Source organism: Streptomyces sp. MMG1533 (genome assembly GCF_001279775.1).
Lineage (GTDB): Bacteria > Actinomycetota > Actinomycetes > Streptomycetales > Streptomycetaceae > Streptomyces.
In genome coordinates this window covers 1-112,674 of sequence record NZ_LGDG01000213.1, presented here as the reverse complement: position 1 = coordinate 112,674, position 112,674 = coordinate 1, and the positions used below count along the sequence as shown (strand labels likewise).

Annotated in this window: 108 protein-coding genes, 3 pseudogenes and 2 riboswitches (1 of these 113 only partly in view); of the genes and pseudogenes, 54 read left to right on the top strand and 57 right to left on the bottom strand. The window is 71.7% G+C overall.

What is annotated here, in order from left to right; all coding sequences use genetic code 11:
- From ADK57_RS21370 to ADK57_RS21360, 3 genes are all read left to right on the top strand, one after another.
- Window positions 1–1,261 carry the 3' portion of an NADP-dependent succinic semialdehyde dehydrogenase gene (locus ADK57_RS21370; protein ID WP_053751100.1) on the top strand. It extends 125 nt beyond the left edge of the window, so the window shows 1,261 of its 1,386 coding nt (coding positions 126–1,386); its start codon lies beyond the left edge, outside the window; the stop codon is at window positions 1,259–1,261.
- 25 nt (window positions 1,262–1,286) lie between these two features.
- Window positions 1,287–1,523 (top strand): DUF6213 family protein, encoded by a 237-nt coding sequence (locus tag ADK57_RS21365; protein ID WP_053751099.1) that lies wholly within the window; start codon window positions 1,287–1,289, stop codon window positions 1,521–1,523.
- Between the two features lie 214 nt (window positions 1,524–1,737).
- Window positions 1,738–2,952, top strand: coding sequence for a cytochrome P450 (locus ADK57_RS21360; RefSeq protein ID WP_053751098.1), 1,215 nt, complete (start codon window positions 1,738–1,740; stop codon window positions 2,950–2,952).
- A gap of 140 nt (window positions 2,953–3,092) precedes the next feature.
- On the opposite strand, the gene ADK57_RS21355 is transcribed toward ADK57_RS21360, so the two are convergent.
- Window positions 3,093–4,319: an acyl-CoA dehydrogenase family protein gene (locus ADK57_RS21355; RefSeq protein WP_053751097.1), complete on the bottom strand. Its 1,227-nt coding sequence runs from the start codon at window positions 4,317–4,319 to the stop codon at window positions 3,093–3,095.
- Window positions 4,320–4,491: 172 nt separating this feature from the next.
- Between ADK57_RS21355 and ADK57_RS21350 the strand changes: the two genes are divergently transcribed.
- Window positions 4,492–5,136, top strand: a complete 645-nt coding sequence (locus tag ADK57_RS21350; RefSeq protein WP_053751096.1) for a TetR family transcriptional regulator — start codon at window positions 4,492–4,494, stop codon at window positions 5,134–5,136.
- A gap of 138 nt (window positions 5,137–5,274) precedes the next feature.
- Here ADK57_RS21350 and def read toward each other — a convergent pair whose 3' ends face one another.
- Window positions 5,275–5,814, bottom strand: a complete 540-nt coding sequence (gene def, locus ADK57_RS21345; protein WP_053751095.1) for a peptide deformylase — start codon at window positions 5,812–5,814, stop codon at window positions 5,275–5,277.
- Between the two features lie 145 nt (window positions 5,815–5,959).
- Here def and ADK57_RS21340 point away from each other — a divergent pair, with 145 nt between their 5' ends.
- The 7 genes from ADK57_RS21340 to ADK57_RS49155 all read left to right on the top strand — a co-directional run bounded on the left by ADK57_RS21340 (window position 5,960) and on the right by ADK57_RS49155 (window position 13,995).
- On the top strand, window positions 5,960–7,198 hold the full coding sequence (locus ADK57_RS21340; protein ID WP_053751094.1) for a Mur ligase family protein: 1,239 nt from the start codon (window positions 5,960–5,962) through the stop codon (window positions 7,196–7,198).
- 18 nt (window positions 7,199–7,216) lie between these two features.
- Window positions 7,217–7,945: a type 1 glutamine amidotransferase gene (locus ADK57_RS21335; RefSeq protein WP_053751093.1), complete on the top strand. Its 729-nt coding sequence runs from the start codon at window positions 7,217–7,219 to the stop codon at window positions 7,943–7,945.
- 242 nt (window positions 7,946–8,187) lie between these two features.
- Complete coding sequence (locus tag ADK57_RS21330; RefSeq protein WP_053751092.1) at window positions 8,188–9,213, top strand: 6-phosphofructokinase; 1,026 nt, start codon at window positions 8,188–8,190, stop codon at window positions 9,211–9,213.
- A gap of 103 nt (window positions 9,214–9,316) precedes the next feature.
- A complete protein-coding gene (locus ADK57_RS21325) occupies window positions 9,317–10,267 on the top strand; it encodes a cytochrome c oxidase assembly protein (RefSeq protein WP_053751091.1) in 951 nt (316 codons plus the stop codon).
- A gap of 30 nt (window positions 10,268–10,297) precedes the next feature.
- The gene (locus ADK57_RS47650) at window positions 10,298–11,833 is read left to right on the top strand and encodes a PASTA domain-containing protein (RefSeq protein ID WP_324612202.1); all 1,536 of its coding nucleotides are present in this window, start codon (window positions 10,298–10,300) and stop codon (window positions 11,831–11,833) included.
- Between the two features lie 22 nt (window positions 11,834–11,855).
- A complete protein-coding gene (locus ADK57_RS21315) occupies window positions 11,856–13,811 on the top strand; it encodes a serine/threonine-protein kinase (RefSeq protein ID WP_053751089.1) in 1,956 nt (651 codons plus the stop codon).
- A 13-nt stretch (window positions 13,812–13,824) separates the two neighbouring features.
- Complete coding sequence (locus ADK57_RS49155) at window positions 13,825–13,995, top strand: hypothetical protein (RefSeq protein ID WP_107091612.1); 171 nt, start codon at window positions 13,825–13,827, stop codon at window positions 13,993–13,995.
- Between the two features lie 3 nt (window positions 13,996–13,998).
- Here ADK57_RS49155 and ADK57_RS21310 read toward each other — a convergent pair whose 3' ends face one another.
- The 4 genes from ADK57_RS21310 to ADK57_RS21295 are packed head-to-tail and all read right to left on the bottom strand — an operon-like array spanning window position 13,999 to window position 18,044.
- Complete coding sequence (locus ADK57_RS21310; RefSeq protein WP_053751088.1) at window positions 13,999–15,213, bottom strand: sensor histidine kinase; 1,215 nt, start codon at window positions 15,211–15,213, stop codon at window positions 13,999–14,001.
- On the bottom strand, window positions 15,210–16,922 hold the full coding sequence (locus ADK57_RS21305; protein ID WP_053751087.1) for a cation acetate symporter: 1,713 nt from the start codon (window positions 16,920–16,922) through the stop codon (window positions 15,210–15,212). Before ADK57_RS21305 ends, ADK57_RS21310 begins: the two co-directional genes overlap by 4 nt.
- Window positions 16,923–16,933: 11 nt before the next feature.
- A complete protein-coding gene (locus ADK57_RS21300; protein ID WP_053751086.1) occupies window positions 16,934–17,293 on the bottom strand; it encodes a hypothetical protein in 360 nt (119 codons plus the stop codon).
- A 1-nt stretch (window position 17,294) separates the two neighbouring features.
- The gene (locus ADK57_RS21295) at window positions 17,295–18,044 is read right to left on the bottom strand and encodes a LytR/AlgR family response regulator transcription factor (protein WP_053751085.1); all 750 of its coding nucleotides are present in this window, start codon (window positions 18,042–18,044) and stop codon (window positions 17,295–17,297) included.
- 100 nt (window positions 18,045–18,144) lie between these two features.
- On the opposite strand from ADK57_RS21295, the gene ADK57_RS21290 reads away from it, so the two are divergent.
- The 7 genes from ADK57_RS21290 (at window position 18,145) to ADK57_RS21260 (ending at window position 26,905) form a co-directional block, all read left to right on the top strand.
- Window positions 18,145–18,660: an Lrp/AsnC family transcriptional regulator gene (locus tag ADK57_RS21290; RefSeq protein WP_053751084.1), complete on the top strand. Its 516-nt coding sequence runs from the start codon at window positions 18,145–18,147 to the stop codon at window positions 18,658–18,660.
- Between the two features lie 124 nt (window positions 18,661–18,784).
- Entirely contained in the window at window positions 18,785–19,597 is an 813-nt protein-coding gene (ddaH, locus tag ADK57_RS21285) for a dimethylargininase (RefSeq protein WP_053751083.1), read from the top strand.
- Window positions 19,594–20,847 (top strand): ornithine--oxo-acid transaminase, encoded by a 1,254-nt coding sequence (gene rocD / locus ADK57_RS21280; protein ID WP_053751082.1) that lies wholly within the window; start codon window positions 19,594–19,596, stop codon window positions 20,845–20,847. Before ddaH ends, rocD begins: the two co-directional genes overlap by 4 nt.
- 193 nt (window positions 20,848–21,040) lie before the next feature.
- Window positions 21,041–23,527 (top strand): SpoIIE family protein phosphatase, encoded by a 2,487-nt coding sequence (locus tag ADK57_RS21275; RefSeq protein ID WP_053751081.1) that lies wholly within the window; start codon window positions 21,041–21,043, stop codon window positions 23,525–23,527.
- Window positions 23,528–23,627: 100 nt separating this feature from the next.
- A complete protein-coding gene (locus ADK57_RS21270; RefSeq protein WP_053751262.1) occupies window positions 23,628–24,857 on the top strand; it encodes a PP2C family protein-serine/threonine phosphatase in 1,230 nt (409 codons plus the stop codon).
- 238 nt (window positions 24,858–25,095) lie between these two features.
- Window positions 25,096–25,821, top strand: coding sequence for a lysophospholipid acyltransferase family protein (locus ADK57_RS21265; protein ID WP_053751080.1), 726 nt, complete (start codon window positions 25,096–25,098; stop codon window positions 25,819–25,821).
- Between the two features lie 70 nt (window positions 25,822–25,891).
- Window positions 25,892–26,905 carry an NAD-dependent epimerase/dehydratase family protein gene (locus tag ADK57_RS21260; RefSeq protein ID WP_053751079.1) on the top strand — a complete coding sequence of 338 codons (1,014 nt, stop codon included), beginning with the start codon at window positions 25,892–25,894 and terminating at the stop codon, window positions 26,903–26,905.
- Window positions 26,906–26,952: 47 nt separating this feature from the next.
- On the opposite strand, the gene ADK57_RS21255 is transcribed toward ADK57_RS21260, so the two are convergent.
- The 8 genes from ADK57_RS21255 to ADK57_RS21220 all read right to left on the bottom strand — a co-directional run bounded on the left by ADK57_RS21255 (window position 26,953) and on the right by ADK57_RS21220 (window position 34,045).
- On the bottom strand, window positions 26,953–28,548 hold the full coding sequence (locus ADK57_RS21255; RefSeq protein ID WP_053751078.1) for an alpha/beta hydrolase: 1,596 nt from the start codon (window positions 28,546–28,548) through the stop codon (window positions 26,953–26,955).
- 141 nt (window positions 28,549–28,689) lie between these two features.
- A complete protein-coding gene (locus ADK57_RS21250) occupies window positions 28,690–29,454 on the bottom strand; it encodes an urease accessory protein UreD (protein ID WP_053751261.1) in 765 nt (254 codons plus the stop codon).
- Window positions 29,451–30,128, bottom strand: a complete 678-nt coding sequence (gene ureG, locus ADK57_RS21245) for an urease accessory protein UreG (protein WP_053751077.1) — start codon at window positions 30,126–30,128, stop codon at window positions 29,451–29,453. The genes ADK57_RS21250 and ureG overlap by 4 nt, the downstream gene beginning before the upstream one ends.
- A gap of 138 nt (window positions 30,129–30,266) precedes the next feature.
- The gene (locus tag ADK57_RS21240; protein WP_053751076.1) at window positions 30,267–30,941 is read right to left on the bottom strand and encodes an urease accessory protein UreF; all 675 of its coding nucleotides are present in this window, start codon (window positions 30,939–30,941) and stop codon (window positions 30,267–30,269) included.
- On the bottom strand, window positions 30,941–32,662 hold the full coding sequence (locus ADK57_RS21235; RefSeq protein ID WP_053751075.1) for an urease subunit alpha: 1,722 nt from the start codon (window positions 32,660–32,662) through the stop codon (window positions 30,941–30,943). The genes ADK57_RS21240 and ADK57_RS21235 overlap by 1 nt, the downstream gene beginning before the upstream one ends.
- The gene (locus tag ADK57_RS21230; protein WP_053751074.1) at window positions 32,655–32,966 is read right to left on the bottom strand and encodes an urease subunit beta; all 312 of its coding nucleotides are present in this window, start codon (window positions 32,964–32,966) and stop codon (window positions 32,655–32,657) included. The genes ADK57_RS21235 and ADK57_RS21230 overlap by 8 nt, the downstream gene beginning before the upstream one ends.
- Window positions 32,967–32,980: 14 nt before the next feature.
- Window positions 32,981–33,283, bottom strand: coding sequence for an urease subunit gamma (locus ADK57_RS21225; RefSeq protein ID WP_053751073.1), 303 nt, complete (start codon window positions 33,281–33,283; stop codon window positions 32,981–32,983).
- A gap of 132 nt (window positions 33,284–33,415) precedes the next feature.
- Window positions 33,416–34,045 (bottom strand): TetR/AcrR family transcriptional regulator, encoded by a 630-nt coding sequence (locus tag ADK57_RS21220; RefSeq protein ID WP_053751072.1) that lies wholly within the window; start codon window positions 34,043–34,045, stop codon window positions 33,416–33,418.
- A gap of 115 nt (window positions 34,046–34,160) precedes the next feature.
- Between ADK57_RS21220 and ADK57_RS21215 the strand changes: the two genes are divergently transcribed.
- Window positions 34,161–35,186, top strand: a complete 1,026-nt coding sequence (locus ADK57_RS21215; protein WP_053751071.1) for an ABC transporter permease — start codon at window positions 34,161–34,163, stop codon at window positions 35,184–35,186.
- Window positions 35,187–35,255: 69 nt separating this feature from the next.
- On the opposite strand, the gene ADK57_RS21210 is transcribed toward ADK57_RS21215, so the two are convergent.
- Window positions 35,256–35,534: a type II toxin-antitoxin system Phd/YefM family antitoxin gene (locus tag ADK57_RS21210; protein ID WP_053751070.1), complete on the bottom strand. Its 279-nt coding sequence runs from the start codon at window positions 35,532–35,534 to the stop codon at window positions 35,256–35,258.
- Window positions 35,535–35,597: 63 nt separating this feature from the next.
- Between ADK57_RS21210 and ADK57_RS21205 the strand changes: the two genes are divergently transcribed.
- The 3 genes from ADK57_RS21205 to ADK57_RS21195 all read left to right on the top strand — a co-directional run bounded on the left by ADK57_RS21205 (window position 35,598) and on the right by ADK57_RS21195 (window position 37,581).
- On the top strand, window positions 35,598–36,233 hold the full coding sequence (locus ADK57_RS21205; protein WP_053751069.1) for an ATP-dependent Clp protease proteolytic subunit: 636 nt from the start codon (window positions 35,598–35,600) through the stop codon (window positions 36,231–36,233).
- A 7-nt stretch (window positions 36,234–36,240) separates the two neighbouring features.
- Complete coding sequence (locus tag ADK57_RS21200) at window positions 36,241–36,546, top strand: hypothetical protein (RefSeq protein ID WP_053751068.1); 306 nt, start codon at window positions 36,241–36,243, stop codon at window positions 36,544–36,546.
- Between the two features lie 337 nt (window positions 36,547–36,883).
- Window positions 36,884–37,104: riboswitch (cyclic di-AMP (ydaO/yuaA leader) on the top strand.
- A gap of 3 nt (window positions 37,105–37,107) precedes the next feature.
- Window positions 37,108–37,581, top strand: a complete 474-nt coding sequence (locus ADK57_RS21195) for a C40 family peptidase (RefSeq protein ID WP_053751067.1) — start codon at window positions 37,108–37,110, stop codon at window positions 37,579–37,581.
- Window positions 37,582–38,116: 535 nt separating this feature from the next.
- Here ADK57_RS21195 and ADK57_RS21190 read toward each other — a convergent pair.
- A complete protein-coding gene (locus ADK57_RS21190; RefSeq protein WP_053751066.1) occupies window positions 38,117–38,590 on the bottom strand; it encodes an ATP-binding protein in 474 nt (157 codons plus the stop codon).
- A gap of 214 nt (window positions 38,591–38,804) precedes the next feature.
- Here ADK57_RS21190 and ADK57_RS21185 point away from each other — a divergent pair, with 214 nt between their 5' ends.
- Both ADK57_RS21185 and ADK57_RS21180 read left to right on the top strand, forming a co-directional pair.
- The gene (locus ADK57_RS21185) at window positions 38,805–39,665 is read left to right on the top strand and encodes a helix-turn-helix domain-containing protein (RefSeq protein ID WP_053751065.1); all 861 of its coding nucleotides are present in this window, start codon (window positions 38,805–38,807) and stop codon (window positions 39,663–39,665) included.
- 9 nt (window positions 39,666–39,674) lie between these two features.
- Window positions 39,675–39,905 carry a DUF397 domain-containing protein gene (locus ADK57_RS21180; RefSeq protein WP_053751064.1) on the top strand — a complete coding sequence of 77 codons (231 nt, stop codon included), beginning with the start codon at window positions 39,675–39,677 and terminating at the stop codon, window positions 39,903–39,905.
- 42 nt (window positions 39,906–39,947) lie between these two features.
- On the opposite strand, the gene ADK57_RS21175 is transcribed toward ADK57_RS21180, so the two are convergent.
- Window positions 39,948–41,075 carry an 8-amino-7-oxononanoate synthase gene (locus ADK57_RS21175; RefSeq protein ID WP_053751063.1) on the bottom strand — a complete coding sequence of 376 codons (1,128 nt, stop codon included), beginning with the start codon at window positions 41,073–41,075 and terminating at the stop codon, window positions 39,948–39,950.
- A 167-nt stretch (window positions 41,076–41,242) separates the two neighbouring features.
- Between ADK57_RS21175 and bioB the strand changes: the two genes are divergently transcribed.
- Genes bioB through bioD form a run of 3 tightly spaced genes read left to right on the top strand, consistent with a single transcriptional unit; the run spans window position 41,243 to window position 44,414 of the window.
- On the top strand, window positions 41,243–42,409 hold the full coding sequence (gene bioB, locus ADK57_RS21170) for a biotin synthase BioB (RefSeq protein ID WP_053751062.1): 1,167 nt from the start codon (window positions 41,243–41,245) through the stop codon (window positions 42,407–42,409).
- Window positions 42,402–43,682, top strand: a complete 1,281-nt coding sequence (locus tag ADK57_RS21165) for an adenosylmethionine--8-amino-7-oxononanoate transaminase (protein ID WP_053751260.1) — start codon at window positions 42,402–42,404, stop codon at window positions 43,680–43,682. The genes bioB and ADK57_RS21165 overlap by 8 nt, the downstream gene beginning before the upstream one ends.
- Before the next feature lie 15 nt (window positions 43,683–43,697).
- Window positions 43,698–44,414, top strand: coding sequence for a dethiobiotin synthase (gene bioD, locus ADK57_RS21160; RefSeq protein ID WP_053751061.1), 717 nt, complete (start codon window positions 43,698–43,700; stop codon window positions 44,412–44,414).
- On the opposite strand, the gene ADK57_RS21155 is transcribed toward bioD, so the two are convergent.
- On the bottom strand, window positions 44,411–46,915 hold the full coding sequence (locus ADK57_RS21155; RefSeq protein WP_234390340.1) for a helix-turn-helix transcriptional regulator: 2,505 nt from the start codon (window positions 46,913–46,915) through the stop codon (window positions 44,411–44,413). The two genes, bioD and ADK57_RS21155, sit on opposite strands and share 4 nt — an antisense overlap.
- 217 nt (window positions 46,916–47,132) lie before the next feature.
- Between ADK57_RS21155 and ADK57_RS21150 the strand changes: the two genes are divergently transcribed.
- Window positions 47,133–47,819 (top strand): esterase/lipase family protein, encoded by a 687-nt coding sequence (locus tag ADK57_RS21150; protein WP_053751059.1) that lies wholly within the window; start codon window positions 47,133–47,135, stop codon window positions 47,817–47,819.
- Window positions 47,820–47,892: 73 nt separating this feature from the next.
- Complete coding sequence (locus tag ADK57_RS21145) at window positions 47,893–48,582, top strand: class I SAM-dependent methyltransferase (protein ID WP_053751058.1); 690 nt, start codon at window positions 47,893–47,895, stop codon at window positions 48,580–48,582.
- On the opposite strand, the gene ADK57_RS21140 is transcribed toward ADK57_RS21145, so the two are convergent.
- Window positions 48,583–48,957, bottom strand: a complete 375-nt coding sequence (locus ADK57_RS21140; RefSeq protein ID WP_053751057.1) for a hypothetical protein — start codon at window positions 48,955–48,957, stop codon at window positions 48,583–48,585. It lies immediately after the preceding gene.
- 4 nt (window positions 48,958–48,961) lie between these two features.
- Window positions 48,962–49,201: a hypothetical protein gene (locus ADK57_RS21135; RefSeq protein WP_053751056.1), complete on the bottom strand. Its 240-nt coding sequence runs from the start codon at window positions 49,199–49,201 to the stop codon at window positions 48,962–48,964.
- A 222-nt stretch (window positions 49,202–49,423) separates the two neighbouring features.
- On the opposite strand from ADK57_RS21135, the gene ADK57_RS21130 reads away from it, so the two are divergent.
- The 10 genes and pseudogenes from ADK57_RS21130 (at window position 49,424) to mug (ending at window position 60,045) form a co-directional block, all read left to right on the top strand.
- A complete protein-coding gene (locus tag ADK57_RS21130) occupies window positions 49,424–50,257 on the top strand; it encodes an ABC transporter ATP-binding protein (protein ID WP_053751055.1) in 834 nt (277 codons plus the stop codon).
- A 4-nt stretch (window positions 50,258–50,261) separates the two neighbouring features.
- The gene (locus tag ADK57_RS21125) at window positions 50,262–52,829 is read left to right on the top strand and encodes an ABC transporter permease (RefSeq protein ID WP_053751054.1); all 2,568 of its coding nucleotides are present in this window, start codon (window positions 50,262–50,264) and stop codon (window positions 52,827–52,829) included.
- Window positions 52,830–52,875: 46 nt separating this feature from the next.
- A pseudogene (locus ADK57_RS21120) lies at window positions 52,876–53,795 on the top strand (LLM class F420-dependent oxidoreductase).
- 56 nt (window positions 53,796–53,851) lie between these two features.
- A complete protein-coding gene (locus tag ADK57_RS21115; RefSeq protein ID WP_053751053.1) occupies window positions 53,852–54,277 on the top strand; it encodes a GNAT family N-acetyltransferase in 426 nt (141 codons plus the stop codon).
- Between the two features lie 170 nt (window positions 54,278–54,447).
- Entirely contained in the window at window positions 54,448–55,782 is a 1,335-nt protein-coding gene (locus ADK57_RS21110) for a hemolysin family protein (RefSeq protein ID WP_053751052.1), read from the top strand.
- The gene (locus tag ADK57_RS21105; RefSeq protein WP_053751051.1) at window positions 55,779–56,792 is read left to right on the top strand and encodes a hemolysin family protein; all 1,014 of its coding nucleotides are present in this window, start codon (window positions 55,779–55,781) and stop codon (window positions 56,790–56,792) included. Before ADK57_RS21110 ends, ADK57_RS21105 begins: the two co-directional genes overlap by 4 nt.
- Window positions 56,793–56,858: 66 nt before the next feature.
- A complete protein-coding gene (locus tag ADK57_RS21100; protein ID WP_053751050.1) occupies window positions 56,859–57,641 on the top strand; it encodes an SGNH/GDSL hydrolase family protein in 783 nt (260 codons plus the stop codon).
- Between the two features lie 6 nt (window positions 57,642–57,647).
- Window positions 57,648–57,998 (top strand): DUF4326 domain-containing protein, encoded by a 351-nt coding sequence (locus ADK57_RS21095; protein ID WP_053751049.1) that lies wholly within the window; start codon window positions 57,648–57,650, stop codon window positions 57,996–57,998.
- 59 nt (window positions 57,999–58,057) lie between these two features.
- Window positions 58,058–59,500: an adenylosuccinate lyase gene (purB, locus tag ADK57_RS21090; RefSeq protein ID WP_053751048.1), complete on the top strand. Its 1,443-nt coding sequence runs from the start codon at window positions 58,058–58,060 to the stop codon at window positions 59,498–59,500.
- The gene (gene mug, locus ADK57_RS21085) at window positions 59,497–60,045 is read left to right on the top strand and encodes a G/U mismatch-specific DNA glycosylase (RefSeq protein ID WP_078973250.1); all 549 of its coding nucleotides are present in this window, start codon (window positions 59,497–59,499) and stop codon (window positions 60,043–60,045) included. Before purB ends, mug begins: the two co-directional genes overlap by 4 nt.
- A 10-nt stretch (window positions 60,046–60,055) precedes the next feature.
- Here the strand turns inward: mug and ADK57_RS21080 are convergent, their stop codons facing one another.
- The 3 genes from ADK57_RS21080 to ADK57_RS21070 are packed head-to-tail and all read right to left on the bottom strand — an operon-like array spanning window position 60,056 to window position 62,216.
- Window positions 60,056–60,496, bottom strand: coding sequence for a hypothetical protein (locus ADK57_RS21080; RefSeq protein ID WP_053751047.1), 441 nt, complete (start codon window positions 60,494–60,496; stop codon window positions 60,056–60,058).
- A gap of 57 nt (window positions 60,497–60,553) precedes the next feature.
- Window positions 60,554–61,279, bottom strand: a complete 726-nt coding sequence (locus ADK57_RS21075) for an ABC transporter permease (protein ID WP_053751046.1) — start codon at window positions 61,277–61,279, stop codon at window positions 60,554–60,556.
- A gap of 1 nt (window position 61,280) precedes the next feature.
- A complete protein-coding gene (locus ADK57_RS21070) occupies window positions 61,281–62,216 on the bottom strand; it encodes an ABC transporter ATP-binding protein (protein WP_053751045.1) in 936 nt (311 codons plus the stop codon).
- Between the two features lie 108 nt (window positions 62,217–62,324).
- Here ADK57_RS21070 and ADK57_RS21065 point away from each other — a divergent pair, with 108 nt between their 5' ends.
- The 3 genes from ADK57_RS21065 (at window position 62,325) to ADK57_RS21055 (ending at window position 65,509) form a co-directional block, all read left to right on the top strand.
- Complete coding sequence (locus ADK57_RS21065; protein WP_053751044.1) at window positions 62,325–63,494, top strand: sensor histidine kinase; 1,170 nt, start codon at window positions 62,325–62,327, stop codon at window positions 63,492–63,494.
- A gap of 14 nt (window positions 63,495–63,508) precedes the next feature.
- Entirely contained in the window at window positions 63,509–64,171 is a 663-nt protein-coding gene (locus ADK57_RS21060; protein ID WP_053751043.1) for a response regulator, read from the top strand.
- A 180-nt stretch (window positions 64,172–64,351) separates the two neighbouring features.
- Complete coding sequence (locus ADK57_RS21055) at window positions 64,352–65,509, top strand: ROK family protein (protein WP_053751042.1); 1,158 nt, start codon at window positions 64,352–64,354, stop codon at window positions 65,507–65,509.
- A 67-nt stretch (window positions 65,510–65,576) separates the two neighbouring features.
- Here the strand turns inward: ADK57_RS21055 and ADK57_RS21050 are convergent, their stop codons facing one another.
- Both ADK57_RS21050 and ADK57_RS21045 read right to left on the bottom strand, forming a co-directional pair.
- Window positions 65,577–66,338, bottom strand: coding sequence for a GntR family transcriptional regulator (locus ADK57_RS21050; protein WP_053751041.1), 762 nt, complete (start codon window positions 66,336–66,338; stop codon window positions 65,577–65,579).
- Between the two features lie 193 nt (window positions 66,339–66,531).
- On the bottom strand, window positions 66,532–67,422 hold the full coding sequence (locus tag ADK57_RS21045; protein WP_053751040.1) for an RNA polymerase sigma-70 factor: 891 nt from the start codon (window positions 67,420–67,422) through the stop codon (window positions 66,532–66,534).
- 143 nt (window positions 67,423–67,565) lie between these two features.
- Here ADK57_RS21045 and ADK57_RS21040 point away from each other — a divergent pair, with 143 nt between their 5' ends.
- From ADK57_RS21040 to ADK57_RS21030, 3 genes are all read left to right on the top strand, one after another.
- Window positions 67,566–68,396 carry an alpha/beta fold hydrolase gene (locus tag ADK57_RS21040; RefSeq protein ID WP_053751039.1) on the top strand — a complete coding sequence of 277 codons (831 nt, stop codon included), beginning with the start codon at window positions 67,566–67,568 and terminating at the stop codon, window positions 68,394–68,396.
- 369 nt (window positions 68,397–68,765) lie between these two features.
- Complete coding sequence (locus ADK57_RS21035; RefSeq protein ID WP_053751038.1) at window positions 68,766–70,340, top strand: alkaline phosphatase D family protein; 1,575 nt, start codon at window positions 68,766–68,768, stop codon at window positions 70,338–70,340.
- Between the two features lie 109 nt (window positions 70,341–70,449).
- Window positions 70,450–71,898 carry a GNAT family N-acetyltransferase gene (locus tag ADK57_RS21030; RefSeq protein WP_199830642.1) on the top strand — a complete coding sequence of 483 codons (1,449 nt, stop codon included), beginning with the start codon at window positions 70,450–70,452 and terminating at the stop codon, window positions 71,896–71,898.
- 128 nt (window positions 71,899–72,026) lie between these two features.
- On the opposite strand, the gene ADK57_RS52020 is transcribed toward ADK57_RS21030, so the two are convergent.
- The 3 genes and pseudogenes from ADK57_RS52020 to ADK57_RS21025 form a co-directional block, all read right to left on the bottom strand.
- Entirely contained in the window at window positions 72,027–72,158 is a 132-nt protein-coding gene (locus ADK57_RS52020) for a hypothetical protein (RefSeq protein ID WP_267890774.1), read from the bottom strand.
- Window positions 72,122–72,277 (bottom strand): annotated as a pseudogene (locus tag ADK57_RS50540) (IS5/IS1182 family transposase); the annotation flags it as partial. The gene ADK57_RS52020 and the pseudogene ADK57_RS50540, both read right to left, overlap by 37 nt.
- Before the next feature lie 22 nt (window positions 72,278–72,299).
- Window positions 72,300–73,532: a trans-sulfuration enzyme family protein gene (locus tag ADK57_RS21025; RefSeq protein ID WP_053751257.1), complete on the bottom strand. Its 1,233-nt coding sequence runs from the start codon at window positions 73,530–73,532 to the stop codon at window positions 72,300–72,302.
- Window positions 73,533–73,592: 60 nt separating this feature from the next.
- Here ADK57_RS21025 and ADK57_RS21020 point away from each other — a divergent pair, with 60 nt between their 5' ends.
- Both ADK57_RS21020 and ADK57_RS21015 read left to right on the top strand, forming a co-directional pair.
- A complete protein-coding gene (locus ADK57_RS21020) occupies window positions 73,593–74,087 on the top strand; it encodes an Lrp/AsnC family transcriptional regulator (protein ID WP_053751037.1) in 495 nt (164 codons plus the stop codon).
- Between the two features lie 33 nt (window positions 74,088–74,120).
- Window positions 74,121–75,812 (top strand): DUF885 domain-containing protein, encoded by a 1,692-nt coding sequence (locus ADK57_RS21015; RefSeq protein ID WP_053751036.1) that lies wholly within the window; start codon window positions 74,121–74,123, stop codon window positions 75,810–75,812.
- A gap of 12 nt (window positions 75,813–75,824) precedes the next feature.
- Here ADK57_RS21015 and ADK57_RS21010 read toward each other — a convergent pair whose 3' ends face one another.
- The 3 genes from ADK57_RS21010 to ADK57_RS21000 form a co-directional block, all read right to left on the bottom strand.
- Window positions 75,825–76,670 (bottom strand): SDR family oxidoreductase, encoded by an 846-nt coding sequence (locus tag ADK57_RS21010; protein ID WP_053751035.1) that lies wholly within the window; start codon window positions 76,668–76,670, stop codon window positions 75,825–75,827.
- Window positions 76,671–76,789: 119 nt separating this feature from the next.
- Complete coding sequence (locus ADK57_RS21005) at window positions 76,790–77,305, bottom strand: immunity 21 family protein (protein ID WP_053751034.1); 516 nt, start codon at window positions 77,303–77,305, stop codon at window positions 76,790–76,792.
- A 43-nt stretch (window positions 77,306–77,348) separates the two neighbouring features.
- Window positions 77,349–77,858, bottom strand: a complete 510-nt coding sequence (locus tag ADK57_RS21000) for a rhodanese-like domain-containing protein (RefSeq protein ID WP_053751033.1) — start codon at window positions 77,856–77,858, stop codon at window positions 77,349–77,351.
- Between the two features lie 123 nt (window positions 77,859–77,981).
- Here ADK57_RS21000 and ADK57_RS20995 point away from each other — a divergent pair, with 123 nt between their 5' ends.
- On the top strand, window positions 77,982–78,428 hold the full coding sequence (locus ADK57_RS20995) for an Lrp/AsnC family transcriptional regulator (RefSeq protein ID WP_030041473.1): 447 nt from the start codon (window positions 77,982–77,984) through the stop codon (window positions 78,426–78,428).
- 2 nt (window positions 78,429–78,430) lie between these two features.
- Here ADK57_RS20995 and ADK57_RS20990 read toward each other — a convergent pair whose 3' ends face one another.
- The 15 genes and pseudogenes from ADK57_RS20990 to ADK57_RS20925 all read right to left on the bottom strand — a co-directional run bounded on the left by ADK57_RS20990 (window position 78,431) and on the right by ADK57_RS20925 (window position 95,635).
- On the bottom strand, window positions 78,431–81,541 hold the full coding sequence (locus ADK57_RS20990; RefSeq protein WP_053751032.1) for an AAA family ATPase: 3,111 nt from the start codon (window positions 81,539–81,541) through the stop codon (window positions 78,431–78,433).
- Entirely contained in the window at window positions 81,538–82,701 is a 1,164-nt protein-coding gene (locus tag ADK57_RS20985) for an exonuclease SbcCD subunit D (protein ID WP_053751031.1), read from the bottom strand. The genes ADK57_RS20990 and ADK57_RS20985 overlap by 4 nt, the downstream gene beginning before the upstream one ends.
- Window positions 82,702–82,930: 229 nt before the next feature.
- The gene (locus ADK57_RS20980) at window positions 82,931–83,362 is read right to left on the bottom strand and encodes a hypothetical protein (protein ID WP_053751030.1); all 432 of its coding nucleotides are present in this window, start codon (window positions 83,360–83,362) and stop codon (window positions 82,931–82,933) included.
- Between the two features lie 84 nt (window positions 83,363–83,446).
- Complete coding sequence (locus tag ADK57_RS20975) at window positions 83,447–84,727, bottom strand: MFS transporter (RefSeq protein WP_078973249.1); 1,281 nt, start codon at window positions 84,725–84,727, stop codon at window positions 83,447–83,449.
- Window positions 84,711–85,685, bottom strand: coding sequence for a glycosyltransferase family 2 protein (locus ADK57_RS20970; RefSeq protein WP_053751028.1), 975 nt, complete (start codon window positions 85,683–85,685; stop codon window positions 84,711–84,713). The genes ADK57_RS20975 and ADK57_RS20970 overlap by 17 nt, the downstream gene beginning before the upstream one ends.
- Window positions 85,686–85,695: 10 nt before the next feature.
- On the bottom strand, window positions 85,696–86,667 hold the full coding sequence (locus ADK57_RS20965) for a dimethylarginine dimethylaminohydrolase family protein (protein WP_159050116.1): 972 nt from the start codon (window positions 86,665–86,667) through the stop codon (window positions 85,696–85,698).
- Window positions 86,658–87,968 (bottom strand): sulfotransferase, encoded by a 1,311-nt coding sequence (locus ADK57_RS20960; RefSeq protein ID WP_159050115.1) that lies wholly within the window; start codon window positions 87,966–87,968, stop codon window positions 86,658–86,660. Before ADK57_RS20960 ends, ADK57_RS20965 begins: the two co-directional genes overlap by 10 nt.
- On the bottom strand, window positions 87,968–89,743 hold the full coding sequence (locus ADK57_RS20955; protein ID WP_159050114.1) for an alpha-galactosidase: 1,776 nt from the start codon (window positions 89,741–89,743) through the stop codon (window positions 87,968–87,970). Before ADK57_RS20955 ends, ADK57_RS20960 begins: the two co-directional genes overlap by 1 nt.
- Before the next feature lie 735 nt (window positions 89,744–90,478).
- Window positions 90,479–90,712, bottom strand: a pseudogene (locus ADK57_RS51320) (NADPH:quinone reductase); the annotation flags it as partial.
- Window positions 90,713–90,806: 94 nt separating this feature from the next.
- Complete coding sequence (locus ADK57_RS20950) at window positions 90,807–91,433, bottom strand: YigZ family protein (protein WP_053751024.1); 627 nt, start codon at window positions 91,431–91,433, stop codon at window positions 90,807–90,809.
- A 49-nt stretch (window positions 91,434–91,482) separates the two neighbouring features.
- Window positions 91,483–92,025, bottom strand: a complete 543-nt coding sequence (locus tag ADK57_RS20945) for a SixA phosphatase family protein (RefSeq protein WP_053751023.1) — start codon at window positions 92,023–92,025, stop codon at window positions 91,483–91,485.
- The gene (locus ADK57_RS20940) at window positions 92,022–92,744 is read right to left on the bottom strand and encodes a hypothetical protein (protein WP_199830641.1); all 723 of its coding nucleotides are present in this window, start codon (window positions 92,742–92,744) and stop codon (window positions 92,022–92,024) included. Before ADK57_RS20940 ends, ADK57_RS20945 begins: the two co-directional genes overlap by 4 nt.
- Window positions 92,745–92,799: 55 nt before the next feature.
- The gene (locus ADK57_RS20935) at window positions 92,800–93,618 is read right to left on the bottom strand and encodes an ABC transporter ATP-binding protein (protein WP_053751021.1); all 819 of its coding nucleotides are present in this window, start codon (window positions 93,616–93,618) and stop codon (window positions 92,800–92,802) included.
- Window positions 93,615–94,628, bottom strand: coding sequence for a FecCD family ABC transporter permease (locus tag ADK57_RS20930; RefSeq protein ID WP_053751020.1), 1,014 nt, complete (start codon window positions 94,626–94,628; stop codon window positions 93,615–93,617). Before ADK57_RS20930 ends, ADK57_RS20935 begins: the two co-directional genes overlap by 4 nt.
- On the bottom strand, window positions 94,625–95,635 hold the full coding sequence (locus tag ADK57_RS20925) for an ABC transporter substrate-binding protein (protein WP_053751256.1): 1,011 nt from the start codon (window positions 95,633–95,635) through the stop codon (window positions 94,625–94,627). The genes ADK57_RS20930 and ADK57_RS20925 overlap by 4 nt, the downstream gene beginning before the upstream one ends.
- 74 nt (window positions 95,636–95,709) lie before the next feature.
- A riboswitch (cobalamin riboswitch) is annotated at window positions 95,710–95,899 on the bottom strand.
- A gap of 75 nt (window positions 95,900–95,974) precedes the next feature.
- On the opposite strand from ADK57_RS20925, the gene ADK57_RS20920 reads away from it, so the two are divergent.
- The 3 genes from ADK57_RS20920 to ADK57_RS20910 all read left to right on the top strand — a co-directional run bounded on the left by ADK57_RS20920 (window position 95,975) and on the right by ADK57_RS20910 (window position 98,730).
- On the top strand, window positions 95,975–96,382 hold the full coding sequence (locus ADK57_RS20920) for a CoA-binding protein (RefSeq protein WP_053751019.1): 408 nt from the start codon (window positions 95,975–95,977) through the stop codon (window positions 96,380–96,382).
- A 98-nt stretch (window positions 96,383–96,480) separates the two neighbouring features.
- Window positions 96,481–97,392 carry a formylglycine-generating enzyme family protein gene (locus tag ADK57_RS20915; protein ID WP_078973246.1) on the top strand — a complete coding sequence of 304 codons (912 nt, stop codon included), beginning with the start codon at window positions 96,481–96,483 and terminating at the stop codon, window positions 97,390–97,392.
- A gap of 117 nt (window positions 97,393–97,509) precedes the next feature.
- Window positions 97,510–98,730 (top strand): 4-hydroxybenzoate 3-monooxygenase, encoded by a 1,221-nt coding sequence (locus ADK57_RS20910; protein WP_053751018.1) that lies wholly within the window; start codon window positions 97,510–97,512, stop codon window positions 98,728–98,730.
- Window positions 98,731–98,749: 19 nt separating this feature from the next.
- On the opposite strand, the gene ADK57_RS20905 is transcribed toward ADK57_RS20910, so the two are convergent.
- The gene (locus tag ADK57_RS20905; protein WP_053751017.1) at window positions 98,750–99,109 is read right to left on the bottom strand and encodes an ArsR/SmtB family transcription factor; all 360 of its coding nucleotides are present in this window, start codon (window positions 99,107–99,109) and stop codon (window positions 98,750–98,752) included.
- 60 nt (window positions 99,110–99,169) lie between these two features.
- Between ADK57_RS20905 and ADK57_RS20900 the strand changes: the two genes are divergently transcribed.
- Window positions 99,170–100,219 carry a cation diffusion facilitator family transporter gene (locus tag ADK57_RS20900; protein WP_053751254.1) on the top strand — a complete coding sequence of 350 codons (1,050 nt, stop codon included), beginning with the start codon at window positions 99,170–99,172 and terminating at the stop codon, window positions 100,217–100,219.
- 10 nt (window positions 100,220–100,229) lie between these two features.
- On the opposite strand, the gene ADK57_RS20895 is transcribed toward ADK57_RS20900, so the two are convergent.
- Both ADK57_RS20895 and ADK57_RS20890 read right to left on the bottom strand, forming a co-directional pair.
- Window positions 100,230–100,787: a YbaK/EbsC family protein gene (locus ADK57_RS20895; RefSeq protein WP_053751016.1), complete on the bottom strand. Its 558-nt coding sequence runs from the start codon at window positions 100,785–100,787 to the stop codon at window positions 100,230–100,232.
- A gap of 32 nt (window positions 100,788–100,819) precedes the next feature.
- Window positions 100,820–101,392, bottom strand: coding sequence for a helix-turn-helix domain-containing protein (locus ADK57_RS20890; protein ID WP_053751015.1), 573 nt, complete (start codon window positions 101,390–101,392; stop codon window positions 100,820–100,822).
- 106 nt (window positions 101,393–101,498) lie between these two features.
- Here ADK57_RS20890 and ADK57_RS20885 point away from each other — a divergent pair, with 106 nt between their 5' ends.
- A complete protein-coding gene (locus ADK57_RS20885; protein WP_053751014.1) occupies window positions 101,499–102,359 on the top strand; it encodes a DMT family transporter in 861 nt (286 codons plus the stop codon).
- A gap of 1 nt (window position 102,360) precedes the next feature.
- Here the strand turns inward: ADK57_RS20885 and ADK57_RS20880 are convergent, their stop codons facing one another.
- Window positions 102,361–103,116: an acyltransferase gene (locus tag ADK57_RS20880; RefSeq protein WP_053751013.1), complete on the bottom strand. Its 756-nt coding sequence runs from the start codon at window positions 103,114–103,116 to the stop codon at window positions 102,361–102,363.
- Window positions 103,117–103,223: 107 nt separating this feature from the next.
- On the opposite strand from ADK57_RS20880, the gene ADK57_RS20875 reads away from it, so the two are divergent.
- Window positions 103,224–103,754, top strand: a complete 531-nt coding sequence (locus ADK57_RS20875) for a gamma carbonic anhydrase family protein (protein ID WP_053751012.1) — start codon at window positions 103,224–103,226, stop codon at window positions 103,752–103,754.
- Between the two features lie 3 nt (window positions 103,755–103,757).
- Here the strand turns inward: ADK57_RS20875 and ADK57_RS20870 are convergent, their stop codons facing one another.
- The 7 genes from ADK57_RS20870 to ADK57_RS20840 form a co-directional block, all read right to left on the bottom strand.
- Window positions 103,758–104,414, bottom strand: coding sequence for a DedA family protein (locus ADK57_RS20870; protein ID WP_053751011.1), 657 nt, complete (start codon window positions 104,412–104,414; stop codon window positions 103,758–103,760).
- 118 nt (window positions 104,415–104,532) lie between these two features.
- Complete coding sequence (narI, locus tag ADK57_RS20865; protein WP_053751010.1) at window positions 104,533–105,303, bottom strand: respiratory nitrate reductase subunit gamma; 771 nt, start codon at window positions 105,301–105,303, stop codon at window positions 104,533–104,535.
- The gene (gene narJ, locus ADK57_RS20860) at window positions 105,300–105,962 is read right to left on the bottom strand and encodes a nitrate reductase molybdenum cofactor assembly chaperone (RefSeq protein WP_053751009.1); all 663 of its coding nucleotides are present in this window, start codon (window positions 105,960–105,962) and stop codon (window positions 105,300–105,302) included. The genes narI and narJ overlap by 4 nt, the downstream gene beginning before the upstream one ends.
- Window positions 105,959–107,659 carry a nitrate reductase subunit beta gene (gene narH, locus ADK57_RS20855; RefSeq protein ID WP_053751008.1) on the bottom strand — a complete coding sequence of 567 codons (1,701 nt, stop codon included), beginning with the start codon at window positions 107,657–107,659 and terminating at the stop codon, window positions 105,959–105,961. The genes narJ and narH overlap by 4 nt, the downstream gene beginning before the upstream one ends.
- Before the next feature lies 1 nt (window position 107,660).
- On the bottom strand, window positions 107,661–111,347 hold the full coding sequence (locus ADK57_RS20850; RefSeq protein ID WP_053751007.1) for a nitrate reductase subunit alpha: 3,687 nt from the start codon (window positions 111,345–111,347) through the stop codon (window positions 107,661–107,663).
- Window positions 111,348–111,691: 344 nt separating this feature from the next.
- A complete protein-coding gene (locus ADK57_RS20845) occupies window positions 111,692–112,168 on the bottom strand; it encodes a hemerythrin domain-containing protein (RefSeq protein ID WP_053751006.1) in 477 nt (158 codons plus the stop codon).
- A 19-nt stretch (window positions 112,169–112,187) separates the two neighbouring features.
- On the bottom strand, window positions 112,188–112,674 hold a 487-nt coding region (locus ADK57_RS20840; protein ID WP_159050113.1), incomplete at its 5' end, for an MFS transporter.

The following is a 112,674-nucleotide window of genomic DNA, read 5'->3' as shown; positions in this document are numbered from 1 at the left end:
GACCTTCACCGAGCGTGCCCGTCTCCTGCACCGGGCCGCCGACCTCCTCGACGAGGACCAGCAGGACATCGCCCGTGTGATGACCACCGAGATGGGCAAGCCGGTCAAGCAGGCCCGCGCGGAGGCCGCGAAGTGTGCGAAGGCGATGCACTGGTACGCCGACCACGCGGCGGAACTCCTCGCCGACGAGGAGCCCGACGCCGCCGACGTGAAGGACTCCGGTGCCTCCCGCGCCCTGGTCCGCTACCGGCCGCTGGGTCCGGTGCTCGCGGTGATGCCGTGGAACTTCCCCCTGTGGCAGGTGGTCCGTTTCGCGGCCCCGGCGCTGATGGCGGGAAACGTGGGCCTCCTCAAGCACGCCTCCAACGTCCCGCAGACCGCCCTCTACCTGGAGGACCTCTTCCACCGCGCGGGCTTCACCGAGGGCACCTTCCAGACCCTGCTCATCGGCTCCGGTGCGGTCGACGAGATCCTGCGCGACGACCGCGTCAAGGCGGCCACCCTCACCGGCAGCGAGCCCGCCGGACGGGCGGTCGCCTCCACCGCCGGAGAAATGATCAAGAAGACGGTCCTGGAACTGGGCGGCAGTGACCCTTATGTCGTGATGCCGTCCGCGGACATCGACCGCGCCGCCCGGATCGCGGTCACCGCACGCGTGCAGAACAACGGGCAGTCGTGCATCGCCGCCAAGCGGTTCATCGTGCACACGGACGTGTACGACGCGTTCGCCGAGCGGTTCGTCGAAGGCATGAAGGCACTGACGGTCGGCGATCCGCTGGAGGACGAGACGGAGGTCGGGCCGCTGGCGAGCGAGCAGGGGCGGGCCGATCTGGAGGAGCTGGTCGACGACGCGAAGCGCAGTGGCGCGACCGTGCTGTGCGGGGGCGAGCGGCCCGACGGGCCCGGCTGGTACTACCCACCGACCGTCCTGGCCGGCATCGACCGCGAGATGCGGATCCACCGCGAGGAGGCGTTCGGGCCGGTCGCCACGCTGTACCGGGCCGCCGACCTGGACGAGGCCGTGCTGATCGCCAACGACTCGCCGTTCGGGCTGAGTTCCAACGTGTGGACGCGGGACGAGACCGAGGTCGACCGTTTTGTACGGGACCTGGAGGCGGGGGGCGTGTATGTCAACGGGATGACGGCGTCCCACCCGGCGTTCCCGTTCGGCGGGGTGAAGCGGTCCGGGTACGGGCGTGAGCTGTCCGGGCACGGAATCCGGGAGTTCTGCAACATCACCACCGTATGGCACGGAGCGTGAGGCTTCCGCGGCTACGATCCCCTTTGTGAACCGCGAAGTGACTCTGCCTCTGATCGTCGACGACCGCGGGACCTTGCAGGTGGCTGCCGCCGATGTCAGTAAGTTGTTGCGGACGGTGGGCGGTCGGTGGCTGCATCTTGTCGAGGCCGGGGAGGACGGGCTCGACGAGGACACGGTGGCTGCGTTGACCATCGAGTTGGCCAAGCTGGCGGATCGTATCGATGTGGCGTGCATTGCGCACAGCAGCGGGCAGACCGGATAGCGATCGCCTCCCGCGGCGTCTCGGGATCCCCGATACGGAGTACTCCCGCGCGAGATCGTCGCCCCCTCGGGTGATCGTGGACTGAACCACTCTCCGAGGCGAAAGCAGACACGGTTCATGGCGACTTCGTGCAGACCCTCGGTGGTGTCCGTTCCCGAGTGTGGACTTCTGGGCCGCGGCAGCGGTCGGACGACAGGACGGCTGTGATCACAGCATGACGGAAGAGACCATCACCGAGACGCTTCCCCCGATCCGGCACTGGCCCGCGCTCGACCTGTCCGGCGTGGACTTCGACCCGGTCCTGACCGAGCTGATGCGCGAGGGCCCCCTCACCCGCATCCAGCTGCCCGACGGCGAGGGCTGGGCCTGGCTGGTCACCCGCTACGAGGACGTACGCATGGTGACCGACGACCCCCGGTTCAGCCGCGAGGCCGTCATGGACCGCGAGGTCACCCGGCTCGCCCCGCACTTCGTCCCGGACCGTGGCGCGGTCGGCTTGCTGGATCCGCCGGACCACACCCGGCTGCGCCGCTCGATCGACGCCGCGTTCACGGCGAAGGGCCTGGAGCGGATCCGCGAGACGTCCCGCCGGATGCTGGACGAACTGGTCGACGAGCTGCTCCAGGACGGCCCGCCGACCGACCTCTGCGCCACGGTCCTCAGCCCCTTCCCCATCGCCGTGATCTGCGAGTTGATGGGTGTCCCGGCGGCGGACCGGCACGGCATGCACACCTGGACCGAGCTGATCCTGTCCTCCTCGCACGACACCCAGGTCAGCGAGAAGGCGAAGAACGAGATGGGCGCCTACTTCGCCGACCTCATCGCCCTCAGGGAAGGCAGCACCGGTGAGGACGTCACCTCGCTGCTGGGCGCCGCCGTGGGCCGTGGCGAGGTGACGCCGCAGGAGGCGGCCTCTCTCGCGGTGCTGCTCCAGATCGGCGGCGACGCGGTCACCAACAACAGCGGCCAGATGTTCTACATCCTGCTGACCCGCCCGGACCTGGCCGAACGGCTGCGCTCGGAGCCGGAGATCCGCCCGCAGGCCATCGACGAACTGCTGCGCTACATCCCGCACCGCACCGCGGTCGGGCTGTCCCGGATCGCCATGGAGGACGTGGGGGTCAGGGGCGTACTGATCCGGGCGGGCGACGCGATCTACGTGTCGTACCTGTCCGCGAACCGTGATCCGGACGTCTTCCCCTACCCGGAGACGATCGACTTCTCCCGCAGCCCGAACCCGCACGTGTCCTTCGGCCTCGGCCCGCACCGCTGCCCCGGCGACATGCTCGCCCGGCTGGAGAACGAGCTGCTGGTCGACGCGCTGCTGGACCGCGTGCCCGGGCTGAAGCTGGCCGTGCCGCCGAACGAAGTCCCCTTCAGGAAGGGCGCGTTGATCCGCGGGCCCGAGGCACTCCCGGTCACGTGGTGAGCGGCTGACGACAGCGTCGGGCAGCGCCGGCAGTGCACCTCCGGGACATCGGCGAGCCGCCCTGCCTCAGGGGCGCGGGGAACTGCGCGACCCGCCACGACGAAACCCGAAGCCCGCACCGCGCCCACACCCCTGCGGCGCTACCGAATCGGCATCCCCGACAAGGTCCGAGCAATCACCAGCCGCTGGATCTCGCTCGTCCCTTCGAAGATCGTGTAGATCGCCGCGTCACGATGCATCCGCTCCACCGGGTACTCCCTGGTGTAGCCGTTCCCGCCCAGGATCTGAACCGCCTGCGCCGTCACCTTCTTCGCCGTCTCGCTCGCGAACAGCTTCGACATCGACCCCTCGGCCGCCGTGAACTGCTTGCCGTTGACCGCCATCCAGGACGCCCGCCAGACCAGCAACCGGGCCGCGTCGATGGACGTCCGCATGTCCGCGATCTGGAAGGCCACGCCCTGGTTGTCGATGATGGGCCGGCCGAACTGCTCGCGGGTCTTGGCGTAGTCGAGGGCCACCTCGTACGCGGCACGGGCCGTACCGACGGCCATCGCACCGACCGCCGGGCGCGAAGCCTCGAACGTGGCCATCGCCGCGTTCTTCACCCGCTCCCCGCCCGCCTTGGCCCGCTCACGGGCGCGTGCCAGCCGCTCGTCCAGCTTCTCCTTGCCGCCGAGGAGGCAGGAGCCGGGCACGCGCACGTCCTCCAGCACGACCTCGGCGGTGTGCGAGGCGCGGATGCCGTGCTTCTTGAACTTCTGGCCCTGGGAAAGACCGGGGGTGTTCGGCGGGATGATGAAGGAGGCGTGGCCCTTGGAGCCGAGCTCCGGGTCCACGACGGCGACGACCACGTGGACGTTGGCGATGCCGCCGTTGGTCGCCCAGGTCTTCGTGCCGCTGATCACCCACTCGTCCTTGGCCTCGTCGTACACCGCACGGGTACGCATCGAGGCGACGTCGGAGCCGGCGTCGGGCTCGGAGGAGCAGAACGCGGCGACCTTTACATCGTCGGCATCTCCGTACATCTGGGGGATCCAGGTGCCGATCTGCTCCTCGGTGCCGTTGGCGAGGACGCCGACGGCGGCGAGACCGGTACCGACGATGGAGAGGGCGATGCCCGCGTCGCCCCAGAACAGCTCCTCCATGGCCATCGGGATACCGAGGCCGGTGGGGTCGAAGTACTGCTGGGCATAGAAGTCGAGGGAGTAGATGCCGACCTTGGCGGCCTCCTGAATGACCGGCCAGGGAGTCTCCTCACGCTCGTCCCATTCGGCGGCCGCGGGGCGGATGACGTCGGCGGAAAAGCCGTGCAGCCAGTCCCGGACCTCCTTCTGTTCGTCGTTGAGCTCCATGGTGAACTCGGCCATGTCCCCTCCAGCGGCGATGCATGTGCGTGTTACTAACGGTAACCCGAGTCTGTTACCCGTGGGTAGGAAAAGTCAACTCCTGATGACTGCTCGGCAGCCCGTTCGATGTACGAGGCATGCCGAGTGTTAGTTTGCGCAGGCGTTACCTAATCAGCACGGGTGGGGAGAGCTCATGGACACCACGCAGCGGACCGATCAGCAGCGGTCCGCCGACCGCCGCCGGCGCGAGCTGCTGGAGGCCGCGGACAGAGTGGTGCTGCGCGATGGCCCGCAGGCCTCTATGAACGCCATCGCCGCGGAGGCCGGCATCACGAAACCGATCCTTTATCGCCACTTCGGCGACAAGGGCGGACTTTACGCAGCCTTGGCCAAGCGCCACACGGACGCCCTCCTCGACTCGCTCCGGGCGGCGGTGGATGCGCCGGCGGATCGGCGGGAGCGGGTCGAGGCGACGCTGGACACCTATCTGGCGGCGATCGAGGCGCGGCCTCAGGTGTACCGCTTCCTGATGCATCCGGGAGACGGGGCGCAGGTCGGCGACCCGGGGTTCGACGTCGGCAAGCACAGCGTGCCGCTGCTCCGCAGGATGGGCGAGGAGTTGGCCCAGGTCATCGAGGACCGGGTGGATCTTGGGCCCGGGAGTCAGCAGTTGGCTCGGGTGTGGGGGCATGGGATCGTCGGGATGATGCATGCGGCGGGTGACTGGTGGCTCGGTGAACGACCCTGCTCCCGTGCGGAGTTGGTGCGGAGTCTGGCTGATCTGTTGTGGGGGCGGCTTGCCGCGGCGGGGGACAAGGTGGGAGGGCCGGGGTTCTGACGGTCGTGGTTCGTCCGCGGGGCCGTGGGGGCTTGTCGCGCCCACGCGGCTGAGCCGCGAACAGCACACCGCCGTGGGCGCGCACGATCGGCTCGTGCACCGAAATCGATGCAGCCCCGCGCCCTGAGGCACGTCCACTCACCTGCGCCATGAGGCCCGGGCCACTTGCCGCATCAAGCGTCTGTGGCGCCAGCCCCTCAGATGGTCCGCGTAGATCTTGCCCTCCACGTGGTCGTACTCGTGCTGCAGGCATCTCGCGAAGAAGCCCGTGCCATGGACCGTCACCGGCTCTCCCGTCGCCGTGAAGCCCTCGATCACCGCGTGGTCGTGGCGTTCCGTCCCCGCCTCCAGGCCCGGCAGGGACAGACAGCCCTCGGGGCCGCGGAGGACCACCCCGTCCTTCTCGACGAGCGTGGGGTTCACCACGTGGCCCACGTGGCGCACCTCTTCGTCGTCCGGGCAGTCGTAGACGAACACCCGTAGCGGCTCACCGATCTGGTTCGCGGCCAGGCCGACGCCCCGGGCCGCGTACATCGTCGCGAACAAGTCCTCCACAAGTGCCGCCAGTTCGGGGCCGAAGTCGGTGACCTCCTTGCAGGGGGCGTGCAGAACGTCGTCGCCGAGCAGCGTGAGGGGCCGGACGCGCCCGCGGGCGCCCGGGATCGGGCCATGTCGCATGGCGGCAAGGGTACGGTCCTCCTGTCACGCGACTGTCGCGCGGGCGCCGCGATTCGGGAGTGCGAATGGATCTCGATAGGCTGAGGTCCACACCACGTGGCCGGAGGCTGAGGCGCGGCGCGTACGCAAGGAGGATCGAGAACTGATGGCAGGCAACTCGGACCCGCTCTCGCCGCGGGCCAAGATCGCCGTGACGGCGGGCAAGGCGGTCGCGGCGGCATCTCGGGCCGCGGGGCGCGGCAGCGGTTCGGTGATCGGCGGCCGGGTGGCACTCAAGCTCGACCCCGACCTTCTCGCCCGGCTCGCCCAGAACCTGGACGTCGTCCTCGTCTCGGCCACCAACGGCAAGACCACGACCACCCGGCTGATCGCCGAGGCGCTCAGGGCCGCGGGCCCGGTCGTCTCCAACGCGCTCGGTGCCAACATGCCGGCCGGCATCACCTCGGCGCTGGCGGGCAACTCGGAGGCGCGCTACGGCGTCATCGAGGTCGACGAGAAGTACCTCGCGGGCGTCGCCCGGGACACCGACCCGAAGTGCATCGCCCTGCTCAACCTCTCCCGCGACCAACTCGACCGCGCCGCCGAGACCCGCATGCTCGCCGAGAACTGGCGCGAGGGTCTGGTCGGTTCCAAGGCCGTCATCGTCGCCAACGCGGACGACCCGCTGGTGGTGTGGGCCGCTTCCTCCTCCCCCAACGTGATCTGGGTCGCCGCCGGGCAGATGTGGAAGGACGACGCCTGGTCCTGCCCGTCCTGCGGTGGCGTGATGCAGCGCCCGGGCGACGACTGGTTCTGCGGCGAGTGCGGCTTCCGCCGGCCGACGCCGAGTTGGGCGCTGTCCGGTGACCATGTCCTGGACCCGCACGGCTCCGCCTGGCCGATCCACCTTCAGCTGCCGGGCCGCGCCAACAAGGCGAACGCCGCTTCCTCCGCCGCCGTCGCCGCCGTCTTCGGCGTACCGCCGCAGGTCGCCCTGGAACGCATGTACCAGGTGCAGGCGGTGGCCGGCCGGTACGACGTCGTGCAGTTCATGCAGCGCGATCTCAGACTCCTGCTCGCGAAGAACCCCGCCGGCTGGCTCGAAACGTTCAGCCTGATCGATCCGCCGCCGACCCCGGTGATCCTCTCGGTGAACGCGCGCGGCGCCGACGGCACCGACACCTCCTGGCTGTGGGACGTCGACTACACGCGGCTGACCGGCCACCCGATCTGCGTCGTCGGCGACCGCAAGCTGGACCTCGCGGTACGTCTGGAGGTCGCCGGCCAGCACTTCCAGGTCTGCGAGGACCTCGACCAGGCCGTGCAGCTGAGCCCGCCGGGCCGCATCGAGGTCATCGCCAACTACACCGCCTTCCAGGATCTGCGCCGCCGCGTCGGCAACTGACACACTCAGGGGACTTTTGTGAGCGACAACAGCCTGCGGGTCGTCTGGATCTATCCCGACCTGCTCAGCACGTACGGCGACCAGGGCAACGTCCTCGTCGTGGAGCGCCGGGCCCGGCAGCGCGGCCTCGACGTGGCCCGGCTCGACGTGCGCAGCGACCAGCCGATCCCGACCTCCGGCGACATCTATCTGATCGGCGGCGGCGAGGACCGGCCACAGCGGCTCGCGGCCGAGCGGCTGCGCCGGGACGGCGGTCTGCACCGGGCCGTCGAGAACGGCGCGATCGTCTTCTCGGTGTGCGCCGGCTACCAGATCCTCGGCCACGAGTTCGTCAACGACCTCGGCCAGCGCGAGCCCGGCCTCGGCCTGCTCGACGTGGTCTCGGTGCGCGGCGAGGGCGAGCGGTGCGTCGGTGACGTGCTCGCCGACATCGACCCGCGCCTGGGCATGCCCCCGCTGACCGGCTTCGAGAACCACCAGGGCGTCACCCACCTCGGCCCCACCGCCCGCCCGTTCGCCAAGGTCCGCCTCGGCAACGGCAACGGGACCGGTGACGGCACGGAGGGGGCGTACAACGACACGGTCTTCGGTACGTACATGCACGGTCCCGTGCTCGCGCGCAACCCGCTGATCGCCGACCTGCTGCTGAAGCTGGCCCTCGACGTCAACGCGCTGCCGCCGACCGACGACCGGTGGTACGAGGCGCTTCGCAACGAGCGCATCGCGGCTGCGCAGCAGCCTGCGTGAGCCCAGCTGCGCAGCAGCCTGCGTGAACACCAGATGCGCAGCAGCCTGCGTGAGCCGCTCGTACACCTGCTGTCAAGGCAGTGGTCATCAGCCCGTCTGACGGCGCGTCCGCACAGGTGAGCGGGGGCGTCCAGCAGGCGGACGCACGGTGCGGTCCCGCCCCCTCCTGCCGCTAGGGTGGCCGGGATCGAGCCGGACAACGTGGTCCGGATCCGGCCCACGTCGAGAAGGTATTTCGGGCTATGCGCATTGGTGTCCTCACGTCCGGCGGCGACTGCCCCGGCCTGAACGCCGTCATCCGGTCCGTCGTACACCGCGCCGTCGTCGACCACGGCGACGAGGTCATCGGTTTCCGGGACGGCTGGAAGGGCCTCCTGGAGTGCGACTACCTCAAGCTCGACCTGGACGCGGTGAGCGGCATCCTGGCCCGCGGCGGCACGATCCTCGGTTCCTCCCGGGTCCAGCCCTCCCACCTGCGGGACGGCGTGGAACGCGCCCGGGGCCACGTCGAGGAGCTCGGCCTCGACGCCATCATCCCCATCGGCGGCGAGGGCACGCTCAAGGCGGCCCGGCTGATGTCGGACAACGGTCTGCCCATCGTGGGCGTGCCGAAGACCATCGACAACGACATCGCCGTCACCGACGTCACCTTCGGCTTCGACACGGCCGTCGGCGTCGCGACGGAGGCGCTGGACCGGCTGAAGACCACCGCCGAGTCCCACCAGCGCGTGCTGGTCGTCGAGGTCATGGGGCGCCACACCGGCTGGATAGCGCTGCACTCCGGCATGGCGGCGGGCGCACACGCCATCGTCGTACCGGAACGGCCCTTCGACATCGAGGAGTTGACCACGAAGGTCGGCGAGCGGTTCGAGGCGGGGAAGCGCTTTGCGATCGTGGTGGCGGCGGAGGGGGCCAAGCCGCGGCCCGGCAGCATGAGCTTCGACGAGGGCGCCAAGGACATCTACGGGCATGAGCGGTTCGCCGGGATAGCGCGGCAGCTGTCCATCGAGCTGGAGCAGCGGCTCGGGAAGGAAGCCCGGCCGGTGATACTCGGGCATGTGCAGCGGGGTGGGACGCCCACCGCGTACGACCGGGTGCTGGCCACTCGGTTCGGGTGGCATGCGGTGGAGGCCGTGCACCGCGGAGAGTTCGGGAGGATGACGGCTCTTCGGGGGACGGACATCGTCATGGTGCCGCTGGCCGAGGCTGTGGAGACGTTGAAGACGGTTCCGGCCGAGCGTTACGAAGAGGCCGAGTGCGTGCTGTGATCCGCGGCTGACCGCACTGCCCCCGGTGACAAGGGTCGCCGGGGGCAGTTCTAGTCTGTGTGCGGACACAAACGCACAACCCCCACGAATCAGGAGCCGTTGGATGGATCACAGCGGGCACGGCATGACCATGGATCTGCCGCCGTTCACGCTGGGGCGGGGTCTTCAGTGGTCGCCGGACCCGTTCTTCCTCGTGGCCTGCCTGGTGGGGCTGGCGCTGTACGGGTGGGGGGTCGTGCGCCTGCGGCGGCGTGGGGACGCCTGGCCGGTGGGGCGGACGGTCGCGTATGTCGTGGGTGTGCTGTCCATCGGGCTCGTGATGTGCACCGGGCTGAACGACTACGGGATGGTCATGTTCAGCGTGCACATGGTGCAGCACATGGTGATCAGCATGCTGTCGCCGATCCTGCTGTTGCTCGGAGCCCCCGTCACTCTTGCGCTGCGTGCGCTGCCGGCCGCCGGCCGGGGCCGCAAGGGGCCGCGCGAGGTGCTGCTGATGTTCCTGCACAGCCGGTACATGCGGATCATCACGCACCCGGCGTTCACCATCCCGTTGTTCATCGCGAGCCTGTATGCGCTCTACTTCACGCCGATCTTCGACTTCCTGATGGGCTCCAAGACCGGGCACATCGCGATGATGGTGCACTTCCTCGCGGTCGGCGTCGTGTTCTTCTGGCCGATCATGGGCGTGGATCCCGGCCCCAACCGGCCCGGCTACCTGATGCGGATGCTGGAGCTGTTCGCGGGCATGCCGTTCCACGCGTTCTTCGGGATCGCGCTGATGATGGCGTCCGAGCCCATGGTCGAGACGTTCAAGAACCCGCCCGCCTCGCTCGCCATCGACGCGCTCTCCGACCAGAACGCGGCCGGCGGTATCGCATGGGCGTTCAGTGAGATCCCGTCCGTGCTGGTGCTGATCGCCCTGTTGTTCCAGTGGTACGGCTCCGAGCAGCGGCAGGCCAAGCGCCAGGACCGGGCCGCCGACCGGGACGGCGACAAGGAACTCGAGGCATACAACGCCTATTTGGCCTCATTGAACGCACGTGGGCGTTGAAAGGCCTCTTATTCAGTAGCATGAAGCGCTATGGGGGAACCGCCGGGGGGAGCGGTGATGACACTTCGCGCATTTATGCAAAGGGCCGGGAAAAGGATTGCCTGCTTCCTGGTTTTCGTTCTCACGCTGAGCGGCTGCGACGGCCAGACGCCGTTGACCGTGGTGAAGGCGGTCGCCGCGGGCGTGCCCTCACTGGCGCCGTTCTTCGACGAGAACAGCGGACTCGGCCGGGACGCCCAGGTCCGGTCGCGGGCCGCGCACGGCGGCTTGCAACAGGGGGACACACCCGGTCTGTACGGGGGTTCGAAGCAGCCGACGATCTGTGACGTCGAACGGCTCGAACAGTTCCTCACCGATCCCGGGAACGACCAGAAGGCACGGGCATGGGCGCGTGCCCTGGAGATCTCGAAGAACGAGATTCCGGATTATCTGGATCGACTCACACCTGTTCTGTTGCGCCACGACACTCTCGTGAAGAACCACGACTACAAAAAGGGAAAGGCCGTCCCCTACGACTCGCTGCTCCAGGCGGGAATCGCGATTCTCGTGGATCGGCAGGGGCAGCCGGCCGTGAAGTGCTCGTGCGGAAATCCGCTGCGGCCGTTCGAGGGTGACACGAGCCGGATCTCGGTCGAGTTCGAGGACGGCAACGAGAAATGGCAGGGATACGAGCGCTCCCAGGTGGTGGCCGTGCGGCCCGCACCCCGGGCGCTGGAGCGGATCGCCCTCGTCGACGTCCGGGAACCCGAGCGGGGTATCAACCGGCCGGTGGGCACGACGGGCGAGGACGACTCCACGTTCGACACGCGGCAGCGGCGCGCGGTGCCGAAGCTCGCCGGGGCGACGTTCGGGCAGGCGAGCCGGCAGCTGGCCGACTCGGGACTGGCGGCCGGGTACGAGGGGAAGGGGCGGCCGCCGGACGGGGCCAGGGTCACCGCGTCCGATCCGCCCGCGGGGAGCGAGCTTCGGTTCGGGGAGTACGTGACGCTGAGCGTGGCCGGGGGTGAGTCCGGCGGAGGCGGGCCGGGGGGTACCTCCGCGGGCACGTCCGCAGGCACCTCCTCGGGCGCCTCCTCGGGCGCCTCCTCGGGCACGTCGGCGGGCACGTCGGCGGGCACGTCCGCCGGGTCCGCCGCTCCCCCATCGCCGCCCGGGTCCTCCGGGGCGTCCACCACACCGACGCCGTCAAGCAGTGGGCCCGGGGTTTCTCCCTCGGCTCCCTCGTCCGGTACGTCGTCCGGTTCGGGGTCGCCCGGGTCGGGCAAGCCGTCGAGCGCCGATCCGCCCTCGTCGAGCCCGCCGAGCAGTTCCGCGGACACGGCCGGGCCGTCCAGCCGGCCGCCCGGCTCCGCGCCTCCTTCGACGAGTCCGCCGCCACCCCCTCCGCCTCCCCCGGACCCTCCGACCAGTTCGCCGCCGGAGGTGAGCAGCTCGCCCCCGGCCAGTGACCCGGTCACCAGCAGCGCGCGCCCGCCGGCCGGCGCGCCCGTCACCAGCGAACCGGCGAGCAGCGAACCGGTCACGAGCGCTCCGGCGGGCAGCGAGTCCGCCGGAGCGACCACGTAGCCGCAGAACCGGGAGTCACCGGATGCCTTCAGGATCACCGACGTCGGGAGTGGGCCGGGTCATCGCCGGCCGCTATCTGCTGCTGAACCAGCTGGGCAGCGGGGGCATGGGCCATGTGTGGCTCGCCCACGACCAGAGACTCGCCTGCGAGGTCGCGCTCAAGGAGATCGTGTTCCGTGACCCCGTCGAGGCCGGTCACGACCGGGAGGCACGGGTCGCCCGGGCCCGTGCCGAGGCCCGGCACGCGGCCGGGCTGCGCGGCCATCCGCATGTGGTGACCGTGCACGACGTCCTGGAGCACGAGGGGCTGCCGTGGATCGTCATGGAGTACGTGGCGGGCGCCGTCGACCTGCGTGAGCTGGTCGGGACACGGGGGCCGCTCGCTCCGGCCGAGTGTGCCCGCGTCGGCCTCGCCGTACTCGACGCACTGACCGCCGGGCACCAGCGGGGCGTCATGCACCGGGACGTGAAACCGGCGAACATCCTGCTCGCGCCGGACCGCTCCGGGGCGCCGTACGGTCGTGTCCTGCTCACCGACTACGGCATCTCCGTGCAGCCGGACGCCGGCGAGACGCGCTACACGCTGGCGTCCGTGCTCGTGGGGACCGCCGGGTATCTGGCGCCGGAGCGGGCCACGGGCGGGGCACCCACGGCTGCCGCCGATCTGTTCTCGCTGGGATGCACGCTCTACCACGCCGTCGAGGGCCGGGGCCCCTTCGAGCGGCATTCGCATCTCGCCGAGGTGACCGCGGTGGTCTTGGAGGAACCCCGTCCGGCCGTACGGGCCGGGGCGCTGGGGCCCGTACTGGCCGCGCTGCTGGCGAAGGACCCCGGGGAGCGGTTGTCGGCGACGGAGGCGGAGGCGGCGCTGTCGCAGATCGTCACGCCGCAGGCCGAGGCGTACTCCCGGACCCAGACCGACCTGGGGTCGCAGCCGCCCTGGGCGGGGGTGCCCGCGCCGCCGACCGGGCCGAACGGGGCCGGACAAGGGCCGGCGTCGGCCTCGCGGGGATTCGCGCCGCCCGCTGATCCGCACGGGTTCGCGCCGACCGCAGATCCGCCCGGGTTCGTGCCGACCGTGGACCCGCACGGGTTCGGGCCGCCCTTCGTGCCCTCACCGCCGGCCGCGTCCGGCAGGCGGCGGCGTGAGCGCTCGCATGCCCTGCGGGCCGTCCTCGCGTGCGGTCTCGGGATGGTCCTCGCCCTGGGCGGCGTCTGGTACGCCCTGGCGGACCGGGGCACCACAGACGGCGGCGGCGACGGGAGCGGACCGCCGTACGGAGCGAGCGTGGGGCTGACGAAGCCGCTGCGGGACGGCGACTGCGTGCTCGCCGACTGGGCGGGGGCGGAGCGCTTCCAGGGCACGCCCCGGCTGTCGCTGGACCCGGCCTGCGGGGACAAGGCGCCGGACGGGCAGGTGCTGGCGTTCGTCGAGGCCGCGTCGGCGGACGAGGCGCGGCGCCTGGGGCCGACGCGGTGCGAGGAGCGGACGCAGGAGGTCCGGGACAGGCTCGCCGACGTCCGGAGCTTCGCCGTCGTGCCCAGCGAGGACGGTTTCGGGGCCGCCGGGCGGCGCACCGCCTGTCTGGTGCTGGGCGCGCACGGGCCGGTGTACGGACCGCTCGGCGGCCACCGCAAGACGGGCTCGGCCTTCGCGGACACGGCGACCATGCAGAAGCGGGACTGTCTGGACGTCCGCTCCAACCGGGACGCCCGGCTGGTGTCCTGCGAGGGGGCACACGACGAGGAAGTGCTCGGGTTCACCCGGTTGGGCGCAGACGTCACGCTCGCCGAAGCGCGCACCGAGTCCGATGTGGCGTGCGGGCGTGCGGTGCCGCCGGGCGACTACGGCTTCGACCCGTCGGTGTACACGGCGGGCTCCTGGACGAGCGAGGGCCCCTGGAAGAACGGCACACATTTCGTCGTGTGCACCGTACGGAGGCAGAACGGGGGCACCATGGAGGGGGACGAACCATGAGGAGGGTGTTGCGATGCCCGGTTCCACGGACGGCTCGACCAGAACGATGGGGGTGCTCACCGTCGGCGGACTCGTCGCGGTGACCGCCTACACGGTGGCGCTCGGCAGTAACGGCTGGCTGTGGTTCGGCTGGGTCGTGCTGGGTCTGATCACCCTCGGGATGGTGGCCAGCCGCAGCACCTGACGCCTAGCCGCTGCTCAGGCGGCCCGCAGAGTGCACCCCCGGCTGGTACTTCGGCAGCCGGGCGGTGATTTTCATGCCCGCGCCGACGGCGGTCTCGATGACGAGGCCGTAGTCGTCTCCGTAGACCTGACGGAGCCGGTCGTCGACGTTGGACAGTCCGATGCCCCCCGACGGGCTGACCTCGCCCGCGAGGATGCGGCGCAGCAGGACAGGGTCCATGCCCGCGCCGTCGTCCTCGATGACGACCAGGGCCTCGGCTCCGGCGTCCTGCGCGGTGATGCTGATGTGGCTCTTGCCGGCGAACGCCGCCTTGCCCTCCAGGCCGTGCTTGACGGCGTTCTCGACGAGCGGCTGGAGACAGAGGAAGGGCAGGGCGACCGGCAGCACTTCGGGGGCGATCTGCAGGGTGACGGAGAGGCGGTCGCCGAAGCGTGCTCGTACGAGCGCCAAGTAGTGGTCGATGGCGTGGAGTTCGTCGGCGAGGGTGGTGAAGTCGCCGTGTCTGCGGAACGAGTAGCGGGTGAAGTCGGCGAACTCCAGGAGCAGTTCGCGGGCGCGCTCGGGGTCGGTGCGGACGAACGAGGCGATCACCGCGAGCGAGTTGAAGATGAAGTGTGGGGAGATCTGGGCGCGCAGGGCCTTGATCTCGGCCTCGATGAGGCGGGTGCGGGACTGGTCGAGGTCGGCGAGTTCGAGTTGTACGGAGACCCAGCGGGCGACCTCTTGGGCCGCGCGGACGAGAACGGCGGACTCGCGGGGCGCGCAGGCGACGAGGGCACCGTGGACGCGGTCGTCGACGGTGAGGGGCGCGACGACGGCCCAGCGGACCGGGCAGTCGGGGGCGTCGCACTTCAGGCGGAAGGCCTCGCCGCGGCCGGTTTCCAGGGGGCCGGCGAGGCGTTCCATGATCTCGGTGCGGTGGTGGTCGCCGACGCCGTCCCAGACCAGGACCTGCTCCTGGTCGGTGAGACACAGCGCCTCCGTGCCGAGCAGTGTGCGCAGCCGGCGGGCGGACTTGCGCGCGGTCTCCTCGGTGAGCCCGGCTCGTAGCGGGGGCGCGGCGAGGGAGGCGGTGTGCAGGGTCTGGAAGGTGGCGTGTTCGACGGGGGTGCCGAGGCCGCCGAGGTTCTGGGGGCGTGCGGTGCGCCGGCCGAGCCAGAAGCCGGCGGCCAGGAGAGGCAGGATCGCCACGCACAGCCCGGCGAGGAACCCGCTCATGCCTTCACCTCCGCCCGCAACTCCTCCGGCAGATGGAAGCGGGCCAGGATCGCCGCCGTCCCCGCCGGTACGCGCCCGGCCGTCGCCAGGGACACCAGCACCATCGTGAGGAAGCCCAGCGGCACCGACCAGAGCGCGGGCCAGGCGAGCAGGGCGTGCAGCGGGCCCGTGCCCGGGAAACCGGCCATGGTCGCGGCCACGGCCACGAACGCCGAGCCGCCGCCCACCAGCATCCCGGCGGCCGCGCCCGGCGGGGTCAGTCGCCGCCACCAGATGCCGAGGACGAGCAGCGGGCAGAAGGACGACGCCGAGACGGCGAAGGCCAGCCCCACGGCGTCGGCGACCGGCAGCCCGCCGACCAGCATGCTCGCCGCGAGCGGTACGGCCATCGCGAGGACCGTGCCGAGTCTGAAGTGCCGTACGCCGCGCGAGGGCAGGACGTCCTGGGTGAGGACGCCCGCCACGGCCATGGTCAGCCCCGAGGCCGTGGAGAGGAACGCGGCGAAGGCCCCGCCCGCCACCAGCGCGCCGAGCAGGTCGCCGCCGAGGCCGCCGATCACGCGCTCGGGCAGCAGCAGGACGGCGGCGTCCGCGTCGCCGGTGATGGTGAGTTCGGGGGCGTAGAGCCGGCCGAGTGCGCCGTAGACGGGCGGCAGCAGGTAGAAGGCGCCGATCAGGCCGAGGACGGCCACGGTGGTGCGGCGGGCGGCGACTCCGTGCGGGCTGGTGTAGAAGCGGACGACGACGTGCGGCAGGCCCATGGTGCCGAGGAAGGTGGCGAGGATCAGCCCGTACGTGGCATACAGCGGGCGTTCCTCGCGGCTCGCGGCCAGGGAGGTCGACATGCCGCCGTTGCTGCCGCGGTCGGCGGCCGGGACGGTGGCGCCCTTGTCGAAGGTGAGCCGGGTGCCCTGTTCGATGTGATGGGTACCGACGGGCAGTCGGAGCCGCCGGTCGTCGTACGGGCGGCCGTCGACCGTGCCGCTCACCGTGACGGTCAGGGGCGCGTCCAGCTTGAGGTCGAGGCTCGCGTCGACGCGGACGACCCGCTGTTCGCGGAAGGTGGCCGGTTCCTCGAAGGCGCGGCGCGGGGCTCCGTCGTCCTGCCAGGCGAGGACCAGGAAGAGGGCGGGGACGAGCAGGGCGGTGAGTTTGAGCCAGTACTGGAAGGCCTGCACGAAGGTGATGCTGCGCATGCCGCCGGCTGCGACGGTGGCGACGACCACGGCTGCGACGATCACTCCCCCGAGCCACTCGGGCGCACCGGTCAGCACGGTCAACGTCAGTCCGGCGCCCTGGAGTTGGGGCAGCAGGTAAAGCCAGCCGACGCCCACGACGAAGGCGCCCGCGAGCCGCCGTACCGCCTGCGAGGCGAGCCGGGCCTCGGCGAAGTCGGGGAGCGTGTAGGCGCCGGAGCGGCGCAGGGGAGCGGCGACGAACAGGAGCAGGACCAGGTAGCCGGCGGTGTAGCCGACCGGGTACCAGAGCATGTCCGGGCCCTGGACCAGGACGAGTCCGGCGATGCCGAGGAAGGAGGCGGCGGAGAGGTACTCGCCGCTGATGGCGGCCGCGTTGAGGCGGGGGCCGACGGTGCGGGAGGCGACGTAGAAGTCGGAGGTGGTACGGGATATGCGCAGGCCGAAGGCGCCGACGAGGACGGTCGCCACCACGACGAGGGCGACGGCGGGGACGGCGTAGTTCGAGTTCATCTCTCGTCAGCTCATCGGTCTTCGACGAGGCGCACGAAGTCCCGTTCGTTGCGCTCGGCGCGCCGCACGTACCAGCGGGCGAGCAGGACCAGCGGGACGTAGAGACCGAAGCCGAGGACCGCCCATTCGAGGCGGCGGGCGTCCGGCATCGCCGCGAAGAGCAGGGGCAGGGGGCCGATGAGCAGGGCGAGGAACGCGAACACGGCGAGGGCGGCGCGCAGTTGGGTGCGCATCAGGGAGCGGACGTAGGTGTGGCCGAGGGTGGTCTGTTCGTCGATCTCGGTGCGCGGACGGTAGTAGCCGGAGGCGCGGCGGGTGCGCCGGGGCGGGCCGGTGACGACGACTCTGCGGTCGGCGGGGTCCTGGGGCACGTCACGGCCTCCTCATCAGCAGGTCCCGCAGCTCACGGGCGTGGCGGCGGCTGACCTGGAGTTCCTCGGAGCCGACCATGACGCTCACCGTGCCCGCGTCCAGGCGGAGTTCGCCGACGTGGCGCAGGGCGACGAGGTGGCGGCGGTGGATCCGGACGAAGCCGCGGGAGCGCCAGCGCTCCTCCAGGGTGGACAGCGGTATCCGTACGAGGTGGCTGCCCTTGTCGGTGTGCAGCCGGGCGTAGTCGCCCTGTGCCTCGACGTGCGTGATGTCGTCGACGGAGACGAAGCGGGTCACGCCGCCGAGTTCGACGGGTATGTGGTCGGGGTCGGGTTCGTGCACGGGTATGCGGGGGGCGGTGTCGCTGAGTTCGGCGGCGCGGCGGACGGCCTCCGCCAGGCGTTCCTTGCGGACGGGCTTGAGCACGTAGTCGACGGCCTTGAGGTCGAAGGCCTGGACGGCGAAGTCCTCGTGGGCGGTGACGAACACGACGAGCGGCGGCTTGGCGAAGCCGGTGAGCAGCCTGGCGAGATCCAGCCCGTCGAGGCCGGGCATGTTGATGTCGAGGAAGACGACGTCGATCGCCTCCGGACCGTCGGGCCCGGACTCCAGGGCGCGGTTGATGCGGCGCAGCGCCTCGGTCGCGTCACCGGCGCCCTCCACGCTGCCGATGCGGGGATCGGCGTTGAGGAGGTAGAGCAGTTCCTCCAGTGAGGGGCGTTCGTCGTCGACAGCCAGGGCGCGCAGCATGAACCCGGAGTGTAGGAGTAATTCGTACGCGTGCACACGTGCCCTGTGTGCACGTTCGCGCTGGGTACGGTGCCGGTCGCGCGCTGGATACAGTGCCCGCATGAACAGCAGGCCCACGCCGTTCGACGAGCTCGACCGGAAGATCGTCACCGCGTTGATGGCGAACGCCAGGACCAGTTTCGCCGAGATCGGTGCCGCCGTCGGGCTGTCCTCGACGGCGGTCAAGCGGCGCGTGGACCGTATGCGGGACACCGGCGTGATCACCGGGTTCACGGCCACGGTGCAGCCTGCGGCACTGGGCTGGCGCACCGAGGCGTACGTCGAGGTGTACTGCGAGGGCGCGGCCCCGCCTCGGCGGCTCGCGGAGGTGGTGCGCAACCATCCGGAGATCACGGCGGCGATGACGGTGACCGGCGGGGCGGACGCGCTGCTGCACGTGCGGGCCCGGGACGTGGAGCACTTCGAGGAGGTGCTGGAGCGCATCCGCGTCGAGCCGTTCATCCGGAAGACGATCAGCGTGATGGTGCTGTCGCACCTGCTGCCGGAGAGCCCGGAGGCGGGCGCCAGCCAGCCCGCGCCGGAGGAATCGCCGGAGCACGCAACAGACGTGCGCTGACCCCGTCAAAGACGCAGCATTCCTGCGCGGACACGCAATCCAGGTTCCTTGTCGGCCGTCTCGGTCGCTTCCTACCTTGGTGTCAACCCTCAGTCGACACCGCAGGAAGCGGAGGAACCCCTCTGTGACCGATACCCGTGTGCCGCGCCGGCGGCGCTTCCTCGTCTGCGAACCCAGACACTTCGCCGTGCAGTACGCGATCAACCCCTGGATGCATCCCGACACCCGAGTCGACGTCGATCTGGCCCAGGATCAGTGGCTGACACTGATCGACGCCTATCGCACGCACGGCCACGACGTCGACACCGTGGATCCGGTCCCCGGACTCCCGGACATGGTCTTCGCCGCGAACTCGGCGGTCGTCGTCGGCGGCCGCGTCTTCGGCTCCCTCTTCCACGCCCCCGAACGCCGCCCCGAGTCCACGCACTACGACACGTGGTTCAAGACGGCGGGCTACGACGTCCACCGCCCGGAGTCCGTCTGCGAGGGCGAGGGCGACCTGGTCTGGACGGGCCGGTACGTCCTGGCCGGCACCGGATTCCGTACGGCCCGGGAGGCGCACCGCGAGGTGCAGGAGTTCTTCGGCCACCCGGTGATCAGCCTGACCCTGGTGGACCCGTTCTTCTACCACCTGGACACGGCGCTGTTCGTCCTCGACGACGACAACATCGTGTACTACCCCGAGGCGTTCTCGCCGGGCAGCCGCGAGGTGCTGGCCCGGCTGTACCCCGACGCGGTGCTGGCCACCCGTGACGACGCGATGGCCTTCGGCCTCAACTCCGTGTCCGACGGCCGCCATGTCTTCATCGCACCGCGGGCCGAGGCGCTCGCCTCCCGCCTCTCCGACCACGGCTATGTCCCCGTCGCCGTCGACCTCTCCGAGTTCCAGAAGGCCGGCGGCGGCATCAAGTGCTGCACCCAGGAGATCCGCTCATGACAGCTCCCGCCCGGGTTCCGGCTCCCAGCCGTGTTCCTGTCCGTACGCGTACCTCCGCCGACCTGATCCGCGCCGAGGAGCCGGTCCTCGCGCACAACTACCACCCGCTGCCCGTGGTCGTCGCCCGCGCCGAGGGCACCTGGGTGGAGGACGTCGAGGGCCGCCGCTACCTCGACATGCTGGCCGGCTACTCGGCTCTCAACTTCGGCCACCGCCACCCCGCACTGATCTCGGCGGCCCACGAGCAGCTCGACCGCCTCACCCTCACCTCGCGCGCCTTCCACAACGACCGGCTCGCCGAATTCGCCGAGCGGCTCGCGGAGTTGACGGGCCTGGACATGGTGCTGCCGATGAACACCGGCGCGGAGGCGGTCGAGAGCGGCATCAAGGTGGCGCGCAAGTGGGCCTACGAGGTGAAGGGCGTCCCGGCCGACCAGGCGACGATCGTGGTCGCCGCGGACAACTTCCACGGCCGTACGACGACGATCGTGTCGTTCTCCACGGACGAGACGGCGAGGACGGGATTCGGCCCCTTCACACCGGGTTTCCGTGTCGTCCCGTACAACGACCTCGCCGCGCTGGAGACGGCGGTCGACGAGACGACGGCGGCGGTGCTGATCGAGCCCATTCAGGGCGAGGCAGGGGTCGTCATCCCCGACGAGGGCTATCTGACCGGCGTACGCGAACTCACCCGCCGCAAGGGCTGCCTCTTCATCGCCGACGAGATCCAGTCGGGCCTCGGCCGCACGGGCCGGACCCTCGCCGTGGAGCACGAGGGGGTCGTCCCGGATCTGCTCCTGCTGGGCAAAGCGCTCGGTGGCGGCATCGTCCCGGTGTCGGCGGTGGTGGGCCGCCGGGACGTCCTGGGGGTACTCCGGCCGGGCGAACACGGCTCCACGTTCGGCGGCAACCCGCTCGCCGCGGCGGTCGGCACGGCGGTCGTCGAGCTGCTGGAGACGGGTGAATTCCAGCGCCGGGCGGCCGACCTCGGCACGGTGCTCCGCGACGGCCTGGCCGGCCTGATCGGCAAGGGCGTCCTCGGCTTCCGCTCCCGCGGCCTGTGGGCGGGCGTCGACATCGACCCGGCGATCGGCACCGGCCGCGACATCGGCGAGGGCCTCCTCCGAGAGGGCGTCCTGGCCAAGGACACCCACGGCTCGACGATCCGGCTGGCACCCCCGCTGACGATCACGGAGGCGGAGCTTGCTTCGGCGCTCGGGGCGCTGGAGAGGGTGCTCGGGCGGGGCTGAGCCGCTCGCTCGGTGCGGGCGGGCGGGTGCCCGCTCGCCCGCACCGGCGGGGTGCCGCTGCGCCTGCCCGGGCCACCCCGGCGACACGACTGCCGGCAGCCACGAAGCCTCCTGGCGCGGTGCGGTCCTGCCGTCGAGGGGCAGGATTGAGTCAAGAGGTGGTAGACCACTCTCAGCGACAGAGAGGTCGGCCGTGGGCGCATTCGAGGAGCACGAGGTTGCCCGCCGGCAGTTCGACGTGGCGGATGCGGCGCCCCTGCTGCTCGACGCGGCGGGGGTGGTGACGAGCTGGAGCGCCGGCGCGCAGCGGCTGCTGGCGTATCCGGCCGCCGAGGTGGTGGGCTCGAGCCTGGCCGACCTGGTGACCGCCGAGGACGCCGGTCGGGTGCCCCGCCTGATGGAGCGGTGGCGCCGGGACGGCAGCTGGGCGGGGCTGCTGTCGGTGCGCCGCGGAGACGGGCGGCCGGTCAGGGTCATGGTGCGGATCGCCTCCGCCGAGGAGGCCCGGGGGCCCTCACGGTGGCTGGTGCTGCTGTCGGAGATGGCGCAGGCCCCCGGCTGGGACATGAACCGCACCGTGCTGGAGCAGATGGTCGCCCGGTCGCCCATCGGTATCGCCGTCGTCGACACCGAGCTGCGCTATGTCTGGTCGAACGCCGCCCTGGCACAGTTCGGCGGCGGACCGCCCGCCCAGCGGCTCGGGCTCCGACTGGCGGACATACAGCCGGGCCTGGACGCCGACGCCATCGAGGCGCAGATGCGGCACGTGCTGGCGACCGGGGAGCCGGTGATCGGATACGAGCACGTCGGCAGCCTGCGCTCGGCACCGCACCGGGAGACCGCGCAGGTGCTGTCGTTCACCCGGCTCGACGACGAGCGGGGCCACCCGATGGGCGTGTACTACACCGTCGTGGACATCACCGGGCACCACCGCGCCCGGCAGCGGCTGGCCCTCCTCGACCGGGCCGGCGAGTACATCGGCCGCAGCCTGGACATCGTACGGACGGCACAGGAGCTGGCCGACGTGGCCGTACCGGCACTCGCCGACCTGGTCGTCGTGGACCTGCTGGAGTCGGTGCTGCGGGGAGCGGAGCCGGCGCCCGGACCGCTGGACGGAACGGATCCGGTACGGCTGCGGCGGACGGGGCGGACGTCGGCCGAAGAGGGCGAGGAAGGCGCCGGCCCCACCGCGGTCCCCACCATCGGCATCGGCGCCCCCGCCGCCTACGCACCCGGCTCACCCCCGATCCGCTGTCTCGCCACCGGCCGGTCCTGGCGCGAGGGGCGACTCGCCCCGCTCGCCCGGGACTGGCTCACCGACAGCCCAGGCGGCCGCGGCACCACGTTCCAGGACCTCGGGCTGCACAGCGTGATGGTCGTGCCGGTCCGGGCGCGGGGTGTCACCCTGGGCGTGACCACGTTCTTCCGGCGGCGCCGTCAGGAGCCCTTCGACGAGGACGACCTGAGCCTGGCCGAGGATCTGGTCTCGCGGGCGGCGGTGTGCGTGGACAACGCCCGGCGCTACACCCGCGAGCGGGACGCGGCGCTGGCGCTGCAGCGCAACCTGCTCCCGCACCGGCTGCCCGACCAGGACGCGGTGGAGGTGGCCGCCTGCTACCGGCCGGCGAACGAGCTGACGGGCCTCGGCGGCGACTGGTACGACCTGATCCCGCTCTCCGGGGCACGGGTGGCCCTCGTCGTGGGCGAGGTGCCCGGGCACGGCATCGACGCAGCGGCGGCCATGGGGCGGCTGCGGACCGCCGTTCAGACGCTCGCGGCGCTGGACCTGCCGCCCGACGAGGTCCTGGCCCGCCTCGACGACCTGGTCGCGCGCACGGCGCAGGAGGAGAGCGCCGCACCGGTCGGCGGGGAGCAACAGGGGGGCGACAGCACGCAGGCGGTGGGGGCCGGGTGTCTTTACGTCGTCCACGACCCGGTCGACGGACGGTGCCTGATGGCCGCCGCCGGGCATCCCGCGCCCGCGGTCGTCCGGCCCGACGGGAGCGTCACGTTCGTCGAGCTGCCCCAGGGGCCGCCGCTGGGGGCGGGCGGACGGCCGTTCGAGTCGCTCGAGATGACCCTGCCGGAGGGCAGCACGCTCGCGCTGTACACCGACGGTCTGCTGGCCCGCGGCGAGGAGTGGGCCGCGGACGCGCACCAGGAGCGGCTTCGACAGGCCCTGGAGCGGTCGGCGGCCTCGCTCGACCAGCGCTGCCGTGCCGTCGTGGACACCCTGGCCCCGGCCCGTCCGCACGACGACGTGGCCCTGCTGATGGCCCGTACCCGCCGTCTCGGCGCCGACCAGGTCGCCTCCTGGGAGCTGGCCGCCGACCCCGCCGTCGTCGCCGACGCCCGCAAGGCGGCCTGCCGCAGGCTGACGGACTGGGGCCTGGACGAGCTGGCCTTCACCACGGAGCTCGTCGTGAGCGAGCTGGTCACCAACGCCGTCCGGCACGCCACCGGGCCCATCCGGCTCCGGCTGATCAAGGACCGGACGCTGATCTGCGAGGTCTTCGACGGCGGCGCCACCGCACCCCACCTGCGCCATCCTCGCACCACGGACGAGGGCGGGCGCGGACTGCTGCTGGTCTCCCGGTTCACCCAGCGGTGGGGCACCCGGTTCCTGCCGGAGGGAAAGGTCATCTGGGCCGAGCAGTCGCTGACGGATCCACCGGTGTGACCGCTGCCGGAACCACCGGTGTGACCAAGGAACGTCCGACATGACCGAGACCGTGCATATCGTGGGAAACTGGGGTGATTCCGGTGGTGAGAGCGGAGCCATGAGCGATTCGGCGATCGACTACGCGGCGGTGTTCCAGGCCCTGCCCGGCATGGTGGCCGTACTCACGCCCGATCTGGTCTACGCGGACGTCAACGAGGAGTTCCTCCGCACGGCCGGCCGCAAGCGGGAGCAGATGATCGGGAAGCACCTGTTCGATGTCTTCCCGGACAACCCCAACGACCCCGCGGCGACGGGCATGCGCAACCTGGAGGCCTCGCTGCAGCGCGTGCTGGCCACGGGCGAGCGTGACGCGATGGCCCTGCAGCGGTACGACGTCGAGGACCCCGAGCGGCCGGGGCACTGGCAGGAGCGGTACTGGAGCCCGTGCAACGCGCCGGTGCTCGGCCCGGACGGGGAGGTGCTGCTGCTGGTGCACCGGGTCGAGGAGGTCACCGAGCTGATCCGGGCCCGCGGCGGGCGCAGCACCGGCCGGGCCCAGGTGCTGGAGGCCGAGCTGTACACACGCGCCCGCGAACTGCAGGAGCTCAACGAGCGGCTGCGGCAGGCCCACGCCCGCGAGCGCGAGGTGGCCCTGGCCCTGCAGGAGGCGATGCTGCCCGCCCGCCGGCAGGTCGGCAACCACCGGGCGGCCGTCCGCTACCGGCCCGCGGTGGGCGCGCTGAACGTGTGCGGCGACTGGTACGACCTGGTCGACCTGGTGGGCGGCCACCGCCTCGGTGTGTCCGTGGGCGACGTGGTCGGTCACGGGCTGGCGGCCGCCGGTGTCATGGGCCAGCTGCGCAGCGCGCTCAGCGCCGCCTCCCGGGTCGCCGAGGGGCCCGCCCAGGCGCTGGACATCCTCGGGCGGTACGCCCATGTGGTCGACGGCGCCGAATCGGCCACCGCGGTCACCACCTTCATCGACTTCGACCGGCACACGATCACCTACAGCAGTGCCGGCCACCCGCCGCCCGTCCTGGTCCACCCCGACGGCCGGGTGGAGTTCCTCGACCGGGCCACCGATCCCCCGCTCGATGCCCGCCCCGACCCGATGCCGAGGCCCCAGGCCGGCACCACCTTCACCGGCGGCGCCACTCTCGCCCTGTACACCGACGGCCTGGTGGAACGGCGCCGCGAGGACATCGACACCGGTCTGGCCCGTCTGGCCGACTCCCTGCGCCGCCACCGGGCCGCGGACCCCGAGCCCCTCGCCGACGCCGTCCTGCTGGAGCTGCTGCCACCCGGCGGTGCCACGGACGACACGGCTCTGATCATCGTCCGGCTGTGAGTACGGCGGTGAGTACGGCTGTGTGTACGAGTGCGTGTACGGCGGTGAGTACCGCTGTGAATGCGACCGTGACCGGCAGCCGACGACCCGTCGAGGCTCGGCCAAACCCTTGCTCGAGACCGCCCCGTGCGGTTTCGGCAGCCCGCGCCTGCCCCTACACTGGCACCCCCACGACGTGCCGGTTGACCTGCTTTAACGCGGCGGTTGAGCCGACCGCCGGAGTGAGGAGCGACCCCCCTTGTTCTACTACCTGCTCAAATACGTGTTCCTGGGGCCGTTGCTGAGACTGGTCTTCCGCCCTCGAATAGAAGGCCTGGAGCACATTCCGGCATCGGGCGCGGCCATCATCGCGGGCAACCACCTCTCTTTCTCGGACCACTTCCTGATGCCCGCGGTCCTGAAGCGGCGCATCACCTTCCTCGCGAAGGCCGAGTACTTCACGGGACCCGGCATCAGGGGCCGGCTGGTCGCGACCTTCTTCCGCAGCGCCGGACAGATCCCCGTGGACCGCTCCGGCAAGGAGGCGGGCCAGGCCGCGATCCGCGAAGGGCTCGGTGTCCTGCGCAAGGACGAGCTGCTCGGCATCTATCCGGAGGGCACCCGCTCCCACGACGGCCGGCTCTACAAGGGCAAGGTCGGCGTCGCGGTGATGGCGCTCAGGGCCCAAGTGCCCGTCATCCCCTGCGCGATGATCGGCACCTTCGAGGCCCAGCCGCCCGGCAAGGTCGTCCCCAACATCCACCCCGTGGTGATCCGCTTCGGCAAGCCCCTCGACTTCTCCCGGTACGCCGGCATGGAGAACGAGAAGGCGATCCTGCGTGCGATCACCGACGAGATCATGTACGCGATCCTGACACTGTCCGAGCAGGAGTACGTCGACCAGTACGCGGCCGTCGCCAAGGCGGAGGAGGCCGCGGCGCGCTCGGAGAAGGAGCGCAGGTTCCCCCGGCTGCCGCTGAGTTGACCTCTGCTCTCGGCAGAGACGCTGGCAGTCACGACGGGCCCGGTCGTACGGTCGCCGCATGAGACGTGCTGTGGTGGTCGGAGCGACGGGACAGATCGGGCGGGCGGCCGTGGGTGTGCTGGCCCGGGACGGCTGGGAGGTGACGGCCGTCTCGCGCGGCGGCGCACGCGACGAGGGGTGGCCGCACGGCGTGCAGGTCGTGCGGGCGGACCGGGAGGACCACGCGGCGCTGGCCGCGGCGGTCGGCGACGGCTGCGAGGTCCTGGTCGACATGGTGGCCTACGGGCCGGAGCACGCACGGCAGTTGACCTCGCTGGGCGACCGTGTGGGCTCGGCCGTGGTGATCTCCAGCCTGTCGGTGTACGAGGACGACAAGGGCCGGGGCTTCGACACCCAGCAGGAGCCCGACGGCTTCCCCGAGTACCCGGTGCCGATCACGGAGGACCAGCGGACCGTCCGGCCGGGCGACAGCTCGTACAGCACCCGCAAGGCAGGGCTGGAGCGCGAACTCCTCGCCGTCGGCGCACGGTTGCCGACCACGCTGCTGCGTGCCGGTGCGATCCACGGACCCCACTGCCGGACTCCGCGCGAGCTCTACTTCGTCAAGCGCAACCTGGACGGCCGTCCCCGGCGCGTCCTTGCCTACGGCGGCGAGAGCCGCTTCCACCCGGCGAGTGTCCACAACATCGCGGAGCTGATCCGGCTGGCCGCCGCGCGGCCGGGCTCCCGGGCCCTCAACGCCGTGGACCCGGACGCTCCGACGGTCGCGGAGATCGCCCGGGCGATCGACGCCGTCATGGGCGTCGAGAACGAGAGTGTCCTCGTGGACGGTCCGCCTCCGGCGCCCACGGTGGGTGACACGCCGTGGTCGGTGCCGGTGCCCGTGGTGTGCGACATGTCCGCGGCGGAAAGGGAGTTGGGCTACCGCCCGGTCGTACGGTACGCGCAGACGCTGCCGGACACCGTCGCCTGGATCGAGGGGCGACTCGCGGGGCGGGACTGGCGAGAGGCGTACCCGAAGATGTTCCAGGCGTACGGCGACCTCTTCGACTACGCGGCGGAGGACGTGCTTCTCGACGCGTGAAGGGGGGCGGCCGTCGGCGACGGCCGCCCCCCTTCACCGCGTACTGGTTACGGCTTCGGCGTCGCGTGCGGTCCGCACGTCACGTCGGCGCCGTCCAGCTTGCCGGTGAGCAGGTAGGCGTCCACCCGCTCGTTGACGCACGGGTTGACCAGGCTGGTCACACCGTGGGAGCCCGCGTCCTTCTCGGTGATCAGACGGGAGCCCTTGAACCGCTTGTGCAGTTCGACGGCGCCGCCGTACGGGGTCGCGGCGTCACGCTCGGACTGCACGATCAGCACGCCCGGCAGCCCCTTGCCGGTCTTGACGTTCACCGGGGTCTGCTGCTTGACCGGCCAGGTCGCGCAGGGCAGGTTCATCCATGCGTTGGACCAGGTCAGGAACGGGTAGTTCTGGTGCAGCTTCGTGTTGTCCCGGTCCCACTTCTTCCAGCTGGTGGGCCACTTGGCGTCGGTGCACTCGACGGCCGTGTAGACGGCGTTGCCGTTCTCCGAGGCGATGTTGCCCGCGGTGTCCGACAGGTCGGGAGCGGCCGCGTCGACCAGCGCCTGGGTGTCGCCGGCGAAGTACTTGCCGAACACGGTGGCGACCGGAATCCACGAGGAGTCGTAGTACGGGGCACCCGTGAAGAACCCGAGCAGCTCGGCCGGGCCGACGACCCCGCCGATCGGGCTCTTCTTCGCCGCGGCCCGCAACTCCAGCCACTTCGCCTGGACTTCGGCGCGGGTGTCGCCGAGGTGGAAGACGGCGTCGTTGGCGGCGACCCAGTCCTCCCAGTCCTTCCAGCGGCCCTCGAAGGCGACGTCCTGGTCGAGGTTGGCCTCGTACCAGATCTTCTCCCGCGACGGGTTGACGACACTGTCGACGACCATGCGCCGGACGTGGCCCGGGAACAGGGTTCCGTAGACCGCGCCGAGGTAGGTGCCGTAGGAGACGCCGAGGAAGTTGAGCTTCTTCTCGCCGAGCGCGGCGCGGATGACGTCCAGGTCACGCGCGGTGTTCGGGGTGGTCATGTGCGGCAGCATCGCGCCGCTGCGCTCGTAGCAGCCCTCGGCGTACTCGCGGGCCAGCTTGCGCTGGGCGAGCTTGTCGGCCTCGGAGTCGGGCACCGGGTCCATCTTGGGCGCCTTCACGAACTCCTGCGGGTCGGCGCAGGAGATGGGCGCCGAGTGGCCGACGCCGCGCGGGTCGAAGCCCACGAAGTCGTACGCCTTGGCCGTGTTGGCCCACACGGGCGCCTTGGTGGTGACCCGGCGCGGGAAGCGCAGGCCGGAGCCGCCCGGTCCGCCCGGGTTGTAGATGAGGGCGCCCTGGCGCTCCTCCTTGGTGCCGGTGTTGCCGATGCGGTCGACGGCGAGCTTGATCTGCTTGCCGTAGGGCTTGGCGTAGTCGAGCGGCACGGTGACATAACCGCACTGGATCGGCTTCTCCAGACCCCAGTCGTCCGGGCAGTCCTGCCAGTCGATCCCGGCCTTCTCGGCCTTGGCCGCGGCGATCGCGGCGCCGCGGGCCTCGCGGTCCTGGCCATGGCGGGTGTCCGCACTGGCGGCGGGAGCCGTGACGGCCCCGGCAATCAGGATCGCCGTGACGAGCACTCCGGCGGAACCGAACGCGGTCGCCCGCCTCGTGGCTCTCTTGTCCCTCAAGTGAGGCCTCCCCGTACGTCGTTGTCATGGATACGGGGATCCTCGCGGCTGTGAGCTCCCTGAGAACAGGGGTTGTTGACCTTCTTTGCCAATCCGATAACCGGACCGAGACGTTCGCTTGGCGGTTTTGGGCCCTCGACGTCAACTGAGGGAGATCAGCGCCTCGTCCAGGATCCGCCGAAGCCTCAGCGCATCCGGCGCCACCGCGGTCACCAGTGCGGCGGGCCCGGCGAGCGGGACGATCACGGCGCCCTCCCCCAGCACCCGCGCCGCCACCGGCTCGTTTGCGAACTCCGGCCGCACCACGACGACTTGACCGACGGCTCGATGCCCCGCGAGTACCGCGGGCCCGTCCCAGCCGCCCGGCGCTCCGGGCCCGCAGGCCAGCTCCTGGTCGAGCACGGCACGCCCAGCGACCCGTACGACCATACGGCTGCCGAGCCGCCCCTGCTCCTCGCCGACCCGCCCGAGCACCTGCTCCTCACGCAGCACGAGCCGGGCCGTGGCACCGAGGTCGACGCGCGTCGTGACGTACAGGTCGCTGCCGTGTGCGGAGATCAACTGCTCGGGCAGCCAGCGCAGTTCGCCCCCGTCGGCGACGCTGAGCCGGACGTCGTAGCGGGCCTCGCCCTTGGCCTGGCCCGGCAGGGCGATGGTGGCGGCGGCCGACCCGACGCGCAGCCGGGCCCCGGTCTCCACACCGGCCTCGACGGTGAAGTGATCACCGCCGAGCGGGCCGCTCATCGCGCCGACGAGCATGACGTGCGCCTCGCCGCCGCTCCCCCGGGTCCGCCGCAGCGCCAGCGGCCCGTCGCCCTCCAGGACGGGCAGGGACGTACCGCCTCTGCCGTCGTCCCGCGCGAGCATCCGCGCGGTGGCCCGCACCCCTGTCACGGCCGCGGTCATGCCGTCCACGCGGCGAGCTGCGTCCGCACCCAGTCGGCGACGTCCGTCACGCCGGGCTCGGTCCTGAGCGACTGGAACACGACCGGCAGTTCGGCCCGCTGGGCCTTGGCATCGGTCGCCATCCGCACCAGGTCGGAGCCGACGTACGGGGCGAGGTCGGTCTTGTTGACGACGAGCAGGTCGGCGGTGGTGACGCCCGGGCCGCCCTTGCGCGGAATGTCGTCCCCGCCGGCGACGTCGATCACGAAGATCTGCGCGTCGACGAGCCCCTTGGAGAAGGTGGCGGTCAGGTTGTCACCACCGGACTCGACGAGGATCAGGTCCAGCGGGCCGACCTCGTCCTCCAGGTCCTCGACCGCCTCGAGGTTGGCGGAGATGTCGTCCCGGATCGCGGTGTGCGGGCAGGCCCCCGTCTCGACGGCGGTGATCCGCTCGGGCGGCAGCACGGCCTCGCGCAGCAGGAACTCGGCGTCCTCGCGCGTGTAGATGTCATTGGTGACGACGGCGAGGGACAGCTCGTCGCGCAGCGCCCCGCAGAGCGCGGCGACGGTCGCGGTCTTCCCGGACCCGACGGGCCCGCCGAGCCCGATCCGCAGGGCACGGTGCGAGCCGTCGGGTCGGTGGGCGTCGGCACTGACGGCGGCGGGGCCGTGGTGGGAGTGGTCGAGGTGCATGAGGCGGCTCCTGTTGCACGCGGGCCGGCTGTGTTCAGCCCGTCCGGCGTTTGAGGACGAGGCCGTTCAGGCCGATACGGGGGTCTGGGGGCGGAGCCCCCGGGGTCGGGACGGGAAGGGGCGGCGGGGGCGAACCCACTAGGACGCGAACAACCGGACAGCCCAAGCGGCATGCACCTCCGCACTGATCTCCAGCAGCGGAGCGGAACCCGCGGGCAAGGCATCGACGCCCTCGTCGACAGCCCTCCGGGCCGCCTCCACCGCTTGATCCGCGACGCGATCCAGCTCCGGCGCCAGCCGCGCCAGCGCCCGGGTCGCATCGAAGGGGTCCAGACTCAGCAACCGCACCGTGGCCGACGCCGGCCCGCTGACACTCTCGTACGCCGCACAGTGCGCGGCGTCCAGGGCGCCCAGCCCCGCCGCCCGGGCGGCGAGCCCGAGCACCACCGGCTGATGCGCCCCCTTGGGGAACTGCCGTGCCAGGGCGTCGAGTTCCTCGGCCGGCCAGGTCGCCCGCGCGGCCCGCATCAACTGCCGGCCCAGCTTCCGCGCGGCGACCCGCAACGCGGGGGACGGCGTCCGTGCGTCGGCGGCCGCGTCCAACTCCACCGGATCCACGCCGAGTACGGCCGCCGCGGCCAGGGAAGCGGAGACGCGCCCGGCCGTGTGCAGCCGCCCCCGGCAGAAGTCCTCCAGGCTCGCGGCCCCGGTGACCCGCCCGGCCTTGACGGCCGCCTCGGCCCCGCCGGAGTGCGCGTGCCCTCCGGCGGGGAAGCGGCCGTCGGCCAGAACAAGAAGTGCGGCCCTGGACATCAGAAGAGGAAGTAGCGCTGGGCCATGGGCAGTTCGGCGGCCGGAGTCGCCTCGACGAGCTCACCGTCGATGTGCACGGCGAAGCTGTCGGGATCGACCTGCACGCGGGGCCGCGCGTCGTTCTCGCGCATGTCGGCCTTGGTGACCGCACGCGTCGACTCGATGGCCACGAACTTCTTGCCGAGCTGGAGTCGTTCCGGCAGCCCGTCCTCGATGGCGAGCGGCGCCACGAAGTTGACGGAATTCGACGCGGGCGCCCGCCCGATCGCCCCGAACATCGGACGCGGCAGGATGGGCTGCGGGGTCGGGATGGAGGCGTTGGCGTCGCCCATCTGCGCGTACGCGATCTGTCCGCCCTTGATGACGAGGTGCGGCTTGACCCCGAAGAACGCGGGCTCCCACAGCACCAGGTCGGCGAGCTTGCCGGTCTCGACCGAGCCGACCTCGCGGGCGAGGCCCTGGGCGACGGCCGGGTTGATCGTGTACTTGGCGACATAGCGACGTACGCGACGGTTGTCGGCGCGGCCGTCACCCGGCAGCGCACCGCGTCGCCGCTTCATCACATGGGCGGTCTGCCAGGTCCGCATGATGACCTCGCCGACGCGGCCCATGGCCTGGGCGTCGGAGGAGATGATCGAGATGGCACCCAGGTCGTGGAGGATGTCCTCCGCGCCGATGGTGGACGGCCGGATCCGGGACTCGGCGAAGGCGAGGTCCTCCGGGACGGCCGGGTTGAGGTGGTGGCACACCATCAGCATGTCGAGGTGTTCCTCGGCGGTGTTGACGGTGAAGGGCCGGGTCGGGTTGGTCGAACTCGGCAGCACGTGCGGCTCGGAGACCACGGTCATGATGTCCGGCGCGTGCCCGCCGCCCGCGCCCTCGGTGTGGTAGGCGTGGATGCCGCGTCCGGCGATCGCGGCGAGGGTGTCGCCGACGAACCCGGCCTCGTTCAGTGTGTCCGTGTGGATCGCGACCTGGATGCCGGTGCGGTCGGCGACGGTCAGCGAGGCGTCGATGACGGCGGGAGTGGATCCCCAGTCCTCGTGCAGCTTGAGACCGAGCGCGCCGCCGCGGATCTGGGAGAGCATCGCGTCGTGCGAGACGGTGTTGCCCTTGCCGAGCAGGCCGAAGTTGACGGGGTACTCCTCCATCGCCTCCAGCATCCGCGCCAGGTGCCAGGGGCCGGGCGTCACGGTGGTCGCCTTCGAGCCCTCGGCCGGGCCCGTGCCGCCGCCGATCAGCGTGGTGATACCGGCGGAGAGCGCCTCGTCGGCGATCTGCGGGCAGATGAAGTGGACGTGCGCGTCGATGGCGCCCGCGGTGAGGATCCGTCCGTTGCCGGCGACGATCTCGGTCTCGGGGCCGATGACCAGGTCGGGGTGGACGGCGTCCATGGTGTCGGGGTTGCCGGCCTTGCCGATGCCGGTGATCCGGCCGTCGCGGATGCCGACGTCGGCCTTGACGATCCCCCAGTGGTCGATGATCACGACACCGGTGATGACTGTGTCCGGGGTGCCGTCTGCGCGCGTAGCACGGGACTGGCCCATGGACTCGCGGATGACCTTCCCACCGCCGAAGACGGCCTCGTCACCGGCGAGTCCGGGACCGCCGGAACGATCCTCCTCGATCTCGACCAGCAGGTCGGTGTCGGCGAGCCGGATACGGTCGCCGGTGGTGGGGCCGAACAGGTCGGCGTACGCGGCACGCGAGATCTCAGGCATCGAGGGCACCTCCGGTCTCCCCGCGCAGCCCGGGCACCACACGGGCGCCGGTGAGCGGGACGAGTTCGACGTCGACGGGGATCCCGGGTTCGAAGCGCACGGCGGTACCGGCGGCGATGTTGAGCCGCTTGCCGTGTGCGGCGCCGCGGTCGAAGTCCAGACCGGGGTTGGCCTCGGCGAAGTGGTAGTGGGAGCCGACCTGGACGGGCCGGTCGGCGGCGTTGAGGACGGTCAGCGAGGTGACCTCGCGGCCCTCGTTGTAGACGATCGGGTCCTCGGCGAACAGGAACTCTCCGGGAATCACGGCGGCTCCTTCCGTCAGACGATCGGGTCGTGGACGGTGACGAGCTTGGTGCCGTCCGGGAAGGTCGCCTCGACCTGGACGTCGTGGATCATCTCGGGGATGCCCTCCATGACGTCGTCCCGGGTGAGCAGCTTGCGTCCGGAGGCCATGAGCTCGGCGACCGTACGGCCGTCACGCGCGCCCTCGAGGATGTGCGACGTGATGAGCGCGATCGCCTCGGGGTGGTTGAGCTTCAGCCCGCGGGCCCGGCGCTTCTCGGCCACGTCGGCCGCCACATGGATCAGCAGCCTCTCTTGCTCGTGCGGGGTCAGTTGCACGTCCCACCTCACAGTCCTCGCTCCGGACCGTGCGGGGTCCGGTTGCCGCTGCCCCGGGGCAAAGTCCCTGGTGGCGTGGATCGGCAGGCTAGTTGGACCGAGTTTCAAGCAAGTTAACCGAGCTGTGACCGATTACGACTCGGCGGGCGTGTCCTGCATGCTCATCAACGCGCGTAGTCCGTTCTGCAGGACCTCGACCGGGGCCGGCCCGAACAGGGAGAGCTGCGCGATGAATCCCAGCACGGCGGCGATCATGGTGCGGGCGACGTGCTCCGGGGGCAGGTCCGACCTCATCATCCCGGCCTCCTGGTAGCCCTCGACGATCCGCATCCAGGCCCCGCCCACCGCGTCGTATCCGTCCCGCAGCACGCGGGCCAGTTCCGGGTTGCGCAGTGTCTCCGTCCACACCTGGACGACCAGTCGCGGGAAGGCCGGTTCTCCGTCGACGGTCAGCGCCGCCTTCGTGTCGAGCGTGCGGCCCAGTACCGAACCGACGAGGAGGTCCGGCGGGGGCGGCGGACTCTGCTTCGCGGCCCCCTCGAAGGCCTCGTGGACCGACCCGAGCACCTCGCCGACGATCGCGGCGATCAGCTCCTCCTTGCCGCTGAAGTAGCGGTAGACCGCTCCGGCCGAGAGGTCGACCTCCTTCAGCACGTCCTGCATGGACGTGGCGTGGAAGCCGTTGCGGGCGAAGCAGAGGGCGGCGCCGTCGAGGATCTGGCGGCGGCGGGCGTCCAGGTGCTCCTGGGATACACGGGCCATGGTCCCCAATCTAAAACGAACGTTCCTTCTTGACAAGGAGAGCGACGGGCGCGACGGTGATGACACCTAAAACGAACGATCCTTCTTTTTAATCCCGACCGAGGAGGCCGATCCCATGTCCACCCCCTCCGCCACCCGGGCCGAGCCACGGCCCGTGAAGCACGGCCGCCGGATGGTCGCCGTGGCGGTACTGATCCCCCTGCTCGCGGCGCTCGCCCTGTGGGCCTTCGCCTGGCCCGCGGCCCGCACCGCACCCCGCGACCTGCCGCTCGGCGTCGCCGGGCCCGCCGCAGCGACGGGCCAGGTGGAGAAGCAGCTCGCACAGCAGGAGGGCGCGTTCGAGATCCACCGTTACGCCGACGAGGCCGCCGCCCGAGACGCCGTGGAGGACCGGACCGTATACGGCGCGGTCGTGGTCACCGCCCAGGGCACCGAACTCCTGACGGCCTCCGCGGCGAGCCCGTCCGTCGCCCAGATGCTCCAGCAGACGGTGGCCGAGCATGCCGCCGCCTCGGGCGCGCAGGTCAGGACCGTCGACGTGGTGGCCGCCCCGGCGGCGGATCCGCGGGGCTCGGCACTGAACGCGAGCGTGCTGCCGCTCGCACTGGCCGGCATCGCGGCAGGGGCGGCGACCACTCTGCTCGGACTGCGCGGCATCCGTGCCGTTGGCGCCCTGGTCGGCGCCACGGCCCTGGTCGGCGTGGCGGCCGCCACCATCGCGCACACCTGGCTCGACGTCCTCACCGGCAACTGGTGGGCCGAGGCGGGAACGTTCGCCTTGGCAACGCTGGCCGTCGGCGCGGCGGTGGCGGGTCTGGCCGCCCTCACGGGCCCTGCCGGCATCGGGATCGCCGCGGGCGTCGTGATGCTGCTCGGCAACCCGTTCTCCGGGGCGACCGGCGCCCCACGGATGCTGCCCGAGCCGGTCGGCACGATCGGCCAGTGGCTACCGCCGGGCGCGGGGACGACCCTGCTGCGCTCGGTGTCCTTCTTCGACGGCGCGGCAGCGACCGGTCCCGCCCTCACGCTGACCTGGTGGGCCGTGCTGGGCCTGGGCGCCGTGCTCCTCGGCGGTGCGCTCAGGGCGCGTACGCAAGACGCCGAGCCCGCACCCGAACGGGAGCCGGTGGCCGTCGGCTGACGGTCGCCCGCGCCAGTCCGACCGTGCACCCCCGCCGTGGCGGACGGGGGCGCACGGTCTTTTCGTCATTCAGGAGGCGCTGGACCCGCGGTGGTGTGCCGCGATACCGAACCGCTGCTGTTCGCGGGGAGCGGACGCGACCTCACGGACGGTGGAGACCGCGCTGATCACCTGCTCCTCCGCGGGCTCCTGGAGCTCCTCCAGCCGTTCGAGGTCGGCGGCGGAAACCAGGGCGACGAGGGGTTTGCCGTGCCGCGTCACGACCACCCGCTCACCGCCGTACACCACCCGATTGATCAGGTCGGCGAGTTCAGCTCTGGCTTGCGTCACCGGAATCTCGTAGGCCATACCCCCATCATAACGTCACGTACATCCTGTACATTTTTTACAGACGCCGAAGGAGGGGCAGCCATGACCCGACCGTCCGCCCGCTACGTCCTGCCCGAGTTCACGGAACGCACGAGTTCCGGGCAGAAGACGATGGATCCGTACTCGAAACTGCTGGAGGAACGGATCGTCTTCCTGGGGACGCCGATCGACGACATCTCGGCGAACGACGTGATGGCCCAGTTCATGTACCTGGAGTACCGGGACCCGGACCGCGACATCATGCTGTACATCAACTCCCCCGGGGGCTCGTTCAGTTCGATGTCGGCGATCTACGACACGATGCAGTACGTCACGTGCGACGTGGAGACGACGTGCCTGGGGCAGGCCGGCTCGTCCGCCGCGGTGCTGCTGGCCGCGGGCACGCCCGGCAAGCGGAACCTGCTGCCGGGTGCGCGGGTGGTGATCCACCAGCCCGCGCTGTCCGAGCCGGTTCAGGGACAGGCGAGCGATCTGGCCATCCAGGCCGACGAGTTGCTGCGCGTACGGTCCCGCCTGGAAGAGATGCTGGTACGGCACACGGGGCGCAGCCCGGAACAGGTGAACACCGACATCGAGCGGGACAAGATCTTCTCCGCGCAGGAGGCGCTGGAGTACGGGCTGGCGGACCGGATCATCCCGAGCCGCAAGGCCTCGCGCCCCGGCCCCGGCGAGGGGTGAGCCGCCGATGCTGCCCGACCTGCCACCGCTGCCCGCCCTGACGCGCGCCGAGGGCGAACTGATCGACCGTTATCTCGACGTGGTCGACCTGCTCGGCCGGATCAACCCGGCCCACCACGGCGACACGTACCGCGGGCTGCGGGCCGCGCAGGCACTGGTCACCAAGGCGGCCCAGCTGCGGGACGCGCTGGCGCTGATGCACCGTCGGGGCGAGAGCGAGGTGCACGCCGACACGCTGGCGCGTGCGCTGCGCGTGCTGGACGGGGAGCGCCGCACGGCTCGCGTCACGCTGCCGCCGCGCTCCGACGGTTGACGCACGACCAGCCGGTCCGGACGCACCGCCTCCTGACGGAGCGTCCGGACCGGCATTGAAACGCACCAAACGGTGTACGTCCTTTTGGAGTACTCACGCGTCCATTTTCGGGCCCGCCAAAGTTGCGCAACGCGCGTGGCCCGAGGGCGGAATGAGTCGCTCCGGTGCTGGTCCGAGCGTCCTCGGGTCCCTGGACGCCCTTTCGAACACTGGGGTGTCCACCCGAACGGGTGAGTGGTGAGTAACAACACAAACCACAGGTTCCGTTGGGAATTTCGGACATCCGTGAGCCAAGATCCCTGTCTGACGACAAGACCCCGCCGCAGCGGCGGGGCGATCCGGGCGGACGCCGAGTCCTGCCGCTGCCCGGATGACCGGTCGACAGGAGTGGATCGGCAGGAGTGGAGGACCCAAGCACGACGGGTCGCCGGAACGGTCGTCTCCGCATGAGAGGCGCCGGGCCGAGCAGCCCTTGGGGTGAAGCCGCAGCAGCGGCCGGGCAACTTCGCCAGCCCGAATCCGACAGGTCATCCTTCACAGGCGGCTGACGAAGGGTTGCGCATGACTGCGCTCAATCGTGTCCCGTCGCTCATGGTCCGGGCCGGTACGGCCTCGGCCCTCACCATCGCCGCAGTGGGCGGTTCCGTCGTGGTCCCGGGTGTCGCCTCCGACGCCGCGGCCGCCACGCCGGCGACGAAGGCACTTCAGGTCGCGGCGTCCAAGAAGGGCTCCCCGTACAAGTACGGGGCCACCGGACCGCGCCGGTTCGACTGCTCCGGGCTCACGCTGTACTCGTTCAAGAAGGTGGGCAAGAAACTGCCCCGTACGGCGGCCCAGCAGTACAACAAGACGCGCCACATCTCCTCCAAGAGCCGCAAGGCCGGAGACCTGGTGTTCTTCCACTCGGGTTCGAGCGTCTACCACGTCGGCATCTACGCCGGGAAGGGGAAGATCTGGCACGCCCCGAAGACCGGGGACGTGGTGCGACTGCAGAAGATCTGGACCAAGAGCGTCTGGTACGGCCGGGTCAAGTGACCCACCCTCGGAGGAGGGCGGCGGCCTGACCCGCCGCCGCCCCCTTCCAGGGGCCCCCGGTGGCGCGCGAACCGCTCCAGGAACCGCGCGTCACCCAGACCGGGGAGCAGATCCTCTTCGCGTTCCGGCCAGGTCTTCTCACGGCTCGCCACCCCCGGCATGGGGGGTGCCGGTGCTCGCGTTCGCCGGGTCGGCACTGCTCGTGGTGGCCGCCCCGCCCGCGGCCGGCCGACGGGCCGGCCGCAGGCGGGGCGGCCCTGCTCGTGTGTCTGGGCCCCTGATGGCCGCTTCCGCGTCCGGTACGGCGGGCCGTGCCACCGACGCGCACCGGGCAGCCGTCAGGCCGCCCACAGCGGTTCCAGAAGGAGCACCGCACCGGGAACCGTCAGCCCGCCGCCGCTGACCCCTTCGACGCCCGGTCGGCACCGCGCCCGACGCGAGCACCGACGTCCTCGGCAACGCCGCCCACGGGCGCCGGCCAGGTGCTGGTCACGCGGGCCCGCCGGGTGCCGGATGCACAGCGCGGCCGAGCGTCCTACGGTTCCCGTTGCCCGGCCGTCGGCACCGGTTCGGCAGGCACCGGTTCGGCAGGCACGGTCCACGGCAGCTCGATTAAAACGGTCTTGCCGCCCTCACGGGTCGGCCGGACTCTGAGTCTGCCGCCGCACTCCGCGGTCAGCCAGCGGATGATCACCATGCCGCGGCCGTTGTCCTGCTGGACGGCGGCGGGCAGGCGTTTCGGGAAGCGCGGATGGCTGTCGGTGACACCGATGCGCAGACGTTCGTCACGGTCGAGGGCGATGTCCACCGTGAAGGTGGGTGACTGCCCGAAGGTGTGCTGTACGGCGTTGGTCGCGAGCTCGGAGACGATGAGGCGGATGGTGTCGGCCGCTTCCGTGTCCGCCGGCAGGCCCCACTCCGCCAGGGTTGCGAGCACGTAGGAGCGGGCCGTGGAGACCGAGGCGGGATCGCTCGGCAGAGTGACGGATGATTCCAGGTGGTCTGCCATGACGACGTCGTCCCTTTCCCGCGGGACCGCAGTCCGACACGAAGGCGGAGGTTCGAGTACGGTCCCGGACTGGTGCTTCGCCGCCAGAGTGCCATTACCGGGGCGGTCACGGGTGGCGATCCACCAAGATGTGCATATATCTGTCGCTCGAAGCGGTGAACTCTGCGACGGCAGACCGTATTTGGGTGCCTCGGTTGGAGTAAGGAGTAGCCCCATGCAGCACGGTCCCGCGGTGCGCCGCCGGAAACTGGGCGCCGAACTGCGTGCGTTGCGCGCCGGTGCGGGGCTCACGAGTGGTGAGGCCGCCCGGCAGGTGGGCTGGCACCAGTCGAAGGTGAGCCGGATCGAGACCGGCGCGAGCGGGGTGAAACCGGCCGATGTGCGGATACTCCTGGATGCCTACGGGGTGCACGACTCCCAACTGCGCGAGCTGCTCTTGATGTTGGCTGGCTCGGACGAGGGTGGCGGCCGGCACCACTGGTGGCAGGCGTACCGAGGTGTGCTGCCGCCGACCTACCGGGACTTCATCAGCCTGGAGTCGCAGGCGAGCGCGATGCGCACGCTGGAGACCTCGGTGGTGCCCGGGCTGCTGCAGACTCCCGAGTACGCCCGGGCGGTGACGAAGGCCGCGGTGGACGGGCTGGACGACGAGCGTCTCGACACCCTGGTCGAGGTGCGCCTGGCCCGGCAGGACGTACTGCGTTCGCATCCGCCGCTGGGGCTGAGCGCCGTCCTGGACGAGGCCGTGCTGCGGCGGGAGGTCGGCGGCCCCGACATCATGGCGCGGCAGTTGGCGCGGCTGGTCGAGGCGGCGCGGCTGCCCCAAGTGCGGTTGCAAGTACTGCCGTTCGCGGCCGGCGCGCACATCGGCGTCACCGGGCCTTTCGTTATCTTCTCATTTTCGCGCACATCTGATCTGGATGTGGTTGTTCTCGACCACTTGACGAGTAGCCTCTACCTCGAGCGGAAAGAAGACCTCCAGGCCTACACCGAGGCCTTCAACGCCCTTCAGTTCCACGCCCTTTCGCCCGAGGACTCGTTGGACTACATCGCCGCTATAGGTGACGGCGCGTAAGGAGGCACCATGCCTGCCCTGCCTCGGCACGTACCTTCCAGCACCGATCTGCACGGCCTGCGGTGGCTGCGCAGCAGTTACAGCACAGGAGCGAACAACTGCGTCGAGACCGCCCGGCTCGTGGCCGGGCGCTCGGCCGGACTGCTCGCCGTGCGCGACTCGAAGAACCCGGCCGGACCCGCCCTGCTCTTCTCCCCCGAGAGCTGGGCGGGGTTCACGGCCGCGGTGCCCCACATCTGACCGTTTCCGCCCTCGCGCAAGGCACGGCCGTGGCACGCCGACTCACGGTCGCGTCTCGCCGATCACCCGTACAGCGCGCTCGATCTGCCCGTCGGAGAGGTCCGCGCGGGCGGTCAGCCTCAGCCGGGAGATGCCGTCGGGCACGGAAGGAGGACGGAAGCAGCCCACGGCCAGCCCCTCCGCACGACAGTCGGCCGCCCAGCGCACGGCCCCCTCCGGGGACGGTGCGCGCACGGAGACGACCGCGGCGTCCGGACGTACCGCCTCCAGACCCGCGGCGCTCAGGCGTGCGTGCAGGTCGGCGGCGACCGCTCGGGCCCGCGCGGCCCGCTGCGGCTCGCGGCGCAGCAGCCGCAGGGCCGCGAGGGCCGCGCCCGCCGCCGCGGGGGCGAGTCCGGTGTCGAAGATGAACGTCCGGGCCGCGTTGACGAGGTGGTCGATCACCCGGGCGGGGCCGAGGACGGCGCCGCCCTGACTGCCCAGCGACTTGGACAGCGTGACCGTCACGACGACGTCGTCGGCGCCCGCGAGTCCCGCCGCGTGCGGGGCGCCGCGGCCGCCGTCGCCGAGGACGCCGAGGCCGTGGGCGTCGTCCACCACCAGTCCCGCCCCGTGCTCGCGGCACGCCTCGGCGAGCGCGGCCAGCGGGGCCGCGTCGCCGTCGACCGAGAAGACCGTGTCGGACACGAGGACGGCGGGACCCTCGTGCGTGCGGAGCGCCTTGCGAACGGCGTCCGGGTCGGCGTGCGCGACGACCTGCGTGCTCCCGCGGGCCAGGCGGCAGCCGTCGATGAGCGAGGCGTGGTTGCCGGCGTCGGAGACGATCAGCGAGCCGTGCGGTGCCAGCGCGGTGACCGCGGCGAGGTTGGCCGCGTAGCCCGAGGAGAAGACGAGCGCCGCCTCGACGCCGCAGAACTCGGCCAGCTCGCGTTCCAGCTCCTGGTGGAGTTCCGTGGTGCCGGTGACGAGCCGGGAGCCGGTCGAGCCGCCGCCCCAGGTCCGCGCGGCCCGCGCCGCGCCCTCGGTGACCTCCTGGTGCCGGGCCAGGCCCAGGTAGTCGTTGCTCGCCAGGTCCAGGAGCGGCGAGTCGGAGGGGCGCGGGCGCAGCGTCCGTACGAGTCCGGCGCGGCGGCGCAGCTCGGCCTGCTCGTCGATCCAGGCGAACGCCATCGGCCCTCCAGGGAATGTGTAGGCACTGCCGGGAATTTGTAGGCAGTGCACAGACCCTAGCGGGACGACCAGGCACCCATGATGTGGCAATACCCACACGTCGAAGCGCCTTCGTTGTGCGAAGTCTCCTTGGCCGAAAGCGCCTGCGTAGGACAGGATCGGCTCTCATGGACCTGCTGAACACGCTGGTGGACAAGGGGCTTCGGCGCGAGCTGCCGACCCGCGAGGAGGCGCTGGCCGTCCTCGCCACTTCCGACGACGACCTGCTCGATGTGGTGGCCGCGGCCGGCAAGGTACGCCGGCACTGGTTCGGCCGACGGGTGAAACTCAACTATCTCGTCAACCTCAAGTCGGGCCTGTGCCCGGAGGACTGCTCCTACTGCTCACAGCGGCTCGGCTCCACCGCCGGCATCCTCAAGTACACCTGGCTCAAGCCCGATCAGGCCTCCGAGGCCGCGGCGGCCGGGTTGGCGGGAGGCGCCAAACGGGTGTGCCTGGTGGCCAGCGGGCGCGGCCCGACCGACCGGGACGTGGACCGGGTCTCCGACACCATCAAGGCGATCAAGGACCGGAACGAGGGCGTCGAGGTGTGCGCCTGTCTCGGTCTGCTCTCCGACGGCCAGGCGGAGCGGCTGCGTGAGGCGGGCGCGGACGCCTACAACCACAACCTCAACACGTCCGAGGCGACGTACGAGGACATCACGACCACGCACACGTACGCCGATCGGGTGGACACCGTGCAGAAGGCGCACGCGGCCGGGCTGTCCGCCTGCTCCGGGCTGATCGCCGGAATGGGCGAGCGGGACGAGGACCTGATCGACGTGGTCTTCTCGCTGCGCGAGCTGGACGCGGATTCCGTGCCGGTCAACTTCCTGATCCCGTTCGAGGGCACGCCGCTCGCCAAGGAGTGGAACCTCACCCCGCAGCGGTGCCTGCGGATCCTGGCGATGGTCCGGTTCGTCTGCCCGGACGTCGAGGTGCGCATCGCCGGCGGCCGCGAGGTCCATCTGCGCACCATGCAGCCGCTCGCCCTCAACCTGGCCAACTCGATCTTCCTCGGCGACTACCTCACCAGTGAGGGCCAGGCGGGCAAGGCCGACCTGGACATGATCGCGGACGCCGGGTTCGAGGTGGAGGGCGCCGACCAGGTGACGCTGCCGGAGCACCGCAGGGGCGGTTGCGGCTCCGAGGAGGCCGCCGGCGGGTGCGGGTCGCAGGAGGGCGGCGGTGCGTGCGGGTCCGCTCCGGCCGCCGCGCCGGCGGGCGAGGCTCGTACGGACCTGGTCGCCGTACGCCGTCGAGGCGCCGGAACGGACCTCGCGCCCAATGCCTGACCTGACCGTCCCCGAGCTGCTGGAGCTGGACCGGCGGCACGTCTGGCATCCGTACGGTCCGATGCCCGGCAGGCAGGAACCGCTCGTCGTGGAGTCGGCGAGCGGGGTACGCCTGAAGATGGCGGACGGCTCGGGCGAGCTGGTCGACGGCATGTCGTCCTGGTGGTCGGCGATCCACGGCTACAACCACCCGGTGCTCAACGAGGCCGCGCGCGAGCAGCTCGGGCGGATGAGCCACGTGATGTTCGGCGGGCTCACCCACGAGCCCGCCGTACGGCTCGCGAAGCTCCTTGTCGACATGTCGCCCGAAGGCCTGGAGCATGTCTTCCTCGCCGACTCCGGGTCGGTGTCGGTCGAGGTCGCGGTCAAGATGTGCCTGCAGTACTGGCGCTCGCTGGGGCGGCCGTCCAAGCAACGCCTGTTGACCTGGCGCGGCGGCTACCACGGCGACACCTGGCAGCCGATGTCGGTGTGCGACCCCGAGGGCGGGATGCACGAGCTGTGGTCCGGGGTGCTCCAGCGCCAGGTGTTCGCGGACCCGCCGCCGGCGGAGTACGAGGAGGCGTACGCCGACCGGCTGCGCGCTCTGATCGAGCGGCACGCCGACGAGCTGGCCGCGGTGATCGTCGAGCCGGTGGTGCAGGGGGCGGGCGGGATGCGGTTCCACTCCCCCGCCTATCTGCGGGTGCTGCGCGAGGCGTGCGACGCGCACGGCGTGCTGCTGGTGTTCGACGAGATCGCGACGGGGTTCGGCCGCACGGGCGCGCTGTTCGCGGCCGGGCACGCGGCGGTGACGCCGGACGTGATGTGCGTGGGCAAGGCGCTGACCGGCGGCTACCTGACGTTGGCGGCGACGCTGTGCACGTCACGGGTGGCCGACGGCATCTCGCGGGGCGAGGTCCCGGTCCTCGCCCACGGCCCCACCTTCATGGGCAACCCGCTCGCGGCCTCGGTCGCCTGCGCCTCGATCGAGCTGCTGCTGGGCCAGGACTGGCTCGCGGAGATCAAGCGGATCGAGGCGGGGCTGCGGGAGGGGCTGGCTCCCGCCCTCGAGCTGCCGGGCGTGACGGACGTGCGGGTCCTCGGTGCCATCGGGGTCGTCCAGCTCGACCACCCTGTCGACATGGCGGCGGCGACCCGGGCGGCCGTGCGCGAGGGCGTGTGGCTACGGCCGTTCCGTGACCTCGTCTACACGATGCCGCCGTACGTCACGGGCGACGCGGACGTGGCACGGATCGCCCGCGCGGTGTGCGCGGCGGCGCGCGAAGGGTGAGTGGGGAGCGGTGACATGCCGGTACTGGTGATCACGGGCACGGGCACGGAGGTCGGCAAGACGGTCGCGACCGCCGCCGTCGCCGCCGCCGCGCTCGCGTCCGGACGGTCGGTGGCCGTGCTGAAGGCCGCGCAGACGGGCGTACGGCCGGACGAGGCCGGGGACGCCGACGAGGTGGCGCGGCTCGCGGGTGCCGTGACTGCGACCGAACTCGCCCGGTATCCCGAGCCGTTGGCGCCGGCCACGGCCGCGCGGCGGGCGGGGCGGGCGCCGGTGCATCCGCACGAGGTCGCCGAGGCCGCCGCCAAGCTGGCCGCCGAGCACGACCTGGTGCTGGTCGAGGGGGCGGGCGGGCTGCTCGTCCGCTTCGACGCGGCGGGCGGCACGGTCGCCGACGCGGCCGGGCTGCTGGCGGCGCCGGTGCTGGTGGTGGCGTCGGCCGGCCTGGGCACGCTGAACACCACGGAGCTGACGGCCCGTGAACTCCGCACCCGTGGGCTTGGCTTGGCGGGCATCGTGATCGGCAGCTGGCCCGACGCACCGGATCTGGCCTCGCGTTGCAATCTGGCGGACCTGCCGGACGTGTCCGGGGCCCCGCTGCTGGGCGCGCTGCCCGCCGGCGCCGGGTCCCTCGATCCCGCCGACTTCCGCGCCGCGGCGCCGGGTTGGCTGGCGCCGCGACTGGACGGGACGTGGGACGCGGAGGCGTTTGTGAAGCGGGAGGCTCCCTAGCCGTCGGCTTCGCCGAGGAGCCTCACCAGTTCGATGCGGGAGCGGATGCCCAGCCGGGTGAAGACTCCCCGCAGATGGTGGTCGATCGTGCGCGGGCTGAGCGCGAGGCGGTCGGCGATCTCGCGGTTGGTGGCGCCCTCGGCGGCCATCCGGGCGACCAGGAGCTGCTGGGCGGTGAGACGGTCGGTGGGGCTGTCCGGTGTGGTGAGGGCGGGTGCCGTCGGTGCGCCCAGGGCACGGAGTTCGGTGCGGGCCTGGGCCGCGCAGTGCGGTGCACCGAAGGAGTCGAACGCCTCCAGGGCGCTGTGGAGGCGGTCGCGTGCCTCGGTACGGCGGCGCAGTCGACGCAGTGTGCTGCCGAACAGCAGCTCCGTGCGGGCGCGTTCGAAGTCCCGGGTGCCGTGGGAGTGCAGGTCGAGGGCGTTGCGGTAGTGCTCCACGGCCTCCCCGCCCGGCGCCAGCAGTGCCCGGCAGCGGGCGCTGAGGGCCAGGTCGTCCGCGCTGAGCACGGCGCTCGCCCAGCGGTGGTAGTCGGCGTGGGCGGCCCGGGCGACCCGGGGGTCGCCGGTGCGGACGGCCGCCTCGACGTAGTGCGGAGTGGCCAGGTGCCGGATCGCGCGGTGGCCGTGGCCGGGGCCGAACCCGGCAAGGGCGCGCAGCCTGGCCGCCGCCGCGGCGAAACGGCCGCTGCTGAGGTCGAGGTAGGCGAGCGCCCACTGGGCGAGCGCGGCAGGCAGGCCGAGGCCACGGGCCAGGGCGTACGACCGTGCGGCCGCGGCACGTTCGCGACAGACGTCCGCGTCGCCGGTGACGGCCGCGAACATGGCGAGCGCGGCCTGCAGATGACAGGCGCCGTTGTCCTGACCGGTGGCGTACGCCTCCCCCAGCGCGTCCGCCGCGGCGGCCTCCCCGGCCCGGGGGCGCCCCGTCCAGAAGTCGGCGTACGCCCGGAATTCCATCGCCTGCACCACGATGGCCGCCGCGCCCCGAGCCCGGGCCGAGGCCGCCGCGCGGAGCGTGGCGGTGGCGGCCAGGGTGTGGTCGCCGAGCAGGAGCGCGGCGATGCCGGAGTGAATGAGCAGGGTGGGGTCCCCACCGGGACCGCACCGCCCGGCCGCCGCCATCAGCAGATCCCGCGCGTCCTCGTACCGCCCGTCGAAAGCGGCGGCCAGACCACCGAGCGTGCCGGGCGGCACGATCCCCAGCCGATCGGCGACCCGCGCCGCCTCGCGGCAGCGACGCAGGTCACCGGTGTAGATGGCGGCTTCGGTGGCGCGGGCGAGGAGGTGAGCGGCGGGGTCGGCGGCGCGCGCTCCGGAGGTGGGGTCGGGGCGCGCGCCGGGGAAGTGTGCGGAGGCGTGCGGAGCCGCGATGCCGGCATCGCTCACCTCGGAGTCGGCGGAACGCGCAGCGCCGGGGGCGTGAACGGTGGCGTCGGGGGCGTGTGCGGCGGACGCCGGGCGCGCTGAAGCCCGGGGGCCGGGAGGCTGCCCCGTCCCGCTCGTGTCAGGGCGTTCCCGGGTCGGGCGCCGGTCTGCCGCCGCGCCGGCGCGCCCGTCGGCTCCCTGTGGTGCGTACGCTCCGGGCGCGCCCGGCACGGCCTGTTCCTGCCCGCCGTACGTCGCGGACCCGGTCGGCGTGTGGCGCAACTCGCCATCCCTGTCCGCGCCTTCGGCCCGGCCGGACGAGGCGGCGGGGCGTTCGTCTTCCCCGCTCTCGCGCTCCCCCACGGCCCGCCGCACCGCCGCCCCCAGCAGCGCGTCGAACGCCTCCGAAGCGTTGCCCGCCCGTAGGGCGAGGATGCCGGTCAGTGCCTCCTCGTGGCCGGCGGCGGCCAGCCGGCGGGCGCGGTCGCCGTCGCCGGAGTGCCAGGCGTACGCGGCGGCGCAGGCGAGGAGGCGGGACTGTTCACGGGGGTGGGGGCTGAGCGCGGCAGCGCGTTCGGCGAGGGCGCGGGCCGAGGTGAACCGGCCCGCGTCGTGCGCCCTCCCGGCGGCAGCCCCGAGTTCCGCCGCGAGCCGGCCGCTCGGGCCGAGCGCGCCCGCACCCCGGTGCCAGGAGCGGCCGGGTGTCTCGCCGTCGCCGCGCAGCACCCGCGCCAGCAGCCGGTGGGCGTCGCGCCGGTCCGCCGGGGAGCCGGTCTCGTACGCGGCGATCCTGGTCCACGCGTCCCGGAAGACGACCCCGCCCGCCGTCGCCTGGGCGATCCCGGCCGCCTCGGCGGCCTCCAGCGGACGGATGTCGAGGCGGGCGGCCGTGACGGCGCGCGGGAAGGCATGGGTCGGCACCGGGTACTGGTCGGCCGCCGCGAGGAGCAGGAGCAGGCGGGTGTCGTCGGGCAGCGCCTGGATCTCCGCGCGGTGTGCGCGCAGCAGCGCGGGGGCCAGTTCGGCAGGCTCCGTCGGCAGCGGGTCCAGACCGGCCGACTGCCGTTCGGTGAGCAGCGGTACGAGTTCGGCGGCGGCGCGCGGATCGCCGTACACGGCACGCAGCACTCGCACGCGGACGCCCTCGGGGAGCACGGGAGCGGACCGCTTGCACGTGTCCGTGCGCCGCGGTGGCGAAGTGCGTTCGAGAGACGGGGGGTTCACCGGAGTCACCACACCATTGACGTTACTGGCGAGTTAATTCACCCGTAAAGACCGGCGATTTCACCGATGCGGCGCGCGTAGACCCGGCCTGACACTCCTGACAACCCCACCCGTATCAGGAGGCATCATGCAGCGCGCCAAGCGTCGCATCGCCGCGGCCGTGTCGGCCGTGACGGCACCGCTCCTTCTGTCACTGTCCCTGTCCGCGGCCCCCGCACACGCGGCGACCCACGACCCGATCGTGTTCGTGCACGGCCTCAGCAGTTCGTCGAGCAGCTGGGACGACTGGGCCGCGTACTTCAAGACCGACGGCTACACCGCCGCGGAACTGGACGCCTGGTCGTACAGCTGGTCCCAGTCGAACGTGACCACCGCCCAGCAGCTGGCCACCGAGATCAAGAACGTGCTCGCCCGGACCGGCGCCTCGAAGGTAGACCTGGTCGTGCACTCGATGGGCGCGCTGAGTTCCCGCTACTACCTCAAGAACCTCGGCGGGACGGCGTACGTCGACGACTTCGTCTCGACCGCCGGCACCAACCACGGCACGACCACCGCCTCGTGGTGCTCGTGGCTGTACACCTCCTGCGCGCAGATGTACACCGGCAGTTCCTTCCTCACCTCGCTGAACTCCGGTGACGAGACACCGGGCAGTGTGTCGTACGCCAGCTACTGGTCGAACTGCGACGACGCGCTCACCCCGGACACCACCGCGATCCTGAACGGCGCGACCAATGTCGAGGTCGGCTGCGTGTCGCACACCGACATGAACAACGACCACGGCGTCTACGAGCAGGTGCGCGACTTCGTCGAGTGACCGGGCCGCGGGGGGTGCGACGGGCTCGTACGGGGGACAATCGTGGTGAGGCCCGCCTGCCAGGGAGGTTGCCATGCCACTGCGGTCCGCCCGATCGGGCAAGGTGTCCCGCGACCCCGTCCACCACCCGCTGTTCGCCCGGTACTACGCCCGGATCAGTGTGAGCGCCGAGACCAGGATGGGCATGGCCGGCGTGCGCGAGCGGCTGCTGACCGGGCTGTCCGGCCGGGTCATCGAGATCGGCGCGGGCAACGGCCTGAACTTCGCGCACTACCCGGGCACCGTCTCGGAGGTCGTGGCCATCGAACCGGAGCACGTGCTGCGGCAGTTGGCCGTGGAGTCCGCCCTGCGTTCCGGGGTGCCGGTCGACGTGGTGCCGGGCGCGGCGGAGGCGCTTCCGGTCAAGAGCGAGGCCTTCGACGCGGCGGTGATCTCGCTGGTGCTGTGCAGCGTGCGGGACGTGTCGCGGGCCCTCGGCGAGGTACGGCGGGTGCTGCGGCCCGGCGGCGAGGTGCGGTTCTTCGAGCACGGCCGGGGCGGCGGCCGGGCGATGGGCCTCACCCAGCGCGCTCTGGACCGCACGCTGTGGCCGCCGCTGATGGGCGGCTGCCATCTGGCCCGGGACCCGATCGGCGCACTGCGGGAGTCCGGGTTCGAACTCGGCCCCTACCGGCGGATGCTGATGCCGGAGAAGGGCCCGACACTGCCCACGTCGTACTGCGTGCTGGGCACCGCGTGGCGTCCCGCGCCGGAAGAACCGTGATCACAGGCTCCACTGGCGCAGCTCCTGCGCGATGTCGTCAACGGACACCTCACCGTTCTTGACCAGCCGGGCCAGGTCACGCACCTGCTCGGGCGAGGTGACGACCTTCAGGCCGCCGGCGACGAGATACGCGTAGGCGACCGCACAGGCGAAGAGGGCGTTGGAGCGCTCCAACGCCGGGATGTGGATGAGGAGTTGGAGCAGCGCGGCGGCCCGCGCGTGCGGACTGTCGTAGACGGGGACGTCGAATATCTCGGCCTCGTGGCGCGCGACGGCGGCGACGAGCGCGCCCCAGTCGGTGACCTGGGGATCGCCCGGGGTCTTCTGTTCGGCGAGCATGAGGAGCCAGGCAAGGTCGATCTTCAGGTGGCTCAAGGGATCAGTGACGACCTTCGCGAGTGCCCTCGCGTTCTGCGCCGAACTCCTCGGCGAACACGGACTCGTACTGCTTCATGAAGTCGGCGGCGGCGTCCACGAAGGTGTGGCCCACCTCGCCGGTGTCCTGTCTGACCAGTTCCTCGATGTAACGGTTGACGCTCATGCCGCGGGCCAGGGCGCGTTCGCGGGCCGCGCGGGCCGTGCCCTCGTCCACACGTACGTTCAGCTGGGTCTTCGCCATGCCTCGAAGCTAGCGCCAGATTGCTAGCACGCGCAAGGCGCCCAAGCGGCACCCGCCCACACGGCACCCGCCGACACGGAAGGTGCCCCTTACACCGGAATCGGGGACCCGACCTGGGGCGGAGACCGACTCGCCCCCACGAGGGATACCGGGTGTGGGCCCGGTCACACTACCCTCGGCCGGGACGAGGAGTGCGCGACGTCCAGGAGCGAGGAGACAGTCTTGTCCACACCCGCTGCTCAGCACGTGCCGGGCCAGGCCTCGGCCGACGGGATCGCCGCCCGCGCCCGCGGCCTGACCAAGGCGTACGGCTCGGGCGAGACGACCGTGCTGGCCCTGGACTCGGTGGACGTGGACATCGCGCGCGGCCGGTTCACCGCGGTCATGGGGCCGTCCGGCTCCGGGAAGTCCACGATGATGCACTGCCTGGCGGGGCTCGACACCGTCTCGGCCGGACAGGTGTGGCTCGGCGACACCGAGATCACGGGGCTGAAGGACCGCGAGCTGACCCGGCTGCGCCGGGACCGGATCGGGTTCATGTTCCAGTCGTTCAACCTCATCCCGACGCTGAACGCGGCCGAGAACATCACCCTGCCCATGGACATCGCGGGCAAGAAGCCCGACGAGAAGTGGCTGGACCAGGTCATCGACACGCTCGGGCTGCGGGACCGCCTCAGGCACCGGCCGTCCCAGCTCTCCGGCGGCCAGCAGCAGCGCGTCGCGTGCGCCCGCGCGCTCGCCTCCCGGCCCGAGCTGATCTTCGCGGACGAACCGACCGGCAACCTCGACTCACGGGCGGGCCTGGAAGTCCTCGGGTTCCTGCGCGAGGCCGTCGACCAGCTCGGGCAGACCGTCGTCATGGTCACCCACGACCCGGGCGCCGCCGCCCACTCCGACCTGGTGCTGTTCCTCGGGGACGGGCGGATCGTGGACGAGATGGAACGACCGACGGCGGAGGGGGTCCTGGAACGCATGAAGCGCTTCGACGTGACCCGGGCCCCGTTCACCTCCGAAGACGGAGGCACCTCGTCCGACGTCACCCTCGACAAGGACTGATCCCGTGCTGAAGGCGACGCTCCGCAGCTTCCTCGCCCACAAGGGACGGCTGCTGCTGTCCGCGCTGGCCGTCGTCCTGTCGGTGGCGTTCGTCGCGGGCAGCCTGATCTTCTCCGACACGCTCAGCCGGACCTTCGACCGGCTCTTCGCCTCGACCGCGCCCGACGTCACCGTCAGCCCGAAGGAGAACCTCGACGAGGCGGTGCCGTCCGGCATGACGGCCACCCTGCCGGCCGATCTCGCGGCCCGCGTGGCCCGGGTCGACGGGGTCGCCGCCGCGCGCTCGGACGCCGAGGTCGAGAACATCACCGTCGTCGACGACGAGAACGAGACCGTCGGTCCGACCACCGGCGCCCCGACCATCGGCACCGACTGGAACCCGGACGAGCGCAGCCCCGTGGAGCTCACCTCCGGACACGCCCCGCGCGGACCGGCCCAGGCGATGCTCGACTCGGAGACCGCCGACCGCAAGGACGTGCGGATCGGCGACACGCTCACCGTGATCGCGGGCCCGGGATCGTTCAAGGTCGAGGTCGTCGGCATCGCCACCTTCACCACCACCAACCCCGGTGCCGCGCTGCTCTTCCTCGACCCCGAGACCGCGCGGGAGAAACTGCTGGGCGACGCCAAGGCCGCCACCAGCATCTCGGTCGACGCCGACGAGGGCGTCAGCGACGACCAGCTGAAGCAGCGCGTGGCCGCCGCGCTCGGTACGGGCACCTACGACTACCGGACCGCAGACGAGCAGGCCGAGTCGGACGTCGAACAGCTCGGCGGATTCCTCGACATCATCAAGTACGTCATGCTCGGCTTCGCCGGCATCGCCGTGCTGGTCGGCGTCTTCCTCATCGTCAACACCTTCTCGATGCTGATCGCCCAGCGCACCCGCGAGCTGGGCCTGCTGCGCGCGCTGGGCGCCGACCGGCGCCAGGTCCGCCGCTCGGTCCTCACCGAGGCACTGCTGCTCGGCCTGGTCGGCTCCACGCTGGGCCTCGCCACCGGCATCGGGCTCGCGGCCGGGCTGATCGAGCTGATGAACGCGATCGGCATGAACATCCGTGCCGGCGAGATGGTGATCGGTTGGACCACGCCGGTGGCGGCGTACGTCGTCGGTGTCGGCGTCACCTTCGTCGCGGCCTACCTCCCGGCCCGGCGCGCGGCGGGCGTCTCGCCGATGGCGGCTCTCGCGGACGCCGAGATCGCCGGGATCGGCCGGCCGCTCAGGACGCGGGCGATCGTCGGCGGTGTCGTGGGAGCGGCCGGCGCGGCCGCGCTCGTCGGCTGCGTGACCGCGTCCGAGACCGGTTCGGCGGCCTCCCTGCTGGGCCTCGGTATCGTCCTGACCCTTCTCGCCACCGTGATCGCGGGCCCGCTGCTGGTGCGGCCGGTCATCCGGGTGCTCGGCGGCGCGTTCCCCGCGCTGTTCGGGTCGGTCGGCCGGATGAGCCAGCGCAACGCCCTGCGCAATCCCCGCCGCACCGGCGCCACCGCGGCGGCGCTGATGGTGGGCCTCGCCCTGGTCGGCGGGATGTCGGTGGCGAGCGCCTCGATGAGCGAGTCCTTCGACCAGCAGATCGACGAGACGCTGGGCGCCGACTTCGTCGTGCAGAACGGCAACTTCCTGCCCTTCCCGCAGGAGGTCACCGACGCGGTGCGGGACACGGAGGGCGTCGGTCTCGTCGTCAGGTCGCGGTTCACGCCGGTCGCCGTACGGCTGCCGGACGGCGACCGGGTCGAGACGACCGCAGCGGCCTACGACCCGCAGCTCGACGAGGTCGCCAACATCACGTACGCGCAGGCAGACACCGCGGCGGCGCTCGCCGACGGCAGCTTCGCCATGGACCTGGACTTCGCGCGCGACCACGGCGTCCGGGTCGGCAGCGCGATCCCCGTCGAGTTCCAGGGCGGACGCACCACCGAACTGACCGTGGGCGCCCTCACCGACCAGGACGCCGCCGAGGGGTTCGGCACGCAGGGCGGTCTGTACTTCGGCCTGGCCACGCTGGAGAGGTTCGCGCCGGGCGGCCAGGACTCCACGCTGTACGTGAACGCGGCCTCCGGGACGAGCGCGGACGACCTGCGTGCCGGCCTCGAGCGGACGCTCGACCCGTATCCGCAGGTGCAGGTGCGCGACCTGGCCGACTACAAGGAGCTGGTCCACGACCAGATCGCGGTCCTGCTCTACCTCGTGTACGCGCTGCTGGGGCTCGCGATCGTCATCGCGGTCCTCGGCGTGGTCAACACCCTTGCCCTGTCGGTCGTGGAGCGGACCCGGGAGATCGGTCTGCTGCGGGCCATCGGGCTCGCCCGGCGGCAACTGCGCCGGATGATCCGGCTGGAGTCGGTCGTGATCGCGGTGTTCGGCGCGGTGCTGGGGCTCGCCCTGGGGCTGGTGTGGGGCGTGTGCACCCAGCAGGTGCTGGCGCTGCAGGGCATGAACGCGCTCGCGATCCCCTGGGGCACGATCGTCGCGGTCGTGGTCGGCTCGGCGGTGGTGGGTGTGGTGGCGGCGCTGCTGCCCGCGTTGCGTGCATCCCGCATGAATGTGCTGGCGGCCATCGCGCACGAGTGACGGAATCGCGGCGGGTACTCAAATCGCTTGCCGCTGAGGAGAGTTCATGTCCCGTCCGTTCCGCTTCGGTGCCAGCATGATCGTCCCCGCCCCCGCCGACGAGTGGCGCGCCAAGTGCCGTCGGGCCGAGGAGCTCGGGTACGACGTGATCCTGGTCCCCGACCATCTCGGCATGGTCGCGCCGTTCCCGGCGCTGGTCGCGGCGGCGGAGGCGACCGAGCGGCCACGGCTGGGCACGTTCGTCCTCAACGCCGGTTTCTGGAACCCCGCGCTGCTGGCCCGCGAGGTCGCCACGACGGACGCGCTGACCGGTGGGCGCCTGGAACTGGGCCTGGGCGCCGGATACGTACAGGCCGAGCACGACACGGCCGGGCTGCCGTACGGCTCGCCGGTCGAACGGGTGGACCATCTGCAGCACACGATCGAGGAGTTGGAGCGGCTCCTCGGCTCCCCCGATCTCCCCCACTCTCGACTTTCCCCGAGCGGGGGACCCCCCTGCCGCAGCCGGTGCGGAAGGTGCCGCTCATGGTCGGCGGCAACGGCGACCGCATGCTGCGGCTCACCGCCGAGCACGCCGACATCGCGGCCTTCACCGGCGCCCGCCCGGTGCCGGGGAACACGGTGGGGAAGCTGCTGCCGATCACACCCGAGGAACTCGACGAGCGCGTGGCCCGGTACCGGGACCTGGCGAAGGGGCGCGCGGAACCGGCGGAACTGAACCTCCTCATCCAGCTGGTGGTGGTCACCGACGACCCCGAGGCCGCCGTCCGGCCCCTGGTGGAGCGGGTGCCGGACCTGACCGTCGATCAGGCCCTGAAACTGCCCCTCGTGCTGGCCGGCACCCTGGAGCAGATCACCGCGAAGGTGCTGGCGCAGCGCGAGCGGTACGGGTTCTCGTATCTCACCGTCCTGGAGCCGTACATGGAGGCGTTCGCGCCGGTGGTCGCTCGCTTGCAGGGCCGATGACCGTCCGGATGCTGGAACTCCGCGTCCCGGTCCGGCGGGCGTGATGGGATCGTCGTATGACTGACCTGCGGATACGGGCCGCGACGCCCGACGACCTCGACAGCGTGCTGGCCTTCTGGAAGGTGGCCGCCGAGGGTACGAGCATCAGCGACGACCGGAGCGGCGTGGAGCGGCTGGTCACCCGCGACCCCGAGGCGTTGATCCTGGCCGAGCTCGACGGGGAACTGGTCGGCACGGTGATCGCGGGCTTCGACGGCTGGCGCTGCCATCTGTACCGGCTCGCGGTCCACCCGGACCGCCGCCGCCGCGGCATCGGCGGCGCCCTGCTCACGGCCGCCGAGGAGCGCTTCGTACGGCTGGGCGGCCGCCGCGGGGACGCGATGGTGCTGACGCGCAACGAGACCGCGCACCACGCGTGGCGGGCGGCCGGGTACGCGCCCGAGGAGAAGTGGCGACGCTGGGTGAAGCCCCTCACGGCCTGACGGACCTGGGGAACCGACCACCGAACGCACTCTTTTGCCCATCCTTTACCCTTGGTGGGCCACTCGGTACTCCATGAAAGGTGTGAGCGTCCGCCCATGGGCGAGCCTCCCAGTACGCGACATCGCGCGATCCTCCCTGCCCTGTCCGACCATGGGACGGAGGTGACCCGATGACAGAAGTACTCCTCCTGCTCTTGGCGATCCTGCTCTCGCTGATATGTGGTGCCTTCGTCGCCGCGGAGTTCTCGCTGACCACCGTCGAGCGCAGCGAGCTGGAACGCGCGGTGGAGCGCGGCGAGCGGGGCGCGGCCGGTGCCCTGAAGGCCGTACGGAGCCTGACCTTCCAGCTCTCCGGCGCGCAGCTCGGCATCACGGTCACCAACCTGGTGGTCGGCATGCTCGCCGAGCCGTCGATCGCCGCGCTGATCGCGGGCCCGCTGGAATCGGTCGGCATCTCGCGCTCCACGGCGAGCTCCCTGGCGCTGGTGCTCGGTACGGCCCTGTCGACGGTGTTCCTGATGGTGGTCGGCGAGCTGGTGCCGAAGAACTGGGCGATCTCCTCGCCGCTGGCCGTGGCCAAGCGGGTGGGCAACGCGCAGCGCTGGTTCAGCGCCGCGTTCCGCCCCTTCATCACCCACCTCAACAACACCGCCAACCGCGCGGTGCGCATCTTCGGGCTCGAGCCCGCCGAGGAGCTGGCTTCCGCGCGCGGGCCCCAGGAGCTGGCCGCGCTGGCCCGGCACTCCGCCCGGGAGGGCGCCCTGGAGGCGGACACCGCCGAGCTGTTCGTACGGACGCTGAACCTCGCCGACCTGACCGCGGAGAACGTGATGACACCGCGCGTGCAGGTCATCGCCCTGGACGTCCAGGCGACCTGCGAGGACGTGGCGAACGCGACCCGGGCGACCGGCCTGTCCCGGTTCCCGGTCTACCGCGGCAACCTCGACTCGGTCGTGGGCACCGCGCACATCAAGGACGTCCTCGCGGTGCCCGCCGGGCTCCGCCTGCGCGTGTCCGTGTCCGAGCTGATGCGCGAGCCGCTCCTGGTCCCGGAGTCCCTCACCGTCGACCGGCTCCTGGACCGGCTGTCCGGAAAGCGCACGATGGCCGTGGTCATCGACGAGTACGGCGGTACGGCGGGCGTGGCCACGCTGGAGGACATCGTCGAGGAGGTCGTCGGCGAGGTGCGGGACGAGCACGACCCGCACGAGACGCCGGGCCTGGCCCCGGCGGGCACCGACGACGACGGCCGCACCCTGTACTCCGCGGACGGCTCCACCCGCACCGACCAGCTCGCCCGCGTCGGCCTGAGAACGCCAGAGGGGCCCTACGAGACCCTGGCCGGCCTCGTCGCGACGGAGCTCGGCCGCATCCCCGCCGTCGGTGACCGGGTCGAGGTCGCGGGCTGGCGGCTGGACGTGGTGGACGCGTCGGGCCGCAGGGCCGCACGGCTGCTGCTGCACGCGCCATTGATCGAGGGAATGACGGAGGTGGAGGGCAAGTGACCGCCATCCAGTTGCTGATCGGACTGGCGACCCTCGTCGTCAACGCCTTCTTCGTGGGCGCCGAGTTCGCGCTGATCTCCGTGCGCCGCAGCCAGATCGAGCCGTATGCCGACCAGGACGACCGGCGTGCGAAGAGCGTGCTGTGGGGGCTGCAGCACGTGTCCGCGCTGATGGCGGCCGCGCAGCTCGGCATCACGCTGTGCACGCTGGTCCTGGGCGTGGTCGCGGAGCCGGCCATCGCGCATCTGCTGGAGCCGGTGTTCCACGCGCTGGGCGTGCCCGCCGGTGCCGGACACGCGGTCTCGTTCGTGATCGCGCTGAGCCTGGCCACGTATCTGCACATGCTGCTCGGCGAGATGGTACCGAAGAACATCGCGCTCGCGGAGCCGGTGCGCAGCGCCCTGCTGCTCGGCCCGCCGCTGGTCGCCCTGGCCCGGGCGCTGCGACCGGTGATCTTCACCGTCAACGCCTTCGCGAACGCCCTGCTGAAGCTGCTCAGGGTCGAGACCAAGGACGAGGTCGCGGCCACCTTCTCGGACGCCGAGCTGGCCCGGATCGTGCGGGACTCCGGCGAGGCGGGTCTGATCGACGACCGTGCGCAGGAGCGGCTGCGCGACGCGCTGGAGCTGGGGCGCCGACCGGTGCGGGACGTGGTGCTCCCCCTGGAACGGGTCGTCTACGCGCGCGTGGGCATCACTCCGGAACAGTTGGAGCGGCTGTCGGCGGAGTCCGGGTTCTCCCGCTTCCCGGTGGTGGACGAAGGGCGCCGCATCGTCGGCTACCTGCATGTGAAGGACGCGCTGGACGCCACTCCGCGGGACCTCCCGTTCCGGGTGCAGGACATGCGGCCCAGCGCCCGGGTACGGGAGAGCACGCCGCTGGACGACGTCCTCACGGCGATGCGGGGCAGCCGTACGCATCTCGCGGCCGTGCTGGGCTCGGACGGGCGGCTGACCGGTCTGGTGACCATGGAGGACGTGCTGCGGGAGCTGTTCGGGCAACGGGCGTGATCGGCGAGGTGGGGGCCCGGGCCGACCGACCGATGGGTATGGACCCGGGTTACCATCTCTGACGCCATGCAGAAGAACCCCACACACACCAGCCTGGTCGCGGTCGGCGACTCCTTCACCGAGGGCATGTCGGACCTGCTGCCGGACGGCTCCTACCGGGGCTGGGCCGACCTGCTCGCCGGGCGGATGGCCGCCCACTCCCCCGGTTTCCGGTACGCCAACCTCGCGGTGCGCGGGAAGCTGATCGGGCAGATCGTCGCCGAGCAGATCGAGGTGGCGGCGGCGATGCAGGCCGACGTGATCACACTGGTCGGCGGGCTCAACGACACGCTCCGCCCCAAGTGCGACATGGGGCGGGTGCGCGCTCTGCTGACGGAGGCCGTGGAGCGGCTCGCCCCGTCCTGCAAGCAGCTGGTGCTGATGCGCAGCCCGGGGCGCCAGGGCCCGGTCCTGGAGCGTTTCCGGCCCCGCATGGAGGAGTTGTTCGTCTGCATCGACGAGCTGGCCGAGAAGCACGGCGCGCTGGTCGTCGACCTGTACGGCGCGCCCTCGCTGGGAGACCCGCGCCTGTGGGACGTGGACCGGCTGCATCTGACGGGCGAGGGACACCGCCGGGTCGCCGAGGCGGTCTGGCAGTCCCTCGGCTACGAGCCCGAGGACACCGAGTGGCGCACCCCGATGCCGCTCACCCTGCCGCCGGGCTGGGCCGCGCGCCGGGCCGCCGACGTCCGCTTCGCCCGGCAGTACCTGCTGCCGTGGATAGGCCGCCGGCTGACGGGTCGTTCCTCTGGCGACGGGCTGCCGCCGAAGCGGCCGGACCTGCTGCCGTACGAGGGGCCCACGGGGTAATCCGCCATGGCCACGCGGGTGATCAACGTCAGGGGCCGGATCCACGAGTACGGCCCCCGGCTGGAACACGCCCCCGAGGACGTGGTCCATGTCGGCCGCCGCTGGACCATGGGCGGCTGGGACCTGCCCCGGCATCCGCTGTACGACCCGTTCGCCTACGACACTCCGACGAGGAAGCGGGACGGGACGCGGGCGGAGGTCATGGCGAAGTACCCGGCGCATCTCCTGGAGCGGCCGGAGCTGCCGGACCTGGTGCCCGCGTTGCGCGGGAAGGCGCCGGCCTGCTGGTGCGCGCCGGAGTTGTGCCATACCGATGTGCCGGCGGAGATCACGGACGCGGCCCCACGGCGTTCGTAGGTTCCGCCAAACCACCCCATGGCGCTGGCCTGCAGGAATCGCCAGTAGAATCCGTACACGTGACTTCCGCTCCCGCCAAGCCCCGCATCCCGAACGTCCTCGCCGGACGCTACGCCTCCGCCGAGCTCGCCACGCTCTGGTCGCCCGAGCAGAAGGTGAAGCTGGAGCGTCAGCTCTGGCTCGCCGTGCTGCGGGCCCAGAAGGACCTCGGGATCGAGGTGCCGGACGCGGCGATCGCCGACTACGAGCGCGTCCTCGACCAGGTCGACCTGGCCTCGATCGCCGAGCGTGAGAAGGTCACGCGGCATGACGTGAAGGCGCGGATCGAGGAGTTCAACGACCTCGCCGGGCACGAGCACGTGCACAAGGGCATGACGTCCCGGGACCTCACCGAGAACGTGGAGCAGCTGCAGATCCGGCTCTCGCTGGAGCTGGTGCGCGACCGCACGGTGGCCGTACTGGCGCGGCTCGGGAAGCTGGCGGGCGAGTACGGCGAGCTGGTCATGGCCGGCCGCTCGCACAACGTGGCCGCGCAGGCGACGACCCTCGGCAAGCGGTTCGCGACCGCGGCCGACGAGCTGCTCGTGGCGTACGGCAGGGTCGAGGAGCTGCTCGGCCGTTACCCGCTGCGTGGCATCAAGGGCCCCGTGGGCACGGCGCAGGACATGCTGGACCTGCTCAGCGGGGACGCGGCCAAGCTCGCGGAGCTGGAGCAGCGGATCGCCGGGCACCTGGGCTTCTCGCAGGCCTTCACCTCGGTCGGCCAGGTCTACCCGCGCTCGCTGGACTACGAGGTCGTGACCTCGCTGGTGCAGCTGGCGGCGGCCCCGTCGTCGCTGGCGAAGACGATCCGGCTGATGGCCGGGCACGAGCTGGTGACCGAGGGCTTCAAGCCGGGCCAGGTCGGCTCGTCCGCGATGCCGCACAAGATGAACACCCGCTCCTGCGAGCGCGTCAACGGACTCATGGTCATCCTGCGCGGCTACGCGTCGATGACCGGCGAGCTGGCGGGCGACCAGTGGAACGAGGGCGACGTGTCCTGCTCGGTGGTGCGCCGCGTCGCGCTGCCTGACGCGTTCTTCGCCCTCGACGGTCTGCTGGAGACGTTCCTGACGGTGCTCGACGAGTTCGGCGCCTTCCCGGCGGTCGTCGCCCGTGAGCTGGACCGCTATCTGCCGTTCCTCGCCACCACCAAGGTGCTGATGGGCGCGGTGCGCGCGGGCGTCGGCCGTGAGCTCGCGCACGAGGCGATCAAGGAGAACGCGGTCGCCTCCGCGCTGGCGATGCGCGAGCAGGGCGCCGAGCGCAACGAGCTGCTCGACAAGCTGGCCGCCGACGAGCGCATCCCGCTCGACCGTGCCCGGCTTGACGCCCTGATGGCCGACAAGCTGTCCTTCACGGGCGCCGCCGCCGACCAGGTCGCCACGGTCGTCGGCCGTATCGAGGAGATCGTGAAGCAGCGCCCGGAGGCCGCGGGTTACACCCCCGGAGCGATCCTCTGACGCGCTTCACCCCCGAGGAGTTGGAGGCCGCCCGCGACCGACTGGTACCCGACATCGTCGCGGACGGTCTCCGCGTGCTCTTCTGTGGCATCAACCCCGGTCTGATGACGGCCGCGACGGGCCACCACTTCGCCCGCCCCGGCAACCGGTTCTGGCCGGTGCTGCACCTGTCCGGGTTCACTCCGAGGCTCCTCAAGCCGTCCGAGCAGCGGGAGTTGCTGTCGTACGGGCTCGGCATCACGAACGTCGTGGCCCGGGCGAGCGCGCGGGCCGACGAGCTGGACGCGGAGGAGTACCGGGAGGGCGGTCGGCTGCTGGCGCTCAAGGTGGCGCGGCTGCGGCCGCGTTGGCTGGCCGTCGTCGGCGTCACCGCCTACCGGGCCGCGTTCGACGACCGCAAGGCCCGGGTGGGGCCGCAGGAGCGGACGATCGGGGACACGCGCGTGTGGGTGCTGCCGAATCCGAGCGGGCTGAACGCGCACTGGACGGCGGCGACGATGGCTCAGGAGTTCGCGCGGTTGCGGGCGGCGGCGGAGGGGCCCTAGCGGCGCCCGGTCACGGCGGGGCGACCTCCGTGACCACGGCGAGGAGCCTGACCTCGTCGGACTCGTCCCGGTCGGCGACGGCCACCGCGACCCAACGGCCGGTCCCCACCGCCTCCCAGAGGTACGTCAGGCGGGCGCGGGCGCTGAGCGAGGCCCACGGCTCGGGTATCTCCTCCCGCTCGGTGCGCAACAGTGTGGTGTGCAGGTTCACCGGGTCCTCGTGTCCCCAGCGCTGCGCCAGTGGTTCGTACAGCGCGTCCCGGTACTTCTCGTACTGCTCCACCGTCGTGGCGCGCACCCCGCAGTCGCCGTCCGCGGCGCCGTGACTTCTCTCTAACACCGCCTCGTGGTAGCCGGGTCCCCCGACGCCGACGTCCGACGGGCCGTGTTCCGCCGGGAAGGGACGGAAGCACAGCTCGTCGATGAGGGCGATGTGCCGTGCGATGTTCATGTGGTCCAGTAAACCCGGCCCCACTGACAATTGGCGTGGTGTCAGACATCCCCGGCGTCAGGCGTCCCGGCGTCGCATGCTGTACGCCCCCGCCAGCAGCGCTGCCGCCGTCCACAGAGAGGTCACCGCGAGCCCGGACCACGGCCCCAGCGTCCCGTCGTACGTCTCGTACAGGACCACCTGGCCGGCCTTGTCGGGCAGGAAGTCGGCGACGGTGCCCGACGCGTCCCCGATGACGAAGGAGACGACGAGGACGAACGGGATCAGGAGGGACAGCGTGGCCACCCCGCTGCGCAGCAGGGCCGTGAGGCCGGCCGCGAGGAGTGCCATCAGCATCAGGTAGATCCCGCAGCCCACGACCCCGCGCACCTGCTCGCCCACGGTGAGTCCGCTTGCCGCGTCGCCGAGGCCGGCCCGTGCCACGACGAGGGCGGCGAAGGCGGTGAGCAGCCCCACGAGCAGGGCGGGTACGGCGATTGCGATCACCTTGGCCGCGAACCACCGTCCGCGTTGCGGCATCGCGGCGAAGGCCAGCCGGAGCCCACCCCCGTGGAACTCCGAGGACACGGCCAGCGCACCGAAGGAGATGGCGGCGATCTGGCCGGGAGCGACCCCGGACAGCGCCATGAACAGCGGGTCGAACTCGGGGTCGGACGTCTCGGAGACACCCGCGACGGCGGAGAACGCCGTGGTCGCGGCGAACAGCGCGAGCAGCGCCCCGCACAGCGAACGCAGTGTGCGGATCTTCAGCCACTCCGCGTGGAGCACGGGTGCGAACGTCATGTCAGGCCTCCTGCGGCTGCGTCATGGACGGCTGGGCGGTGAACTCGGTCTCCGAGGCGGTCAGGTCGAGGTACGCCTGTTCCAACGTGGCCTCCTGCGGCGCCAGTTCGAGGATCGGCACGCCCGCCGCGGACGTGAGACGGCCGATGTCCTCCACGCGCGCGTGGCGCACGGTCCAGTACCCGTCCTCGTGCTCCTCGGCGTCGTGACCGTGCCGGGCGAGAACCGCCTTGAGCGCGGTGGGGTCCGAGGTGCGGATGCGTACGCGGGGCCGCACGCGCGCGTGGATGAACTCCCGCATCGGGGTGTCGGCGAGCAGACGGCCCCGCCCGAGGACCACGAGGTGGTCGGCGAAGGACGCGGTCTCGTTCATGAGGTGGCTGGAGACCAGGACCGTACGCCCCTCCCCCGCGAGCCGGCGCAGCAACTCGCGGATCCAGATGATGCCTTCGGGGTCGAGGCCGTTCGACGGCTCGTCGAGCAGGACCACCTCGGGGTCGCCGAGCAGGGCGGCCGCGATGCCCAGACGCTGGCGCATGCCCAAGGAGTACGTCCTCACCCGGCGGCGCGCCACCGACGCGAGCCCTGTCTCCTCCAGTACGTCATCGACCCGGCTGCCCGGGATGCGGTTGCTCGCCGCCAGGGTGCGCAGGTGGTCGCGGCCGGTGCGGGAGCCGTGCGCGGCCTGCGCGTCGAGCAGGGCGCCCACGTGGTGGAGGGGTTCGCGGAGCGTGGCGTAGGCGCGTCCGCCGATGGTGGCGGAGCCGGAGGTCGGCCGGTCGAGGCCGAGCACCAGCCGCATGGTGGTGGACTTTCCGGCGCCGTTGGGGCCGAGGAAGCCGGTGACGCGGCCGGGCAGGACACGGAAGGTGAGGTGGTCCACGGCCCGGCGGGTGCCGTACTCCTTGGTGAGGTTCTGGACGTCGATGCTGGTCATGGCAGCAGCCTGGCCGCCGGAGCGGGGCGGGGGCCTCCCCCGCGTGGGGAGACCGTCTCCCCCGAGCGGGGGAGGTCCGTTGTCGGTGGCGGCTGGCACGATGACGAAATGGCCCGCATTCTGCGCCCGTTCGGCCGGGCGGTGACGTACACACGATTGCTGCATCTCTTCATCGCCGTCGTGTGGCCGAGCATGTGGCTGTTCATCGAGGAGGCGTGGTGGACCTGGGTGGTGGCGGCCGCGGCGCTCGCCCCGGTCGGGCTGGTGCCCGCGATGCGCACCGTGGAGGGGCTGCAGGCCAGACTGCTGCTGACCGGTCACCAGCACGACAGTGAGAGCACCGACATCGTCGTCGCGCCGTCCGCCTCCTGGAGCGACAGGGGGCGGCTCGTCGTCTGGCTGGAGATGCGGCTGCTGCTCGGCTGTGCGACCTCGATGCTCACCGTCCAACTGCTCCTCGCGTCAGTGGACTTGGTGTCGGCGGCGCTCGGCGGTGACGTCGAGGAGGGCGTGCTGTTCCTCCCCGACGGCCACGAATGGTGGCACATCCTGCTCGCGCCCCTGGCGCTGGTCACGCTGGCGGCGACCGTGGTCGCCTCGGGCCGCCTCATCACCGCCCTCGCCCGCCGCCTCCTCGGCCCCTCCCCCGCCGAGCGCCTCGCCGCCATGGAGGAGCGCACCGAACAACTCCTGGAGCGCACCCGCATCGCCCGCGAACTGCACGACTCCATCGGCCACGCGCTGACCGTGGCCGTGGTGCAGGCGGGTGCCGCGCGCGCGGCCGGCGATCCCGCGTTCACGGACCGCGCCCTGGGCGCGATCGAGGAGACCGGCCGGGCGGCCCTGGAGGACCTGGAGCGCGTCCTCGGCATCCTGCGCGAGTCGGAGCGGCCTGTCAGCAGCCGCCCGACGCTCACGGACGCCGACCGTCTGCTGGAGTCGGCCCGCGCCTCCGGGGCGAAGGTCGACGTCGACATGACCGGCCCCCTGGACACCGTGCCCGGGCCGGTCTCCCGCGAGGGCTATCGCATCCTCCAGGAGTCGCTGACCAACGTGTTGCGGCACGCGGGAGCCGTCCCCGTCCGGGTCCGCATCGAGGTCGACGACGGCAGTCTCGGCCTGGAGGTCCGCAACCCGCTCACCGCCGACATACCCGGCCCCGGACGGGGCAGCGGCCTGCGCGGTATACGCGAACGTGCGGCCCTGCTCGGCGGACATGCGTACACCGGGCCGGACCAGGGCGACTGGCAGGTGCAGGTCGAGCTGCCGTTGCGCTGATCTACGCTGGCCGGATGCCGGTCACCGTTCTCCTTGTCGACGACGAACCTCTCGTCCGTGCCGGTCTGCGGGCCGTGCTGGAGGCGCAGCCCGACATCGAGGTCGTCGGAGAGGCGGCCGACGGGGCGGCGGTGATCCCGCTGGTGCGGCAGCTGCGGCCCGACGTGGTCGCCATGGACGTACGCATGCCGCTGTTGGACGGCATCGAGGCCACGCGCGCGGTGCTGCGGACGGTGGACGAGCCGCCGAAGATCCTCGTGGTGACGACGTTCGAGAACGACGAGTACGTGTACGAGGCGCTGCGGGCCGGTGCCGACGGGTTCCTGCTGAAGCGGGCGCGGCCGGCCGAGATCGTGCACGCGGTGCGGCTGGTCGCCGAGGGCGAGTCACTGCTGTTCCCGGCCTCGGTGCGGCAGCTCGCCGCCGAGTACGGCGACGACGGCGGCAACCGCGCGGCCCGTGCCGTGATGGAGCGGGCCCAGCTGACCGAGCGGGAGGCCGAGGTGCTGCGGCTGATGGCGCGCGGGCTGTCGAACGCGGAGATCGCCGCCCGGCTGGTCGTCGGGACGGAGACGGTGAAGTCGCACGTCAGCGCCGTACTGGCGAAGCTGGGCGCGCGGGATCGTACGCAGGCCGTGATCGCGGCGTACGAGTCGGGGTTCGTGGCGCCCGGCTGACCTGAACCCGTCGGCGGGCCGGTGGCCGACCGACCGGAAGCCGTCCGTGGGCACCGGTGTCCGTCTGACCGGATCCGGTCGGTGGGCCCGGCCGGCCCTCTCGTGCATCCCGGCACTCGCCGGGGTTGGCCGCGCCGAGTACGATCCGGCCAACACGCGCACGAGCTGGGAGGACGGACGTTGGGACGGCTGACCGGCGGGGATCCCTCGCTGCTGCGGAGGATCAATTCCGCGGTGGTGCTGCACGCGCTGCGCGCCACGGACTGCGCGACGCTGACCGAGATCACCCGGGTGACCGGACTGTCCCGGCCGACCGTCGAGGGTGTGGTCGAGGGGCTCATCGAGGCGGGTTACGTCGTCGAGAAGGCGGCCGACGAGAGTGTGGTGCGGCGGCAGGGACGACCCGCCCGGCGGTTCCGGTTCCGTGCCGAGGCCGGTCATCTGCTGGGCCTGGAGATCGGGGCGCATCGCGTCGCCGCGCTCCTGTCCGACCTGGACGGCCGGGTGATCGGCGCGCAGGCCAAGGACGTCGACGAGACGGCCTCGGCGGACGAGCGCCTGGAACGGCTGCGCACCGCGGTGGCCGAGCTGCTGCGCCGGGCCGGGATCGCACGCGGCTCCCTGCGGGCCGTGGGCGTCGGCACGCCGGGGATCGTCGAGGCCGACGGAACGGTTCGGCTCGGGACCGCACTGCCCGAGTGGACCGGGCTGCGCCTCGGCGAGCGGCTGAGCCGCTCCTTCAAGTGCCCGGTCCTGGTCGAGAACGACGCCAACGCCGCGGCGGTCGCCGAGCACTGGAAGGGCTCCGCCATCGAGTCCGACGACGTCGTGTTCGTGCTGGCCGGGCTGAGCCCGGGCGCGGGCGCACTGATCGGCGGACAGCTGCACCGCGGCTACGGCGGGGCGGCCGGCGAGATCGGCGCCCTGCATCTGCTCGGCCGCGAGGTCACCCCGGAGACGCTGCTGTCCACCACGGACGAGCCCCTGCACCCCCTGGACGAGCAGGCCGTCGCCAAGGTCTTCGCGCAGGCGCGCGAGGGCGACCAGCGGGCCCGCGCGGCCGTCGACCGCTTCATCCAGCGCCTCGTGCACGACGTGGCGGCGCTCGTGCTGGCCCTCGACCCGGAACTCGTCGTCATCGGCGGCTGGGCGGCCGGACTGGACGGCGTGCTGGAACCACTGCGCCACGAGTTGGCGCGCTACTGCCTGCGGCCCCCGAAAGTGGCCCTGTCGCTGCTGGGCGAGGCGGCCGTGGCAACGGGCGCGCTGCGACTGGCCCTCGACCATGTGGAGGAGCAGCTGTTCGCGGTGGAGGGCACGATGACGGCACGGCGGTGACGGTCATCTGCAGGAAAAAGCGCCCCGGAGCCTGCTCCGGGGCGCTGAACGCAGGGCGCTACGGCGGTCAGGACGCCCGGCGCTCCGGGCCCTGGTGGATCTCCACGCCGCCGGAGTCCCCGAAGGTCAGCCGGCAGGTGTCCGCGCGGTAGGTGGCCACGGAGACCGCGACCGTGCGGCCCTCGGCGACGTAGCGGGTGGTGACGACGAGGACCGGGGCCCCGGGGAGCCGGTCCAGCTGCCGGGCGTCGTCCGCGCGGGCGGAGCCCAGCTCGACGGCGCTCTCCTGGCCCTCCAGCTCCAGCCGCTGCAGCTCGCGCAGCACGGCACGCGCGCGTGCCGCCCCCGCGGGCGCGTCGATGGCGGAGAGGTCGGGCACCGCCGACTGCGCGATGTAGAGCAGCTCGGCGGCGACGGGCTGGCCGTGGGTCGTACGCGAGCGGCGCACCAGGTGCACGCCCTGGTCGACGCCGGTCTCCAGGGCCGCCGCGACGGATGCGGGCGGCTCCTCCAGGGTGGAGTCGACGGGCTCCCAGTCGTCGCCGGCGGCACCCGGCCAGGCGTGCTGTTCCGTACCGACGGCCACGCCCATGCGCGGCGGTGCGACGGTCGTACCGACTCCGCGGCGGCGCTGGAGGCGGCCTTCCAGTTCCAGCTGTTCCAAGGCCTGGCGGAGCGTGGCGCGGGCCACGCCGAAGCGGGCGGCGAGGTCGCGCTCGTTGGGCAGGATCTCGCCCACCGTGAACTCGGTGTCCAATGCCTCGCTCAGCACGGTCCTGAGATGCCAGTACTTCGGTTCCGGCACCGTTTCCAGCTGCGTGGTCCCCACCCTGTCCTCCGCAATCGCCGTGGTCCGGCGGCTTTTTAACGCCCTTGTTTATTAAAGGTTGTTGCACTTCTCTGCGACCATAGGACGGCCCCCACCCTTGGTCAAGACCAATCATCGATACCTGGCGCCACGGACGACGGTGTCGCCCGGCAGCGTTCACGAGGCGTTCGTACAGTGGGCCTGGCGCCCGGCATCAGAGTGCGGCCAGGGACCGCAGCTTGTCGGGGTTGCGGATGATGTAGACGGACTGGATGCGGCCGTCCAGGACGTCCATCTGGAAGACGGAGTCGGGCTTGTCCCCCGACAGGACCAGGATCGCGGGTCCGCCGTTGACCTCCAGGAAGCGGAAGGACAGGTCTGGGATGCCGCCGCCCTTCCCGGCGGCGCCGACGATGAAGCGGCCCACCTTGTCGGCCGTCTCCAGGACCCGCAGCGGCGCCTTCGACTTGCCGCCACTGTCGCCCACGAGGCGGACGTCCGGGGCGAGCAGGGACATCAGTCCCTCCAGGTCGCCCTCCCCGGCGGCGGCGAGGAACCGCTCGGTGAGGTCGCGGCGCTGTACGGGGTCGACCTCGTAGCGCGGCCGACGCTCCTCCACGTGTTTGCGGGCCCGCCCCGCGAGCTGCCGCACGGCCGGTTCGCCGCGCTCCAGCATGGCGGCGATGTCGGCGTACGGGTAGCCGAAGGCCTCCCGGAGGACGAACACCGCACGCTCCAGAGGGGACAGCGACTCCATGACCACGAGGACGGCGAGGGAGACGGAGTCGGCGAGGACGGCCCGCTCCGCGGTGTCGGGCACGGTGTTCCCGAAGTCGGTGACGTACGGCTCCGGCAGCCACGGACCGACATACGTCTCACCGCGCGCCTTGACCTGGCGCAGCCGGTCGATGGCGAGGCGGGTCGTGACGCGCACCAGATAGGCGCGCGGCTCGCGCACCTCGGTCCGGTCGGCGGCAGACCAGCGCAGCCATGCCTCCTGCACGACGTCCTCCGCGTCGGCCACCCGCCCGAGCATGCGGTAGGCGACGCCCAGGAGGACGGGACGGTGCTCTTCGAAGACGTCGATCTCGGTGTCGGTGGTCACAACACCATCCCAGCGGACGCCCGCGGTCGTGTCCAGGCGATTCAGGACGTGTGCCGCCTTGAGGGCTACCCGCCGGTAGCAATTGCTGACAAGCTGTCTACGCCGCGTTCGTCAGCGAGTTCCCACCGTCGAGGAGCAGCCCCATGTCCGCCACCGTCGCCTTCAAAGTGCCCACCGCGCAGGGCCCTCGGCCCGTCACCGTCTCCTACACGCGGGCGGGCAGGGGCGAGCCGCTGCTCCTGCTGCACGGCATAGGTCACCACAGGCAGGCCTGGGACCCGATAGTGGACATCCTCGCGACCGAGCGCGACGTGATCGCCGTGGACCTCCCGGGTTTCGGAGTCTCCCCCGGCCTGCCGGACGGCCTCGCGTACGACCTGCCCACCACCACGCAGGTCTTCGGCGCCTTCTGCGAGGCGCTGGAGCTGGACCGGCCGCACGTGGCGGGCAACTCGCTCGGCGGTCTGCTCGCCCTGGAACTCGGCCGCGAGCAGCTCGTGCGGTCGGTCACGGCCCTGTCGCCGGCCGGGTTCTGGTCGCAGGCCGAGCGGCGCTACGCCTTCGGCGTGCTCATCACGATGCGGCGGATCGCCGAGCGGATGCCGCTCCCCATGGTCGAGCAGCTGGCGCGCACCGCGGTCGGTCGCGCAGCGCTGACGAGCACCATCTACGCCCGGCCGAACCGCCGTTCACCGGAGGCCGTCGTCGCCGAGACGCTCGCGCTGGCACGGGCGACGGGGTTCGCCGAGACCCTCCGGGCGGGTTCCGCCGTCCAGTTCACCGACGACGTGCCCGGCGTCCCCGTCACCCTCGCCTGGGGCACGAAGGACAGGCTGCTCATCCGGCGCCAGGGCGTGCGCGCCAAGCAGATCATTCCCCGGGCACGGCTGGTGCGGCTGCCCGGCTGCGGCCACTGCCCGATGAACGACGACCCCGCGCTGGTCGCGCGCGTCATCCTCGACGGCAGCCGCTGAGGGGCTCGTCCTCCTTCCGGTACGCCTGGGGACGGTTCGCCGCCCGGCCGTACCGCGCGTACAACTCGGCTTCCACGCACCGGAGTCGGGCCGCGACCGGGCGCGGTCCGACCCGGCCCGCGAAGGAGTCCGGGAGCCGGAGGCGCCGCCGCGTCCTGCGAGCGGGTCCGGGGCGGACGGGGTACGACTCCCCGTGGAACAGGGACCGTTGGCCTGCATCCGCGTCCGGGCCGGATGCCGGCGGCAAACCGGTTTCCCTGTCCCGCGGTCAGTTGTTCACGTGTTCACTCGTGGTTTCCGTGCGGGCTGCGCCGGGCCAGTAGTTGTGTCACTGCACACTGGCCGGATCCCGTCCCTGGAGGCGTATCCATGTCACACCGTCCGTTCCCGGGCCGCCGCAGCGTCCTGCGCGGCTCCCTGGCCGCGTCGGCGGCCCTGACCCTGCCCACCGCCGCGGGCGCGGCACCGGCATTCGCCCTCTCCGGGCGCCCCGGGGCGGGCTGGGGCGTGCAGACGGGAGACGTCACCAGCGACTCGGGGCTGGTGTGGGTGCGCTCCGACCGTCCGGCCCGGATGGTCGTGGAGACGTCCGCCACCGAGTCGTTCCGCAACCCGCGCAGATGGCACGGGCCGCTGCTCGGCGCGGACACGGACTTCACCGGGACGACCCGGCTGCGCGGACTCCCGGCCGGCGAGCAGATCCACTACCGCGTGCTGCTGGCCGACCCGGACGACCCGCGCCGCACCGGCGAGCCGGTCACCGGCACGTTCCGCACGGCGTCCGCCAAGCGGCGCGACGGCGTGCGGTTCGTCTGGTCGGGCGATCTGGCCGGGCAGGGCTGGGGCATCAACCCGGAGTTCGGGGGCTACCGGATCTACGACGCGATGGCGAAGCTCGACCCGGACTTCTTCCTCTGCAGCGGCGACAACATCTACGCCGACGGCCCGCTCACCGAGACCGTGGCCCTGCCGGACGGGCGGACGTGGCGGAACATCACCACCGAGGAGAAGTCGAAGGTCGCCGAGACGCCGGCGGAGTTCCGCGGCAACTTCCGCTACAACCTGCTCGACGAGAACCTCAAGCGCTTCAACGCCCAGGTCCCCTCCATCATCCAGTGGGACGACCACGAGGTCACCAACAACTGGTTCCCGGGGGAGATCCTCGCCGACACCCGGTACACCGAGAAGAACATCGACGTGCTCGCCGCCCGCGCCCGGCAGGCGTTCTCGGAGTACTTCCCGATCTCGACACTGCGCCGCCCCGACGGCCGGGTCTACCGGGTGCAGCACCACGGCCCGCTCCTCGACGTGTTCGTCCTGGACATGCGCACCTACCGCAACGCGAACTCGACGGACGACCAGACCACCGACCCGCAGGGCATCCTCGGGCGTGAGCAGCTGGAGTGGCTCGAGCGCGAGCTGGCCCGCTCCCGGGCGGTGTGGAAGGTGATCGCCTCCGACATGCCGCTCGGCCTGGTCGTGCCGGACACAACGGACGGCAAGCCGAACATCGAGGCGGTCGCGCAGGGCGACCCCGGCGCCCCGCTCGGCCGTGAGCTGCAGATCGCCGAACTGCTGCGGTTCATCAAGCACCGGCGGATCACCGGAACGGTGTGGCTCACGGCCGACGTCCACTACACCTCGGCCCAGCACTACGACCCGTCACGGGCCGCGTTCAAGGACTTCGCACCGTTCTGGGAGTTCGTCTCCGGACCGCTCAACGCGGGCGCCTTCCCGGCGAACGCGCTGGACGGCACCTTCGGCCCCGAACGGGTCTTCGTCAAGGCGCCCACCACGGCCAATGTCTCGCCGGCCGGCGGGTACCAGTTCTTCGGCGAGGTCGACATCGACGGTGACAGCGGTGAGCTGACGGTACGGCTGCGGGAACAGGACGGCACCGTGTTGTTCACACAGGTGCTCCAGCCGGGCCGGGTGGGTCAGTAGGGGCCACGCCAGAATCGTCCAAAGAAAAACAAAAGGTACGGAACTACCTTTTACCGATCAGTCACAAAGCGTTCGTGATCACGCAACACCGTTCCTTCACAGTGGTTGCATGACTCGAAAAGTAACCGATGTGACGCGCACCAAGAACGGTCGCCCCGTGCACCACTGGCGGCGCGACGTCGTCGAACTCGCCGCCCTGTTCACGGCCGTGGCGGTGGCGGACGCCGTGGCCAACCTGGTCGGGCACGGGCCGGACGGCCCTGAGCTGCTGCTGGTCTCGGCGATCGTGCTGATCGCCACGGCCGGATTCCACACATGGTGGGCACGCCGCCACGGTCACGCACCTCCGACGGGCGATACCGGTGCCCGGCCGCTGCCCACGCAGCAGCAGGCCGGGCCCTCCGACCAGGGGTCGGCGACGCCGGGCCCCGGGGCCGGGGAGAGCACGCTGTGGCGGATGCGGACCACGGTGAAGGACGAACCGGGATCGCTGGCCGCCCTGTGCACGGCCCTCGCCGGGCAGCGAGTCGACATCCTCAGCCTGCAGACGCACCCGCTGGCCGACGGCACGGTGGACGAGTTCCTGCTGCGTGCTCCCGGCGACCTCGCGGGCGGCGAGATCACCCGTGCGGTCGCGGTGGCCGGCGGCAGTGACACCTGGATCGAGCGGGCGGACGCCCACGACCTGGTGGACGCGCCGACCCGGGTGCTGGGCCTGGCCGCCCGTACGGCCCTGGACGCGGCGGAACTGCCGTTGGCCCTGCGCCAGTTGCTGGGCCGGTGCACCATCCGTTCCCTGCCCGCCAGGCCGGTGGCCGGCGGTGCCCCGGGGCCGGAGGCGGTGCCGGTGGAAGGGGTACTGGAGGACACGGTGATGCGGCTTCGGGCGCCGGAAGGCGGAGTGATCACCGTGGAGCGGCCGTACCTGCCGTTCACCCCGACCGAGTTCGCTCGGGCACGGGCCCTGGTGGAGCTGGACGCGCGGCTCGGTCCGCGGGTGCCGCGCAGCCAGGACGTGCTCACCCTCCCCGAGGGCAGCGACATCACCGTGCGCCGGGCCGACGTGGACGACCTTCAGGCCGCGAAGGCGATGCACGAGCGGTGCTCGCAGCGGACCCTCGGCATGCGCTACCACGGTCCGGTCGGTGACGCCGACCGGTACCTCAACCACCTGCTCAGTCCGCGCTTCGGCCGGACGCTCGCCGTGCAGACCGCCTCCGGGCGCGTCGTCGGGCTCGGCCATCTGCTGTGGGACGGCGACGAGACCGAGGTCGCGCTGCTCATCGAGGACGCCTGGCAGCGGCGCGGCATCGGCGGCGAACTCCTCGGCCGGCTGGTCGCGATGGCCGTCGAGGCCGGCTGCGCGAGCGTGTACGCGGTGACGCAGTCGTCCAACACCGGCATGGTCGCCGCGATGCGCGGCCTGGGTCTCCCCCTCGACTACCAGATCGAGGAGGGCACCCTGGTGATCACGGCCCGCCTGGACGTGGCTCCGGTCGCGGGCCGAGCGGCGTACGAGCGGGAGCGGGAGTTGAGCGAGGAGAGCGTCCGCGACTAGGGCCTCGGCGGATCATGCCGCAGACGTGGGGCCTGGCACGCCGAATTCCAGGTTCCACACCTGCATGGCCATGTCGGCGTCGTGGGGCGAGGCCCGGAGGGTCAGGGCACATCCGAGCGCCTGTCCCGTCACGAGGGATCCGGCTTCGGGGCCGGGGCGCCGATCAGCGGCAGCACCATGCGACAGCGGCGCGGCGTCTCCTGGATCACCTCGAACTCGCAGCCGGCCGGGATCTCCAGCTGTTGGTGCGGTCCCTCCACGCGATGGCCTCGAGCGGGCGGCGGTGGTCGGCCCATCGCCGCACGCGGACCGGATCAGCCGGCATCCGCGGCTCGATCCGGTCCCGCATCACATCGCTGATCACCGATCGGACGGACACATCCGATCAACTGACCAACCCCTCAAAGAGACACGCCCTTGGAGTCGCGGACCCCGGCCGGGCGAACCGTTCGGGACATGGTGCCGCGCCGTTCGCCCAGCGACCGGTCCAGGTCCTGCCACAGGTCCTCGACGTCCTCGAGGCCCACCGACAGCCGCAGCAGCCGGTCGCTCACGCCCGCGCCGCGCCGGTCCTCGGCGTCCACGATGCGGTGGCTGATGGAGGCCGGGTGCTGGATGAGGGTGTCGACGCTGCCGAGGCTCACGGCCGGGGTGATCAGGCGGACGCCGCCGATGACCTCGTGCGGGTCGCCGTACACCTCGAAGGCGATCATCGCGCCGCCGATACGCGGATAGTGGACACGGGCGACGCGCGGGTCGGCGGCCAGGCGCCCGGCCAGTTCGGCGGCGTTCGCGGACGCGGCCCGTACCCGCACCGGCAAGGTCGCGAGGCCGCGCAGCAGCAGATAGCCGGCCAGCGGATGCAGCACGCCGCCCGTGGCGAACCGGACCTGCCGCAGCCGCCCGGCGAACTCCTCGTCGCAGGCGACGACCCCCGCCATCACGTCCCCGTGCCCGCCCAGGTACTTGGTGGCACTGTGCAGCACCAGCCGCGCCCCGTGCTCGACGGGGCGTTGCAGGACGGGCGTGGCGAAGGTGTTGTCCGCGAGCAGCGGCACGGAGCCGCAGGCGTGGGCGACGGCCCTGAGGTCCAGTTCGGCGAGCGTCGGATTGGCCGGGGACTCCACCATCACCAGGCCGGTGTCCGGTCGCAGCGCGTCCGCGATCCCGGCCGGGTCGGTCCAGGTCACCTCGGAACCGAGCAGCCCCGCGGTGAGCAGGTGGTCGCTGCAGCCGTAGAGGGGGCGCACGGCCACCACGTGACGCAGCCCCAGGGACGACCGTACGAGAAGGACGGCGCTCAGCGCGGCCATGCCGCTGGCGAAGGCGACCGCGGCCTCGGTGCCCTCCAGCCGGGCGAGGGCGGTCTCGAAGCGGGCGACGGTCGGATTGCCGAGCCGTCCGTAGACGGGCGGGCCGTCCGGCTCGGCGCCCGTGGTCGCGAAGGCGTCGATGCGGGCGGCCTCGCCCCGGCTGTCGTGGGACGGGTAGGTGGTGGACAGGTCGATCGGCGGGGCGTGCAGTCCCTGCCGGGCGAGGTCGTCGCGGCCGGCGTGGACGGCCTCGGTGGCCAGTGCTCTGGTGACGGTGCGTACGGCGTCGTGCGAGGACGCCTCCCTGCTCGCTGTGTCCATGGACGGAAGGGTGAACACCGGCCGGGTCACAGGGGTGGATCCCCGTGCTACGTTCGGCCGATGGCTGAATCCGTCGTACTGGATCCGGTGGACCTGCATCTGCTGCGCCTGCTGCAGAACGACGCCCGGACCACCTACCGCGACCTCGCCGCGCAGGTCGGGGTCGCGCCGTCGACCTGTCTGGACCGGGTGACCCGGCTGCGCCGCGCGGGCGTCATCCTCGGCCATCAGCTCCGGCTCGACCCCGCCAAGCTGGGCCGTGGCCTGGAGGCCCTGCTGTCCGTGCAGGTCAGGCCGCACCGGCGGGAGTTGGTGGGGCCGTTCGTGGAGCGGATCCGGGCGCTGCCGGAGTCCCGGACCGTCTTCCATCTCACCGGCCCGGACGACTACCTCGTCCATGTGGCCGTCGCGGACATGACCGATCTGCAACGCCTGGTTCTCGACGGGTTCACGTCCCGGCGCGAAGTGGCCCGCGTGGAGACCCGGTTGATCTTCCAGCAGTGGGACTGCGGGCCCCTCCTGCCTCCCGATACTCCCCCGGCTCAATCCGGGTGACGTGCGACGACCCGTCGTACGAGGATGGTCCACATGTCTGAGACCAAGAGCCCGCTGCCCCGAGAGGTCGCCGACGCGTATGTCGACGAACTCATCGCCCTCGACCCGGTCACCGGTACGTATCTCGGCGTGAAGGAGAGTTCGAGCAGGCTGCCCGACATCTCGCCCGCGGGCCAGGAGGCGCTCGCGGAACTGCACCGGGCCACACTCGCGAAACTCGACGAGGCCGAGCGGCAACCCGGTGCGGACAGTGACATCGAGCGCCGGTGCGCGCGGCTGCTGCGTGAGCGGCTCGGTGCGGAGCTCGCCGTGCACGACGCGGACGAGGGGCTGCGCGCGGTCGGCAACATGGCCACGCCCGCGCACTCGGTGCGGGAGGTCTTCACGGTCACGCCGACGGAGACCGACGAGGACTGGGCGGCCGTCGCCGAGCGGCTGCGCGCGGTGCCGGCCGCGCTGGCGGGCTACCGCGAGTCCCTCACCCTGGGCCTGGAGCGCAAGCTGTACGCGGGCCCGCGTCCGACGGCCACCTTCGTCGAGCAGCTCACCGAGTGGGCGGACACGGACGGCCAGGGGCGCGGCTGGTTCGAGGACTTCGCGTCGGCGGGCCCCGAGTCGCTGCGCACCGAGCTCGACGAGGCCGCCCGCGCGGCGACCGCGGCCGTCGCCGAGCTGCGGGACTGGATGCGCGAGGTGTACGCGCCGACGATCGAGGGCGCCCCGAACACGGTGGGCCGCGAGCGCTACGCCCGCTGGTCGCGCTACTTCAACGGCACGGAGCTGGACCTCGACGAGGCGTACGCGTACGGCTGGGCCGAGTACCACCGACTGCTCGCCGAGATGAAGCAGGAGGCCGAGAAGATCCTGCCCGGCGCCGGGACGCCGTGGGTGGCGCTGGCCCACCTCGACGAGCACGGCAAGCACATCGAGGGCGTCGACGAGGTCCGCGACTGGTTGCAGGGTCTGATGGACCAGGCCATCGAGACGCTCGACGGCACGCACTTCGAACTCGCCGAGCGGGTAAGGAAGGTGGAGTCCCGTATCGCCCCGCCCGGCGGTGCGGCGGCCCCGTACTACACGCCCCCGTCGGAGGACTTCTCACGCCCCGGCCGCACCTGGCTGCCGACGATGGGCCAGACCCGCTTCCCGGTCTACGACCTCGTGTCGACCTGGTACCACGAGGGCGTCCCGGGCCATCACCTCCAGCTCGCGCAGTGGGTGCACGTCGCCGGGAGCCTCTCCCGATACCAGGCGTCCGTCGGGATGGTCAGCGCCAACGCGGAGGGCTGGGCGCTGTACGCGGAGCGGCTGATGGACGAACTCGGCTTCCTCACGGACGCGGAGCAGCGGCTCGGCTATCTCGACGCGCAGATGATGCGGGCCGCCCGGGTCATCGTCGACATCGGCATGCACCTGGAACTGGAGATCCCGGCGGACTCCCCCTTCCACCCGGGCGAGCGCTGGACTCCGGAGCTGGCGCAGGAGTTCTTCGGCGCGCACAGCAGCCGTCCGGCGGACTTCGTGGAGAGCGAGCTGACCCGCTATCTGACGATCCCGGGACAGGCGATCGGCTACAAGCTCGGCGAGCGCGCCTGGCTGCTGGGCCGGGAGAACGCCCGCAGGCGGCACGGCGACGCCTTCGACCTCAAGGCCTGGCACATGGCGGCTCTTTCGCAGGGCTCGCTGGGTCTGGACGACCTGGTGGACGAGCTGTCGCAGCTGTAGCCGTCCAAGGGGTCAGTGCCGGAAGCCGCCCTCCGAGTCGATCACGTTGCCGGTGACCCAGCCCGCCTCGTCCGTCGCGAGCCACGCGATGAGGCGGGCGGGGTCGTCGGGCATGCCCCAGCGGCCGCCCGGGAACATGGCGGCGACGGTGTCGTATGCCTCCCCGGTCAGGTAATCCGTGTCCACGGGGCCGGGGTTGACGGTGTTCACGGTGACCGCCTGTTCGGCGAGCGTCGTCGACAGGGAGCGGGTGACGGAGGCGAGGGCGCCCTTCTGGAGGGCGTATGCCATCTCGCCTGGCATGCCGCCGCCGTGGTCCTGGCCCGAGGTCATCATCACGACCCGGCCGCCCGGCGTACGCTCCGGCAGCCCGGCCCGCAGCCGCGCGTAGGCCTGCACGAGCAGCAGCACCGAGCGGGTGTCGACGGCCCAGTGCGCGTCGAGTCGCGCCGCGTCGATCGCGTCGAGGGTGCCGTCGGAGCCGCTGAGGGCGTGGTTGGCGACGAGGATGTCGAGCCGTCCGCCGAGCGCCGAGGCGGCGGCGCCGATCAGCTCGGCGGGCACGGCCGGGTCGGACAGGTCACCGGGCCCCGAGACGACCCGGGCGTCCGGGGCGCCCTGCACCTCGCGCACCGAGGCGGCCACGTCCTCGGGCCGGTCGGCGCCCCAGGGCATCTCCTCGTCGTGCGGGACGTGATGGTGCAGATAGACACTCGCCCCGTACGCGGCGAGCCGCCGCGCCACCGCGTGCCCGATGCCGGCCCGCCGACTGGCCCCGGTGACCAGGGCGGTACGGCCGCGCAGGGGCAGCGGGTCGCGGCGCAGTTCTTCGGGGGTGGGGTGCGGGAGTCGAGGCATGTCGATCAGGATGGGCGCGGGTCCTGCGGTGACGCACCTCAATTTCCGAGCGACCCGGCGATGACGCGTCCCGTTCCCGAGCGACCCGGCGATGACGCGTCCCCGATTTCCGGGGCCGGTCAGTCGGGCAGCCGCCGCAGCTGTACGAGCCCCAGCCACGTCTCGGGGCCGGGCTGCACATGGGCCGCGCGCACGGCGTACCGGCCGGGATCGAGGCCGACCCTGACGTGCTCGGTGCCCGCGGAGTCGGTGCCGGGCCACGCCGCGTCGAACAGCAGCACCGCGCCGGGTACGTTCCAGCACACCTCCGGTCCCCACGCCGCCGTGTCGAGCGCCGTCGGGACCTCCGCGAGGAGTGCGGCCTCGGAGTCGGCCGCGGACCACCGTACGAAGGTGTGGTGGTCCGGCAGATAGGTGGTGGAGGCGGGCTCGTCGCCGAACACCAGCGCGGCGCTGTCACCGACGGGCAGCAGGCCGATGAACCCGTCCACTTCGCACGCCCGGTCGTAGTCGGACGCGGTCTCGTCCCCGTCGGCCCCCGCCCAGAACGGCAGGACCGTCTCCGGCACCGCTATGAGCGGACCGCCGCCCGACTCCACCCACTCCACCGTGCCCGGTTCCGCGTATCGCACCATGCGCCAGAACCTACACGTTCGCAAAGCCGACCGGACCCCGGCCTCAGCAGCCGCAGTTCTCCGCGTCCGCCGGCGCCGTCAACGGGTCGGCGGCGCGCCGCTCGCGGCCCTCCCAGGTCTCGAACGCGAAGCCCTCGCGCGCCCAGTACTCGAAGCCGCCGAGCATCTCCTTGACCTGGTAGCCGAGTTCGGCGAGGGCGAGGGCGGCCCGGGTGGCGCCGTTGCAGCCGGGCCCCCAGCAGTACGTCACGACGGGCACGGACTTGTCGAGGAGCTGTTCGGCCTGTTCGGGGATGAGTGCGGTGGGCAGGTGGACGGCGCCCGGCAGGTGGCCCTGGTCCCAGGACTCGGTGGAGCGGGAGTCGAGGACGACGAAGCCGGGGTCGCCGTCGGACGCGAGCGCGGCGGCGACGTCGGACACGTCGGCGTGGAAGGCGAGGGCGGCGCGGAAGTAGGCGGCGGCTTCGGCCGGGGCGGCGGGGGCGACGCGCAGGACGGGGTTGGCGGCGTCGACGCGCAGGACGGGGTTGGCGGTGGCGGTCGTGGTGGTCATGTCGAGGCCCTTCCGTGGTCGTTCTCGATGACCAGAAATCTACGGTCGGCCTTCGGCGACCTGAAGGGGCATTCCACGGCTTGCCCCTTGTCCGGCCGTGGATTCCCCTGCTATTCCTCGCACATGACCGCGTATTCCCCGGACGCCACCGACTGGCGCATCCTCGACGTCCTCCAGCGGGAGGGCCGGGCCAGTTTCGCCGAGCTGGCCCGTGCCGTGTCCATGTCTCCGAGCGCCGTGACCGAGCGCGTGCGGCGGCTGGAGGAGGCCGGCGTCATCAAGGGGTACGCGGCCGTCGTGGACCCCGAGCGGCTCGGCCTGCCGATCCTGGCGTTCGTCCGCCTGCGCTACCCGAACGGCAACTACAAGCCCTTCCACGACCTGGTCGCGGCGACGCCGGAGATCCTCGAGGCGCACCATGTGACCGGCGACGACTGCTTCGTGATCAAGGTCACGGCGAGCTCGATGCGCCATCTGGAAGAGGTGTCGGGCAAGATCGGCGCCCTGGGCTCGGTGACCACCAGCGTCGTCTACTCCTCGCCGCTGCCGAGGCGTCCGCTGGGCCGGTGAGTTCAGCCGACCCCGCGCTGCCTGAGCACCGACCCCGAGCGCCCCTTCACGACCTCCAGCTGCGCGTGGATGCGCCGCCGCAGATCGGCCACGTGGCTGACGATGCCGACGCTGCGGTCGCGCTCGCGCAACGAGTCGAGGACGTCGAGGACCTCGTCGAGGGTCTGGTCGTCGAGGCTGCCGAAGCCCTCGTCGATGAACAGGGTGTCGAGGCGGACCCCGCCCGCCTCGTCGGTGACGACGTCCGCCAGGCCGAGGGCGAGGGCGAGCGAGGCGAAGAAGGTCTCGCCGCCGGACAGGGTCGCCGTGTCGCGCTCACGGCCGGTCCAGGCGTCGACGACGTGCAGTCCGAGGCCGCTGCGTCCGCGTCCGCTGCGGTCGTCCGAGTGGACGAGGGTGTAGCGGCCGGACGACATCCGTTGCAGCCGTACGGTCGCGGCCGCGGCCACCTGTTCCAGCCGGGCCGCCAGGACGTACGACTCCAGCCGCATCTTTCGTTCGTTGTCCGCCGAGGTGCCCGCGGCGAGAGAGGCCAGGCGGGCCACGCGGTCGTACTCCTCGCGCAGCGGCGCAAGGCGTCGTACCCCTGCGGTCGCTCGCGCCGACAGCCGGTCGAGTTCGGTGCAGCGGCGTGCCGCCGCGTCGCGCGCGGAGGCCGCTTCGCGCAGCCGCTGGGCCGCGCCGGCCGCGGTCCGCTCCGCGGAGCTGAGGTCCGCGGACGGCTGCCGGGCGGCGGCCGCGGCGTCGGTCTCGGCCAGGACGGCGTGTACGGCGGTCTCCTCGGACTGCCAGGCGTCCAGCCGCCGTTGCAGCTCGCGGTGGGCCACCTCGTCGAGGAGCGCGGCGGCCGCGGCCTGCGGGGTCTCGAACCCGGCACGGAAGGCTGCGTCGGCGAGGCGCGCGTCGGCGTCCTTGAGGCGCTGCGCGGTGTCCTCGGCGGCGCGCGCGGTGTCGGCGGCGTCGGTGAGCAGTGCGGCCCGACGCTCCAGCTGCGCGGCCCGCGCGGCGACGCTGTCGGCGGTGCCGCGCGCCTGCGCCAACTCCGCCTCCAGGGTGGCCCTTTCGTGGTCGAGGCGCTCGCGGTGCCCGACCCGGGAGGCGGCCCTGAGTGCCGCCTGCTGCTGGGCGGCGGTCCGCTGCTCGTGCTCGCCCTGAGCCCGGCGCAGCTCCTCGTTCGCGGGGTGCAGCGCGGAGGCGTCCCTGCGGGCCTGGGTGTAGAGCTGCTCCAACTCGCTGGCCGCTTCGGCGAGTTGGCCCGTGGGTGTGTCGCCGGCCTCCGCGGTGGCGGCGGCCAGGGCTTCTCGTACGACGCCCAGGCGCCGTTCGTCCTCGGCGCGCTGTTCGTCGGCGCTCTGGTAGGCGGCGAGGGCGCGTTCCTCCGCCTCGCGGCCGACGTGTCCGGCGACCTTGCGGGCGGGGGCGGGGTGTTCGGTGGCTCCGCAGACGGCGCAGGGCTCGCCGTCGGTGAGGTTGGCGGCGAGTTCGGCGGCGATGCCGTTCAGGCGCTGTTCCTTCAAGTCGAGCCAGTGGGTGCGGGCCTGCGCGGCGAGTTCGGCCGAGGCGAGCGCCCGCCGTTGCGCGGCGTCCGTGTCGAGCGCGAACTGATCGCGCTGCCGGGCCGCCCGGAGCCGCCGCTGGGCGGGGTCGCGCTGGACGCCGAGCTGTTCGGCCCGGGCGGCGGCCTCCTGAGCGGCTTCGATACGGCCCTGCAGCCCCGCCCGGGTCTCCTCCCACCCGGCGAGCCAGGCCTCGGCCTCCTGCCGGACCTCCTCGTCGTCCCGCTCCTGACGCTCCGACTCGGCCCGCTCCGCGACGAGTTCGGCAAGCCGCCGCTCGCCGCGCCGTGCCGACTCCAGGCCACCCAGCTCCTCGGCGGCGCGGCGGGCGGCCGCGGCGAGTCCGGCAGGCCCGGCATCCGCGAAGGCGTGCGCGGACCGGGCGGACGCGCCGGGTTCGGTCACGGCACCCGCCGGCCTGACATCCGCGTGCCCCGCGTCGAACGGCCCGCCGTGCCGAGCAGCCGCCTCTGCGCCACCGAAGGCGTCCCGCAGCGCCGCGCGCGCACGTGCCTCGGCCGCGGCCGCCCGCCGGTGCTCCGTGTCCGCCGCCTCCCGCAGCTCCAGCGCGGGCGCCACCGCCTCCGCCTTGCGGGCCCGCTCCATCCGCGCCTGCGCCTGCCGGTAGCCGTCCACCCGCTCCTCAAGGAGCGCGGCCCGCTCCCGCGCCTCGGCGAACCGCCGCTGCAACCGGGCCAGTTCGCGTACGTCGGCCAGGGCGCGGTCGGCAGCGGCCTGGGCGGACTCGGCCGCCGTGAGGCGGCAGTGGGCGATGGTCAGCTGTTCGCGGGCGGTGCTGCGGGCGACGGCGGCAGCGCGCAGGACGGCGTCGGCGAGGCCCGGTTCGCCCGGTGCCAGGTCCGGCAGCTCCATGGCGGCACCGGCCGCCTGCTGCATACGGTGCGCGTCGGCCAGCAACTCGGAGTCGCCCTCGCGCACTTGAGCCTCGGCCGCGCGTCGGCGTTCGGCGAGCCGCTTCTCGACCTCGGCGAAGCGGTGGGTGTCGAAGAGGCGGCCGAGCAGCCTGCCACGGGCTTCGGCGTCGGCGCGCAGGAAGCGCGCGAAGTCGCCCTGGGGCAGCAGCACGACCTGGCAGAACTGCTCACGGCTCATGCCGAGCAGCTGGGTGATCTCCTCGCCGATCTCCTGGTGGGAACGGCTGAGGTCCTTCCAGGCGCCGGCCGCCGCGTCATGCTCGCGCAGCCAGCTCTGGGCCTTGTCGAGCGTGGTGCCCGAGCCGCGCTTCTTGGGCCGCTCCCAGGGAGGCTGTCGGGTGATCTCCAACCGGCGTCCGGCGACGGTGAGTTCGAGACGCACCTCGGTGCGCGTGCCGGCCGCGGCGTGGTCGCTGCGCAGCGTCGTCCCTTGGCCGGTCTGCCGGGCGCCGGGCACGGTGCCGTACAGCGCGTAGCACACGGCGTCCAGGACGGAGGTCTTGCCGGCACCCGTCGGTCCGTGCAGCAGGAAGAGCCCGGCCGTTGACAACTCGTCGAAGTCGACGAGCTGGGATCCCCCGAAGGGCCCGAACGCGGTGATCTCCAGCTGGTGCAGCCTCACCGCGCCACCTCCCGCACGACCTCGTCCGCACGCACCGCGTCGAACGCGTCCCGCAGCACCACCTGTTCGCGCTCGTCGGGTCCGGCGCCGCGCACATGGGCCACGAAGTCCTCCGCGATCTGCTGGTCGGTGCGCCCGGCAAGCCGCTTGGCGTACGACACGGCGGGGTCGTCCGGCGTCCGCTCGGGGTCGAAGACGAGGCTGAGCGTGTGCGGGAACCGCTCGCTGAGGCGGGCCATGGGGTCGGTGGGCCGAACCGGGTCGGTGAGCGTCGCCTCGACCCATGCCTCCTCGTGCCGGGTGAGGTCCGGATCGGCGAGCAGGTCCTCCAGGGGGCCCCGGATCCGGGCCAGGGCACGCGGCACCGGGCAGTCGACGCGCTCGGCGGTGACAGCGCCTTCGGCGTCCAGGTCGACGAGCCACATGCTCTTGCGGTGGTCGGCCTCGGAGAAGGAGTACGGCAGGGGGGAGCCGGAGTAGCGCACGCGCTCGGTGATGGTCTGGCAGCCGTGCAGGTGCCCGAGGGCCGCGTAGTCGACGCCGTCGAAGACGCCGGAGGGCACGGCGGCCACCCCGCCGACGGTGATGTCCCGCTCACTGTCGCTGGCCTCGCCGCCGGTGACGAAGGCGTGTGCGAGGACGACGGAGCGGGTGCCGGGCGCCCGCGTGGCGAGGTCCGCGCGGACGCGGTCCATGGCGGCGGCGAGCACGGCCTCGTGTCCGGCCCTGTCCACCGCGAACTCGTCCTTCACCAGGGCGGGTTCGAGATACGGCAGCCCGTAGAAGGCCACGTCACCATGGGCGTCGGAGAGCATCACCGGCGTGCCGCACGCCGACGGCTCGGTCCGCAGATGGATGCCCGCGCGATCGATGAGGCCCGCGCCCACTCCCAGCCGACGGGCCGAGTCGTGGTTCCCGGAGATCATCACCGTGGGCACCCCGAGGTCGGCAAGGCGGTGCAGGGCGTCGTCGAACAGCTCGACCGCGGCAAGCGGCGGCACCGCACGGTCGTACACGTCCCCCGACACGACGACCGCGTCCACGGCCTGTTCCCGCACGGTCGTGACGAGGTGGCCGAAGAACTCGGCCTGGGCGCCGAGCATGTTCACCCGGTGGAAGGCCCGGCCGAGATGCCAGTCGGAAGTGTGCAGAATTCTCACGAAATCGCCCTGACCTGCACGTTTACCCCTACTGCGGCTCTAAAACCAGCACGAACCAGCACGGGGCTCGCTGTCAACGCTCGCCACGCTAACGTATGCGGCCCCCGGATCCACCACTCACCTCAGATCACCCTGGGAATTGAAAGTCCTTTCCCATTACCGCTCCCTCCCACCGCCAGGCTCGCGATATCGGACCGTCCATCAATGACTGCACCCCGCCGGCACGGGGTCACGTCCACGAACGTGGTGTACGACGGGGTTCCCGAGGAACACTGGGCTGGGAGTGGTTCTCCAAGGGACGCCGTACGAGAAAGCGTCGTTCGGTGAGCAGTTCCAGAAGGAGAGCCGGTCGCTCGGTCTCCGGGGTGTCTGCCGGCACGACGAAGTCGGGAGCGTGAGGGGGCAGGTCGGCCTTCGGTGTGTCCGATGGTGGAGGCGCCACCCGTATGTCGAGGAACTGCGTGCCGCTCTTGCCGTGACGCTTCCGCGCGGTGTCACAGTCCTGCGGGTGGTCCGGGGTGCAGGTGACAAGGACCAGCATGCCGTTTCGAGCGAGAACTTCGGCTGTCAGCCCGGCACGCCGCGGCTCCTTCGCTTCGAGTACGGCCACCTGTTGCCCGGCGCTGCGCAGCAGGTCGGCGAGCGCATGTGCGAGGGGCACCGCTCCGTCACCTGGGGAGCCGGTGAGCCACACCGTCACTCCACACGCGCAGGGTTTGGCGTACATGGGCATGTTCGGGCTACCTCACTTCGTGGGAGAGAAGTTGGTCCGGCGCAGGCTGTCGGCGAGGGTCCGCCAGAGCACGCCGTAGGTGATCACGATGGCTGCGATGCACAGGGCGGCGTGTTGTGCGTTCATCGTGGTGGTGAGGCCGCCCGCCACCAGTTGGCTGGCGCCGAGCGAGAGGGTGGAGAACATGAAGTCGGCGCTGAGGACGCGTCCGCGGATGCTGTCCGGTGTGGCCGACTGCAGGGCGAAGGACGACAGGGTGGAGTTCATGCTGCCGCCGATGTGGGCCGTGACGACCAGCAGAACTGCCAGCGGGAACCATGTGACGGCGGAGAATCCGGCATAGGCCAGGCCAAACGTCAGGGTTGAGGCCAGGATGAGCAGACGGATCCGGTCCTCTCCCCCGGACAGCAGGCGCCGGCCGAGCACAGGGCCGATCAGCGCGCCCACGCCTCGGGCGGCGTAGAGCAGGCCCACGCCGACATCGCCGACGTGGAACACCGCCGCGCCCAGGGCGGGGAAGAGGGCCAGGACTCCGTTGCCCAGGGCGGTTCCCGGCTTGGCCAGGACCAGGGCGATGATGCGACGGTCCGTGCGGGCGAACGCTGCGGTTTCGCGCAGATCGTCGCGGACCCTGCTTCGCGTCCGCCCGCGCCGGTGGTCGCCGCAGGGCTTTCGCACGCGCTGTACCAGGGCCGCGGAGAGGCAGAAGGTGACCACGTCCAGCGCGAAGCACCAGTAGGTGCCGACGGCGGATGCGAGCAGGGCGCCCAGTGAGGCGCCCACCGCGAGCATTACTCCCCAGGCGCCACCGCTGAGCGCGTTGGCCGTCAACAAGTCCTGTTTCGGTACCAAGTTGGGCAGTGCGGCGTTGGCGGCCGGCCCGTAGAACGCCTTCACGCCCGCGACACCGCCCAGCGCGATCAAGGCGATCCAGGCCGTCGACTCGTCCCGCACCAGGAACAGGGTGGCGATGAAGGCGGCGGAGAGCAGGTCGCACAGGATCATCAGTCGACGGCGGTCCACGCGGTCGACGATCACTCCGGCGTACGGGGACAGCGCGGCAATGACCAGGGTGTCGGCCGCGAGGACCAGCGCCCCCCACAGGGGGGCGCTGGTCAGCTCCTGGAGCAGGGCGAGGAGCGGGATCATCGCGAACCAGTCGCCGCCGAGGCTGACCAGCTGAGACAGGTAGACGCGGCGGAAGTCCGCCTCCTGGCGCAGCAGTTGGCCTGCAGTTCTTGGCGCCGGGGACGTGTGTGCTGTGGTGCCTGGCGTATTACTGCCCGTCAGCACTCAGCGCCTCGCGGAGTTCGTCGGAGCGACCGGTGAGAAGGAGGGAGAGCCGGTGCCGGTTCGGCTCAGGCAGCTGATCGAGCACGTGCTCGTCCACTTGGGAGAGGAAGCCGCGCCCGAGTTCGAGGGCCGCCGCCATCGCCTCGTCGGTGTTCTCGAGCATCGCCAGCGTCGCGATGCGCAGGTCGCCCAGGCACATGTCCCGTTCGTAGACGGGCAGCAGTTCGGGGGCGCGTTCGCGCACGAGGTCCCCGGTGACAACCATCATGCGCATGCGGGCCGCGATGTTGTCGGGCTCGTACAGGCGTTGGGTGATGGAGCGCTCGCCGGTCTCGCGGATGCGCCAGTGGTAGACGACCTGTCCGACCACGTCCATGGCGCGGGCCTCGATGTGGGCCCGTACGGTCACGGGCGCGTCCTCGTACTGGCGCAGGGTGAAGGCGAATTGGTGGTGATCCCAGAACGACCGGCGGAACACCTTGTTCCAGATCATGCGGTCGAGGATCAGGTCGCGGTCGCGGGTGATGTGGGTGCTCCGGCGCGGGGCGGCGAAGACGTCGGCGTAGCGCGGATGGCGGTGGGTGCCCGAGGAGTTGAGGCGTCGTACGTCACCGGAGGCGAAGTCGGAACCCGTGGACTCCAGGGACTGGACCAGGGCTCGGTAGGCCGTCGGCGGGACGACGTCGTCGGAGTCGGCGAAGGCCAGGTAGGTGCCCGTGGCCTGCGCGGCACCGGCGTTGCGGGCGGCGCTCAGTCCGCGGTTGGGCTGGGTGATCAGACGGAATCGCTTGTCCTTGGCCACCCATGAGGAGGCGATCTGGGGGCTGTTGTCGGTCGAGCCGTCGTCGACCAGGACCACTTCGAGGTCGGCGAGTTCCTGGGTGGCCAGGGACTCCAGGAGTTCGGGGAAGTAGGGGGCGACGTTGTAGAAGGGCACGACGACGCTGAGTGTCGGCATCCGGGCTACCTCAGTTCTGGGCTGTGCGGGCGAGGATTCCTGTGGCGCAGGCGATCCCCCCTGCTCCTTTGGCGAGTTCGGGTATCGGCACGCGGGCCACGCACTCGATGCCGTGCCGGGCGAGCAGTGCCGCGGTGTCCCGGGATCCGGTCGGCATGAGGATCGAGCGGGGCGCCACGGTGACGAAGTTGAACGCCTGCCGGGTGCGGACCTCGTCGGACTCCGGGATGTCGACGACGGTGAACCCCAGATCACGCAGTCGGCGCACATCGGCGGGGTCCATGATCGAGGTACGGGCGGCGAGCAGGTCGGCGTCGAGCACCTGGAGGACGCCCAGCAGATGCTGGACTCCGTTCGGTACGGACAGCCGCAGCGCCCGTGCGCCCTGTTGTCGCGCCTCCTGTGCGACCTGGCGGGCGCCCGCGTAGTTGGTGCGTGTGCCGAGTCCGACCGCGACCAGGTCGGTGCGCAGCCACTGGGCGTCGGCGCCCTCGAAGAGGCCGTCGGCGCCGATGGTTCTGGCCACGGGAATGCCGAGCTGTGCGCAGAGCCGGAGAGTCTGCAGTTCTTCGCCGGCGCGGACGCTGCTGGCCATCCGGGGAATGACGGCGCCCGCCCTGGTCATCCACAGCAGATCACGCGCGAACATCGCGTTGGCGCCGCTGTAGGGATTCCCGCCGGGCGCCTGGGGAGCGGGCAGCTCGTGCACCGTGATGCCGAGGGCCCGGTACGTCTCGGCCAGTACGTCCATGTCCCGGCGCAGCGCGGAGTGGTCGAGCCGTTCCAGGTGCTGGAGCGCGTCCGGGTCCCCCGCGGTCAGCAGCGAGGCAGGCGGGCAGTGCAGGGCGACATCGGTGAGCCGGTCGTAGTCCCGCTCCACCCGCAGCGGTGCCCAGGTGCCGCCGTGCGCGATGTCGTCCTCGTGCCGTCCCAGGCGGGCCCGCCAGCCCGGCCCGTGGTAGGCGGCGGCGGTCACAGCCACTGGTCCTCCTCCCCCTTGCGGTAGCCGAGTTCGCTTGCGATGTCCCGGAGGGCGGGGTGCTCCACGGCCGGGAGCACGAGGTGGGCTCGCTGCCGCCAGCGCGCCGGGCGAGGCTGCGCGGTCGCCATGACGACGGGGAACTGGACTGGACGGGAAGGCTGTTGGATTCCGGCGAAGTCGAAGACGGACCGGAGGGTGGCCTCCCGCGTACCGGGGTGAAGAATCTGCTCGAAGGGCACGCGCAGAACCTCGTCGGCGATGCCGGACGCCAGCCCTTCCAGAGCTGAGCGGTGCGCTCCCGCCCACTGCTGGGCACACACCCATTCCAGCGGCTGGTCGACGAGCTTGTCCCAGCCCGGCGGAATGTCGAAGTTCCACCAGCGCGTTGCCGCCGCGCCGAGTTCCGAGTAGCCGTCGATGGCCAGGGTGTGCTGGTCGGAGACGTCGTACGAGAAGAATCCTCGGTCGCGCCAGCCGTCGTAGAGCCCGTTGATGCTTGCGGCGGGGTTGCGGGTGAGGTGGATCACCCGTAGCCGGGCGTGAGGGAAGAGGCGGCGCAGCAACGGCAGTCGGTAAGCGTCGACGGACGACTTGATCACGACGGGACGGCCCCGCAGACAGTCCCGATCGGCGGCGGTGCGGACGCGAGGAACGATGAACGGCGGTTCCTCGATGCAGAAGCCGTCGTGGGGCGTGCGCAGCTCGCCGGTGTTCCCCTCGCTCCGCAGAGCAGACGGCAGATCGTAGAAGGAGGGGTCGACGCGGGGGTGGGAGCCGCGAAGGTGGTGGAGCACCTGTGCGAACAGAGCGTCCGGGTCGTCGAGGCGTGCACAGCTGCGCACCGCCTGGTCAACGGCATCCTGGACAGTCGTGTACTGGATCTCCTCCAGGGGCCACTGCAGGGCCAGGCGGCGTGTCACTACGGCCGCGTACTGCATGCGGCCGGCGGCATCCACCGGCGGCCGGTTCGCCCCGGAACCGAGCAGAGACATGAAGTCTGACGAAAACTCGGCCCAGTTGAACACGGCGTCCGGCTCCAGTACGTCGGAGCCGTCCCTGCCGCGGTCGAGCCCGTTCAGCTTGTACAGAGCGGTGTGCTCGCCGACGATGGACAGTACGTCGGGCTGGTCCGACAAGATCTGGTGGAGGAGGCTGCTGCCGCCCCTGGACGAGGCCACGATCGCCACGACACGTGTGACGTGCGACAGGTCCACGTCCGCGGAGGCCGGCACGGTGGCCAGTGTGCGGCGGGCTGCGGCGATCGACCGGTCCCGCACGGAAACTTCAACGCCTGATGCCATCAGACCAGGACCTCGCTTCCGGAGGCGGCTTCGAAGGCGATGCCGCCGCCGGGCGGTACGTCGATGGTGAGTGGCCCTCCGGGATGGGGGCATTCAGCGGTGAGTGGTTGCCCGGTCGGCGAGAGGACGGTGTAGGAGAGCCCCTCGGCCTGCGCATCCACCGTCAGCCGGGACGCGTAGCCGCCGTTGAGCACGAAGGTCGGCCGTTGCACTCGGCACGAGGTGGTGGGCTGAAGGACGAAGACGACGTCGCGCTCGTCGGCCGTGGCTCGCAGGACGCTGTGCGAGGCGTTGTCGGTCCTACGGTGCTGCAGGAAGCCGCTCATGTTGTCGGCGTACAGCTGGTGGTGCCAGCGCAGCACCTCCTTGCCTTCCTCTGACAGGCGGGCGAAGTCGGAGCCGTAGGCGGGGATTCCGGCAGCCAGCATGGAGATGACCGCCACGGCGATGTCCTGCGTCGTGTCATGGGGACCGAACGTCTGGTAGTCGTTGATCGCGGCCGCGGTGTACGCCTGTACGTGCAGGGTTCGCAGGAAGTTCGTCCGGGGGTCGAATGGTGCGTCGCCGGCTCGCATGCAGGTGCCGTACGGGGTGAGGAACGCCGTGCCGTAGTTCTGCTTGAGCTCGACGATGTAGTCCGGCGCCACCTCACGGGTGCGCCGGTCGGCGTCCTCCAGCATCAGCTGCAGGCCCGTGAGCATGGAATCCAGGTCGTGCTCGTGGTGCGGGCTTTCGCACCGCAGGTCGGGTATCCAGTTGAACAGGTCGTACTTGGCGCCGTGGAATCCGTATTCCTGTACGAGCCGTACGCAGACGTCCGCCATCGCCCGGCGCGCCTCGGCGTTCATGAAGCACAGCGAGTAGAACTGGGTCTCGCCCAGCACTGGTTCACCGGAGGCCGGGGCGATGAGCAGGTGGCGGCGATCGGCGAAGCAGTCGGCGGCGGGGCCGACGGCATGGGGCGCGCACCAGATGAGGGCTCGCGCCCCCATCGCCTCCACACGGCGCACCAGTGCGTGCATGTCGGGGAACTTGTCCGGGTCGGGCTTCCAGTCGCCGATGTTCAGCGGCGTCTCGTATGCGGTGTCCAGGCCGGGGCCGAACCAGCCGTCGTCGATGATGAAGTTCCGGACGCCGACATCGAGTCCGATCTTGACGTTCTCCAGGACCATCTCCGTGCTGATGTCGTCGCTGGCCCAGTCGGTCCAGCTGCACCAGAAAGGCTCGAAGGACTCAGCAACGATGCGGTCCTCCAGCCCGAAGGCGGCTCGTGTCCGCTCGGAGAAGTCCCGCAGCACCTCCAACCACGGTGCACGCTCGCCGCCCTGCGGTCCGGAGACGAGATACACGTACTCGGTCAAAGATCCATCGGCCGCAGCAGTGGACCGGGACAGGGGGTACTCCTGCGTGCCCCGGCGAAAGCTCACCTCGACGCCGCCCGTATGCACGTTCAACGCCCGGTTGGACACGGGCTCCAGAAGGCGCATGTCCGTCTCGGTGAGGGAGCCGATGACACCCAGGGCCAGTTCCACGTTCCCGTCCCGCCCGGTGAACATGTAGAGCGGGACCTTGACGTCGTTGATCTTCGACTGGGCGAGCCGGCCGAACTTCCAGAAGCTGGTGACGTGCATCAGGTTCATGAACCATCGCCCGCTGTCCGGCGGGACGACCTCATCGAAGTTCCCCATCGGGGCACGCAGCAGGTACTCGACGGAGACGACGCGCTCACCGCTCGGCGGACGCACAGTGACCTGGAAGGGAGCCGTGCCACTCACGCTGACATCGATGTCCTCGTGGCGAGCGGCAGCCACCTCCCCGAGCACGAAGGGGCCGAACTCCCGTTCAGGCCCCGACTCAAGACGAACGATCAGGCGCATACAAGGAACCGCGTTCATCGATTGCCCTTCTGGCTGCAGACGGCCCACACCGGGGCGGGCCTGACGGCGTTACACTCCGTTCACAATCCGTGAGGCAACCATAATCAAACATAAGCTGTCAATGAATCAGTTCAAACTCGTTGGGTGAATCAACAGAGTTGAACTAAAGGCAACGCAATCCCGCCCGGTCGGCACATCGGGCGAGGCTGGACACCCCTGGTGGCCGCCATCCGTCACCGCCCTCGCCACCCAACCGCCGCCGCGCCACTAGGGAGGCGCTGCGCACCCAGCACCCGGGCGCCTACGTGCGCTACGAGTCGCTGAGCGCCGGCGACAGCCTCCAGTTCGACGCCCGCACCGTCGGCCGATCCCACGCGCGTCTGATCCTGGCGCCCGCCGATACCCCCACAGGCGCACACAGCACCCGACGCCACATCGCCCCAGGCAGGTTGCCAGGCCGGCAACCGCCGTCCGAGCCTTCCCCGCCGCCCGGGCCGTGGAGGAATCGTCTGCACCGCCTCGGATGCGGGGACCTGGCCTCCGAGGCCGGCTCTGTGTTCCACGGACCACGGCGGCGACCGGCGGCAAGGCCAGGAAGTGGTGGCGTGCGTTCTCATAGCAGGCGAGATCCCAGCCGACGGCGTCGACGACCCCGGACGCGTCACTGTGCGGAATCACCCGGGGGGAAGGGCATCGCCGAACCGAACCGAACCGGGCGCGTCGCTTCTTCGTGTTCCCGGGGATTCACCCCGGAGACACGGACGCGCACGCGCAACTCTCCGGACCCGGGCTGCGGGTCGGGGAGTTCACCCACGGGGGCAGCGCTTCGGCGGCCGGCCCCTGTCGGTCGTACCAGGACGCAAGCATGCGCAACTCCCGCTTCCCTCACGACGAACGTGCTCGTCGAGCCTGTGCGGGCCCGGGTGTCGGCGGCGCGTCCCGACCGACCTCCCTGCGCGCCTCACGCGTCCCCGTACGCCTCCCCGCCCAGCTCGAACCCGGCCGTCCCCGCGGTCGCGTCCGCGAGCCACGCCCGGAAGGTCTCGACGTCGGCGTCCGGCAGGCCGATGTCGATCGTCACCGCCTCGTCGTAGCGCACGTCGCGTACCTCGCGGCCCGTCGCGCGCAGGTCGTTCTGGACCTTGCCGGCGCGCTGGTGGTCGACCGTCACCGTGGCCAGCCGGAAGCGTCGGCGGGTGATCGTGCCGAGGGCGTCCAGGGCCTCGCCGACCGCTCCGCCGTACGCCCGGATGAGGCCGCCCGCGCCGAGCTTGACGCCGCCGTAGTAGCGGGTGACGACGGCGACGACGTACCGCATGTCGCGGCGCAGCAGCATCTGGAGCATGGGGACGCCCGCGGTGCCGCCGGGTTCGCCGTCGTCGCTCGCCTTCTGGATCGCGGCGTCCGCGCCGATGACGTACGCGAAGCAGTTGTGCGTGGCATCCGCGTACTGCTTCCGGATGCCGGCGACGAAGGCCTGGGCCTCCTGCTCAGTGGCCGCCGGGGCGAGGGCGCACAGGAAGCGGGAGCGGTTGGCCTCGGTCTCGTGGACGCCCGCGCGGGCGACTGTGCGGTACTCGTCCTGCATCAGGCCACCCTATGCGGAGCCCCTGCACTCGCCGCCGGCCCGCTCACCGTCACTTCTTCCTGCCGCGCGCGACGATCACGTCCGTCAGCAGGGCCGTGCCCGGGGTCAGGTCCTGCCAGGTGGTGCCGCGCCAGGCGAGTACGGCGATCGCCGAGGTGGGGAACTTCAGCCGGACCTCGTCCAGCGCGCCGTCGAGGCCGTCCCCGGCGAGGTCGAGGACCAGTTCCTCCAGCCCGGGGTTGTGCCCGACCAGCAGCAGCGTGTCGACCTCGGCGGGGACCTCGTGCACGACGGCCAGCAGGTCGGGTACGTCCGCCGCGTACACCCGCGCGTCGAGCCGCACCGGCGGCGGTGTGCCCCACTGCGCGGAGGCCAGCTCCCAGGTCTGCCGGGCGCGTACGGCGGTGGAGCACACGGCGAGGTCCGGCAGCAGGTCGGCCTCGGCGAGGGCCCGGCCCGCGGCCGGCGCGTCCCGGCGGCCGCGCGGGGCGAGGGGGCGTTCGTGGTCGGGGACACCGTCCGGCCAGGCGGACTTGGCGTGCCGCAGGACGACCAGGTGCCGCAGCGGGCCCGCTCCCGCCCGCGCGATCATGCCACCGATCCCACGTCACGGGTGAGTTCGAGACCGAGCAGCCGGTCGGCATAGGCGTACGTCTCGAAGCGGGCGCCTTCCGGCAGGTCGGAGGTCTCCACCCACCCGAGGACCCGGAGCACCCCGCGGACGTCCAGGTCGTCCTCCCATGCGGTACGGAGTTCTCCGCGCGCCTCCTCGGGGATCGCCCGCGACGGCCTGCGCGCCCAGTCGGCGACGGCCCGGCGCCACCGTGCGAGGGTCTCGCGGGCCGCCTGCAGCGCCTCCGCGTCGAGCCGCACGGGCTCGCTCCGGTGCGTCGAGAGCAGCGCCAGGCGTACGACGGCGGGCTCGGCACCCTCCAAGATCGCGGCGGCCTCCTGGTCCACGGGGGCGACGGCCATGCGGACGCCGTCGGGGGCGGGCCCGCTGTCGGCCACCACATGGATGACCTGGGCTTCCCCCAGTCCCGCCGAGACGTCCCGGCTGTCCTCGAAGGGTCTGATGCCGAGGGTCGTGGCGGCCGCCCGCAGTTCCGCCTGCTGCCGCTCCCCGGTCAGCAGCGCCCAGACGGGCGTGCCGCCGAGTTCCAGGGCCCGGACCAGGACGTCGGCGACCAGCAGCACGCGCAGGTCGGTGGTGTCGTAGCCCACCGCATGGGCCTGGACACGGGTCAGACCCCGGCGGGCGGGAGCGGCCTCGACGGGCTCGCCGGTTCGGGCGTCGATGATGCGCAGCACGGGGTGAGCGTAGGCGTGCGGAGAGGACCGCGCCACCGTCGGCCCGAACACGCGTTCAGGCCAGCGTGCCGAGAAACCGCACATGGGGCCGTTTCCCCGGCCCCTCCCTGGTCACGGCGGCCCGTACGCCGTACACCTCGGCAATCAGCCGCTCGGTCAGGACGTCACCCGGTGCGCCGCCCGCCACGACCCGGCCCGTGTGCAGGACGACCACCCGGTCGCAGTACATCGCCGCGAGGTTGAGGTCGTGCAGGGCGACGACGGTGGTGACCGGGAGGGCGGTGACCAGGGCGAGGAGGTCGAGCTGGTGGTGGATGTCGAGGTGGTTGGTGGGTTCGTCCAGGAGGAGCTCGCGGGGTTCCTGGGCGAGCGCGCGGGCGATCTGGACCCGCTGGCGTTCACCGCCCGACAGGGTGTGCCAGGGCTGGTCGGCGCGGTCGGTGAGCCCGGCGCGTTCCAGCGCTGCCCGCACCGCCCGCTCGTCGTGCGCGGAGGCGGGCGTCCAGGCGCGCCGGTGCGGGACACGTCCGAGCCGTACGACGTCCAGGACCGTCAACTCGACCTGGGTGTCCGCCTGTTGCTCGACCACGGCGAGGCGCCGGGCGACCTCGCGGCGCGGCAGCCCGGGCAGCGGAGTGCCGTCGAGCGTGATGACGCCGGCGCTCGGGCCGAGCAGGCCGGCCAGCAACCGCAGCAGCGTGGACTTGCCGGAGCCGTTGGGGCCGAGGAGGCCGACGGTGGAGCCCTGCTCGGGGGCGAGGGTGACGCCGTCGAGGATGAGACGGCCGTCGGCACGGCGGCTCACGCGGTCGGCGCGCAGGCCTGTGGCAGCGGAGGCGGGCGCGTCGGACCCCGTACGCAGGGCTTCACTCACCGCACCCTCCGCGTCCGGTACAGCACCGCCACGAAGGCCGGCACGCCGATCAGGGACGTCACGACGCCCACCGGCACCTCCTGCGGGTCGAGGACCGTGCGGGCCAGCGTGTCGACCCACACCAGGAAGACCGCCCCGGCCAGGGCGGTGACCGGCAGCAGCCGGGCGTGGCCCGGGCCGACCAGGGCACGGGCGGCGTGCGGCAGCACCAGGCCGACGAAGCCGACGGCTCCGGCGGAGCTGACCAGCGCGGACGTGAGCAGGGCCGTGACGCACAGCAGCACCAGACGGGTGCGGGCCACCGACACCCCGAGGGCGGCGGCCGCGTCCTGCCCGAAGGCGAAGGCGTCGAGGGTGCGGGCGTACGACAGGCAGACCACCAGTGCCACGGCCAGTGCGGCGAAGCACACCCGGACGTCGGCCCAGCCCGCCCCGCCGAGCGAGCCGAGGAGCCAGAACAGTACGCCGCGGGTGGTCTCGGCGTCGGCCGCGGTCATCACGACGAACGAGGTCAGCGCGGAGAAGAGCTGCATGGCGGCGACGCCCGCGAGGACGACCCGGTCGGTGCCCCCGCCGAGGGTGTGGCTGAGGAACAGCACCAGCGCGAACGACACCAGGGCGCCCAGGAACGCGCCCGCCGGTACGGACACCGCACCCCCGCCGACGCCCAGCACGACCACCAGTACGGCCCCGGTCGAGGCGCCCGAGGACACCCCTAGGACGAACGGGTCGGCGAGCGGGTTGCGCAGCAGCGACTGCATCACCGCGCCGCACACGGCGAGTCCGGCGCCGCACACGGCCGCCAGGAGCGTGCGGGGCAGCCGGAGCTGCCACACGATGCCGTCCCGGATGGGCGTCAACTCCGAGGTACCTAGGCCGAGATGGGCCGCGACGACGGACCACACGTCGGCGACCTCGAGGTCGGCCGGGCCGATGGTGATGGCGACGGCGAGGGAGCAGCACAGCAGGACCGCCCCGGCCGCACCGAGCAGGACCGCCCGGACGGTCACTTCACGAGCCCGAACTCGCGCAGCCCCGCCGCGACCTGCTCCACGCCCTCGATCGTGCGGATCGTCGGGTTCATGGCCTGCCCGCTGAGCAGGACGTACCGTTTGTGCCGGACGGCGGTCATGTTCCTGGTGACCGGGTCGGACTCCAGGAAGGCGATCTTCTTCTCGGCCGACTCGGCGGTCTGCGACTTGCGGGTCAGATCGCCGATGACGAGGACGTCGGGGTCGCGGTCGGCGACCGTCTCCCAGTTGATCTGCGGCCATTCGTCGTGCGTGTCGTCGAAGACGTTCTTCGCGCCGAGAGCCCGGGTGATGACGCCGGGGGCGCCGCAACAGCCTGCCATGTAGGGCGACTCGGAGTTGGCGAACCAGTACAGGAGGGTCACATCGGAGGCGTCCATGCCCGAAGTGGCCTTCTCCATCCGCGCCTTGAGCCGTCCGACGAGCTGCTCTCCCCTTTCCTTCACCCCGAACACGGCCGCCAGGTCGCGGACTTCGCCGTAGACGGTGTCGGCGGTCAGGGGCTCGGCCCGGGCGCCGTCCCCGTCGCCGGAGTTGTCCTTGCCCGCACAGTCGGAGGGTGAGACGTACGTGGGCACACCGAGTTTCTCGAACTGGTCGCGGGTGGCGACACCGCCCTTGCCCAGCGTGGAGACGAAGGAGGCGGCGACGAAATCCGGTTCGGCCTCCAGGACCCGTTCGAAGGAGGGGTTGTTGTCGGCGATCCGCTCCACCTTCGCGTTCGCCTTCTCCAGCCCCTTCATCACGGGGTCGGTCCAGGTCGCCGTACCCGCCATACGGTCGGCGAGCCCGAGGGAGAGCATGATCTCCGTGGTGCCCTGGTTGAGGGAGACGGCCCGCTCGGGCGGGGCCTCGATGCGTACCGTACGGCCGCAGTTGTCGAGGCTGACGGCAGCCGTCGCAGCGGACGTGCCGGCGTCGCCGCAGCCTGCGAGGAGCAGGGATCCGGCGGCGAGCAGCACGGAGGGACGGGCAAGACGTGCCATGTGCACGGGAGTTGGTCCTCGGTCGTCGAGGGCTCGAACGCGGAGCCCGGTCGTACGGTGCTCCCCCGCCGTACGTCACCGCGAGGGCTGCCAGCAGGTCTTCGGACTCGGGATCATCCGGTCGGGGCGCCTTCCCGGACGACACTCGAGTCGTCCAGTGGCCGAGGCCCCGCCCGTCACCCTCACCGCTGCGCGTCAGCTCCGGATTCGCACCGGATTCCCTGACCCACGTCCATGGGTTCGACTGGCCTCGGCAAGCTATCACGGCGGGGAATCCCCGGTTGCGGGCCACTGTTGTGCGAGATGTCAGTGCTTTCGCGAACCCCGAGGAGACCCACGGTGTACGGCGACGAGGAAACGGTCCGCAAGATCCTCACCGGGCTCGGCGACACCTGGGCCGTGGTCGGCCTGTCGTCGAACCGGCGGCGCGCCGCGTACGGCGTGGCCGACGTGCTCCAGCGCTACGGCAAACGGGTCGTGCCGGTGCACCCCAAGGCGGAGACCGTGCACGGTGAAAAGGGATACCCCTCCCTGGAAGCGATCCCCTTCGAGGTCGACGTCGTCGACGTGTTCGTCAACAGCGATCTCGCCGGGGCGGTCGCCGACGAGGCGGTGGCGAAGGGCGCGCGGGCGGTCTGGTTCCAGCTCGGGGTCATCGACGAGGCGGCGTACGACCGCGCCCGGGCCGCGGGACTGGAGATGGTGATGGACCGCTGCCCGGCGATCGAGATCCCCCGCCTGGGCTGACGGTGCGCTCGTCGGCCTGTGCCGGTCCTCGGCACACAGCATCGTGACGTAGACAGGAGGGGCCCGTTCCAGCCGCACCCGCACCCGAGGACCAGCCCATGCACGACTCCCCGTCGCCGGCCCCCTGCTGCATGCCGTCGTCAGGCAGCCCGGCGGAGCCCGTGCGGCTCGCTCCAGCGGCACCCAGCGGGTCGGGGGGTTCCTCGGAGGGCATGGTGCTGCTGCCCGGCGGCGAGTTCCTGATGGGGACCGAGGACGCCGAGGGGTTCCCGGGCGACGGCGAGGGGCCGGTGCGGGCGGTGCGGATCGACGCCTTCCGTATCGACGCGTACGCGGTCACCAACGACCGTTTCGCCGAGTTCGTCTCCGACACCGGCCACGTCACCGACGCCGAACGTCTCGGCTGGTCGTACGTCTTCGCGGGTTTCCTGCCCGGTGCCCTGCGGCGCGGTGCCCCACGGCCCGAGCACGCCCCCTGGTGGTGCGGGGTCGAGGGTGCCGCCTGGAACCGGCCGGAGGGCCCCGGCAGCACGGTGGCGGGCCGGGGCGACCATCCGGTGGTGCACGTGTCCTGGCACGACGCGGCGGCCTACGCGGCCTGGGCGGGCAAGCGGCTGCCCACGGAGGCCGAGTGGGAGTACGCCGCCCGGGGCGGCCTGGAACAGAAGCGCTACCCCTGGGGCGACGAACTCGACCCCGGCGGCGTCCCCCGCTGCAACATCTGGCGCGGCACCTTCCCCACCAAGAACACCGCCGCCGACGGCTACCGCGGCACCGCACCCGTCGATGCCTTCGAACCCAACGGCTTCGGGCTGTACAACATGTCCGGCAACGTCTGGGAGTGGTGCGCCGACCGGTGGAGCGCCGAGCCCACCTCTCGCGTCATCCGCGGCGGCTCGCACATGTGCCACGCGTCCTACTGCAACCGCTACCGCGTGGCCGCCCGGAGTGCCAACACACCGGACAGCTCCAGTGGTCACGCGGGTTTCCGCTGCGTCCGGAGTTCTTGAGACCTCTCCGGGAACGACTTTCTCCTGGTCATGGACGATCCGCGGAAGGGACCTCCGCGCGCCGGGGCGCCGCGCCGCCCACTCCCCGCCGCGCCCGGGCCTCGACATAATGTTCGGGTGACATCCACCGCCCTCCGCCCCGACTCCCTTGCCCCGCAGCACTTTCCGGTCGTCGTCGTGGGCGCCGGGCCCGCCGGGCTCACCGTCGGCAACATCCTGCGGGCCGCCGGCGTCGACTGCCTGGTCCTGGAGACGGAGACGCGCGAGTTCATCGAGCAGCGGCCCCGGGCGGGCGTCATCGAGGAGTGGGCGGTGCGCGGCCTCCAGCAGCGCGGTCTGGCGGACACGCTGCTGGAGCGGGCGCAGTTGCACTCCGAGTGCGAGTTCCGGTTCGGGGGTGAGCGCTTCCGGTTCTCGTACGTGGAGCTGACGGGGACTCACCACTTCATCTATCCGCAGCCGTTGCTGGTGACGGACCTGGTGCGCGAGTACGCCGACGTGCGGGGCGGTCAGGCGCGGTTCGGCGTCCAGGACGTCCGACTGCACGACCTCGACACGGACCGTCCCTCGGTGTCGTACCTCTCCGCGGAGAGCGGCGAGCGGGAGGTCGTCGAGTGCGACTTCGTCGCCGGCTGCGACGGTGGGCGCGGGGTGACCCGCACGGCGCTGCCGGGGCAGGCGCACATCTCCCGGCACGACTACGGCATCGGCTGGCTGGCGCTGCTCGCCGAGGCGCCTCCGTCCAACGACTGCGTCGTGTTCGGCATCCATCCGGACGGCTTCGCCGGCCACATGGCCCGCAGCCCCGAGGTGACCCGCTACTACCTGGAGTGCCCGCCGGGCGACGACCCCGAGAACTGGTCGCACGAACGCGTCTGGTCACAGCTGCAGGAGCAGCTCGCGGCCACGGGCCTCGGCCCGCTCACCGAGGGGCGGCTGATCGAGAAGCGCGTCCTGGACATGCACAGCTACGTGGTCGAACCCATGGTGTTCGGCCGGCTCTTCCTCGCCGGGGACGCCGCCCACCTGACCGCCCCCATCGCCGCGAAGGGCATGAACCTCGCCCTGCACGACGCCTTCCTCCTCGGCGACGCCCTCGTCGGCTACCTGACGAAGGGCGAGGAGAGCGGCCTGGACGGCTACTCGGAGGCGTGTCTGCGGCGCGTGTGGGACTACCAGGAGTTCTCCCAGTGGCTCTCCGAGGTGTACCACGGCACCTCGTCCGGCGACGCGTACCGAGCGGGCACCACCTTCGCCCGGCTCCGCCGCCTGTTCACCTCACCCGCCGCCGCGGCGGCCTTCGCCGAGCAGTACCTCGGGACGGCCACCGCCTACTGACCCGGCTCGGCCGCGCCCGTCAGTCGTGCAGCGGCCGGTCGCTGAGCCGGTGGTCCGCCACGTTCAGCGCCTCGTCCACCACCCGGCGCAGATGGCCGTCGCGCAGGGAGTAGATCACCCGACGGCCCTCCTTGCGCGTGTTCACCAGCCCGGCCAGCCGCAGCCGCGCCAGATGCTGACTGACGGCGGGCCGCGCCGCCCCGCACGCCTCCGTGAGCGTCGTGACATCGGCCTCCCCCGCGGTCAGCGCGTGCAGCAGGGTGAGCCGGGTGCGGTCACCGAGGAGGGCGAGCAGTTCGGCGGCGAGCGCGAACTGTTCCTCGCCCGGGGTGCGCGGGTGCGCATCGTTCGCAGGTGACAGGTGCATGCGTGCGCTCATACGCACATAATGGCGTCGTGGGCGTCGCTCGTCCACTCCTCACACCGGAAGGGGATCCACCTGAACGACCGGCACCACCATGAACACGGGCACGACCACGGAGCCCATCACCACCACTCCCCCTCCGGCACACGGCACCGCCTCACCCACCTCCTCACCCCCCACTCCCACGAGACGGCCGACAAACTCGACTCCGCCCTGGAGTCCTCGGCCCGCGGCATGCGCGCCCTGTGGATCTCACTGGCGGTGCTGGGGGCGACGGCTCTGGCGCAGGCCTTCGTGGTGGCCGTCTCCGGGTCGGTCGCGCTGCTCGGCGACACGGTGCACAACACCGCGGACGCGCTGACCGCCGTACCGCTGGGGATCGCGTTCGTGCTGGGCCGGCGCGCGGCGACGCGACGCTTCACGTACGGCTACGGCCGTGCCGAGGATCTCGCGGGCATCGTGATCGTGCTGACGATCGCCGCGTCCGCGGCCTTCGCGGGATGGGCGGCGATGGACCGGCTGCTCGATCCGCGCCCTGTCCACCACGTACCGGCGGTCGCGGTGGCCGCGCTGGTCGGATTCGCGGGGAACGAGTGGGTGGCCCGTTACCGGATCCGGGTCGGCCGTGACATCGGCTCGGCCGCGCTGGTCGCCGACGGACTGCACGCCCGTACGGACGGATTCACGTCGCTGGCCGTGCTGCTGGGCGCGGGCGGCTCGGCCCTCGGCTGGCAACCGGCCGACCCGATCGTGGGGCTGGCCATCACCGTCGCCATCACGCTGGTGCTGCGGGACGCGGCACGCGAGGTGTTCCGGCGGGTGATGGACGCCGTCGACCCGGCCCTCGTGGACCGGGCCGAGCAGGCGCTGCGGGAGGTCGAAGGGGTGCGCGAGGTGGGCGAGTTGCGGCTGCGCTGGATCGGGCACCGGCTGCGCGCCGAGGTGGCGGTCGTGGTGGACGGCGAGGCGACGGTACGCCAGGCACACGGCATCGCCGTGGACGCCGAACACGCCCTGCTGCACGCCGTTCCGCGCCTCACCGCGGCCCTGGTACACGCCGACCCGGCGCCGGTGCCGGGCGAGGCGGATCCGCACCACGCCCTCGCCCACCACACCGTGGCCTGACCTCGGACGCTCAGGCCACCCCCAACCCCTCCAGCACCACCGCACCGGGCAGCTCCGCGAACGCCTTCCCGGGCACCAGCAGCTTCCCGCGCCGCCGTCCGCTGCCCACCAACACGTACGGCAGGTCGACGACGGCCGAGTCCACCAGCACCGGCCAGGAGCCGGGCAGTCCGATCGGGGTGATGCCGCCGTACTCCATGCCGGTCTCCCCCGTCGCCAGGTCCATCGAGGCGAACGAGGCCTTGCGGGCGCCGAGTTGGCGGCGGACGACGCCGTTGACGTCGACCCGGGTGGTGGAGAGCACAACGCACGCGGCCAGGGTGCTCTCGCCGCCGCGCTTGCCCGCCACGACCACGCAGTTCGCCGACTGCTCCAGCAGCTCTCGCCCGTAGTGCTCCACGAAGACGGCGGTGTCGGCCCACTGCGGGTCGGTGTCGACGTAGACGATCTGCTCGGCGGGGACGCTGCCCTTCCAGTGGCGTACGGCGTCCGCCACCGGGCGGGTCAGCTCGTCGAGGCAGTCGGGGGCGGGGGTGGCGCGGTCGAAGTGACCCATGGGTGCGTCCATGACCGCACGCTAACAAAGCCGCCCGGGCCGTCTCAGTGCACGGGCGGGACGGAGACGGCCATCAGCATCCGCATCGGAACGTCACCCTGATTGCCGTACGTGTGCGGGGTGTTGGCCTCGAAAGAGGCCGTCGCGCCCGCCGGGACGCGGTACTCCACTCCGTCCACGGTGAGCGCCAGCTCGCCCTCGGTGACGTGGACCAGCTCGGCGGTGCCGGTGGGGTGCGGGTCGGAGGAGCTGTTCTCGCCCGGCATCAGCTGCCACTCCCACAGCTCCAGCGGGCCGGGGGCCTCGGTTCCGGCAAGGAGGAGGTTGTAGCTGCCGGCATCGGTGTGCCACAGCCGTACGGCCTGGTCGGCAGGGACGACCCGGACCTTCGGCCCCTGTTCGTAGTCGAGCAGGGTGGTGATGCTGATCCCCAGCGCGTCGCCGATCTTGACGACCGTGCCGAGGCTGGGGTTGGTGCGGGACTGCTCGATCTGGATGAGCATGCCGCGGCTGACTCCGGCCCGGGCGGCGAGCACGTCGAGGGTGAAGCCGCGCACCGCGCGCCAGTGCTTGACGTTGCGCGCCAGGGACTGGGTCAGCAGGTCGAGGTCCGACACATTCCGTCCAACATCTAGTCCAATATTATGGATGACAGAGTTCAGTTCACTGAACTACGTTGTGGGTGCACCCAATCGTTCACCGAACTGTACTGCGAGGCCCCCCGTGACAGCATTCTTCGCCCTGGCCACCAGCCTGTTGTGGGGGCTGGCCGACTTCGGCGGCGGACTGCTGACCCGACGCACCCCGGCGCTGACGGTGGTGGTCGTCTCGCAGACGATCGCGGCGGCCGTGCTCGGCGTGGTCGTCGTGGCCACCGGCGGCTGGACCGAGGCCGGTCCGCGTCTCTGGTTCGCGGTCGCCGCCGGTGTGGTGGGGCCTGTCGCCCTGCTCTGCTTCTACAAGGCGCTCGCGCTCGGCCCGATGGGCGTCGTCTCGCCGCTTGCCACCCTGAGCGTGGCCGTCCCCGTCGGCGTGGGCCTCCTGCTCCTCGGCGAACGCCCGGGAATCATGCAGGTCGCGGGCATCGCGGTCGCCGTGGCCGGTGTCGTCCTCGCGGGCGGACCGCAACTGCGGGGCGCACCCGTGCAGCGTCGGACCATCCTCCTCACCCTCGTCGCCGCCCTCGGCTTCGGCACGGTGTTCGCGCTGATCGCTCAGGCGTCGACGACTGTCACCGGCCTGTTCCTCGCACTGTTCGTGCAGCGGGTGACCAACGTGGCCGTGGGCGGCGCCGCCCTGTACGTCTCCGTGCGGCGGGGCGGCCAGGCCCTGCCGACGGGCGGGTTCCCCTGGGCCTCCCTGCCGGCACTCGCCTTCGTCGGCCTCGCGGACGTCGCGGCGAACGGCACGTACTCGGTCGCCGCCCAGCACGGCCCGGTCACCGTGGCCGCGGTCCTCGCCTCGCTGTACCCGGTGGTGACCGCCGTGGCCGCGCGCGGTTTCCTCAGCGAACGGCTGCGGGCGGTCCAGGCGGCGGGAGCGGGCCTGGCCCTGGTGGGCACGCTGCTCCTTGCGACGGGCTGAGTCAGTCCAGCCCGGCGAGCTTCGCCGCCGTCTCCTCGTCCAGGTCCGCCAGCCTGCGCAGCTGCTCCGGAGTGACCCCGTCGGGGATCGGTACCGGCGCCGGGGTCCGCAGCGGCGGCTGCCAGCCGTCGTCGGGAGTCCAGCGCCGTACGACCCGGGCGGGCGCCCCCGCCACGACGGCATGGTCGGGCACCGCGCCGCGGACCACGGCCCCGGCGGCGACGACCACGTTCCGCCCGATCCGCGCGCCGGGCAGGATCACCGCCCCGGTGCCGATCCAGCACCCCGGCCCGATCTCCACCGGCTCCATGCGGGGCCACTGCTTGCCGATGGGCTCGTGCGGGTCGTCGTACGAGTGGTTCGTGGACGTCACGTACACGTACGGCCCGAAGTAGCAGTCGCTGCCGATGGTGACCGTCGTGTCGGCGATGACGTGGCTGCCGCGGCCGAGGACGACTCCGTCCCCTATGCGCAGGATCGGGTCCGGGCCGAGGTCCAGGTCGGGCATCAGACCGGCGGTCAGCGTGACCTGTTCGCCGACGATGCAGTGCGCCCCGAGGTGGATCCAGGGTTCGCCGAAGACCGTGCCGAGCGGGAAGGCCAGCCGGGTACCCGTGCCGAGCGCGCCGAAGCGGAACCGTCCCGGGTGGGCGGCGGTGACGGAGCCGGTGCGCTGCACCCAGGCCCAGCCCGCGTGCACGGCCCGCTGCGCGAGGCCGCGCGGCCATGATGAGAACGTGTTCTTGCGCTTGGGCACCCGCTCACCGTACTCAGCGTGACGGGACCCCATGAGAGCGAGGGGCTGTGATCTTCGCCCCACCAGGTGGCGTACGGTGCCGCTGTACCGACGAGGAGGAGAGGGCGATGACGCACAAGGCGTTGATCACGGGCATCGGCGGCAGGGAACCGAAGGTGAACGAGGAGGCGTTCGTGGCGCCCACGGCCTCGGTGATCGGGGACGTGACCCTGGAGGCCGGGGCGAGTGTCTGGTACGGCGCGGTGCTGCGCGGCGACGTCGAGCGGATCTCCGTGGGCGCGCAGAGCAACATCCAGGACAACTGCACGCTGCACGCCGATCCCGGCTTCCCGGTCACGATCGGCGAGCGGGTGTCCGTGGGTCACAACGCCGTGGTGCACGGGGCGACGGTCGGGGACGACTGTCTGGTCGGCATGGGCGCGACGGTGCTCAACGGCGCGGTGATCGGGGCGGGCTCGTTGGTGGCCGCGCAGGCGCTGGTGCCGCAGGGGATGCAGGTGCCCCCCGGCTCACTCGTCGCGGGCGTCCCGGCGAAGGTCAAGCGGGAGTTGACTCAAGAGGAGCGTCAGGGGGTCACGCTGAACGGCACGCTGTACGCGGACCTGGCGAAGGCCCACAGTGAAGTGCATGAGGACTGAGGGTCAGTCGGCGGCCGGGACGGGTTCCGGCTCGGGTTCGGCCGCCTGCTTCTGAGCCGTCGCGTTCTTCGCCTTGCGCTTGAGCACCAGCATCGACGTGAGACCCACCAGCACCGCCGCCACCAGCCCCAGCCACGAGAAGCGCTTCAGCCAGGACTCGGCGACGATCCCGACGTAGTAGATGACGGCCGTCGTGCCGCCCGCCCACACGATCCCGCCGAGCACGTTGGCGATCAGGAACTTCCAGTACGGCATCCGCAGCACACCCGCGAGCGGGCCGGCGAAGATCCGCAGCAGGGCGACGAAGCGGCCGAAGAACACGGCCCACATGCCCCACTTCTCGAAGGACCGCTCGGCCGTGGCGATGTGCCCCTCGCTGAAGTGCTTGGGGAACTTCTTGCCGAGCCAGGCCAGCAGCGGCCGCCCGCCCTTGCGGCCGATGGCGTAGCCGATGGAGTCGCCGACGATCGCGCCGACGCTGGCGCACGCGCCGAGGATCACGGGGTCGATGCCCGCGTGCTGCGAGGACATCAGGGCGGCCGACACCAGGATGATCTCGCCGGGCAGCGGGATGCCCAGGCTCTCCAGACCGATGACGATTCCCACGAGGGCGTAGACGGCGACCGCGGGCACCGTGTCGAGCCATTCCTGGACGTGCAACGCCGGTTCCTCCGATTCGCGTCCCTGCATTCCCGGCGTGCGCCTGTGAACAGGCGCACGCCGGGAAGCCTACCGGGTCACCGCCGCCCCCTGCCTCGCCCTGGCAGCAGCCGGACGCTCATGACCCCGTGCGTTCCCAGCCCCGGCGCGGAGCCCGGGCGCCGAGTCGGGTGTCGCGGCTGCGGTAGACGATGTAGGGGCGGGTCAAGTAGCCCAGCGGTGCGGTGAGCATGTGGACGAGCCGGGTGAAGGGCCAGGCCGCGAACAGCAGCAGGGCGCTGATCGCGTGGAGCTGGAACAGCACCGGGGCTTCGGTCATCAGGGCGGGGTCGGGCTGAAGATAGAAGATGGAGCGGAACCAGGGGGAGATGGTCTCGCGGTAGTCGTATCCGCCGCCGACGATGTTCGCGGCCACGGTGGCGGACAGGCCGAGCACGATGGTCACCGTCAGGGAGACGTACATCGCCTTGTCGTTGCGGGTGGTGGCGGAGAACACCGGGCCGATGGTGCGGCGCCGGTAGATCAGGATGGCCAGCCCGCCGATCGTGGCGACGCCGGCGATGGTGCCGAGCACGACTGCGCCGACGTGATAGGTGTCCTCGCTGATCCCGACCGCCTCGGTCCAGCTCTTGGGGATGACCAGGCCACCGATGTGGCCGATCAGGACGACGAGGATGCCGAAGTGGAACAGCGGGCTGCCGATGCGCAGCAGCCGGCTTTCGTACAGCTGGGAGGAGCGGGTGGTCCAGCCGAACTTGTCGTAACGGTAGCGCCAGATGTGGCCGAGGACGAACACCGCGAGGACGACGTAGGGCAGGGCGACCCACAGCAGGGTGCCGCCGGTGCCGGTCTCGGCCGCCAGGGTGACGGGCCGCGCGGGTGCGGTCATCGAGGGCCTCCTACGACGGGGTCGGGCAGGAACACGGGGGACGCGTAGGGGTCCAGGCCGACCTGTTCCTCGGGCGGGCCCTGGGCGGCGAGGCGCATGACGGCTTCGCGGTCGTCGCCGGCCAGTGCGGGCAGGGTGGCGGAGACGGAGTCCAGGACGTGCGCCCAGGGCGAGCCGTCGTCGTTCAGGGCCAGGCGCAGGAGTTCCAGGCCGGCGCGGTGCTCGGTGAGCAGGCGCGCCCCTGCGGCGGGGTCGGCGGCGGCGAATTCGAGGACGACGGCGAGGTGGTCGGGCAGTTCGTCGTCGGCGAGACGCCATCCGGCCGCGGCGTAGGTCTGTTTCAGACTCAGCAGGGCGATACCCCGCTTTCGAGTGTCGCCGTGGCCGTAGTAGGTCAGGTAGGGGCAGCAGCGCTTGCGGTGGTCGAAGGTGGCCACGTAGGCGGCGGCCAGGTCGGCGGGGGCGGTCTGCTCGGCGTGTGCGGTGAAGCGGAGCAGGGGCCGGGCGACCGGGCCGGGAAGTGCGTCGGCGGCCCGGGCGGCCAGGGCACGGCGGGACGGGAGCTGATCGTCGGGGTAGGCGAGCAGCAGGGACTGGGCCTGCCAGGCGAAGGGCCGCCAAAGCTCGGCGCGGGCGGTGCGCGTGGTCTTCCTTTTCATGGCTTCGGTTCGACCTCCCCGCCCTTGTCGCCACCGGCGCCGCTGCCGGACGGTCTGTCCGGGAACAGGCCGGGCGGGGAGCTTTTGCCGTCCCAGTTGAGGAGGTTCACGCGGGTGGCCTTGTCGCTGGGCGTGGCAGGGGTGTCGGAGGTCTGACGGTCACGCAGGGCGTGGAAGTTCTCCACCGCGATGGGGGCGGCGCCGCCGGAGGTCTCGCCGAAGGGGCCGGAGCCGCCCATGCCGGGGCCGCCCTCGTAGTCGAGGCTGCACTCGGTGGCCAACTCCTCGAGTTTGTGCGCCTGTTCGGCGTGGGCGGGCGGGATGACGTACCGCTCGTCGTACTTGGCCAGGGCCAGCAGCCGGTACATGTCGTAGACCTGCTCGCCGGTCATCCCGACCGCCTCGGGGATGGCGTCGTCGGGTTCGCGGCCGAGGTTGATGTCGCGCATGTACGAGCGCATCGCGGCCAGGCGGCGCAGTACCGCGTCGACGGGTGCCGGGTCGCCGGCGGTGAAGAGCTGGGCGAGGTAGTCGACGGGGATGCGCAGGGCGTCGACGGCGGCGAAGAGGTTGCCGTGGTCCTCGGCGTCGTGACCGCTGTCGCGCACGGCGTCGACCACCGGGGACAGCGGCGGGATGTACCAGACCATGGGCATCGTCCGGTACTCCGGGTGCAGCGGCAGGGCCACCTTGTAGGTGTTGATCAGGGCGTGGATCGGCGAACGCCGGGCGGCCTCGATCCAGTCCCGCGGGATGCCCGCCTTCTCCGCTTCGGCGATCACCTGCGGGGCGTGGGGGTCGAGGAAGACCTGCCGCTGGGCCTCGTACAGGCCGGTGTCGTCGGGAGTGGAGGCGGCTTCCAGGACCTTGTCGGCGTCGTAGAGGATCAGGCCGATGTAGCGCAGCCGGCCGACGCAGGTCTCGGAGCAGACGGTGGGCAGGCCGACCTCGACGCGCGGAAAGCAGAAGGTGCACTTCTCGGCCTTGCCGGTGCGGTGGTTGAAGTAGACCTTCTTGTACGGGCATCCGGTCACACACATCCGCCAGCCGCGGCAGCGGTCCTGGTCGACCAGGACGATGCCGTCCTCCTCCCGCTTGTAGATGGCGCCGGAGGGGCAGGAGGCGGCACAGGACGGGTTGAGGCAGTGCTCGCAGATGCGCGGCAGGTAGAACATGAAGGTCTGCTCGAACTCGAACTTGATCTTCTCGGAGACCTGGTTGAGCAGGACGTCCTTGTCGCCGTGGTCGGGCGAGCCGCCGAGGTCGTCGTCCCAGTTCGCCGACCAGGAGATCTTCATGTCCTTGCCCGTGATCAGGGACTTGGGCCGGGCGACCGGGGTGTGTTCCTGGAGCGGGGCGTTGGTCAGGGTCTCGTAGTCGTACGTCCAGGGTTCGTAGTAGTCGTCGAGCGCCGGGAGCCTGGGGTTGGAGAAGATCTGGATCAGCTTCTTGAACCGGCCGCCGGCCTTCAGCGCGAGTCGGCCGCGCTTGTTCAGTTCCCAGCCGCCCTGCCAGGTGTCCTGGTCCTCGTAGCGGCGCGGATACCCCTGGCCGGGGCGGGTTTCGACGTTGTTGAACCAGACGTACTCGACTCCGGTGCGGTTGGTCCACGCCTGTTTGCAGGTGACCGAGCAGGTGTGGCAGCCGATGCACTTGTCGAGGTTCATCACCATCGCCATCTGGGCCATGACACGCATGTCAGTACTCCACGTCCTGCGAGGAACGACGGCGGACGACCGTGACTTCGTCGCGCTGGTTGCCGGTGGGGCCGAGGTAGTTGAAGGCGTACGACAGCTGGGCGTAGCCGCCGATGAGGTGGCTGGGTTTGATCAGCAGGCGGGTCAGGGAGTTGTGGATGCCGCCGCGCCGACCGGTGGTCTCGGTGCGGGGCACGTCGATGAGCCGGTCCTGGGCGTGGTGCATGTAGACGGTGCCCTCGGGCATGCGGTGCGAGACGACCGCGCGGGCGGCGACCACGCCGTTGCGGTTGACGGCCTCGATCCAGTCGTTGTCGTGCACGTCGATCTTCGCCGCGTCCTGGGTGCTCATCCAGATCGTCGGGCCGCCCCGGGAGAGGGAGAGCATGAACAGGTTGTCCTGGTACTCGGAGTGGATGGACCACTTGTTGTGCGGGGTCAGGTAGCGGACCGTCACGCCGAGTTCGCCACTCTCGCCGATGCGGGGCTCGTCGAACAGGGCGTGCATGTTCAACGGTGGCCGGTAGATGGGGAGTTGCTCGCCGAGTGCGGTGATCCAGTCGTGGTCGAGGTAGAAGTGCTGGCGGCCGGTGAGGGTGTGCCAGGGCTTGAGGCGCTCGACGTTGACGGTGAACGGGGAGTAGCGGCGGCCGCCGGTCTCCGAGCCGGACCACTCGGGTGAGGTGATGACCGGCACGGGGGCGGCCTGGGTGTCGGCGAAGGTGATCTGCTTGCCCTCGTGCTCGGCGGCCAGGTCTGCCAGTTGCGTGCCGGTGCGGGCCTCCAGGGTGTGGAATCCCTGGGTGGCGAGGTGCCCGTTGGTGGTGCCGGACAGGGCGAGGATCGCCTCGCAGGCGTGTACGTCGCGTGCGATCGAGGGCCGTCCGTCGGCCGCTCCGCCGCGCACCGTGCCGTTCTTGTGCCGCAGGTACTCCAGCTCGCGGTCGACCTTGAAGGTGATGCCCTTGGTGGTGGCACCGAGGGTGTCGAGCAGCGGGCCGAGCGCGGCCATCTTCTCCGCCACCGCCCCGAAGTCGCGCTCGACGGTGACGAGTTTCGGCATGGTGCGGCCGGGCACCGGGTCGCACTCGCCCGCCTTCCAGTCCTGCACCTTCCCTCGCGGGTTGGCCATCTCGTCCGGCGTGTCGTGCAGCAGCGGCGCGGCGACCACGTCCTTGCGGACACCGAGATGCGCGGCGGCCTGGCGGCTGAACTCCTTGGCGAGGGTGTGAAAGGCGTCCCAGTCGGTGCGGGTCTGCCAGGGCGGGGAGATCGCCGGGTTGAAGGCGTGCACGAAGGGGTGCATGTCGGTGCTGGACAGGTCGTGCTTCTCGTACCAGGTCGCGGCCGGCAGCACGACGTCGGAGAAGACGGTCGTGCTGGTCATGCGGAAGTCCAGGGTCAGCAGCAGGTCGAGCTTGCCGGCCGGTGCCTCGTCCCGCCACACCACGTCCTTGGGCCGTGCCTCCGGCGGCGCCTCGGTGGCGCGGACGGAGGAGTCGGTACCGAGCAGGTGCTTGAGGAAGTACTCGTTGCCCTTGGCCGAGGAGCCGAGCAGATTGGCCCGCCACACGGTCAGCACCCGCGGGAAGTTCTCCGGTGCGTCCGGGTCCTCCCCGGCGAACCGCAGCCGCCCGGCCTTGAGTTCGTCCACGACATGGTCGGCGACGGGGCGGCCCGCGGCGTCGGCCTCGTCGGCCAGGTTCAGCGGGTTGCGGTCGAAGGTCGGGTACGAGGGCATCCAGCCCATCCGCGCCGACTGGGCGATCACATCGGCGGTGGTCTTCCCGGCGAACGGGCTTCCCTGCCCCGGCGCGGCGAGGGTGTCGGCCGAGAACGGGTCATAGCGGAACTGGTCGCTGTGCAGGTACCAGTAGGCGGTCTGGATCATCAGCCGGGCCGGCCGGTTCCAGTCGGCGGCGGTCGCGATCGCCGAGTAGCCGGTGATGGGCCGGACCTTCTCCTGGCCGACGTAGTGCGCCCAGCCCCCGCCGTTGACGCCCTGGCAGCCGGTGAGCGTGGTCAGGGTCAGGAAGGCCCGGTAGATGGTGTCGGAGTGGAACCAGTGGTTGGTGCCCGCCCCCATGATGATCATCGAACGGCCGCCGGACTCCTCGGCGTTGGCGGCGAACTCCCGCGCGATGCGAGCCGCCCGACCGGCGTCCACTCCGGTGATCGCGGCCTGCCAGGCGGGGGTGCAGGGCTGGTCCGCGTCGTCGTACGAGGTGGGCCACCGGCCGGGCAGGCCGTCGCGGGCCACCCCGTACTGGGCCAGCAGCAGGTCGTACACGGTGGTCACCAGCCGCCCGGCCACCCGGCGCACCGGCACTCCGCGCCGCAGCCGGCCCGCGCTGCCGTCCGGTGCGTCGAAGCGAGGCAGCTCGACCGCGACCGGGGCCTCGGCGCCTCCCTCGGCGGTCAGCAGCGGGTCCGTGTCGCCGAGGTCCAGGTTCCACTTTCCGGCCCCGGATTCGCCGAAGCGGTCGCCGAGTGTTCCGTTGGGCACCACCGGCTGCCCGGTCGTCGCGTCCAGCAGGACGGTCCTGAACTCGGCGTGCTCGGTCGCGGCGGGCTCGCCGCCGAGGTCGGCGGCGGTCAGGAACTTGCCCGGCGTGTACGTGTCCGGCTCGCCGCCCTCGCTCTCGTCGAGGGTGACCAGGAAGGGCAGATCGGTGTACCGCTTCACGTACGACCTGAAGTACTCCGTCTCCCGGTCGACGAAGAACTCCTTGAGGATCACATGCCCCATGGCCATCGCCAGTGCGCCGTCGGTGCCCGGCTGGGCGGGCAGCCACTCGTCGGCGAACTTCACGTTGTCCGCGTAGTCCGGGGAGACCGCGACGACCTTCTGGCCGCGGTAGCGGGCCTCGGCCATCCAGTGCGCATCCGGGGTGCGGGTCACCGGCAGGTTGGAGCCCCACATGATCAGATAGCCGGCGTCCCACCAGTCCCCCGACTCCGGCACGTCGGTCTGGTCGCCGAACACCTGCGGCGAAGCCACCGGCAGGTCGGCGTACCAGTCGTAGAACGACAGCATCGCCCCGCCGAGCAGCGAGTAGAAACGGGCTCCGGCCGCGTGCGAGACCATCGACATCGCCGGGATCGGCGAGAACCCGGCCAGCCGGTCGGGGCCGTACTCCTTGATCGTGTGCACGTGCGCGGCGGCCACCATCTCCACCGCCTCGTCCCAACTCGCCCGCACCAGGCCGCCCTTGCCGCGCGCCCGCTTGTAGCGGCGGGCGCGCTCCGGGTCGGAGACGATGTCCGCCCAGGCCGCCACCGGATCCCCGAGCCGCGCCTTGGCCTCGCGGTACATCTGCAGCAGCACGCCACGCACATACGGGTAGCGCACCCGGGTCGGCGAGTAGGTGTACCAGGAGAACGCCGCCCCGCGCGGGCAGCCGCGCGGCTCGTACTCGGGACGGTCCGGACCCACCGAGGGGTAGTCGGTCTGCTGCGCCTCCCAGGTGATGATGCCGTCCTTGACGTACACCTTCCACGAGCAGGAGCCGGTGCAGTTCACGCCGTGGGTGGAGCGCACCACCTTGTCGTGCGACCAGCGGTCCCGGTAGAAGTCGTCCGCCTGCCGGCCGCCGGCCTTGTGCAGGGTGCGGAGGTCGTCGGAGACCTCCGCCTTGGTGAAGAAGCGGCGGCTGCGCACCAGCGCCTCCGCCAGATCACCGTCCATACCCGCCTGTGCCCGCTCCGGGCTGGTCTCCGTGCTCACCGCGGCACTCCGCTCCCGGGCACGCAAGCCCGTGCGTGTCGTGATCGGTCCGGCCGGACCCGACTCTACGGCCGCGGTCCCCCGGAGGGTCAACAGCCACACCAGGAACAGTGCGGGTCCCTCCCGTTGGACGCAGCCTGGCGCGGGAGCGGTCGCCCGGGCCCCGCGAAACCGCGGCTGCGCCTGGACTGCCCCGTACCCGCGCTCGGGACGAGCGGGGGTACGGGGCATGGACGTGGGGTGATGCCGGGCCGGGCGGGGCGGCAAGCGCGCCGCGACGATCCGCACCTACACGGATGCCACCCTCAGACGCCGGGCCGGGACAGAGTGCCGCCCGCCTTCAGGCGCTCGGCCTCCACTGCTTCCCACTGCTCGGTGCTCAGGTTCGCGAGCGCGGCCGGGAAGACTCCGTCCTGCTCCTTGAGGATGTGGTCGCGCAGCATCGCCATGGCCTCCATCAGCCGCTCCGGCCAGCCCGGATCCGCGGGCGTGACGCCGTCGGCGGCCTCGGTGAGCACCGCCTCGATCCGGCGGTGCTCGGCCTCCAGGGCGGCGATCTGCTCGGGGAACTCCCCGGCCAGGGCGGGGAACAGGCCGTGCTCCTCGACCCGGGTGTGCGGGCCGAGCACGGTCGCGATCTCCCGGGCGACCTCCGCCATCCGGGCCACGTCACCGTCCTGGTGGGCGGGGCGGAGGTGGCTGATCAGGCGGACGACCTCCTCATGCTCCTGGGTCAGTTCGTCGATGGTCTCCAGGGCCTGGCAACCGCAGTACTCGCACATCACAGGGCTCCGAATCCGGTCAGTGGGAGTGGGCGGCGGGCGTGCGGCGGGTGAGCGCGTGCCGTACGCCGGTGCCGGTGAAGGCCAGGGCGGCGCCGGCCACCAGGGCCAACAGCACCAGGCCGATCGCGTACGAGCCGTACGCGCCGTACAGCGAGCCCATCACGAGCGGCGGGAGGAAGCCGCCCAGGCCGCCGGCGGCGCCGACGATGCCGGTGACCGAGCCGACCTTGTTCGCCGGGGCCATCAGGGCCACCAGGGCGAACACCGCACCGCTGCCCGCGCCCAGCGCGGCAGCCATCGACAGGAAGGCGATCGTGCCCACCGGTGCCAGCGACGGGGTCGCCGACTGGACGAACGCCGCGGTCAGCACCACGGCGAGCGTGCCGGCCAGGACTCGCACCGGACCGATGCGGTCCGACAGCCAGCCGCCCATCGGGCGCATCGCCACGGCGAGCAGCACGAAGCCGGCCATCCGGTTGGCCGCGTCGGCCTGGGTGAGGCCG

Coding starts and splice junctions, on each gene's coding strand:
- ADK57_RS21360 (WP_053751098.1), top strand. CDS start 1,738: ATGACGGAAGAGACCATCACCGAGACGCTTCCCCCGATCCGGCACTGG.
- ADK57_RS21355 (WP_053751097.1), bottom strand. CDS start 4,319: ATGGCCGAGTTCACCATGGAGCTCAACGACGAACAGAAGGAGGTCCGG.
- ADK57_RS21350 (WP_053751096.1), top strand. CDS start 4,492: ATGGACACCACGCAGCGGACCGATCAGCAGCGGTCCGCCGACCGCCGC.
- def (WP_053751095.1), bottom strand. CDS start 5,814: ATGCGACATGGCCCGATCCCGGGCGCCCGCGGGCGCGTCCGGCCCCTC.
- ADK57_RS21340 (WP_053751094.1), top strand. CDS start 5,960: ATGGCAGGCAACTCGGACCCGCTCTCGCCGCGGGCCAAGATCGCCGTG.
- ADK57_RS21330 (WP_053751092.1), top strand. CDS start 8,188: ATGCGCATTGGTGTCCTCACGTCCGGCGGCGACTGCCCCGGCCTGAAC.
- ADK57_RS21325 (WP_053751091.1), top strand. CDS start 9,317: ATGGATCACAGCGGGCACGGCATGACCATGGATCTGCCGCCGTTCACG.
- ADK57_RS47650 (WP_324612202.1), top strand. CDS start 10,298: ATGGGGGAACCGCCGGGGGGAGCGGTGATGACACTTCGCGCATTTATG.
- ADK57_RS21315 (WP_053751089.1), top strand. CDS start 11,856: ATGCCTTCAGGATCACCGACGTCGGGAGTGGGCCGGGTCATCGCCGGC.
- ADK57_RS49155 (WP_107091612.1), top strand. CDS start 13,825: ATGCCCGGTTCCACGGACGGCTCGACCAGAACGATGGGGGTGCTCACC.
- ADK57_RS21310 (WP_053751088.1), bottom strand. CDS start 15,213: ATGAGCGGGTTCCTCGCCGGGCTGTGCGTGGCGATCCTGCCTCTCCTG.
- ADK57_RS21305 (WP_053751087.1), bottom strand. CDS start 16,922: ATGAACTCGAACTACGCCGTCCCCGCCGTCGCCCTCGTCGTGGTGGCG.
- ADK57_RS21295 (WP_053751085.1), bottom strand. CDS start 18,044: ATGCTGCGCGCCCTGGCTGTCGACGACGAACGCCCCTCACTGGAGGAA.
- ADK57_RS21290 (WP_053751084.1), top strand. CDS start 18,145: ATGAACAGCAGGCCCACGCCGTTCGACGAGCTCGACCGGAAGATCGTC.
- rocD (WP_053751082.1), top strand. CDS start 19,594: ATGACAGCTCCCGCCCGGGTTCCGGCTCCCAGCCGTGTTCCTGTCCGT.
- ADK57_RS21270 (WP_053751262.1), top strand. CDS start 23,628: ATGAGCGATTCGGCGATCGACTACGCGGCGGTGTTCCAGGCCCTGCCC.
- ADK57_RS21250 (WP_053751261.1), bottom strand. CDS start 29,454: ATGACCGCGGCCGTGACAGGGGTGCGGGCCACCGCGCGGATGCTCGCG.
- ureG (WP_053751077.1), bottom strand. CDS start 30,128: ATGCACCTCGACCACTCCCACCACGGCCCCGCCGCCGTCAGTGCCGAC.
- ADK57_RS21240 (WP_053751076.1), bottom strand. CDS start 30,941: ATGTCCAGGGCCGCACTTCTTGTTCTGGCCGACGGCCGCTTCCCCGCC.
- ADK57_RS21235 (WP_053751075.1), bottom strand. CDS start 32,662: ATGCCTGAGATCTCGCGTGCCGCGTACGCCGACCTGTTCGGCCCCACC.
- ADK57_RS21220 (WP_053751072.1), bottom strand. CDS start 34,045: ATGGCCCGTGTATCCCAGGAGCACCTGGACGCCCGCCGCCGCCAGATC.
- ADK57_RS21215 (WP_053751071.1), top strand. CDS start 34,161: ATGTCCACCCCCTCCGCCACCCGGGCCGAGCCACGGCCCGTGAAGCAC.
- ADK57_RS21210 (WP_053751070.1), bottom strand. CDS start 35,534: ATGGCCTACGAGATTCCGGTGACGCAAGCCAGAGCTGAACTCGCCGAC.
- ADK57_RS21205 (WP_053751069.1), top strand. CDS start 35,598: ATGACCCGACCGTCCGCCCGCTACGTCCTGCCCGAGTTCACGGAACGC.
- ADK57_RS21200 (WP_053751068.1), top strand. CDS start 36,241: ATGCTGCCCGACCTGCCACCGCTGCCCGCCCTGACGCGCGCCGAGGGC.
- ADK57_RS21195 (WP_053751067.1), top strand. CDS start 37,108: ATGACTGCGCTCAATCGTGTCCCGTCGCTCATGGTCCGGGCCGGTACG.
- ADK57_RS21190 (WP_053751066.1), bottom strand. CDS start 38,590: ATGGCAGACCACCTGGAATCATCCGTCACTCTGCCGAGCGATCCCGCC.
- ADK57_RS21185 (WP_053751065.1), top strand. CDS start 38,805: ATGCAGCACGGTCCCGCGGTGCGCCGCCGGAAACTGGGCGCCGAACTG.
- ADK57_RS21180 (WP_053751064.1), top strand. CDS start 39,675: ATGCCTGCCCTGCCTCGGCACGTACCTTCCAGCACCGATCTGCACGGC.
- ADK57_RS21175 (WP_053751063.1), bottom strand. CDS start 41,075: ATGGCGTTCGCCTGGATCGACGAGCAGGCCGAGCTGCGCCGCCGCGCC.
- bioB (WP_053751062.1), top strand. CDS start 41,243: ATGGACCTGCTGAACACGCTGGTGGACAAGGGGCTTCGGCGCGAGCTG.
- ADK57_RS21165 (WP_053751260.1), top strand. CDS start 42,402: ATGCCTGACCTGACCGTCCCCGAGCTGCTGGAGCTGGACCGGCGGCAC.
- bioD (WP_053751061.1), top strand. CDS start 43,698: ATGCCGGTACTGGTGATCACGGGCACGGGCACGGAGGTCGGCAAGACG.
- ADK57_RS21150 (WP_053751059.1), top strand. CDS start 47,133: ATGCAGCGCGCCAAGCGTCGCATCGCCGCGGCCGTGTCGGCCGTGACG.
- ADK57_RS21145 (WP_053751058.1), top strand. CDS start 47,893: ATGCCACTGCGGTCCGCCCGATCGGGCAAGGTGTCCCGCGACCCCGTC.
- ADK57_RS21135 (WP_053751056.1), bottom strand. CDS start 49,201: ATGGCGAAGACCCAGCTGAACGTACGTGTGGACGAGGGCACGGCCCGC.
- ADK57_RS21115 (WP_053751053.1), top strand. CDS start 53,852: ATGACTGACCTGCGGATACGGGCCGCGACGCCCGACGACCTCGACAGC.
- ADK57_RS21110 (WP_053751052.1), top strand. CDS start 54,448: ATGACAGAAGTACTCCTCCTGCTCTTGGCGATCCTGCTCTCGCTGATA.
- ADK57_RS21100 (WP_053751050.1), top strand. CDS start 56,859: ATGCAGAAGAACCCCACACACACCAGCCTGGTCGCGGTCGGCGACTCC.
- ADK57_RS21095 (WP_053751049.1), top strand. CDS start 57,648: ATGGCCACGCGGGTGATCAACGTCAGGGGCCGGATCCACGAGTACGGC.
- ADK57_RS21080 (WP_053751047.1), bottom strand. CDS start 60,496: ATGAACATCGCACGGCACATCGCCCTCATCGACGAGCTGTGCTTCCGT.
- ADK57_RS21075 (WP_053751046.1), bottom strand. CDS start 61,279: ATGACGTTCGCACCCGTGCTCCACGCGGAGTGGCTGAAGATCCGCACA.
- ADK57_RS21070 (WP_053751045.1), bottom strand. CDS start 62,216: ATGACCAGCATCGACGTCCAGAACCTCACCAAGGAGTACGGCACCCGC.
- ADK57_RS21065 (WP_053751044.1), top strand. CDS start 62,325: ATGGCCCGCATTCTGCGCCCGTTCGGCCGGGCGGTGACGTACACACGA.
- ADK57_RS21060 (WP_053751043.1), top strand. CDS start 63,509: ATGCCGGTCACCGTTCTCCTTGTCGACGACGAACCTCTCGTCCGTGCC.
- ADK57_RS21040 (WP_053751039.1), top strand. CDS start 67,566: ATGTCCGCCACCGTCGCCTTCAAAGTGCCCACCGCGCAGGGCCCTCGG.
- ADK57_RS21035 (WP_053751038.1), top strand. CDS start 68,766: ATGTCACACCGTCCGTTCCCGGGCCGCCGCAGCGTCCTGCGCGGCTCC.
- ADK57_RS21030 (WP_199830642.1), top strand. CDS start 70,450: ATGACTCGAAAAGTAACCGATGTGACGCGCACCAAGAACGGTCGCCCC.
- ADK57_RS21025 (WP_053751257.1), bottom strand. CDS start 73,532: ATGGACACAGCGAGCAGGGAGGCGTCCTCGCACGACGCCGTACGCACC.
- ADK57_RS21020 (WP_053751037.1), top strand. CDS start 73,593: ATGGCTGAATCCGTCGTACTGGATCCGGTGGACCTGCATCTGCTGCGC.
- ADK57_RS21015 (WP_053751036.1), top strand. CDS start 74,121: ATGTCTGAGACCAAGAGCCCGCTGCCCCGAGAGGTCGCCGACGCGTAT.
- ADK57_RS21010 (WP_053751035.1), bottom strand. CDS start 76,670: ATGCCTCGACTCCCGCACCCCACCCCCGAAGAACTGCGCCGCGACCCG.
- ADK57_RS21005 (WP_053751034.1), bottom strand. CDS start 77,305: ATGGTGCGATACGCGGAACCGGGCACGGTGGAGTGGGTGGAGTCGGGC.
- ADK57_RS21000 (WP_053751033.1), bottom strand. CDS start 77,858: ATGACCACCACGACCGCCACCGCCAACCCCGTCCTGCGCGTCGACGCC.
- ADK57_RS20995 (WP_030041473.1), top strand. CDS start 77,982: ATGACCGCGTATTCCCCGGACGCCACCGACTGGCGCATCCTCGACGTC.
- ADK57_RS20970 (WP_053751028.1), bottom strand. CDS start 85,685: ATGCCGACACTCAGCGTCGTCGTGCCCTTCTACAACGTCGCCCCCTAC.
- ADK57_RS20960 (WP_159050115.1), bottom strand. CDS start 87,968: ATGGCATCAGGCGTTGAAGTTTCCGTGCGGGACCGGTCGATCGCCGCA.
- ADK57_RS20950 (WP_053751024.1), bottom strand. CDS start 91,433: ATGCAGGACGAGTACCGCACAGTCGCCCGCGCGGGCGTCCACGAGACC.
- ADK57_RS20945 (WP_053751023.1), bottom strand. CDS start 92,025: ATGATCGCGCGGGCGGGAGCGGGCCCGCTGCGGCACCTGGTCGTCCTG.
- ADK57_RS20925 (WP_053751256.1), bottom strand. CDS start 95,635: ATGGCACGTCTTGCCCGTCCCTCCGTGCTGCTCGCCGCCGGATCCCTG.
- ADK57_RS20915 (WP_078973246.1), top strand. CDS start 96,481: ATGCACGACTCCCCGTCGCCGGCCCCCTGCTGCATGCCGTCGTCAGGC.
- ADK57_RS20905 (WP_053751017.1), bottom strand. CDS start 99,109: ATGAGCGCACGCATGCACCTGTCACCTGCGAACGATGCGCACCCGCGC.
- ADK57_RS20895 (WP_053751016.1), bottom strand. CDS start 100,787: ATGGACGCACCCATGGGTCACTTCGACCGCGCCACCCCCGCCCCCGAC.
- ADK57_RS20875 (WP_053751012.1), top strand. CDS start 103,224: ATGACGCACAAGGCGTTGATCACGGGCATCGGCGGCAGGGAACCGAAG.
- narI (WP_053751010.1), bottom strand. CDS start 105,303: ATGACCGCACCCGCGCGGCCCGTCACCCTGGCGGCCGAGACCGGCACC.
- narJ (WP_053751009.1), bottom strand. CDS start 105,962: ATGAAAAGGAAGACCACGCGCACCGCCCGCGCCGAGCTTTGGCGGCCC.
- narH (WP_053751008.1), bottom strand. CDS start 107,659: ATGCGTGTCATGGCCCAGATGGCGATGGTGATGAACCTCGACAAGTGC.
- ADK57_RS20850 (WP_053751007.1), bottom strand. CDS start 111,347: ATGGACGGTGATCTGGCGGAGGCGCTGGTGCGCAGCCGCCGCTTCTTC.
- ADK57_RS20845 (WP_053751006.1), bottom strand. CDS start 112,168: ATGTGCGAGTACTGCGGTTGCCAGGCCCTGGAGACCATCGACGAACTG.